At 63.0% G+C, this 95,259-nt stretch carries 90 protein-coding genes and 3 pseudogenes (1 of these 93 running past the window's edge); 34 read left to right on the forward strand and 59 right to left on the reverse strand.

All coding sequences use genetic code 11. The annotated features are described in order from the left end of the window. The 8 genes in view from dmpG to QTI17_RS28885 are tightly spaced (at most 11 nt apart) and all read right to left on the reverse strand, a layout consistent with a single transcriptional unit that may run on beyond the window. A protein-coding gene (gene dmpG, locus QTI17_RS28850) for a 4-hydroxy-2-oxovalerate aldolase (protein WP_286537100.1) crosses the window boundary here: on the reverse strand, positions 1-650 show its 5' portion. The gene continues 418 nt to the left of window position 1, outside the view; only the first 650 of its 1,068 coding nucleotides appear in the window; the start codon lies at positions 648-650; the stop codon falls past the left edge of the window. Between the two features lie 10 nt (positions 651-660). Further along, complete coding sequence (locus QTI17_RS28855) at positions 661-1,614, reverse strand: acetaldehyde dehydrogenase (acetylating) (protein ID WP_286537101.1); 954 nt, start codon at positions 1,612-1,614, stop codon at positions 661-663. Continuing rightward, positions 1,607-1,816, reverse strand: coding sequence for a 4-oxalocrotonate tautomerase (locus tag QTI17_RS28860; protein WP_286521327.1), 210 nt, complete (start codon positions 1,814-1,816; stop codon positions 1,607-1,609). The genes QTI17_RS28855 and QTI17_RS28860 overlap by 8 nt, the downstream gene beginning before the upstream one ends. Before the next feature lie 7 nt (positions 1,817-1,823). Next, positions 1,824-2,582: a 2-keto-4-pentenoate hydratase gene (locus QTI17_RS28865; protein ID WP_286521575.1), complete on the reverse strand. Its 759-nt coding sequence runs from the start codon at positions 2,580-2,582 to the stop codon at positions 1,824-1,826. An 11-nt stretch (positions 2,583-2,593) separates the two neighbouring features. Then, the gene (mhpD, locus tag QTI17_RS28870) at positions 2,594-3,388 is read right to left on the reverse strand and encodes a 2-keto-4-pentenoate hydratase (protein WP_286537102.1); all 795 of its coding nucleotides are present in this window, start codon (positions 3,386-3,388) and stop codon (positions 2,594-2,596) included. Next, the gene (locus QTI17_RS28875) at positions 3,385-4,860 is read right to left on the reverse strand and encodes a 2-hydroxymuconic semialdehyde dehydrogenase (RefSeq protein WP_503011132.1); all 1,476 of its coding nucleotides are present in this window, start codon (positions 4,858-4,860) and stop codon (positions 3,385-3,387) included. The genes mhpD and QTI17_RS28875 overlap by 4 nt, the downstream gene beginning before the upstream one ends. After that, entirely contained in the window at positions 4,851-5,549 is a 699-nt protein-coding gene (locus QTI17_RS28880; protein WP_286537105.1) for a class II aldolase/adducin family protein, read from the reverse strand. The genes QTI17_RS28875 and QTI17_RS28880 overlap by 10 nt, the downstream gene beginning before the upstream one ends. An 11-nt stretch (positions 5,550-5,560) precedes the next feature. After that, entirely contained in the window at positions 5,561-6,430 is an 870-nt protein-coding gene (locus QTI17_RS28885; RefSeq protein WP_286521331.1) for a VOC family protein, read from the reverse strand. A gap of 79 nt (positions 6,431-6,509) precedes the next feature. Here QTI17_RS28885 and QTI17_RS28890 point away from each other — a divergent pair, with 79 nt between their 5' ends. Together QTI17_RS28890 and QTI17_RS28895 are read left to right on the forward strand one after the other, a co-directional pair. Next, positions 6,510-7,478, forward strand: coding sequence for a LysR family transcriptional regulator (locus QTI17_RS28890; RefSeq protein ID WP_286521333.1), 969 nt, complete (start codon positions 6,510-6,512; stop codon positions 7,476-7,478). A 338-nt stretch (positions 7,479-7,816) separates the two neighbouring features. Next, complete coding sequence (locus tag QTI17_RS28895) at positions 7,817-8,884, forward strand: ABC transporter substrate-binding protein (RefSeq protein ID WP_286537106.1); 1,068 nt, start codon at positions 7,817-7,819, stop codon at positions 8,882-8,884. Positions 8,885-9,363: 479 nt separating this feature from the next. On the opposite strand, the gene QTI17_RS28900 is transcribed toward QTI17_RS28895, so the two are convergent. The 8 genes from QTI17_RS28900 to QTI17_RS28935 all read right to left on the reverse strand — a co-directional run bounded on the left by QTI17_RS28900 (position 9,364) and on the right by QTI17_RS28935 (position 15,581). Further along, a complete protein-coding gene (locus QTI17_RS28900; RefSeq protein WP_503011126.1) occupies positions 9,364-10,548 on the reverse strand; it encodes a porin in 1,185 nt (394 codons plus the stop codon). A gap of 123 nt (positions 10,549-10,671) precedes the next feature. After that, the gene (locus tag QTI17_RS28905; RefSeq protein WP_286537107.1) at positions 10,672-10,821 is read right to left on the reverse strand and encodes a hypothetical protein; all 150 of its coding nucleotides are present in this window, start codon (positions 10,819-10,821) and stop codon (positions 10,672-10,674) included. Between the two features lies 1 nt (position 10,822). Next, on the reverse strand, positions 10,823-10,948 hold the full coding sequence (locus QTI17_RS28910) for a hypothetical protein (protein WP_286537108.1): 126 nt from the start codon (positions 10,946-10,948) through the stop codon (positions 10,823-10,825). A gap of 25 nt (positions 10,949-10,973) precedes the next feature. Continuing rightward, positions 10,974-11,684 carry an ABC transporter ATP-binding protein gene (locus QTI17_RS28915; RefSeq protein WP_286537109.1) on the reverse strand — a complete coding sequence of 237 codons (711 nt, stop codon included), beginning with the start codon at positions 11,682-11,684 and terminating at the stop codon, positions 10,974-10,976. Continuing rightward, positions 11,681-12,433 (reverse strand): ABC transporter ATP-binding protein, encoded by a 753-nt coding sequence (locus QTI17_RS28920; protein WP_286537110.1) that lies wholly within the window; start codon positions 12,431-12,433, stop codon positions 11,681-11,683. Before QTI17_RS28920 ends, QTI17_RS28915 begins: the two co-directional genes overlap by 4 nt. A gap of 1 nt (position 12,434) precedes the next feature. Continuing rightward, positions 12,435-13,331: a branched-chain amino acid ABC transporter permease gene (locus QTI17_RS28925; RefSeq protein ID WP_286537191.1), complete on the reverse strand. Its 897-nt coding sequence runs from the start codon at positions 13,329-13,331 to the stop codon at positions 12,435-12,437. Between the two features lie 127 nt (positions 13,332-13,458). Next, positions 13,459-14,379, reverse strand: a complete 921-nt coding sequence (locus QTI17_RS28930; RefSeq protein WP_286537111.1) for a branched-chain amino acid ABC transporter permease — start codon at positions 14,377-14,379, stop codon at positions 13,459-13,461. Then, a complete protein-coding gene (locus QTI17_RS28935) occupies positions 14,376-15,581 on the reverse strand; it encodes an ABC transporter substrate-binding protein (RefSeq protein WP_286537112.1) in 1,206 nt (401 codons plus the stop codon). The genes QTI17_RS28930 and QTI17_RS28935 overlap by 4 nt, the downstream gene beginning before the upstream one ends. Positions 15,582-15,782: 201 nt before the next feature. On the opposite strand from QTI17_RS28935, the gene QTI17_RS28940 reads away from it, so the two are divergent. Next, the gene (locus QTI17_RS28940; protein ID WP_286537113.1) at positions 15,783-16,757 is read left to right on the forward strand and encodes a LysR family transcriptional regulator; all 975 of its coding nucleotides are present in this window, start codon (positions 15,783-15,785) and stop codon (positions 16,755-16,757) included. A gap of 31 nt (positions 16,758-16,788) precedes the next feature. On the opposite strand, the gene QTI17_RS28945 is transcribed toward QTI17_RS28940, so the two are convergent. Next, on the reverse strand, positions 16,789-17,253 hold the full coding sequence (locus tag QTI17_RS28945) for an SRPBCC family protein (RefSeq protein WP_286537115.1): 465 nt from the start codon (positions 17,251-17,253) through the stop codon (positions 16,789-16,791). 473 nt (positions 17,254-17,726) lie between these two features. Here QTI17_RS28945 and QTI17_RS28950 point away from each other — a divergent pair, with 473 nt between their 5' ends. The 4 genes from QTI17_RS28950 (at position 17,727) to QTI17_RS28965 (ending at position 20,821) form a co-directional block, all read left to right on the forward strand. Further along, positions 17,727-18,761 (forward strand): CDP-6-deoxy-delta-3,4-glucoseen reductase, encoded by a 1,035-nt coding sequence (locus tag QTI17_RS28950; RefSeq protein ID WP_286521345.1) that lies wholly within the window; start codon positions 17,727-17,729, stop codon positions 18,759-18,761. A 17-nt stretch (positions 18,762-18,778) separates the two neighbouring features. Further along, positions 18,779-19,312, forward strand: coding sequence for a VOC family protein (locus tag QTI17_RS28955; RefSeq protein ID WP_286521347.1), 534 nt, complete (start codon positions 18,779-18,781; stop codon positions 19,310-19,312). Beyond that, the gene (locus QTI17_RS28960) at positions 19,306-20,199 is read left to right on the forward strand and encodes a fumarylacetoacetate hydrolase family protein (RefSeq protein WP_286521348.1); all 894 of its coding nucleotides are present in this window, start codon (positions 19,306-19,308) and stop codon (positions 20,197-20,199) included. Before QTI17_RS28955 ends, QTI17_RS28960 begins: the two co-directional genes overlap by 7 nt. 214 nt (positions 20,200-20,413) lie before the next feature. Next, on the forward strand, positions 20,414-20,821 hold the full coding sequence (locus QTI17_RS28965; RefSeq protein ID WP_503011133.1) for a GlcG/HbpS family heme-binding protein: 408 nt from the start codon (positions 20,414-20,416) through the stop codon (positions 20,819-20,821). 158 nt (positions 20,822-20,979) lie between these two features. On the opposite strand, the gene QTI17_RS28970 is transcribed toward QTI17_RS28965, so the two are convergent. From QTI17_RS28970 to QTI17_RS29015, 10 genes are all read right to left on the reverse strand, one after another. Further along, positions 20,980-21,381, reverse strand: a complete 402-nt coding sequence (locus QTI17_RS28970) for a nuclear transport factor 2 family protein (protein ID WP_286537117.1) — start codon at positions 21,379-21,381, stop codon at positions 20,980-20,982. A gap of 3 nt (positions 21,382-21,384) precedes the next feature. Then, positions 21,385-21,852, reverse strand: coding sequence for an SRPBCC family protein (locus QTI17_RS28975; RefSeq protein ID WP_286537118.1), 468 nt, complete (start codon positions 21,850-21,852; stop codon positions 21,385-21,387). Between the two features lie 287 nt (positions 21,853-22,139). Continuing rightward, positions 22,140-23,273, reverse strand: a complete 1,134-nt coding sequence (locus QTI17_RS28980; RefSeq protein WP_286521354.1) for an FAD-dependent monooxygenase — start codon at positions 23,271-23,273, stop codon at positions 22,140-22,142. 85 nt (positions 23,274-23,358) lie between these two features. Next, a complete protein-coding gene (locus QTI17_RS28985; protein WP_286521355.1) occupies positions 23,359-24,891 on the reverse strand; it encodes an MFS transporter in 1,533 nt (510 codons plus the stop codon). Continuing rightward, on the reverse strand, positions 24,891-26,108 hold the full coding sequence (locus QTI17_RS28990; RefSeq protein ID WP_286537119.1) for an HlyD family secretion protein: 1,218 nt from the start codon (positions 26,106-26,108) through the stop codon (positions 24,891-24,893). The genes QTI17_RS28985 and QTI17_RS28990 overlap by 1 nt, the downstream gene beginning before the upstream one ends. Positions 26,109-26,121: 13 nt before the next feature. Continuing rightward, on the reverse strand, positions 26,122-27,612 hold the full coding sequence (locus QTI17_RS28995) for an efflux transporter outer membrane subunit (protein WP_286537121.1): 1,491 nt from the start codon (positions 27,610-27,612) through the stop codon (positions 26,122-26,124). A 440-nt stretch (positions 27,613-28,052) separates the two neighbouring features. Next, entirely contained in the window at positions 28,053-28,658 is a 606-nt protein-coding gene (locus QTI17_RS29000; RefSeq protein ID WP_286521359.1) for an isochorismatase family protein, read from the reverse strand. Between the two features lie 52 nt (positions 28,659-28,710). After that, complete coding sequence (locus tag QTI17_RS29005) at positions 28,711-29,535, reverse strand: pirin family protein (RefSeq protein ID WP_286537122.1); 825 nt, start codon at positions 29,533-29,535, stop codon at positions 28,711-28,713. 11 nt (positions 29,536-29,546) lie between these two features. After that, a complete protein-coding gene (locus QTI17_RS29010) occupies positions 29,547-30,617 on the reverse strand; it encodes an alkene reductase (RefSeq protein WP_286521362.1) in 1,071 nt (356 codons plus the stop codon). Positions 30,618-30,661: 44 nt separating this feature from the next. Continuing rightward, on the reverse strand, positions 30,662-31,372 hold the full coding sequence (locus tag QTI17_RS29015; RefSeq protein WP_286521363.1) for an SDR family NAD(P)-dependent oxidoreductase: 711 nt from the start codon (positions 31,370-31,372) through the stop codon (positions 30,662-30,664). A gap of 129 nt (positions 31,373-31,501) precedes the next feature. Between QTI17_RS29015 and QTI17_RS29020 the strand changes: the two genes are divergently transcribed. Next, positions 31,502-32,374: a LysR family transcriptional regulator gene (locus QTI17_RS29020; protein ID WP_286521364.1), complete on the forward strand. Its 873-nt coding sequence runs from the start codon at positions 31,502-31,504 to the stop codon at positions 32,372-32,374. Between the two features lie 88 nt (positions 32,375-32,462). Here QTI17_RS29020 and QTI17_RS29025 read toward each other — a convergent pair whose 3' ends face one another. Further along, a complete protein-coding gene (locus tag QTI17_RS29025) occupies positions 32,463-33,371 on the reverse strand; it encodes a LysR family transcriptional regulator (RefSeq protein WP_286521365.1) in 909 nt (302 codons plus the stop codon). 280 nt (positions 33,372-33,651) lie between these two features. On the opposite strand from QTI17_RS29025, the gene QTI17_RS29030 reads away from it, so the two are divergent. From QTI17_RS29030 to QTI17_RS29040, 3 genes are read left to right on the forward strand one after another with little or no spacing between them, the layout of a single operon-like run. Then, a complete protein-coding gene (locus QTI17_RS29030) occupies positions 33,652-35,046 on the forward strand; it encodes a cytochrome c (RefSeq protein WP_286537123.1) in 1,395 nt (464 codons plus the stop codon). 7 nt (positions 35,047-35,053) lie between these two features. Then, positions 35,054-35,806, forward strand: a complete 753-nt coding sequence (locus tag QTI17_RS29035; protein WP_503011127.1) for a gluconate 2-dehydrogenase subunit 3 family protein — start codon at positions 35,054-35,056, stop codon at positions 35,804-35,806. A 2-nt stretch (positions 35,807-35,808) separates the two neighbouring features. Next, positions 35,809-37,590 carry a GMC family oxidoreductase gene (locus QTI17_RS29040; protein WP_286537127.1) on the forward strand — a complete coding sequence of 594 codons (1,782 nt, stop codon included), beginning with the start codon at positions 35,809-35,811 and terminating at the stop codon, positions 37,588-37,590. Between the two features lie 101 nt (positions 37,591-37,691). Here QTI17_RS29040 and QTI17_RS29045 read toward each other — a convergent pair whose 3' ends face one another. The 4 genes from QTI17_RS29045 to QTI17_RS29060 are packed head-to-tail and all read right to left on the reverse strand — an operon-like array spanning position 37,692 to position 40,939. Beyond that, a complete protein-coding gene (locus QTI17_RS29045) occupies positions 37,692-38,315 on the reverse strand; it encodes a flavin reductase family protein (RefSeq protein WP_286537129.1) in 624 nt (207 codons plus the stop codon). Positions 38,316-38,335: 20 nt separating this feature from the next. Continuing rightward, positions 38,336-39,235, reverse strand: a complete 900-nt coding sequence (gene dapA, locus QTI17_RS29050; protein WP_286521372.1) for a 4-hydroxy-tetrahydrodipicolinate synthase — start codon at positions 39,233-39,235, stop codon at positions 38,336-38,338. Next, positions 39,232-40,356: a cupin domain-containing protein gene (locus QTI17_RS29055; RefSeq protein ID WP_286521373.1), complete on the reverse strand. Its 1,125-nt coding sequence runs from the start codon at positions 40,354-40,356 to the stop codon at positions 39,232-39,234. The genes dapA and QTI17_RS29055 overlap by 4 nt, the downstream gene beginning before the upstream one ends. 19 nt (positions 40,357-40,375) lie before the next feature. Next, positions 40,376-40,939 (reverse strand): carboxymuconolactone decarboxylase family protein, encoded by a 564-nt coding sequence (locus tag QTI17_RS29060; RefSeq protein WP_286537131.1) that lies wholly within the window; start codon positions 40,937-40,939, stop codon positions 40,376-40,378. Positions 40,940-41,036: 97 nt separating this feature from the next. Between QTI17_RS29060 and QTI17_RS29065 the strand changes: the two genes are divergently transcribed. The 3 genes from QTI17_RS29065 to QTI17_RS29075 all read left to right on the forward strand — a co-directional run bounded on the left by QTI17_RS29065 (position 41,037) and on the right by QTI17_RS29075 (position 45,222). Further along, positions 41,037-42,350: a citrate/2-methylcitrate synthase gene (locus tag QTI17_RS29065; RefSeq protein ID WP_286521375.1), complete on the forward strand. Its 1,314-nt coding sequence runs from the start codon at positions 41,037-41,039 to the stop codon at positions 42,348-42,350. 98 nt (positions 42,351-42,448) lie between these two features. Continuing rightward, positions 42,449-43,936: an NAD-dependent succinate-semialdehyde dehydrogenase gene (locus QTI17_RS29070; RefSeq protein WP_286537133.1), complete on the forward strand. Its 1,488-nt coding sequence runs from the start codon at positions 42,449-42,451 to the stop codon at positions 43,934-43,936. Next, positions 43,933-45,222, forward strand: a complete 1,290-nt coding sequence (locus QTI17_RS29075; RefSeq protein WP_286521377.1) for a citrate synthase — start codon at positions 43,933-43,935, stop codon at positions 45,220-45,222. Before QTI17_RS29070 ends, QTI17_RS29075 begins: the two co-directional genes overlap by 4 nt. Before the next feature lie 30 nt (positions 45,223-45,252). Here QTI17_RS29075 and QTI17_RS29080 read toward each other — a convergent pair whose 3' ends face one another. Together QTI17_RS29080 and QTI17_RS29085 are read right to left on the reverse strand one after the other, a co-directional pair. Then, complete coding sequence (locus QTI17_RS29080) at positions 45,253-45,771, reverse strand: cupin domain-containing protein (protein WP_286521379.1); 519 nt, start codon at positions 45,769-45,771, stop codon at positions 45,253-45,255. A 51-nt stretch (positions 45,772-45,822) separates the two neighbouring features. Further along, a complete protein-coding gene (locus QTI17_RS29085) occupies positions 45,823-46,695 on the reverse strand; it encodes a polysaccharide deacetylase family protein (RefSeq protein WP_286521381.1) in 873 nt (290 codons plus the stop codon). A gap of 134 nt (positions 46,696-46,829) precedes the next feature. Here QTI17_RS29085 and QTI17_RS35115 point away from each other — a divergent pair. Together QTI17_RS35115 and QTI17_RS35120 are read left to right on the forward strand one after the other, a co-directional pair. Further along, positions 46,830-47,057: pseudogene (locus QTI17_RS35115) on the forward strand (helix-turn-helix domain-containing protein); the annotation flags it as partial. A gap of 500 nt (positions 47,058-47,557) precedes the next feature. Beyond that, a complete protein-coding gene (locus QTI17_RS35120) occupies positions 47,558-48,088 on the forward strand; it encodes a citrate/2-methylcitrate synthase (protein ID WP_353506741.1) in 531 nt (176 codons plus the stop codon). Between the two features lie 115 nt (positions 48,089-48,203). Here the strand turns inward: QTI17_RS35120 and QTI17_RS29095 are convergent. Next, positions 48,204-49,336 (reverse strand): IS3 family transposase gene (locus QTI17_RS29095; RefSeq protein ID WP_503011128.1). Its coding sequence is split into 2 segments (ribosomal slippage): positions 48,204-49,084 and positions 49,084-49,336, totalling 1,134 coding nucleotides; the frame shifts between segments, so codons are not numbered across the junction. Positions 49,337-49,373: 37 nt separating this feature from the next. On the opposite strand from QTI17_RS29095, the gene QTI17_RS29100 reads away from it, so the two are divergent. The 3 genes from QTI17_RS29100 to QTI17_RS29110 all read left to right on the forward strand — a co-directional run bounded on the left by QTI17_RS29100 (position 49,374) and on the right by QTI17_RS29110 (position 51,689). Continuing rightward, positions 49,374-49,550 (forward strand): citrate/2-methylcitrate synthase, encoded by a 177-nt coding sequence (locus QTI17_RS29100; RefSeq protein WP_286537137.1) that lies wholly within the window; start codon positions 49,374-49,376, stop codon positions 49,548-49,550. 223 nt (positions 49,551-49,773) lie between these two features. Next, entirely contained in the window at positions 49,774-50,700 is a 927-nt protein-coding gene (locus QTI17_RS29105; protein WP_286537138.1) for an ABC transporter substrate-binding protein, read from the forward strand. Between the two features lie 32 nt (positions 50,701-50,732). Further along, positions 50,733-51,689, forward strand: coding sequence for a Bug family tripartite tricarboxylate transporter substrate binding protein (locus tag QTI17_RS29110; RefSeq protein ID WP_286537139.1), 957 nt, complete (start codon positions 50,733-50,735; stop codon positions 51,687-51,689). A gap of 73 nt (positions 51,690-51,762) precedes the next feature. On the opposite strand, the gene QTI17_RS29115 is transcribed toward QTI17_RS29110, so the two are convergent. The 5 genes from QTI17_RS29115 to QTI17_RS29135 form a co-directional block, all read right to left on the reverse strand. Beyond that, positions 51,763-52,524 carry a maleate cis-trans isomerase family protein gene (locus QTI17_RS29115; RefSeq protein WP_286537141.1) on the reverse strand — a complete coding sequence of 254 codons (762 nt, stop codon included), beginning with the start codon at positions 52,522-52,524 and terminating at the stop codon, positions 51,763-51,765. Between the two features lie 6 nt (positions 52,525-52,530). Then, on the reverse strand, positions 52,531-54,306 hold the full coding sequence (locus QTI17_RS29120; protein ID WP_286537142.1) for a thiamine pyrophosphate-binding protein: 1,776 nt from the start codon (positions 54,304-54,306) through the stop codon (positions 52,531-52,533). Positions 54,307-54,328: 22 nt separating this feature from the next. Then, positions 54,329-55,303, reverse strand: a complete 975-nt coding sequence (locus QTI17_RS29125; protein WP_286537143.1) for a tripartite tricarboxylate transporter substrate binding protein — start codon at positions 55,301-55,303, stop codon at positions 54,329-54,331. Between the two features lie 69 nt (positions 55,304-55,372). Further along, positions 55,373-56,845, reverse strand: coding sequence for an aldehyde dehydrogenase family protein (locus QTI17_RS29130; RefSeq protein WP_286537144.1), 1,473 nt, complete (start codon positions 56,843-56,845; stop codon positions 55,373-55,375). Positions 56,846-57,002: 157 nt separating this feature from the next. Continuing rightward, entirely contained in the window at positions 57,003-58,043 is a 1,041-nt protein-coding gene (locus QTI17_RS29135; protein ID WP_286537147.1) for a Bug family tripartite tricarboxylate transporter substrate binding protein, read from the reverse strand. A 165-nt stretch (positions 58,044-58,208) separates the two neighbouring features. Here QTI17_RS29135 and QTI17_RS29140 point away from each other — a divergent pair, with 165 nt between their 5' ends. Next, the gene (locus QTI17_RS29140; protein WP_286537148.1) at positions 58,209-59,315 is read left to right on the forward strand and encodes a Bug family tripartite tricarboxylate transporter substrate binding protein; all 1,107 of its coding nucleotides are present in this window, start codon (positions 58,209-58,211) and stop codon (positions 59,313-59,315) included. 145 nt (positions 59,316-59,460) lie between these two features. Here QTI17_RS29140 and QTI17_RS29145 read toward each other — a convergent pair whose 3' ends face one another. The 4 genes from QTI17_RS29145 to QTI17_RS29160 all read right to left on the reverse strand — a co-directional run bounded on the left by QTI17_RS29145 (position 59,461) and on the right by QTI17_RS29160 (position 63,514). Beyond that, positions 59,461-60,417 (reverse strand): fumarylacetoacetate hydrolase family protein, encoded by a 957-nt coding sequence (locus QTI17_RS29145; protein WP_286537149.1) that lies wholly within the window; start codon positions 60,415-60,417, stop codon positions 59,461-59,463. Between the two features lie 4 nt (positions 60,418-60,421). After that, positions 60,422-61,369, reverse strand: coding sequence for a tripartite tricarboxylate transporter substrate-binding protein (locus QTI17_RS29150; RefSeq protein WP_286521399.1), 948 nt, complete (start codon positions 61,367-61,369; stop codon positions 60,422-60,424). A gap of 313 nt (positions 61,370-61,682) precedes the next feature. Beyond that, a complete protein-coding gene (locus QTI17_RS29155; RefSeq protein WP_286521400.1) occupies positions 61,683-62,225 on the reverse strand; it encodes a flavin reductase family protein in 543 nt (180 codons plus the stop codon). A gap of 14 nt (positions 62,226-62,239) precedes the next feature. Continuing rightward, on the reverse strand, positions 62,240-63,514 hold the full coding sequence (locus QTI17_RS29160; RefSeq protein ID WP_286521402.1) for an acyl-CoA dehydrogenase family protein: 1,275 nt from the start codon (positions 63,512-63,514) through the stop codon (positions 62,240-62,242). 282 nt (positions 63,515-63,796) lie between these two features. On the opposite strand from QTI17_RS29160, the gene QTI17_RS29165 reads away from it, so the two are divergent. Next, complete coding sequence (locus tag QTI17_RS29165) at positions 63,797-64,180, forward strand: MarR family winged helix-turn-helix transcriptional regulator (protein WP_286521404.1); 384 nt, start codon at positions 63,797-63,799, stop codon at positions 64,178-64,180. 24 nt (positions 64,181-64,204) lie between these two features. Beyond that, complete coding sequence (locus QTI17_RS29170) at positions 64,205-65,200, forward strand: LysR family transcriptional regulator (RefSeq protein WP_286537150.1); 996 nt, start codon at positions 64,205-64,207, stop codon at positions 65,198-65,200. On the opposite strand, the gene QTI17_RS29175 is transcribed toward QTI17_RS29170, so the two are convergent. The 4 genes from QTI17_RS29175 to QTI17_RS29190 are packed head-to-tail and all read right to left on the reverse strand — an operon-like array spanning position 65,167 to position 68,428. Beyond that, positions 65,167-66,228 (reverse strand): maleylacetate reductase, encoded by a 1,062-nt coding sequence (locus QTI17_RS29175; RefSeq protein ID WP_286537151.1) that lies wholly within the window; start codon positions 66,226-66,228, stop codon positions 65,167-65,169. The two genes, QTI17_RS29170 and QTI17_RS29175, sit on opposite strands and share 34 nt — an antisense overlap. Further along, positions 66,228-66,536 carry a Dabb family protein gene (locus QTI17_RS29180; RefSeq protein ID WP_286521409.1) on the reverse strand — a complete coding sequence of 103 codons (309 nt, stop codon included), beginning with the start codon at positions 66,534-66,536 and terminating at the stop codon, positions 66,228-66,230. Before QTI17_RS29180 ends, QTI17_RS29175 begins: the two co-directional genes overlap by 1 nt. A gap of 9 nt (positions 66,537-66,545) precedes the next feature. Further along, positions 66,546-67,415 carry an intradiol ring-cleavage dioxygenase gene (locus tag QTI17_RS29185; RefSeq protein WP_286537152.1) on the reverse strand — a complete coding sequence of 290 codons (870 nt, stop codon included), beginning with the start codon at positions 67,413-67,415 and terminating at the stop codon, positions 66,546-66,548. Between the two features lie 35 nt (positions 67,416-67,450). Beyond that, the gene (locus QTI17_RS29190; protein WP_286537154.1) at positions 67,451-68,428 is read right to left on the reverse strand and encodes an amidohydrolase family protein; all 978 of its coding nucleotides are present in this window, start codon (positions 68,426-68,428) and stop codon (positions 67,451-67,453) included. Positions 68,429-68,772: 344 nt separating this feature from the next. On the opposite strand from QTI17_RS29190, the gene QTI17_RS29195 reads away from it, so the two are divergent. The 7 genes from QTI17_RS29195 (at position 68,773) to QTI17_RS29225 (ending at position 75,656) form a co-directional block, all read left to right on the forward strand. Then, on the forward strand, positions 68,773-70,146 hold the full coding sequence (locus tag QTI17_RS29195; protein WP_286537193.1) for an MFS transporter: 1,374 nt from the start codon (positions 68,773-68,775) through the stop codon (positions 70,144-70,146). Positions 70,147-70,276: 130 nt separating this feature from the next. Further along, entirely contained in the window at positions 70,277-71,203 is a 927-nt protein-coding gene (locus QTI17_RS29200; protein WP_286537155.1) for a helix-turn-helix domain-containing protein, read from the forward strand. Positions 71,204-71,352: 149 nt separating this feature from the next. Further along, positions 71,353-72,336, forward strand: coding sequence for a Bug family tripartite tricarboxylate transporter substrate binding protein (locus QTI17_RS29205; protein ID WP_286537156.1), 984 nt, complete (start codon positions 71,353-71,355; stop codon positions 72,334-72,336). A gap of 10 nt (positions 72,337-72,346) precedes the next feature. After that, positions 72,347-74,404, forward strand: coding sequence for an acetoacetate--CoA ligase (locus QTI17_RS29210; RefSeq protein ID WP_286537157.1), 2,058 nt, complete (start codon positions 72,347-72,349; stop codon positions 74,402-74,404). 259 nt (positions 74,405-74,663) lie between these two features. After that, a complete protein-coding gene (locus tag QTI17_RS29215; RefSeq protein WP_286537158.1) occupies positions 74,664-75,005 on the forward strand; it encodes a hypothetical protein in 342 nt (113 codons plus the stop codon). Beyond that, the gene (locus tag QTI17_RS29220; RefSeq protein WP_286537159.1) at positions 75,002-75,292 is read left to right on the forward strand and encodes a hypothetical protein; all 291 of its coding nucleotides are present in this window, start codon (positions 75,002-75,004) and stop codon (positions 75,290-75,292) included. Before QTI17_RS29215 ends, QTI17_RS29220 begins: the two co-directional genes overlap by 4 nt. 148 nt (positions 75,293-75,440) lie before the next feature. After that, the gene (locus tag QTI17_RS29225) at positions 75,441-75,656 is read left to right on the forward strand and encodes a BMC domain-containing protein (protein WP_503011130.1); all 216 of its coding nucleotides are present in this window, start codon (positions 75,441-75,443) and stop codon (positions 75,654-75,656) included. A 61-nt stretch (positions 75,657-75,717) separates the two neighbouring features. On the opposite strand, the pseudogene QTI17_RS29230 reads toward QTI17_RS29225, so the two are convergent. The 3 genes and pseudogenes from QTI17_RS29230 to ocd all read right to left on the reverse strand — a co-directional run. Continuing rightward, positions 75,718-76,579, reverse strand: a pseudogene (locus QTI17_RS29230) (hydantoinase/carbamoylase family amidase); the annotation flags it as partial. A 256-nt stretch (positions 76,580-76,835) separates the two neighbouring features. Continuing rightward, on the reverse strand, positions 76,836-77,771 hold the full coding sequence (gene ctlX / locus QTI17_RS29235; protein WP_286537161.1) for a citrulline utilization hydrolase CtlX: 936 nt from the start codon (positions 77,769-77,771) through the stop codon (positions 76,836-76,838). A 34-nt stretch (positions 77,772-77,805) separates the two neighbouring features. Next, complete coding sequence (gene ocd, locus QTI17_RS29240) at positions 77,806-78,855, reverse strand: ornithine cyclodeaminase (protein WP_286537163.1); 1,050 nt, start codon at positions 78,853-78,855, stop codon at positions 77,806-77,808. A gap of 141 nt (positions 78,856-78,996) precedes the next feature. On the opposite strand from ocd, the gene QTI17_RS29245 reads away from it, so the two are divergent. Both QTI17_RS29245 and QTI17_RS29250 read left to right on the forward strand, forming a co-directional pair. Beyond that, positions 78,997-79,419, forward strand: coding sequence for an Lrp/AsnC family transcriptional regulator (locus QTI17_RS29245; RefSeq protein WP_286521586.1), 423 nt, complete (start codon positions 78,997-78,999; stop codon positions 79,417-79,419). A gap of 694 nt (positions 79,420-80,113) precedes the next feature. Then, positions 80,114-80,875 (forward strand): H-NS histone family protein, encoded by a 762-nt coding sequence (locus QTI17_RS29250; protein WP_286537165.1) that lies wholly within the window; start codon positions 80,114-80,116, stop codon positions 80,873-80,875. A 73-nt stretch (positions 80,876-80,948) separates the two neighbouring features. Here the strand turns inward: QTI17_RS29250 and QTI17_RS29260 are convergent, their stop codons facing one another. The 8 genes from QTI17_RS29260 to QTI17_RS29295 all read right to left on the reverse strand — a co-directional run bounded on the left by QTI17_RS29260 (position 80,949) and on the right by QTI17_RS29295 (position 91,478). Further along, a complete protein-coding gene (locus tag QTI17_RS29260) occupies positions 80,949-81,983 on the reverse strand; it encodes a metallophosphoesterase (RefSeq protein ID WP_353506739.1) in 1,035 nt (344 codons plus the stop codon). Between the two features lie 6 nt (positions 81,984-81,989). Then, complete coding sequence (locus QTI17_RS29265; RefSeq protein WP_286537167.1) at positions 81,990-82,400, reverse strand: hypothetical protein; 411 nt, start codon at positions 82,398-82,400, stop codon at positions 81,990-81,992. Next, positions 82,397-83,536, reverse strand: coding sequence for a metallophosphoesterase (locus tag QTI17_RS29270; protein ID WP_286537169.1), 1,140 nt, complete (start codon positions 83,534-83,536; stop codon positions 82,397-82,399). The genes QTI17_RS29265 and QTI17_RS29270 overlap by 4 nt, the downstream gene beginning before the upstream one ends. A gap of 4 nt (positions 83,537-83,540) precedes the next feature. Continuing rightward, on the reverse strand, positions 83,541-84,905 hold the full coding sequence (locus QTI17_RS29275) for an AAA family ATPase (protein WP_286537171.1): 1,365 nt from the start codon (positions 84,903-84,905) through the stop codon (positions 83,541-83,543). A gap of 421 nt (positions 84,906-85,326) precedes the next feature. Next, positions 85,327-86,274, reverse strand: a complete 948-nt coding sequence (locus QTI17_RS29280) for a site-specific integrase (protein WP_286537172.1) — start codon at positions 86,272-86,274, stop codon at positions 85,327-85,329. A 1,631-nt stretch (positions 86,275-87,905) separates the two neighbouring features. Then, the gene (locus QTI17_RS29285; RefSeq protein WP_286537173.1) at positions 87,906-88,877 is read right to left on the reverse strand and encodes a TniB family NTP-binding protein; all 972 of its coding nucleotides are present in this window, start codon (positions 88,875-88,877) and stop codon (positions 87,906-87,908) included. A 1-nt stretch (position 88,878) separates the two neighbouring features. Further along, positions 88,879-90,816, reverse strand: a complete 1,938-nt coding sequence (locus QTI17_RS29290; protein WP_286537175.1) for a hypothetical protein — start codon at positions 90,814-90,816, stop codon at positions 88,879-88,881. Next, positions 90,813-91,478, reverse strand: coding sequence for a hypothetical protein (locus QTI17_RS29295; RefSeq protein WP_286537177.1), 666 nt, complete (start codon positions 91,476-91,478; stop codon positions 90,813-90,815). Before QTI17_RS29295 ends, QTI17_RS29290 begins: the two co-directional genes overlap by 4 nt. 581 nt (positions 91,479-92,059) lie before the next feature. Between QTI17_RS29295 and QTI17_RS29300 the strand changes: the two genes are divergently transcribed. The 3 genes and pseudogenes from QTI17_RS29300 to QTI17_RS29310 form a co-directional block, all read left to right on the forward strand. Next, on the forward strand, positions 92,060-92,857 hold the full coding sequence (locus QTI17_RS29300) for a coiled-coil domain-containing protein (RefSeq protein ID WP_286537179.1): 798 nt from the start codon (positions 92,060-92,062) through the stop codon (positions 92,855-92,857). Between the two features lie 278 nt (positions 92,858-93,135). Beyond that, positions 93,136-93,993 carry a Fic family protein gene (locus tag QTI17_RS29305; RefSeq protein WP_286537181.1) on the forward strand — a complete coding sequence of 286 codons (858 nt, stop codon included), beginning with the start codon at positions 93,136-93,138 and terminating at the stop codon, positions 93,991-93,993. A 16-nt stretch (positions 93,994-94,009) separates the two neighbouring features. Then, positions 94,010-94,813: pseudogene (locus QTI17_RS29310) on the forward strand (IS630 family transposase); the annotation flags it as partial. Positions 94,814-95,259: the final 446 nt, after the last annotated feature.

Below are 95,259 nucleotides of genomic sequence, written 5' to 3' on the forward strand. Positions count from 1 at the left end.
TCGACCGCGACGATGCTGTTTGCTACGCCGAGGCTCAGGTTGTGATGCGCGTGCATTCCCGTCTGCGTCTCGGGCTTCAGCACGTCCTTGAAAGCGCGAAACCGGTCGCGCACATCGCTCATGCTCAACGCGCCGCCCGAATCCACCACATAGCAACAGGTAGCGCCGTAGCCTTCCATCAGCTTGGCCTGCTGCGCCAACGCTTGCGGCGAGGTCATGTGGCTCATCATGAGAAAGCCCACGGGTTCCATCCCGAGGTGCCGCGCATATTCGATGTGCTGTCTAGAAATGTCGGCCTCGGTACAGTGCGTGGCGACACGAACGATGCGCGCGCCAGCGTCATAGGCAGCCTTGAGGTCGTGCACCGTCCCAATCCCCGGCAGTAGCAGCGTCGCGATCCTGGCGTGCTTGATCACGCTGGCCACCGCCTCGATCCACTCCACGTCGCTGTGGGCGCCGAATCCGTAGTTGAAGCTGCCTCCCTGCAGGCCATCGCCGTGCGCAACCTCGATGGAATCGACCTTGGCTTCGTCGAGCGCCTTGGCGATCTGCTTGGCCTGCTCGATGCTGTACTGGTGGCGAATGGCATGGCTGCCGTCGCGCAGCGTCACGTCGGAGATATAGATCTTCTTACTCACGTCCTGACTCATTGCATTTTCCTCAGGCAGAGACGGCGTCGAGCATCCGCTCGGCCATCGATTCGGCGGTACGCAGGGCCGCGCTGGTCATGATGTCCAGGTTGCCCGCGTAGGCGGGCAGGTAGTGCGCAGCGCCTTCCACCTCCAGGAAGATGGAAGTCTTGAGCCCGTGCATGCGCGCACCCACGCCTGGGATTCGGATCGGCCGGTCAGTCTCGATCCGGTCGAACTGGACCTTCTGTTTGAGGCGATAGCCCGGAACGTAGGCCTGCACATCGGCAGCCATACGCTCCACCGATTCGGCGATCTTTTCCTCGTCCGTGAATTCGCTGAGCGTGTAGACCGTGTCGCGCATCATCAATGGCGGCTCCGCCGGATTCAAAACGATGATGGCCTTGCCTTTGGCGGCGCCACCCACCACTTCGATCGCCTTCGATGTGGTCTCCGTGAACTCGTCGATGTTGGCGCGTGTCCCAGGACCGGCGCTCTTGCTCGAAATGCTGGCGACGATCTCGCCATAGTAAACCTCTGCCACGCGGGAAACGGCTGCGACCATCGGAATGGTGGCCTGACCACCGCAGGTGACCATGTTGACGTTGAGCGCGTCGAGATGCGCCAGGCCGTTGACCACGGGAATGCAGTAGGGCCCGAGCGCCGCAGGCGTGAGGTCGACCAGGCGAATCTCTGGCTTGAGTTCGCGCAGGAAGGCATCGTTCTTGACATGCGCGCCGGCGGACGTTGCGTCGAACACGATGTCGATGTCCGCGAACACGGGCAGACGTGCGAGGCCCTCCACACCTTCGTGGGTGGTGGAGACACCCATTCGCGACGCGCGCGCCAAGCCATCCGACGCGGCGTCGATGCCGACCATCGCGCCCATTTCGATGCGGTGGCCGTGGCGCAGGATCTTGATCATCAAGTCCGTTCCGATGTTGCCGCTGCCGATGATGGCCGCCTTCAATTTTCGATCAGCCACAGTGCGCCTCCTCGGCCGGGGTGCCGCCCTTGGGAACACCACCCACACCCCAATGCGCGGCTGGCACTTCCTGGATAATCACGCGCACTGAGTCGCGCGGTGCAGCGATGGCTTCGACTGCAGCATCGGTGAGACCTTGGATCAAGGCAGTCTTGGCTTCGGCGCCACGGCCTTCTATAAGGGTGACCTGGATCAACGGCATGTTCGCCTCATTCGGTAGTGTTGAATTCAACGCGGCCGAGTCCTTGCATCTCGAGCGCAACGTGCTGGTGGGGCCCCAAAGCTTCGGCAGCGGTGGCGCCGCCGGCCATTACCAGCCACCCTGCCTCCAAGGGCTCCCCCGCGCCAGCACTCAGCCGCGCGGCGGCGACCAGGGAACGCAAGGGATTGCCCAGGATTCCCGCCGTGCTTCCGACTTGGCGCGGCACACCGTCGATCGACAAAATGAGCCCCAGGTTGCTGAAGTCCTGCCGCGGATCGCACCACGGTCCAATCACGTAGCCCGACGACGACGCGTTGTCGGCAATGACGTCCTCCAGCGAGAAGCGGAAGTTCTCAAAGCGAGAATCTATGATTTCAAGCGCCGGAGCGATTGCGACCACGGCGTCGAGCGCCTGCGCGAGGCTGGCGCCCGCGGGCAGCGGTTTGCCGAGGAGGAAGGCCAGTTCGGGCTCGACACGCGGATGGACAAACCTGCTCAGTGCCACCTGCCCACCATCCTGTTCGGCCATCGCATCGGTGAGCCGGCCCCAGATCATGTCGTGCACACCCATCTGGACCATCTTTGCGCGGCTGGTGAAGCCCATCTTGACGCCTGTGCGCCGTTCGCCACGCTCGACGCGCTGGGCGATCGAGCCACGCTGGATCTCATAGGCATCGTCGACACCAACTGCTTCATTCTGGGCGAACTGCGCGATGGGCTTCGCGTGAAGCGCCGCTGCGTCGACGCGCTGCGCCAGGGTTGCCATGCGTTGCTGGTTCACTTGTTTTGCTCCTCGAACACTGCGCGTACCGAACCGAGGCCCTGGATCCGGGCTTCGAAAACATCTCCAGGGTTGACCGGCACCATCGGCCCCAGCGCACCGGTGAGTACGACGTCGCCGGCCTTCAGTCCGCGACCCAATCCGGCCATCTTGTTGGCTAGCCACAAGGCCGCATTGAGCGGATGGCCCAGACACGCAGCCCCTGCACCCAGGCTCACCTGCTCCCCTTTTCGCTCCATGACCATACCCGCGAGACGCAGGTCCAGGCCATCCAGTCGAACCGGTGTATTTCCGAGCACGAAGGACCCGCTCGAGGCGTTGTCCGCCACGGTGTCAACGAAACGGATGTTCCAGTCAGCGATGCGGCTGCCCACGATCTCGATGGCGGGCAGCGCGAAGGCAACGCTTCGCAGCAGTTGCGCCATCGAGATGCCGGGGTCGAGCAAGTCGTGCTCCATGACCAGCGCCACCTCTGCCTCGACCTTGGGCTGCATCAGCGCGGACCAGGGGACGGCTTCGCCGTCCGCGACCGCCATGTCGGCGAACAGCATCCCGTAGTCGGGCTGATCGACGCCGAGTTGCCTTTGTACCGCCTTCGCCGTGAGGCCAATCTTCCGGCCGATCAACCGGCTGCCCTCTCGCAACTTGCGCTGCGTATTGATCTCCTGGACGGCATAGGCTTCGTCGGGTCCGAACCCGGGGAATGTCTCCCTCAATGGAGCGATCGCCTTGCCGCTAGCTGCCGCGCTCCACAGCGACTCCGCTGCCGCTTCGATGTCTTTTACACTCATTGCGCCGCCCCGTTGAACTTGATGCAAACGTTGGATAGCTCGGTATAGAACTCGAGCGAGTGAACGCCTCCCTCGCGGCCGATGCCGGATGCACCGGAGCCACCGAAGGCGGTACGCAGGTCCCGAAGGAACCAGGTGTTGACCCACACGACGCCGACCTTCAAGGCGGCAGAGAACCGGTGCGCCCTGTCGACGTCCTGCGTGTAAACCGAAGCGGCAAGGCCGTAGCGGGTGTCATTCGCCATCTGCAGCACTTCCGGTTCATGGTCGAACGGGATTACGCAGCAACACGGGCCAAAGATCTCTTCGCTGGCCACACGCGACCCATGCGGCAGACCTGTCCACACCGTCGGTTCGATCCATGCGCCACCCTTGAGCGCGGCCGGAACCTTCGGCACGCCCCCGCCGTAGACCACCGTCGCGCCCTCATCCCTCGCCAAGGCGTAGTAGCCCAGCACCTTGGCCTGATGTTCGGCCGAAACAAGGGGGCCGAAGTTGGCTTCGGCGTCGTCAGGCCTGCCCGGCTTCAAGCGCGCGGCCGCAGCGGCCAATCGCTGCACGACGGCATCGAAAACCGGTCGCTGCACGTACACCCGCTCCGTGCCAAGACACACCTGGCCCGAGTTCTCGAAGACCGAGCGGGTCAGCCCCGCGATGGTGACGTCCAGGTCGGCATCCGCGAACACCATTGCAGCGTTCTTGCCACCGAGTTCCATCGACACGGGCTTGATGCCTTCAGAAGCGGCTCGCATGATCGCGGCACCCGTGCGCGTCTCACCGGTGAAGGTGATCGCATCGATGTCCGGATGCGTCGTGAGGTATTCGCCAGCAGAGTCCGGCCCAAACCCGTGGACCACGTTGTAGACACCCTTGGGAATGCCCACGGTGTTCATGACTTCACCCAGCAGCGCCGCCGTGGCGGGTGTTTCCTCCGACGGCTTGACCACGACGGTATTGCCGCAAGCAAGTGCGGGGCCGACCTTCCATGTCATCAGAAGCAGCGGCAGATTCCACGGGCACACCACTGCGACCACGCCTTTGGGCCGCCGCGAAGCATAGTTCAGCGCGGGCTTGCCGTCCGGCGCATGGCTGGCAAAGGCTTCCGTCGGCACATTGCGAACCACATCCGCGAACACACGGAAATTCGCTGCGCCGCGCGGAATGTCGAGATGCGATGCCAGCGAGCGGGGCTTGCCTGTGTCCGCCACCTCCGCTGCAATGAAGTCCTCCGCCCGCCGATCGATCTCTGCAGCGAGCGCGTACAGCAGGTCGGCGCGTTGGGCCAGCTTGAGGGAGCCCCAGGGGCCTTCGAGCGCCTCGCGCGCCGCGCGTACCGCGTCGTCCACGTCCTCGCGAGCGGCCTCGCTGACCTTGTCGATGAGTGTGCCGTCAACCGGGTTGATGTCGTCGAAAGCTCGCCCACCGCGGCCCTCGCGATATTCGCCATTGATGAAATTGAGAATCACGCTGATTCCTCCTGGATATTGATTTCTGGGTCCCCTGCGGCAAGGTACTGCCACATGCGCTCGAAGATGCCGCCGGCATCCGTGGCTCGCTGCCGGCGCTCATTCGCATCAAGCACGACGGATTCGTCCTGCAGGCCGGCAGCCAATACGGCAAGCTCGATGCGTGCTGCGTCCTCGAGATACCACGTCAGCACCACGGCCTTGGCCAGCTTGTCGCTCGTGACCAGGACGCCATTGCCCCGCATCACGATGGCGTTGGCGCTTCCCATTGCATCGATCACCGCGGCGGCGCGGTCGTCATCCCGCACGAGTTGGGGGTCGTCCCACAAGGCCGCGCCACTACCGAAGTAGGCGCCCATCCCGTGACGAGGCCGGGGTGTACGCCGCGCCGTACCAAGCGTCATCAGTGAAGGCGGCATCGTTCGGGTCACGGCGTTGACGTGGGCTTGCCGCTGGTATATCTGCTGGTGCAATCGGACCTCGCCCAAAACACCGGCCGGCAACGCGCCAAAGATCGGCACCACGGTGCCGGGATCGCCCGGGGCGATCAGACCCATCGGCCGCGACGCGCAGACCAGGAAGTGGCCATCGTCGAGCCGAAGGCTGCAGTGGCCGTACGCGTGCGCCAAGCCATGGCGCGCCAGCGCGCGGGCAGCGATGCGCAAAGCGCGCTGATCGGATGGAGCGGCGTTCAAGGTGACGCCCCTCATGCGGGGTCACGAAACTCTGCGATGTCGGGCACGGCCCCCCACATGCAGAACGATTCGTTTCCGCGAGGAAACTGCCGCGGCTGGTAAGTCAACTCGTCTTCCGCGGTGATCAAGCGCACGCCGGTGGAGTACTCGAAGATCATCCCGTCAGGCCCGTAGAAGTAGAGGAAGCGCGCACCGGAAGTCGGGTGGCGACCCGGACCGAAGGCGATCTTGATCCCCTTCTCCTGGAGCACGTACCACGCGCGCATGATGTCGTCCACGCTCTCGACTTGGTGGTTGACGTGCTGCACGCCCGAGCGGGTCGTCGGGAACATGGCCACCTTGTGATGTACCTCGTCGATCCGCAGCAGTGGCGCATCGCCGATGCGGTCGCTCACCCGTGCTCCGAGCATCTGAGTCCAGAACCGCTCGTCGCGCTGGGCGTCGGTCGTACACAGCCCGACATGGCTGAAGCCCGTGATGCCGGCATCCCGCGACGGAAAATAGCGGCGCCCGCTGTGGTGGGGGCCTAGCACGAGATCGATCTTATTGCCGGTGGGGTCCTTGAAGTGGATGAAGCTGCGTACGTGACGTTGCTCGCATTGGTCCACGGAACCGTGACGAACCTCGATACCCGCGTTGCTGAGTTCAGCAGCGGCCATATCCAGTTCGTCGGCAGTGCGCAACTCGAAGCCCACCGTGTGGTCCGCCGGGTCACCATCGAAGTACACCAGGGTGTGGTCGCGATTGTCGCTGCGGAAGTACGAGCCGCCCGCCTCCTGCCGTGCGCGCTCGAGCCCAAGCACTTCGCGCGCAAACCGGTCCGCCTGGTCGCGCTTCTGCGTACCGAGTCGCACATATCGAATGTCGAGCAAATTGATCACCGGAGGTCTCCTTGTTCTGGCAGCCCCAACTTTAAGAAGGCCCATGACATTCCGGAAATGAAAAATTAGAATTCGTGATATGTCATCCATACATGTCAAGCAAGGCCACCCCTCCCGGCTCCTTTCGCGGCAGGTCGATCTCAATCTGCTCGAACTCTTCGAGACGGTCTATCGCACGCGCAATCTGACGGCGGCCGGTGCACAACTCGGCCTGACCCAGCCCGCGGTCAGCCGAGGGCTCGGGCGGTTGCGGGAGATGTATGGCGACGCGTTGTTCGTACGGCAACAACGTGGCGTGGTACCGACCCCGTTTGCTGATGCGCTGGTATCTCCCGTAAGCTCGGCGCTCGAGATCCTGCGGGCAACCGTCAACCGACCCACCTTCAGTCAAGGCGACGAGGCCCGCACCTTCAGGGTCGCGATGAGCGATATCGGCGAGCGGCTATTTCTGCCTCGTTTGATGTTGCATCTCGCTGACGTGGCACCCCAGGTCGTCATCGAAGTGGTTTCGCCGAGCCACGGCGAGCTGTTCGACGGACTGGCGTCCGGCCAAATCGATCTCGCTGTGGGCTATCTCAGCGACCTGGGCAAACAGATGCACCAGCGCCGCTTGTTTCGCGAAAGATTCGTATACGTCGCCCGCAAGGATCACCCCAACGTCAAGGGCACCCTGCGCCGCGACCAGCTTCGCGAACTGGCGCATGTGGTGGCCGGCCCTGAAGGAATGCAGCACGCCGCCGCTGTGGAGAAGGTGCTCTCTGGGGTCCGTATCAAGGCAAGAGTGGCGTTGAGAGTGCACAGCTTTCTCTGCGTGGGCCCCATAGTCGCGAGCACAAACTTGATTGGCGCAGTGCCCAGCAATCTCGGGGCGATGGTCGCTTCCCATATGCAGTTGCAGCTCGTAGAGCCGCCAGTGCAGTTCCCGGCTTTCGATGTTTCGATGACGTGGCATCAAAGATTCCATCGCGACCCCGGCAGCGAGTGGCTGCGCAGCGTATTCGTCACTCTTTTCGACTCCCTGAGGGTGCCCTTCGAGACCGGTGAGTAGACGCCTTCGAGGTCGAGGGCGCAACAGACCGACGAGGCAGTCCCTCCGTGTTTGACGGATCAAGGATCAACCACCGTGTCGCGGGGGCTCGGATCGAGTGCCGCATGCCCCGATGATCCCATTCCGAGGCCCGCCAGAGCGACGTTAGTACCCACGGCCCCCGCGCTGGCTGACAGTGCAAGATTGCCGTCGTATGAGATGTTCGCGGGCGTTGCGCAGATCTACCGGGCGGCTGGTGGCCATCAATGGAACTGATAGGCAGGAATCATTCCAACGCCATAGCCCATCGGATGCATCGATCCAACAATGGCTGGGAAAACGAACGACCGGAGACAAGAATGAGCCATCCCGCCCCCACCGCCCTCTCGACAGCCTCACCCCAAGGATCCCTGCGCCGCCGCCTCCTGTTGACCAGCGCTGCGGCGTTTGTACCGAGCTTCTCCGCATTTGCTCAAACTCCTGCAGCCGCAGTGCAGTCCCGCGCCACTCTGCGAGTGCTTGTTTTTCCGGGTGGCTTCAACTGGCCGCTGTGGGTGGCTCAAGACCTTGGGTTCTTTGCCGCCACGGGTATCACCGTACACATCTCCGATACCCCCAGTTCGGTCGCGCAGATGTCTTCGCTCATTGACGGCGCGACCGACATTGCAATGACTGCTGCGGACAACGTGATTGCTTATCGCGAAGGCCAGGGCGAAGGAAGGCCCGGCCATGCTGCCGATGTCGTCGCGACGATGGGAAGCGACGGCGGGTTCCTCCGGCTGGTTTCCGCGCCGGGCATCACTTCGATCGCACAGCTTCGCGGCTGTCGTCTCGGGGTCGACGCACTGACCACCGGCTATGCCTTCGTGCTGCGGGAGATCATTGCGCGACATGGGCTGGGTGACGACGATATCGAATGGGTGAAGGCGGGCGGCGTTCTGCAGCGCTTCGAGGCAATTCAGCGGGGCCACATTGATGCGACCTTGCTGATTACTCCCTTCGACCGCCTTGCAGGCGCCAAGGGCTTCAATCTGCTGGCGAAGGCCTGGGATGTCGTGGGGCGCTACCAAGGCGTTGTTGCATCCGCGCGCCGACCTTGGGCGCAGCAGCATGGAGCCGAGTTGGTCGGCTTCATCAAGGCCTCCGTGCTGGCCATGCGATGGATGCGCAGTCCCAAAAACCGGGCGAAAGCGGAATCCATTCTTGCCCTTCGCATGCCACAGATGGATGAGCGTGACGTCGGCGCGTTGGCCGCTGCTCTGCTCGAAGCCCCGGATGGGTTCCAAACCGATGCAGGCATCGATCTGGAAGGCGTGAAGACGGTCATCGCTCTTCGCCAGCGCCATGGTTCGGCACCGGCAGCCCTCGGGGACACCAACCGGTATGTCGATGCGAGCTACTACCAGGCCGCCATCAGTCAGGTGTAAACATTGCTCTCGGCCAGAAGGTACCGACGGCTGAGTGAACCGCCAGCCGGTGTCGCGGCCTCACTCGACCATGCAATTGCAACTGAGCGACCAGTTCCCGGAGTCGTCTTGAATCCAGTTGTGCACATGCGAGACACAATACCGTTCGCGGCCGGCATGGAGGTGACCTGCTCGACACGCTGGCCCCGTTAGCGGCTATGCCAGAACAAGCCTTTCGCGATTTCTGGCAATTGGGCCGGCTGCCGGACGTGCGTGGACGACATTGGGAGCGCCACGCGTTTCTTGCATCCCGATTATTCGGCCTCAGAGTACTGGGTGCCGATCCGCGTGACCTGGCTTGGCATTCGCCAAGCCACGCGCGGACAGTCTCGAACGCGTCGCCAAAGAACTCGAGATCGGTCCCAACGATTGATCGCCACTCATCGAGAGCGCCGTGACTTCGAAAGGGGCTCGCGGCAACTCCGTCGCGACCCCTGAACTCAGAACGAATGTCGCATGCCCACCATAACCCCGTTCTGAGACCCGCCGGGGCCAGGACTGATACCCACGGCGGACCCCGCGCTGACTGACAGGGCAAGATTGCCGTCGTTGGAGATGTGCCCGGCCGTTGCGTAGACCGCGGTGCGCTTGGACAGGTAGTAGGTTCCACGCACTGCGGCGAGGTTTGCTGCGTTCTTGCTGTTCTCGTACGCGAGCCGGAAGACCTCCGCATCCAGTGTAAATGCGGGCAACACAGGATAGGTTGCACCGATGTACCACAAGTTGCTGCGGGGCGTGGTGAGGCTGCCCTCGTTGTCACGCCGAATGACCCCCGCGGACACTTGCCCCTCTCCAAGCTTCACATAGCCGTTCGCCACGACGCGACGATCCGTGAGTTGGCTGCTCACCAAGCCGGCAAAAGCACCGGGACCACCCCTGAGTTCGTCGACAGCCATTGCTACCCCCCACCTGGAGCCGTCGTATTTCATCAGGATCGACCACTCGCGACAAGCCTTGCTGTCTGTAGCGCTCTCGCCCGGGCAGTTCGTTCCGGCCGGGCTGGGACCTGCATTGATGACGTCCCGGCCAAGACTATAGGTTGCACCGACTGTCAAGCCACCGAAGGTGCCCCGATAGACGATGGAGTTGTCGGCTCGTGCGTTTGGAATGTAGTTGTCAAGCGATCCACTGCCGTAGATGTTCGGCCCCAGGACGTCGGTATCCAATAGCGACCAGAACAGCATGGTGTACTGTCTGCCCAGCGTGAAGGTCCCCCATCCCCCGGAAAAGCCGACAAAAGATTGTCGCCCGAAGAATCGCCCGCCTTGATTCAATGTTCCCGTATCGAGACCGAAACCGGACTCAAGCAGGAAGATGCCACGCAAACCAGCTCCGAGGTCTTCGACACCACGCACGCCCCACCGCGTCGGAAGGCTCCCAGTGAGTGACGGCATGCGCGTCACATGGCCAGTGGAACCCGTCACGTATTCCACACCTGAATCGACCAGCCCGTACATGGTGAGTGTCGACGCTGCCGCTTCCCGCGCACGTGATTGCTCTTCCGACTCCACTCGACGCAGGTCTTGCGCCGGCGCGGTTGAGGGTCCGCTGACGCTGGGCGACTGCCCCCAAGCGGCGGCCGCCACGACATACATCGCACTTGCCGCTATCGATCTTGTCCGCATTCTATTTTGTCTCCTCGTTCTCTGTTAAAAAAAAGCAAAACTCTTCTCGAACCGACGCCGGGTGACCTCGGTGCGAGGAAAGGAAGGTGGATGTCCGCCGCGCCTGGCCGCCGGCGCACCAGGTCACTTGGCGTGGGAACGAGCCACGTAAGCGTCTGCATCCACGAGCAGATCCGGACCACCGCCTTGGCGGATGAACTCCACGCAGTTCTCCGCGCGGGTGGGCAGCGCGCAGGCAGCCGCTCCGGCTTCGAGGAACAGGTTGCGGCGCATGTCAGGCAGCCGCCGCGGCGATGCGCCGCGTCACCCTCACCACCGCCAATCCACTGATGACGAGCATGTCGTCAGGCTTGCACAACGTATCGTTGCCGATGAAATTGAGGGTCTGGTTTCTTCTCATGGAACCTCGATCAAGAGAGGTGCGTTCAGACGCCCAGGTAGCGGTGCCACAACGCATGGTCGGCGTTGAGTTGCCCCGAGGTCCCGGTCCAAGCGACGGTGCCGCCTTCCACGATGTAGTGGCGGTCGGCGATCGGAATCAGCCGTTCGACGTACTTGTCGATCACGAGAATGGCTTGCCCTTCGTCTCGCAACGACTTCAGGCAGTGCCATATCTCGTCGCGTATCAGCGGGGCCAGACCCTCAGTGGCCTCGTCGATGATCAGGAGTTGCGCATTCGTCATCAGCGCGCGCGATATCGCGAGCATCTGTTGTTCGCCTCCCGAGAGCTGATTGCCCATGTTGGCGCGCCGCTCCTGCAGGCGAGGGAAAAGACGGTAGATGCGCGGCAGTGTCCATGGCGACTTCACACCGGAGCGATTGGCGGCGAAGGCGACCAGGTTCTCTTCCACAGTGAGGTTGGGAAAGATCTGTCGTCCTTCGGGAACCAGGCCGATTCCCATGCGGGCAATTCGGTCGGGCGCGGCGCGCTCGATGGCCTGGCCGCGAAATCGAACGCTTCCGCATCTGCAAGGGACCAGACCCATGATCGACTTGACTGTCGTGGTCTTTCCCATGCCGTTGCGGCCGAGCAAAGTCACCACTTCGCCTGCGTCGATCGCCAGTTCCATGCCGAACAGTATCTGGCTCGGCCCGTAGCATGTCTCGATGCCATCGACCTCGAGGAGCCTGGTCATGCGTCCACCTCATCACCCAGGTAGGCTCGTCTCACCTCGGGATCGGCCTTGATCTCGTCGGGCGTGCCGGTGGCGATGACCTTGCCATACACCAGCACCGAAATGCGGTCGGCGAGAGCAAACACCGCCTCCATGTCATGCTCCACGAGAACGATCGTCATCTGACCCTTCAGTCCCTGGATCAGACGGGTCATCGCGCGCGATTCGTCGCCGCTGACGCCAGCCATCGGCTCGTCCAAGAGCAATAGCCGGGCGCCGGTGGCCAGCGCGAGCCCGATTTCGACATGGCGCTGCTGTCCGTGCGCAAGCGCCGCTGCCGGGCGGTATTCCAGGCCGGCGAGCCCGATCGCGCGCACGATGCGGCGGGCTTCCTCCTCGATCGCAGCCTCACTCGCCACCGGTTTCCAGAAGCGGTAGCTCGAGCCACTGCGGCGCTGCACTGCCAGCGCAATGTTGTCCAATACGGTGAAGTTGCCCCTGAAGATGCTGGTGATCTGGTACGAACGCGCCAACCCCAGTCCTACGCGCTCATGCAAAGGAAGCGCCACGATGTCGGTGCCGTCGAACAGAATCCGGCCATCGTCGGACCGCAGCGCGCCCGCCAATTGCGCCATCAGCGTGGTCTTTCCTGCTCCGTTCGGGCCGATCAGCGCATGAATCTCGCCGCGGAACACCTTCAGGTTGGCGTGGTCGGTGGCGATGATCCCGCCGAAGCGCTTGACGAGCTGGTGCACCTCGAGCAGTGCCATCTCAGTCTCCCCTGCGCTTGAACGCGCCAACGATGCCGCGCGGAGCGAACAGCACGATTCCGATCAGCGCCGCGCCCATCACGAACTGCCAGCGCTGCGTGTACGCGGACAGGACCTCCTCGAGGACCAGGAAAACCAGCGCCCCGATTGGCCCGCCCCACAGACAGCCAACACCGCCGACGATGAGCATCATCAAAAGCGATCCGGACTGGAACCAAGACATCATGTTCGGGCTGACGAACAGGTTCTGGTTCGCAAGCAGCGCGCCACCCAAGCCCGCCAGCGCGCCCGCGATCGCGAAGCACACCAGCTTGTAGCGCGTGGTAGCGTAGCCAATGGCCTGCATGCGCGCCTCGTTCTCGCGGATGCCCTCGATCACACGGCCGAAGCGAGAGTGCACGAGTCGGTGCATACCGAACAGGGTCGCGGCGCACAGCGCCAGAACCACGTAGTAGAAGTGGCGGTCGTCGTCTAGATCGATGCCAAGTCCGAACTGTGAGCGGCTCGTCAGGTTCAGACCGTCGTCGCCACCGTACATCTTCAGTGACACGAAGATGTAGTAGAGCATCTGCGCGAAGGCCAGCGTGATCATGATGAAGTAGATGCCGCGGGTACGCAGCGAGAACGCTCCAATGACGAGCGCGAGCAGGCCGCCTGTGAACGCGGCGGCGGGCCAAGCGATCCAGGCACTCTCGGTGCCCGGCAGCAGGCCGATCTGCTTGGTCGCCTCGAGCGACAGAATACCGACCGTGTAGGCGCCGCTTCCGAGGAACGCCGCGTGGCCGAAACTGACCATCCCGCCGTAGCCCAGGATGAGGTTCAGGCTGGAGACAACGATGGCGAAGATGAAGATGCGCGTGGCCAGACCGGTGTAGAAGGGCTGGTCGATCGCCTGCATCAACAGCGGAAACAGCAGGGCCAGCAGTGCGCTGGCGGTCGTGATCACGGCGGGCCAGCGGGCCACAGCGGGTACGGTCCGGGCAGCGGAAACGGGCGTGGTGCTCATGATGTGGTTCCGTCCGCCCTCACCCGCGCCCTGGAAACAGTCCCGCAGGTCGCCACACCAGCACCAGCGCCATCAGTACGTAGATGCTGACCGAAGCCGCCGCCGCCGCCATGCTGTCGGCCAGTTCGGGACGCAACAGCGCGCGCAGCGCACCGGGCAGGATGGCGCGTCCCAGCGTGTCCACCATGCCGACGAGGATGGCTCCGACAAGCGCGCCGCGCACCGAACCGATGCCGCCGATCACCACTACGACGAACGTCAGAATGATGATGCTCTCCCCCATGCCGACCGAGATCGACAGCAGCGGGCCAAGCACGGCACCTGCCAGCGCACAAAGCGCGGCGCCGAGGCCGAAGACCAGTGTGAAGAGCAAGCGGATGTCGACGCCCAGGGCCGTCGCCATCTCCCGGTTGGACGCACCGGCGCGAATCAGCATTCCCACGCGGGTGCGGTTGACCAACCAGAACAGACCGGCCGCGACAGCCGCGCCAAGTACGATGATGGCTAAGCGGTACGCCGGATAGCTCAGCCCTGGAAGCACCGGCAATGACCCAGCCAGCGCCGCTGGCACTTCCATTGAAAGCTGGTGCGGCCCCCAGAGCATGCGCACGCCCTCATTCAGGCACAGGATGAGGCCGAATGTGGCCAACACCTGCGCCAGGTGGTCGCGCCGGTACAGCCGCCGCACGATCAGCACTTCGAGCAGCATCGCCACAGCTGCGGTGCCCAGCAGTGCCAGCGGCAGCGCTAGCCAGAAGCTGCCAGTCACCGCGAAGCAGGTGACCATCATGTAGGCGCCCAGCATGTACAGGGAGCCGTGCGCCAAGTTGATGAGGTCCATGATGCCGAAGACCAGCGTCAGACCTGCCGCCAGGAGGAACAGCATCAGGCCGAACTGCAGGCCGTTGAGCGCCTGCTCCAGGAGGAAGAGCGTGTTCATCGCGCTTTGGCTGCCTCAGCCATCCGACAGGCGCCAGCGTACGCATCCGCATGGTTTGGCAGCAGCGGCGCGACGGTCTTGTTGGTGATGTTGCCCTGCGGGTCCTTGACGACCTGGCGCAGGTAGTACGTCATCACTGGGTTCTGGTTCGAGCCGAACTTGAAGTCACCGCGCACCGACTTGAACGGTACCGTGGCAAAGGCCCTGCGCAGCGCGTCCTTGTCGCCGAGCTTGCCGCCGGCGGCGTGTACTGCAGCGTCGATCAGCATCGCCGCGTCATAGCCCTGCGCGGCATACAGCGACGGAGGCCGCTTGTACTCGGCCTGGTAGTCGGCCACGAACTTGCGGTTCTGCGGATTGTCCAGGTCGCGGTTCCACCACCAGGCGTTCAGGCTGCCGACCAGTGCATCGCCGACTCCGCGGATGGTGTCGTCGTCGAAGCCGAAGCCGGGGCCGATGAGCTGCGTCTCCTTGGTCAATCCGGCCTGGTGGAACTGCTTGAGGAAGTTCACCGCCATGCCGCCGAAGAGATAGACGTAAACCGCGTCGGGCTTGGCGCTACGGATCTGGCCGATCTCGACGCTGAAATCCAACTGACCCAGCTTGACAAAGGTTTCCCCGGCGATGCCCCCCTTGTAGAAGCGCCTGAAGCCTGCCACGTTGGCCTGGCCAGCAGGAAAGTTGGGGGCGACGAGATAGACGTTCTTCAGCGCCTTGTCACTCGCGTACTTGCCCATCGCCTCGGCCGGCGTCTCGCCCTGCCACGCGACGTTGAAGTAGAACGGGTTGCACTGCTCGCCGGCAAACGGCGCAGGGCCGTTGTTGGCGTTGACGAAGAACACCTTCTCGCGGAAGGCGATCGGCCCGATGGCGTTCATCACGTTGGTGAACAACGTACCGGTGACGATCTGCACGCGGTCCTTCTTCACGAGCTTGTCGAACACCTGCTTGCCTGTGTCGGGGTTCTGTTGGTCGTCGGCGACGATGAGTTCGGTCGCCAGGCCACCCAGCCGGCCGCCGGCCTGCTTGATGCCGAGGTTGAACCCGTCCTGCATGTCCACGGCAAGGCCGCTAATCGGGCCGGTCAGCGTGCTGAGGAAGCCAATGCGCAGCTTTTCCTGCGCCTGCGCGACAGGGAGCGCGACGACCGCCGGCAAGGCTATGGCAAGAGCGCGCAAAGCGCCGCGCAGCGTGTGTGTCACCGGTGTCTCCTAGTGTTGTGTGCCGTGGAATTCTTACGAGTCGCGTGCTCGGCGACCAATTGCGAATCGGAATTCGCGGGATTCGCAACCGTGATAGCGCGCCAATGGGATCCACCTGGACCCTGGGCCAATACCGATTCCCTCTCGTCGAGGAGAACCATAGAGTTGCGCAAGCACAGCAACATCCTCGTCCCCTCGCCCATGACTACCCCCCGAGTCGATCTCAACCTTCTTCTGGTATTCGAAGCCGTTCTCGAGACAAAGAGCACGACGCTTGCGGGTGCGCACCTCGGCCTCACGCAATCAGCCGTCAGCAACGCCCTGAACAGGCTTCGCTCGGCATTGGGCGACCCGCTGTTCGTGCGCACCTCCGAGGGCATGATGCCGACACCGCGGGCCGCCGAGATCAGCCTGCCGATAAAGGACTCGATCGAACGAATCCGCGCAGCGCTGGGATATGCCGCGGAATTCGATGCCGCGCATTCGGACCGGACATTCCGGATTTACATGACCGACGTCGGCCAGATGGTTCTGCTGCCGCCTGTGCTCGAACACATCGTGGCAGAAGCGCCGCAGGTGAAAATCGAGACGGTCCAGGCCACCACGCTTCGGCAACGCGAGGCGGATATGAGCAGCGGCGAAGTCGATCTTGCCGTCGGATACTTCGAGGACTTCGAAGGGCCGTTTCACGGTCAGTCGCTCTTTCGGGAGCACTACGTCTGCGTGGTCCGGGCCGATCACCCGCTGGCCGGCGACGAACTGACGCTGCAGCAGTTCGCGACACTGCGGCACGCGGTCTACAACCCCTCGGGCGGAGGACATTCGTACCAGGAGCAGGCCATTGATACGGCGATCAGGGCACAGGGAGTGCGGCGCCATGTGGCGCTGAGTGCCACGCACTTCCTTGGATTCACCCGCATGCTGCGCTCAACCGACCTCATCACCACGCTGCCCAGCCGCCTCGCCGCGGCGTGTGCTGCAATGACGCCGGTGCGCATATTCATGCCACCGCTGGAGATTCCGACCTTCGAGGTTGCGCAGTTCTGGCACAAGCGTTTCCATCAGGACCCGGGCAATCGCTGGTTGCGCCGTCTGTTCGCCCGTCATCACGCCGTGCTGGGGCCGAATGACCAGCCGCCAGCCGAGCTCGATCTGAGCCCGGAGGAGGTTCCCTGATACGCAGTATCCAGAGCAGGCCGCAGGGCGATCAGCGCTGGGCCGACGCAATCCTGCGCATGGCGGCGACCGCCGGAGCCACCGTCTTGAAGTAGTCCAGTTCCATGCTGGAACGGAATTCGTACGCCTCCAGGCTGTCCGACGCGACGTCTGCCAGTTGCAGAGCAAAGCTGGCGCGGACCACCAGGTCGTCGTCCGGCCCCGTGATCTCTTCCACGATGAGGCCCTCAACTCGTCCCGACAAGCGCAGGAACGTGATGCGCTCAGGTGCGCGGAAGGTCACCCGTTCTCGAGCCCGCTGGCCCCTGAACTCGATATCACGAACGAGGCCTGCGCCTGACTGCTCGAGCACCTCGCAATACGAGACTCCAGGCACATACTGCAACGTATTCCTGGCCTTCATCACAAGACCCTGCCACACCTCGCCTCGACCCAAGCGCGGGTCGTGCCGGGCTCGGCCCTCGTTGACCTTGATCTGTCGGGAAACGTAGATCATCGGTCGCGGAAATGGCTACAGGTCGGCTTCATCAGGCCGAATGCCGGTGCGCTTCGACCATTCCTAGTGCCTTGCCCACGGCATGGGGGACTTCGGTGAAGACATCTGCGGTGTCCGTATCGCTCCAACGACTGGCCGCCCATCCCCCGATGCGTCTCCACCACTCGGCGCTGCCGCCATGCTGCGTGAAGCTCGTCGCCGAGCTCACTGATCAAAGTGGATGCAAGTGCCATGCCGTCACACGCGAAGGTTGAACGTTCAGAGTGTGTGGCGGACGATGCCGGTTGTCGAAGGCATTCGGTAAATTGCCTCCATTTTCTCCGCGAATGGGGAGCCCAAGAGCTACCCACATTCACGCCTTGAATTGGCCAAATTTACGTAAGGCGTTGGCCCCAACTCGGAACCCTCGCTAACCTTGCTGCAAGCGGCGCGGAGACAAGGCATGCCGCATGGATCTGAGGAATCCTTCGTTCATGAAACACACTATCACATTGCAGCCCAGCGGTCGATCGTTCGCCTGCGACAGTCACGCTGAGGTCCTGCGCGCAGGACTTGCTGCGGGTCTTTTCATGCCCTACAGCTGTCGCTCCGGCGTCTGCAACACTTGCCGAGGACGTGTGCTGGACGGACGTGTCGACTGGGGCGGTGTACACCCCAAGTATCTGTCTGAAGAGGACAAGGCGAGAGGCTTCGCTCTGCTTTGCCAGGCACGGCCTCTGTCTGACCTGACCGTCGAGGTCGACGAGATCGATGCCGGCGACGCGATCCGCTCGAAGTTCATGCCGGCGCGCGTGCTGAAGATGGAGCGTGCCGCCCCAGACGTGATGATTGCGACCCTGGGCCTGCCGATGAATGAGCCGACGCTGTTCCGAGCCGGGCAGTACGTGGAAATCATCAGCGGCGGCGGCTTGCGCCGAAGCTACTCCATCGCGTCGGCGCCCAGCAACGATGGCGTGCGCCAGATCGAGCTACACATCCGCCATTTGCCCGGAGGCGCTTTCACCGATCGCCTTTTCGGTGCGATCCAACCGCGTGACGTGCTCAAGATCGAGTTCCCGCTCGGTTCGTTCTTCCTGCGCGAGAAATGCGACAAGCCGATCATCATGCTGGCCTCCGGCACCGGCTTTGCGCCGATCAAGTCGATCGTGCTTGACAGCCTTCGCCGCGGCTTGACACGCCCTATCACGCTGTACTGGGGCGGCCGCCGCCGCGAAGACCTGTACATGATGGATCTGTGCGAGCAGTGGGCGCGCGAGTACCGTCACATCCAGTTCGTGCCGGTGCTGAGCGAACCGACGCCGGGATGCGCATGGCGCGGAAGGATAGGCTTCGTTCACCGCGCGGTGATCGAGGATCACCCAGACCTTTCGGGCTACCAGGTGTATTCCTGCGGCGCCCCAGTCGTCATCGACTCAGCACGCCACGACTACACCGCGCACTGCGGACTGCCGGCCGCCGAGTTCTTCGCAGATTCCTTTCTCACGGCCAAGGAAAAGGCCGCCGCCTGACCCAGGAGACTTCAACCATGCTGCCAGCCAACACCCAGGTGCCCGTGCGCACCGAACGGTCCATCGTCAAACCCTTCTGCATGAGCCACGGCACGCTGGAGTGCTACGACCTCGTTGCCTCGCGCCGCTTCTACGAAGAGTTCCTCGGCCTCGAGTGCGTGCGCCATGGCAAACCAGCGATGGCGGTGCGCATGGGTATGCGTTTCCACATCATCTGCGTGGAGGTTGGCGACGAACTCAAGCCGGTGAATCTCCTGAACCATTGGGGGGTGGATGTGGCCACACGCGCCGAGGTCGACGAAGCCTACGCCAACGCGCTAAAGTATCAGCAAACCTATGGCATCCGCAAGGTGATGAAGCCGATGGACTCGCACGGCGTCTACTCGTTCTATGTGGTCGACCTCGACCACAACTGGTGGGAGATCCAGTGGTACGAGAACGGCTTCCAGCACGATGATCTGTTCGACTTCGGCGACCGCTTCGCGATGTCTGACGCCCGCTCCTTCGAGGCCGAATCTGAAGTTCAGTTGCGCGCGGAGGTGGCATGGTGATCCAGCTCGTCAGCTTCGACAGCGCCGAGGGCCGCAAGACCGGCATGCTGCACGATGGCAAGGTCTATGCGTCAGGCCGATTCACCAACATGCTGGACGTGCTGGACCATTGGGACAGCGCCAACGCGAAGCTCGCCGATCTCGGCGGCGAGCTGCCGCAACGGATCCCGGAGCCGGCCACCACGCTCGCAGCGCCGCTGGTACCACGCAACATCTACTTCGCCGGCGCCAACTACAAGGACCACGTGGCAGAGATGAAGAAGCGACTCGGGCTCCCACTGGAGGCCAATCCCAAGGACCTGGGCCAGAAGCCCTGGTTCTGCATGAAGGCGACAGGTGCCACCGTTGTCGGCCCGGGGGCCACGGTCGCACGACCACAGGGCTCGCCGATGCTCGACTGGGAGCTCGAGCTCGCCGTGGTCATCGGGCAGCGTTGCAGCGACGTGCCGCTGGGTCGGGCCTACGAGGTGATTGCCGGCTACACCGTCGCCAACGATCTCTCGGCACGCGAGAACGTCGGCCGCGATGGGGTGGCCAACGACTCGCCGTTCAAATGGGACTGGATCGGTCAGAAGACTTTCGACGGCAGCTGCCCTCTCGGGCCGGCGATCACCCCGCACCGATTTGTCGGCGACCCGATGAACCTGGACATGAAGTTGTGGGTCAACGGTGAACTGATGCAAGATTCAAACACGAGCCAGATGATCTTCGATATCGCCGACCAGGTGTCCCACCTCTCTTCGCGCGTCACGCTATTGCCCGGTGACGTGATCCTTACCGGGACGCCCGCCGGCGTGGGGATGGCGCGCGACCGCTTTCTCCGGCCCGGCGACACCGTGAGGCACTGGATCGAGAACATTGGCGAGTTCGAGATCTCAATCCGGTGATCGGGCTCGGCAGCGCTGCAGCGCCCATGCCGCAGCGCGTAGCGCAGAGGCGCGTCCAATGAGTGCACCCCCCGACTTTCATCAGCGCATAGTGTGGCTGGCTGCGCGCGCTGGTCCTCACTGGTCTAGGGAGGGCCGCTTCATGAGCGCACGTGGGAAGTATCTTTACCAACGAACCGACGATAAGCACCAAAGGAAGCACACGCCCATGACGATCAGCACCCGCCCCTACCTGACTGAGGCACAGGCACAGGACATTCTCGACGCGGCCGCCGTCGAGGCACGTAGGATGAAATGGCCCGTGACCGTGGCTGTCGTGGATGACGGCGGCCACCTGCTAGCGCTGAAACGGCTCGATGGTGCCAGCCCTGCGTCAGCGCACATAGCAGTTGGCAAGGCGCGTACCGCTGCACTTGGCAGGCACGACAGCAAGTTCTACGAGGACATGCTGGCCAACCGCCCCGCCTTCATCAGCGCACCTGGTCTCGAATGCCTGCTGGAGGGTGGAGTAGCCATCTTGCTGGTCGGTAGTTGCGTAGGTGGAGTGGGCGTCAGCGGGGTGAAGTCGCACGAAGACGCTCGAGTGGCGCTCTCCGGACTCGAGGCGTTGCATGTCGGTTGAGCTGCATCGGCAAGGTCCGGGAGATCGAGCATGCGCGTAGGCGCCAATCGAGACAACGGCAAGCGAATCTCGTGTAGTAGTTACGCCCGAGAACATGGGCAGACGGTTGAGTGAATCGATTTCCGATCTCATGCAACTCCGAGACTGAATTTGACCATTCAAGCGACAGCTTGAGGGAGCCTCTCTGGAGCGACGATGGTATCGATCGGCTCGTAGACCGGGCCGATGTCAATGTAGATCCTAAGGGAGCGAACGAGTTCACCTTCGCGCATGAGCATGGTCACACAGGGGATGGTGACCAGGTGGCCATCGGCGCGAACGTAGTCGACAGTCGCTTCCAATGCGCTGCAAGCACCGCTCTCGACGACATTGACGAAGTGGTGCGTCAGGCCGCGGATGGACTTCCAGAAAGCACCAACGCCGTCTTCAACGGCCGCCTTGCCCTTCATTGAAGGACAGTTGCCGAATGTGACTTCGACGTCGTCGGTCAGGCCGTCGAGGAGGCCGTCCATCGCCATCCCATCGATCGCGCGATACATGGCGCTGAACCAGTACTCCATGGGTCAGACCTCACCCTGGGCGACCATCTGACGGATTACTCGCACCGTGGCTTCGACAGCCTTGAGGTAATCGCGCTCCATCACATCGCCCATATCCCGTTCCGCAGGGCTGCCGGAAGCGTCATCCAGTAGTTGCATCGCAAAGCTGAACTTCAGCCTCAGATCATCATCGGTGCCGAGAATCTCGTTGACGATAAAGCCATCTGCATTGCCTGAGAGCCTGACGAAGGTGACCTTCTCTTCGGATCGAAAGGTGATCTTCTCGCGCGCGCGTTCGCCGCGAAAGTCGATGTCTCGCACCAGCCCGCCTTCGAAACGTTCGACAACCGTGCAGGCCAGCATTCCGGGCACGAACGGCAGAGCGTTCTCGGCCTTCATGACCAGGCCCTTCCAAACCTGACTTCGCGTGAGATGTGGCTCTCCCTGGGAAAGTCCCTTGTTAACTTCGATCTCTCTGGCTACGTAAATCATGATATTTTCTCCAATACGTTCTCGACAACGCTTGATCCTATGATGCCAAGCGCCGGTCGTCCAATCAGCCCCTGTGATACGGTCAATGCAAGCTCTGAATGGCGGCGAGACCATGACGGGCAAGTAGGACGTATCACACAAATTTGTTCGCCCGCCCTGCACTTCGCCCCTGAAGTGCTAGGCGCAGGCGTGCGTGCTTCCACACCCGGCGATCGGGAATGGCGGCTACGCCTCGCTCGTGCCTCCTCTCGTCGTCCAACTTTCATCGCCTCGCCCGCGCCAATTCGCTAAGACACAGCCGCCCCTTCTGCATAGCGAAGATAGTCCACGCTGATGCGATTCGAATGGTCAACCAACCCGCGAACGAAGGGCAGACGTGCCGCCTCATAGCGAGCCAGCGCGGTGGAAATCGGTTCGTCTTCGCTTCGGCGTGCGAGTGTCTTGGCCAGCACAGCGGCATCTTCCACCCCGGTAGCGAATCCGCGCCCTGTCATGGGTGAAACTCCGTGGGCAGCGTCGCCCACGATCGCCAGTGCGCCACGTGCCAAGCGCTTCGGCTTGTATTCGGCGATCGGGGCGCCGCTCAGCGCGTCTGTCGAGCGCACCCCCACAGCGACCGCCTCCGCCCATGCCGTAGGCCAAAGCCGTGGGATGAGCGCGAGCAATTCTGTTCTGACATCCTCATCGATTGTCCTGCGCCCGAGCGTTCCGACTATGTGGCCATCTGCCGTGAGGCAGTGGGTGCGCCGCAGCAGTTCCTCTCGATGCACATCGAACCATGCGAACGTAACTTGACGCCGTCCGACTTCCACAGATCCGTCGCGACCGGGAAGCACCGCGGCAACCAATCGATAGCCGCTTGCAAGGTCGATCCATAGTCCACCGTTCGACGGCCAGGCAATGGGGCGCTCCAGCGCTTCCTCGTCGACCAGACCGCGCCAGACGACATAACCAGCATAGCGGGCCAGCGGGGCGTCTGGCGCAATCGTTCTGCGAACAGTGCTGTGGTATCCGTCTGCACCGATGACTGCGTCCGCATCTCTCTGCGTTCCGTCCGAGAAATGAAGTTGCACTCGATCGTCGAGCTCGGTGATGGACGTGACAGACTTGCCTTCCTCGAGGACAATGCCGGGCGATGCAGCAGCCCGCTCGTGTAACCAGGCGTACAACGCCGGCCAGGTTGTCAAGTCACGATCGCGGTACGCGGGCACAGTGGACAGTATCGGACGCAAACGCGGATCGTGACCCACAGTCGCTGCAAGCGCCGCAAGATCGATGCTCAGGCTGTCGCCACCTTGCACCCGCCGTGCAGAGCGCTCCACAACACGAACCGGCACGCCCCTCGTTGCGCAAGCGAGCGCAAGCGTGAGGCCGGCGAGGGATCCGCCAACTACGACAATCTGGGGGGGAGTGGTACTCATGGAGTTCGGAGCCATAGATAAGATGCAAATGCCTTCTGCAGGAAGCGCCTTCGAGAAGAGACACCAGACGGAGGAAACCCCCTCTTCACCGGAAGATCCGTTGCAGCACGGAAACCACCACCGCGAGCGCAGCGACCCAAATCACAATCCAGAAGTACTCGATACCTGCCATCAGTGAAGCCTGCTGGCTGATCTGCTGCGCTTGCACAACCAGTGCCATTTGAGTGGCTTGACTGGGTTCATGCGACAACGAGAACAGTTGGCTTAGCTGTTGCGAATGTTGTGCAAAGATCGGGTCGTGATTGGTGAGTCGAATGTTCAGAGATCCGTACTGGACGGTGCTTCTCCACTGCATGAATACGGTTGCGATGCTGGTACCCATCGCCATGGCGACTTGACCCAACATGTTCTTGACCTGCTGGGCGTTGGCAAGAAGCGTGTCCTCACCGGCAACATCGCGGAAGGTCTGCATCGCTGTCGTCGCCAATACCAGCATGACAAAGCACCCGTTCAAGGCCAGCGCCGGAAGAATGTGCAGCCATATATCCGCAATCGGCGCGACCGAGGACAGCAGCCAGCCAAAGGCTGCCAGCGACAGAAATCCTGCGACGAAAAACTTCTTCGGTGCCGGATACTTGGGCAACAGTCGAAGCATCACCAGCCACGTAAGCAACGAAGCGACGAGCCCCATGGACTGGAACTTCCCGATGCTTTCCCAGGAATAGCCCAATCCCGCTTGGAGGAATAGCGGCACGATGTAGCTGTTGGCTCCCAAGATCACGTAGCTGAACGAGAACAAGGCCACGCCTGCCACGTATCGAGAGGTCATGAGCTCCCGGACTCTCAGCAAGGGTCGCTCGTGACTGTGCTCAATATGGAAATATGTGTAGAGGGAAAATGCGGCCAAGGCTGCGAATACCAGCATGATGCCGGTGTCGCTATAGAACTCGTAGTACGAGCGTTGCAGGATATAGAGAACGAAGAACGATGCAAACGCCAGGAGAAGCACGCGAGCGGGGCTGGTTCTTGTGCGCTCATGCTCAGGGTACGGGTCCTTGGGAAGAAACCTTAAGGAGAGCGCCGCAGCAGCAACTGAGCCGGCAATGAGCACCCAGAAGATCGCCTGCCAGGAGTCATGGGTGACTGCCATGGATGAGATCAGCGGTGCCGCTGCAGTGCCGCTGGCCAAACCCACGGCGAAGGCCTTGATCCCCACAAATCGCTCAGGTCCGGGCGGAATGAGATTGACCATGATGCGTGATGTCGTCATGAACGACGCGCCGCCCAATGCCATCACGACTCTTCCTGCTGCAAATGTCGTCAGGTCGTGGCTCACGCTGCACAGCAGCGCACCTGCAATGAAGACGCCGATCGAACCGATCATGTAGCTGCGCCACCCCAGTCGTTCTGTCAACCAGCGCTGTTTGGAGATCACAACCACCGCAACACAGGCATAGAGGGCGGCGACGAGACTGTACTCTTCGGGACTCGCCTCAATCTCGCCTCGGATCGGGACAGAGGCAAACGCGAGCATGCCGGTCTGGAGGAATTCGAGACCACAGAGCAAGCAGACAGTCGTCAGCAGTGCGCCATGCTTTCTGTATACGAGCGGGATCATTATTTCTCCGCCATCGGCGTTTGCCCTTCGTTGGCCCGTATGACCGCCTCCACGATGGCGTCCGCGTCTCTCAACTCTTGGTCATAGACTTGCGTCTTGTAGACGAAGTTCGGTGCAACGTCCTTACGAATCATCTCTCCGCTGCGGTCGGTGGTTCTCACGGAAACCCGCATCGATAGTCCGACACGCAGAGGTTGCTTGGCAATCTCCTTTGAATCCAGCGCGATCCTGATCGGAACGCGCTGCGTCACCTTGATCCAGTTCCCCGTTGCGTTCTGGGCCGGCAGGAGAGCGAAGGCGCTGCCGGTTCCGGCATCCATGCCAACGATCTTTCCGTGATAGACCACATTGCGGCCATACACATCCGTCGTCACCTCAGCGGGCTGCCCGATACGAAGATGCTCAAGCTGGGACTCCTTGAAGTTGGCATTGACCCACAGTTCGTCCATCGGAACCACAGACATCAAGGCCACACCTGGGTTGATGCGCTGGCCTAGTTGCACACTGCGCTTCGTGACGGTGCCATCTACGGGAGAGAGAATGGATGTGCGTGAACGTGCGATGTAGGCATCTCTCAAATTGGTGGCGGCGGTCAACACATCAGGATGCGTTCTCAGGTTGGTGCCGTCGACCATGGCGAGGCGTTGTTCAAGCGACTGGTTCACTGCAGACAGCATGGCCTCAGCATTTTTTAGCACATCTTCCGCGTGGCTGACCTCTTCTCGGGAAACCGCTCCGCTGGAGGCGAGCGTGGAACGACGCGCCAGATCAGCCCTGGTCTTCAGCACATCGTTCTTCCGCTGCACGACTTCGGCCCGCAGTTGTTGAACTTGCGAATACTGCGTTCTTGCCACTCGAGTGGCCTTGGCCAGTTCTGCCTTTGCGCGCTCGAATCGGACTTCCTGGTCAACGGGATTCAGCGTGACAAGCAACGTCCCCGCCTTTACGTGGTCGGTGTTGTCCGCCGCAAACGCCGTGACGGTGCCACCGATTTGAGAAGTCACTTGCACGACGTTGCCATCGACGTAGGCGTCCTCGGTGCGTTCGGTGTCACGCTGCAAGCTGTACCACGCGATCCCTCCGACCAAGACGACCAGGACGATTGCTGTGGCCAGTTGCCCGCGCGCCTGAAACGGCAAGGGCTTCTTCTCGCTTCCAACGTCTCCCCTGGTCTCGGATGGGGGCCGAATCTGATTGGGTGGGATGCTCTGACTCATATAAGTGGACTCCTTAGTCGTTGGCGCTAATGCGGGACAGGTCAGGGGCATAGCCGCCGCCCAGAGCGCGACTGAGATTGGCCTCCAAAGCAAGGCCGCGAGATTGCAGTTGGACAAGCTGGCGCTGTTGAATGCGTGCGTCCGTTAGCGAGATGAGGACCTGGATGTAGGTGGCCAGACCTGCGGCGTAGCGCTTGTTGATCAGCTCCGCAGCTTCGTTCGCAGTCTGAACTGCGTCTTGCTGTTGCTCGATTCGCTCACGCAACCAGCGAATCGAGGAAAGCTGATCAGAGATGTCGTGCAGGGCGGCTACCAACGTCTGGTTGTAGTCTTCCACCGCGATGTCATAGGCAGCGTCTTGCGAAGCAAGATTGGCGCGCAGGCGTCCACCTTCAAAGATTGGCAGACTGATGGCTGGTCCTGCACCCAGGATGCGACTACCTCCTTCCGTGAACAAGTCAAACCCGAGACTTTGGAGGCCCACGAAGGCAGACAGGTTGACGTTCGGATAGAAGCGCGCTTTTGCACCCTCGATCTCATGGCTTGCTGCCTCCACGCGCCAACGCTGCGCAACGACATCGGGGCGATGGCCGAGAAGTTCTGCTGGCAAATCACTGGGAATGGTCACCGTGTCGGGTCGCTTGAGGTGAGGGGCGGCGATCACGCGGCCTCGATCCGGCCCTTTGCCGAGCAATGCTGCGAGCTTGTTCCGGCTCAGCTCCATGGATTCGCCCAATGCAGCGATCCTGGCGCGGGTAGCGGGAATGGATGCCTGAGCCTGTTTGATATCGATCTTGGAGTCCAGCTCGGCTTCAAAGCGCCGCTGAGTGAGTGAAAGAATCTCCTGCTGTTGCTTGAGCAGTTTTTGTTCAATCTCAAGCTGCTCGTAGCCTTGCTGTAGTTCGATATAGGCTTGAACGATGGCCGAGGACAGCACAAGTTGTGTCGCGTAGCGATCGACTTCTGTCGCTTTCAGACGACCCAACGCCGCTTCAACGGTAGCGCGGTTCTTCCCCCAGAAGTCCAGCTCATAGCCAATGTTGAGCGTACCCTGATTGAACGTCTGCCAAGTACCGGCGACCGGGTGTGGCGTCGTACCGTTTTCGCTGAACCTCTCGCGCGTACTGGACAGATTGCCGTCAACGTGGGGCATCAGCTGTGACTGGGCCAGACCTTGGAGCGCTTCAGCCTGGCGAACACGTGCAGCCGCACCGCGCAGACTTGGGCTATCAGCCAGAGCTTCTTCAACCATTAGATTCAACTGGTCGTCACCGAATGATCTCCACCACTCTTGCTGTGGCCAGTGAGCGTCGGAGAGCTGGATACCGCTGAGCGCCGCTTTCGCCGCCAGACCGGCGGGATTGGTTAGGGTGGACGACGGTTTGATGTTTCCAAACGAGCATCCGGACAGCACCAAGGCGCCGACCATGGCAAGCACCGCCGAGTGCAGACCGTGCGATGGGCGGTGCATGTCGCGCTTGGGAGACGAGGATGCTGTTCTCATAGATACCATTCGTGTCTGTCTGAGTTATAGGAGTGAGATGCCGCTTGGACCTCTCGTTGGTGCACGGCCATTCGCTAGATCGAACGAAGCTCTCTCACCGACTAATGAAGTGGAGCTTCAGCGGCTTGCGTTTGCTTCACCGGAACGTGAAGGCCAGACTGTCGGAAATGATCTGCGGCGGCCCCCGTTTGCAAGGGAACGAGCTTTCGCGCATGTGATTTCAGCGTTTCAATACGACGAGTTGCCGAATCCGGCATGCGAGTACCAGCCGGACCGAGTGGCCTGGGCAGCGAAGATCAGACTCGCCACGAAGCCGCATCAGCTGGCCGCAGGGGAGCTCAGTTCCACCTGCGGCCAGTTCACCTTATGGGTGACCCCGGTCAGCCCTGCAGGGCATCGATCAGCACTTCGTGCACAATGCAGCCGCCTTCACGCTTGGCTCAAGCAATGCCGGCGCCAAGGGCCGGGAAGACGTCGCTGAACAAAAGACCGATCAGTTGCTGTCCGGCAGGGGTAGACCAGTCTTGCGCGATCTCCGCCATGAGGGTGTTGGTGGCGGTCAGCACAACGCCCGCATCGTGCATGCGTTGACGCGAGAACTCTTCGGAAAGGTCGCTGGGTGATCCCGAGGCGTCCATCACGGCCTGAACATTGAAGCCTTCGAGCGCAGCGTCGATCGACGGGAAGATGAGGCAAACGTCGGTGGTCACGCCAGCCATGATCAGGTTCTTGCGGCCGGTGGCGAGCACCGCATTGCGAAAGTCGGGGTAGGCCCATGCGTTAACGACGCCGGGGCGCTTGACCCGCGCCGCGTGCGCGTCAGGCAGGATCGTGGCGATCTCTGGAAGAATTGGGCCTTGGGCGCGGTCCTCCTGGCTGGACGTGATGACGACCGGCAGATTGAGAATCTTTGCCATCTTGGCAAGGGCAATAGACTGCTTGGCGGCCAAGTCCATGTCGATGTTCTTGATCAGTTGCATCGTACCGACCTGATGGTCGATAAGCAGCAGGGCCGAGTTCTCGGCGGTGAATCGTTCAACTTTCATGATCTAGCTCCTGGTAGTAAATGGGGCTCACGCCCCGGGGTGTGGCGCCCTGCTACAGCTGTCCCAAGTCGCCACGCTGGTAAGCGGCGGTTGCCGCAATCAGACTTTCCTGGCTTGCAAAAGCCATGGGGCCGTTCGAAAGCACGGGTTGGTGCAGAGGTTCGCCGATGAACACCGCGACCTTGGCTCCGCCAGGGTCGGCGACGAGCTTGTGCATCATTCCTTTGCTCGCGAGAGGAAGGATCGGGACACGGAGGTTGTCGAGGCTGAAGCTCTCGCCATTGAGTTCCGCGCTGCCGAAGATCGGCATGGCGAAGGCTCGCTGTCCCGCGGCCAAGGGCAACTCCAGTTCAGCGCCGGCTTCCAGCGAAATATCGAGCAATGTGACGTCGGTCGGGGGCGTCAGCGGCGAGCGCGCGCCGCCAAAGCTGCCGAAGGGGACGCGGACCCGTACGCCTGGGCGCTGAACCACCGGAACGTCCTGCGGTGCCAGGCTCAGAGCGAACGGTGCCGCGCTCTGCCGTTCCCGAGGGAGATTGACGAAGATCTGCAGTAGGTGCACGGTGCTTCCCGGCACCGCTGGGTTCTCTTCATGGACCACACCGCGTCCGGCGGCAGTCCAGTGCAGCCCCCCCGGCTGGATCAGCGTCCTGTTCCCTTGCGAGTCGCGATTGGCAATGCCAGTCTCGGAGTCGAGGAACAGATAAGTCACCGCAGAGAAGCCGGCGTGCGGGTGCGGGGGGAACGTGGGCGCACTCATCCAGGCATGGTCGATGCCCATGAAGGGATCGAACTGCGCTGGATCGGAGCCATGCAGGCCATAGGCCCGGAAATGGCTTCCTCGGTTCGCGCGATGCATGCGGGCGGTGGTGATCATGACAACCTGCCTCAGTCGACTTCGGCCACAGCCAGCGTCGGATAGTCGATGTATCCCTTGGCGGTGGGGGGCGCGAAGAAGGTGTTGCGGTCGACTTCGTTGAGCGAGGCGCCCACACGGAAGCGCTCTGGCAAGTCCGGATTCGCAAGGAAAGCACTGCCGAAAACGGTAGCGTCGGCCTTGCCCTCGGCAAGCACCCCTTCTGCGCTGTCCTGGGTCAGCCCGCCGCCGATCAGGTAGGCGCCGTTAAAGCGCGAGCGCAGCAGCGCGTGGTAGTCGAACTTCGCACCGAACAGGGCGACATGCAGATAGGCCAGGCCCCAGCCGCGCAGATGATCGACCAGATAGGCGTAGGTCTTCTGAGGCGTGGCATCCGTGATGCTGTTGTAGTTCATCTCCGGCGAAATCTTGATGCCAACGCGATCGGCACCCGCCTCTGCAACCATCGCATCCAACACGTCCAGCACAAACCGGGCGCGCCCCTCAATCGAACCGCCGTACAGGTCTTGACGCTGGTTGCTTCCCGATGAGAGGAACTGTTCTGGCAGGTAGCCTGAGGCCGCATGCAGTTCCACACCGTCGAAGCCCGCTTCGATCGCACGACGGGTGGCCTGACGGTAATCTTCAATGACGCTGGCAATCTCGGCGATGCTCAACTCTCGGGGCGTAACGAAGTCGACCTGGCCGGCCGGGGTCCATGCCTGGCCTTCAGGCTTGATGGCCGAGGGCGCCACCGGAGTTGCGCCATTCAGCAAGGAGGGATGCGAGACCCGCCCGCAATGCATGACCTGCATGAAGATGCGACCGCCACGGGCGTGCACGGCCTCGGTAACCTTCTTCCAGGCCGTGACCTGGGCCTCGGTTTCGATGCCGGGCGTATGGACATAGCCCTTGCCCATGGCGGACGGAAACACGCCTTCGGAAATGATGAGGCCGGCGCTGGCGCGCTGGGCGTAATACGTGACTGTCAGGTCGCTGGGAACACCGTGGCCGTCCGCGCGGGAGCGGGTCATCGGAGCCATCACGAGACGGTTCGGCGCGATGTAGCGACCGATACGAATGGGGGTGAGAATTTTGCTCATGTCTATTCCTTGGATGTGAGAAGAGTAGGGAACGGGTAGCGGCCTTAGGCCCGCACTTGCCCGCCATCGGCGGCGATGGTCTGGCCGGTGACGAAGGCCGAGTCGGGGGAGCACAGGAACGAGACCACGCCCGCCAAATCCTGGGGCTCGATCGTTCGAGGGATGGCCTGTTGTTTCGGCAGGTACTCGTAGATTGCTTCGTTAATGCCGCGCATCGTCTTGGTGTTGGTCAGCCCCGGAGCGATGACATTGGCGGTCACGCCGGAGGCGCCCACTTCGCTGGCCAGCGCACGAGTGAATCCGATCACCCCCCCCTTGCTGGCGATGTAAGCCGTCATGTCCGGCACGTTCAACCAGAACGTTGTGCTGGCCACGTTGACGATACGGCCGAGCTTGCGTTCGGTCATGCCCGGAACAAAGGCCTTGCACATCAAGAAGGCGCCGTCAAGATTGACGCTGACCACCTTGCGCCACAAGTCAAAGTCGGTGTCCGCGAACGACTTCCACGGGTAGATGCCGGCGTTGTTCACCAGCGCGACCACAGGCGGCATATTGGCGCTGACGTCGGCGGCGAACTGCAGCGTGGAGTCCGGCGAGGTCACATCAACGATGGCCGAGAAAAACTTGCGCCCGACGGCCTCGACGAGCACCCGCGTCGCCGCTGCATCGACAACGTCGGCAACGGCAATATCGAAGCCATCAGCGGCGAGCCTTTGGGCATAGGCCTGACCGATGCCATTGGCGGCTCCGGTCACGACAGCAGTTCCTTTTGACATGGACATATTTACGTTCCTACAAATGCGATGGACGTATCTTCAATTAATCTACCCAGGAGATAAAGACGGTAAAATGGCAAACATTGATCCAAAAATGGCGCAATCCCCATGGAACTGCTGAACGACATGGCCCTGTTTGTTGAGGTCGCTCATTTGAGGAGCTTCCGTCGTGCGGCCGATGTCACGGGGGTTCCGAACTCGACACTGTCCCGACGAATCAGCGCCCTGGAGAAGGCCATTGGCCTGCGTCTCTTGCATCGAACGACTCGCAAGGTCGAGTTGACTGAGGCCGGGCAGCTCTATTTCGAGCGCTGCAGACGCATCGTCGAAGAGGCGCGCATCGCACACGAGCAGCTCGGTGAGATGCTGGCGCAGCCAAGCGGCCTGTTGCGCGCTTCACTGCCAGTGGATTTCGCGACGATCTACATGGCACCTCTGATTGCGGAATTTGCTCGCCGCTACCCAGGCATCACCTTTGATTTCGACCTCACGCCGCGACGAGTGGATCTGGTCACCGAACCCTTCGATGTGGCAATTCGCATGGGCGAATCAGCGAGTTCGAACTTGGTTGCTCGCCTGCTTGCCCGCCTGTCGGTGCATGTTTATGCCTCGCCGCACTATCTCGAACTCTCGGGCGAGCCCACACATCCCGCCGACCTGGCGCAACACGAGTGCCTGGGCTTTCCCAAGGCAGGCAAGTGGACACTGCATCGCGAAGCAGAAACGGTCGAGGTCGAAGTTGGAGGGCGCTTTCATGTCAATAGCGTCGGCATGTTCCGCCGCCTGGCCACCCTGAACCTCGGCGTGATACTGCTTCCTGTGGAGATTGCCGCCGAGGACGTGGCGGCCGGTCGGCTGCACCGGATACTGCCTGACTGGGAGGGAAAGCCGACGCCAGTCTATGCCCTGACCGAAACTCGCCTGCTCCCGGCCAAAACGCAGCGATTTATTGAGTTCTTGCAGGAGCGTTTGGGCAAGTAGTAGGGCCGGCTTCGGCACGAACGGAGGAAGGTCGAGACCAGGCGCTCGACCAACGCGCATCCGCTAGGCGTTGCCTGACGCGGAACGCTCAGGGCGCCGCGCCGCTATCCACGGCGAACTGGTGGACAATGAAATCGCGCAGCCATTTGTTCGCAGGGTCGCGGTGGTAGCGGTCGTGCCAGTACAGCGCGACCTCAAATTCGGGCAAGGACAGCGGGTGCGGCTTGATCACGAGACGGTAGTGCGCCTGGAGCGTCTCGGCGAGCATCGCGGGCACGGACCACAGGAGGTCGGAGCCGATCACGAAGTGCGGCGCAGCCAGATACTGCGGCAGCCGGACAGTGATGCGGTGCCGCGCCCCGGCATCGACCAGCGCGCGCTCGAGCACCGCGTGCCCGCTGCCCGAATACTCGACGAGGAGATGCTCACTCTCGGCGAAGCGCTTGGACGTGAGCTTCACACCGGCGAGCGGATGGCCCTCGCGCATCACGCACACGTAGTGCTGCCTGAACAGCAATCGACTGTGGATGCCGGTTTCGAGCGTGGGCAGGAATCCGAGAGCAAAGTCGATCTGCCCCGCAGCCATGCCACTCATGGTCTCCGGGATCGGGCGAAACAACGTGCGCAGGCGCAGGCCGGGTGCCGATTGGCCTAGCGCGGCAAGGATGCGGGGAAGGCACACCACCTCGCCGATGTCGCGAGTTCTGACCGTGAACATCCGACGCGCGATAGCCGGGTCGAAGCGTCCGCGCTCGACCCGCGTCTTGCGCACCAGGGCCAGCGCATCGAGCAGTTGCGGCGCCAGCTCCACGGCCAAGGGCGTCGGCTCCATGCGTCGACCCACAAGCGTGAACATCTTGTCGTCATACTCCTCGCGAATGCGCTTCAGCGAGCCGCTGACGGCCGCCTGCGTAAGTCCGAGCCGCTCAGCAGACACCGTCACCGATCGGTCGCGCCACATGGCCTCGAACACGTAGAGCAGGTTCAGATCCTTCATTTCCAAAGTATAAGTTCCATCTATACCCATGAATTATCCAATCGGTATGGATGGATGAATCGACGCGTCTCAGAATCGCGAGAAACCGGTACTCCTTGCGGCTGTACCCTCGCCTGGGTCGCGCGCGCAGGATCGCAGAGGTGTCGCCGCGCTTGGACGCCCGGAATTTGCTTGCAGCGACCTTTCGCGGGACGTTCAGTGGCTACCCGTTGGCGAAGCAGATTGTTCTGCGCTGAAATCGCCGCAAGGGAAGGCATCACGAACCGGTCTGAACCTGCGCTTGCTGAACGACCGTTGGCAATATAAGGAAGATGCAACGATGACGAGGAAGCTTCTGTGGACCCTCCCAGCCATCGCCGTACTTGTCATCATCGTAGCGCTCGTTCTTGCGCTTTGGCCCACAACCACGCGGACCATCGCGGTCACGACCGACAGCAATTCGCCGCCCCTCGTCGACAAAGGCCGCTACCTAGCCCAGGCCGGCGATTGCGTCGCCTGCCACACGTCACCAGGCGGGATTCCGTTCACCGGTGGGCTGCCGCTGGCTTCGCCGATCGGCTTGATCTACAGCACCAATATCACGCCCGATCACAACAGCGGTATCGGCACGTACACGCTCGCCGACTTCGATCGCGCAGTGCGCCATGGCATCCGGAAAGACAGCGCTTCGCTGTACCCTGCAATGCCTTACCCGTCGTATGCGCACATGAGCGACGACGACGTCCGCGCGCTGTACGCGTTTTTCATGCACGGAGTAGCGCCGGCTCCCTCGCAACCGCATTCGCGCGGCATTCCCTGGCCGCTGTCAATGCGCTGGCCGATGACGCTTTGGCGCAAGGCGTTTGCGCCGCTACCGGAAGCCGTGGCCTTCGATCCGAGTAGCTATCCCGACATGACGATTGCGCGGGGCGCGTATCTGGTCCAGGGTCTGGGTCATTGCGGCAGCTGCCACACACCGCGGGCGACAACGATGCAGGAGAAGGCGCTGGATGCGTCCAGCCCCGACTACCTGGCCGGCGGCCCCCTCATTGACGGATGGGTAGCGGTGAACTTGCGTGGCAATTCGGCGGATGGACTGGGCGCATGGTCGGTGGCCGACATCGTCGCAACCTTGCGCAGCGCGCGCAACATGTCTCGCGCGGTGGTGGGCGGGGCGATGAACGAGGCCGTCGTACACAGTACACAGCACCTGAGCGAAGATGACCTAAATGCAATCGCCGCTTTCCTGAAGACGCTGTCGCCTTCCGCTCATTCGCCGTCGTCATTCAATGCCAATCCTGCGACCGCAAAGGCCCTGTGGCAGGGAGTGAACGCGACGCGCGGGGCTGAGTTGTACGTCGACAACTGTGCGGCCTGCCATCGCAGCGACGGGATGGGGTACGCGCAAGCTTTTCCGCGCCTCGCCGGCAATTCCAGCGTGCTGGCAAGCGACCCGAGCTCGGTGATCCGCCTGATCCTAGACGGCAGCCGACTGCCCGCCACGCGCGTCGCGCCATCGGAGCTTGCCATGCCCGGCTTCGGCTGGCGCCTGTCGGACGACGAAGTAGCGCAGCTAGCGACGTTCACCCGCCAGAGTTGGGGCAACCAGGCCTCGAGAGTACAAGCTGCGCAAGTCGGAACGATTCGCGGCGCCATCCAGAGGGAGCGGGCTGCTCAGGCTATGCCCGTGCGTTGACCTCCACATGGACCCAGAAAGGAGCACACCCGTGAAAGATCCAGAATCAGTCCAGACGCGATCGAGGCGCCAGTTGTTCAAGGGAATGGGCGCAGCGACCCTCGCAGTCGCAGTCTTTCCTGGGTGCGACACCCGGCAAGCAACGACCGCACATGGCGAGACCGCGGACAACCGGGCACAAAGAATCTATGAGCCGCGGTTCTTCACTGGCGACGAATGGGCCTTCGTCAACGCTGCCAGCGCATGCCTGATCCCGAACGACGCGTTGGGCCCCAGCGCCGTGGAGGCCGGCGTGCCTGAGTACATCGATCGGCAGATGGGCACCCCCTGGGCCACCGGCGCGCTCTGGTACATGCAGGGGCCATTCAACGCCGACGCTCCGGCAGAACTGGGCTATCAATCTCAGCTCACCCCGCAGCAGATCTATCGACTGGGCATCGCCGCCGCCGACGGCTTCGTGCAGAAGGCGCAAGGCAAAACCTTCGCGCAACTCGCGGCGGACAAGCAGGATGCGGCGCTGCACGCGATCGAATCGGGTCAGGCAGTGTTCGAAACCGTGCCGGCCAAGCTCTTCTTCTCGATGCTGCTGCAAAACGTGCGCGAGGGATTCTTTGCCGATCCGGTTCATGGCGGAAACCGCGGTCTCGCGGGCTGGAAGTTGATCGGATTCCCCGGGGCGCGGGCCGATTTCATGGATTGGGTTGAGCGCGACGTGAAATACCCGCTGCCGCCGGTAGCGTTGAACGGGCAACGGGGCTGAGCATGGCGGGCAACACGATGAAGAAGGCTGACGCGGTGATCGTCGGCTTCGGCTGGACCGGCGCGATCATGGCCAAGGAGTTGACCGAGGCCGGGTTGAAGGTGGTCGCGCTCGAGCGCGGCCCTATGCAGGACACCGCCACCGATGGCATCTACCCCAGGGTGCTGGACGAACTCACCTACAACATCCGCCGCAAGCTGTTCCAGGACGTGTCGCGCGAGACCGTGACAATCCGTCACGGCCTGAACGACACGGCGCTTCCCTATCGGCAGTTGGGTGCCTTCCTTCCTGGTACCGGTGTCGGCGGTGCAGGGCTGCACTGGTCGGGTGTTCACTTGCGCGTCGATCCAATCGAGCTGCGCCTGCGCAGCCACTACGAGGAACGCTACGGCAGGAAGTTCATCCCCGAGGGCATGACGATCCAGGACTTCGGCGTCAGCTACGAAGAGTTGGAACCGCACTTCGACTTTGCCGAGAAAGTGTTCGGCACGTCGGGCACAGCATGGACCGTGGCCGCGAAGCCGGTGGGTGAAGGCAGGGGCGGCAACCCGTTCGCAGCCGACCGCTCGCACGACTTCCCGTTGCCCGCGCAGAAGCGCACGGTCTCCGCGCAGCGCTTCGGCGACGCCGCAGCCAAGCTCGGCTATCACCCCTACGATCTGCCGTCGGCAAACGCATCTGGACCGTACACCAACCCCTACGGCTGCCAGATGGGGCCGTGCAACTTCTGCGGCTTTTGCAGCGGCTATGTCTGCTACAACTACTCGAAGGCCTCACCCAACGTCAACGTTCTGCCCGCGCTTCGCCAAGCACCGAACTTCGAGTTGCGCACGCATGCGCACGTGCTGAAGGTGAATCTTTCGCCCGACCGACGCACGGCAACCGGCGTGACCTACCGCGATGCGCAGGGGCGCGAGGTCGAGCAGCCAGCGGACATAGTCATCATCGCCGCGTTTCAATTCCACAACGTGCGGCTGATGCTGCTGTCGGGCATCGGTACGCCCTACGATCCGGTGACCGGCAAAGGCACCGTGGGGCGCAATTTCGCCTACCAGAACATGGCGACGATCAAAGCCTTCTTCGACAAGGACGTTCATGCCAATCCCTTCATCGGCGCAGGTGGCAACGGCGTCGCGATCGATGACTTCAATGCCGACAACTTCGACCACGGCCCGCTCGGCTTCGTCGGTGGCTCGCCGATGTGGGTGAACCAGGCGGGCGTGAAACCGATCAGCGGTATCTCGTTGCCCGACGGGTCGCCTGCGTGGGGCAGCGCTTGGAAACAGGCCGTCGCTGACTACTACACGCACACAATGTCAATGGACGCGCACGGCGCGCACATGAGCTACCGCGACAACTACCTGAGCCTGGATCCGACCTACAAGGATGCGTGGGGCATGCCTCTGCTGCGCATGACCTTCGACTGGAAGGACAACGACATCCGCATGACGCGCTTCATGGCCGAGAAGATGCGCGGCATCGCTGAAACGATGGGCCCGAAGTCGCTGCACGTCACCGTCAAGAACTTTGGTGAGCATTTCGACACGACGAGCTACCAGACCACCCACCTCAACGGCGGTGCGATCATGGGAACCGATCCGCGCACCAGCGCGGTCAACCGTTACCTGCAGAGCTGGGACGTACACAACGTGTTCGTGCCTGGTGCATCGGCCTTCCCGCAAGGTTTGGGCTACAACCCGACCGGTCTGGTTGCGGCCCTGACATACTGGTCGGCCAAGGCCATACGCGAGCGCTATATTGCACGGCCTGCGGCACTGATCTGACTCCGAAGCAACTTCCCGCGAGCTTGATCGAAGGGATCTCTCCATCCGCTGCGCGAACCGCTCATCAGGAACGGCCGCACACCGGGTGCTTCGAGAGGGATCTAGCCCGCCGCGACCTTGGGTCGTCCCATCTCGAACACATCGCCCACGGCAAGGTAGGTAAAGCCACCCAGCCGAGCCAGGGGACGCGCCTTGAGCATGTCGAAGCGCCCCGCCTCGTCGAGATACGCGTCGTCGATGTGCAGCGCGAGAACTCGGCCGAACACCACGCTGCTTCGGCGATCGCCGGCGGCCTCGGGCTCGAAATCGACCACGCGAAGCAGCCGGCACTCCATTGCCACAGGCGACGCAGCCACGCGAGGCGCTTTGACACAGCGCGAAGCGCCCTTCGCCAATCCCACCAGTTCGAACTCATCGACCCCATGCGGCACGGTCACTGAGCTGCCGTTCATTTCCTCGCGCAATGCGTAGGTGGCGAGGTTTGCGACAAACTCGCCGGTTCGTCGCACGTTGTTCAGCGTATCCTTCTCATCGCGGTCAGCCGGCTGGTTGCACGCGAACATCACCATCGGCGGCGTGGCTGACATGCCGTTGAAGTAGGAGAACGGCGCAAGATTGGGAGCGCCGGTCTCATCCAAGGTGCTGATCCAGCCAATCGGGCGCGGGGCCACGATCGCATTGAACAGACTGGTCTTGTACGTGGGGTCTGAGGTCTCAATGTACATCGGCGCCTTTCGCTGGTCTGTCAGATCAGCCCGGCCTTCTGCAGCACGCCGTCAAGTCGCTTCTCGAGTTCGGGCGAGGCGCTCAGCATTGGAAGCCGGTGCTCATTGGTCGAGAGCAGTCCCAACCGCTTCATCATGTACTTCATCGGGATCGGGTTGGTGTCGTAGAAAACCGCCTGGTTGAGTTCGAACAGCTCGTAGTGCAGCCGGCGGGCCAGTTCCAAGTTGCCGGCGGCTGTAGCGTTCGCCAGGTCGGCAACCTTGCGAGGCGCAATGTTCGCCACCGCGTTCATGAGACCACAGGCACCCACCGCCATCATCGGAAAAGAGAACTCCTCCAGTCCAACGAACACGCGGAACTGCGGCCCCATGGCTGCGAGCATCTGGGTCACGAAGCCGAGGTCATTGACCGCATGCTTCATGCCCACCAGCGTGGGCACGCGCTCGCAGATCTGCTGGAGCGTGGACAGTTCCACGTTGACCGCTGCTCGGCCAGGGATGTGGTAGATCATCATCGGCAAGTCGGTGCGCTTGCCCAAGTCGGCGTAGTACTCCACCAACCCGCGCTGCGGCGGGCGAATGTAATAGGGCGTGACGATCAACAACGCGTCGGCGCCAGCCTTGGTCGCAAACTCGGTCAGTGCGACCGTTTCGGCGTGCGACTGCGAGCCGGTTGCAGCCACGACCGGCACCCGACCCTTGACTGTCTCGACTGCCAGCTCCACCAGCTGGTTGCGCTCATCGACCGTCAGCGTGGACGGCTCGGAGGTCGTGCCGTTTACCAGGATTCCGTGGGTTCCGTTGGCGATCTGGAACTCCAGCAGGCTTGCATATTTGTCGTAGTCGACCTCGCCATTCTTGAACGGTGTGACGATGGGTGGAATGGAACCGACCAGGAAGTCGGGTTTGAGCGTCATCATGCGGCGGCCTTGTCGCGATTGGTGGTGAAACCGGCCTGCGAACCGAGCAGTGCGGCCGGGTGATGCATGTCCTCCTGCCACAGCAGCGACTCCATGTAAATGTTCAACGGCTGATCCTGCACGGTCAACTCGTAGACCTGGTCGACGTCGTGCGAAGCGTGGTTGTGCACCGCCCAGCCCGGTGCCGACAGCATCAGGTCGCCAGCCTTCCACTCATAGCGATTGCCGGCCACGTTGGAAAAGCCGGTCCCGTGGAAGTAGTAGTTGATGGCAGCTGAGACATGGCGGTGCGGCCGATCGACGATCTTGGGCGGCCTGATCGTCATCGTCGCGAAGAAGTTGGGCGTAATGCCATTGAAGCGCCCAGTCATCGGGTTGTACATCATGTAGAGACGCCGTCCGATGTAGTCCTTGCCCAAGGCGTAGAGCTTGTCCAGTTCGGCCTTGACATCGACCCAGGGAAAGTGCAAGGACTTGGACTCCACCGCGGTCGGGTTGATCAGCGTCTCGTAGGGCATGAGCATGCCACCCTCGTCGCCCAGCGGAATCATCCCGAATGGGCTTTTGCGGCGCGGATCCGCCTGGGCCTCCGCACTCTCGCCATACACCGAAGCCGGCCCTGGGTTGTCTTCGGGCAGGTAGATCTGCATGTTCTTCAGCAAGGGCGCGTTTGAGTACGTGAAGCGCACCTGCAGGTCGTCGCCGTCGTTGATGTGCACGTAGCTCGAGAAAGACGGGTGGTTCCACACGTCATACTGTCGGAACGCGACCGACCGGCCAGCCACTTCCGTGCGGCCACTGCCACGAATGCAGAAGTTGACCTCCGTGGCGTTGTGGCGGAATGCCACGGTTCGCTCGCCGGGTTTCAGCACCTGCAGCTTGACCTCGATGCCGGGCGCCAGCCCGGGGGCGTTGGCCGGTGCACTGGGATGCACGATCAGCGACTCGCGTCGGCCATTGGCCGGTCGTGGCAACGAGGCCAGGCGCTCGACTTCGGCCTCGATCTGCTCTTTTGTGATGACGATGGGCGCCCAGTAGTTGTTTCGGTCCTCGGCGTGCAAGCCGGTGCGATCGATAAACACGCCTTCCGCGTGACTGAAGTCTTTTCTCAGGTTGTTCATTCTCAGGAGCTCCTTGGCCTCATGCGGTGAAGCCGTCTTCGAAAATGGACGGCACCGGCGGCGCCAAGTCCAGGGTATTCACGCCCAGCGCATGGGTCCAATAGCGGCCCACGAGCATGAGAATGGCGATGGCCTCGCCCGGGCTGAAATGGGCCGACAACGCGTCGAAAGCCAGGCGCGTGCGCGGCAGGTCACCGGCCAGCGCAGCCAGCACGTAGCGCTGCGCCGCGCATTCGCCCGGCGTCATCAGCGTCGCCGAGTCAGGCGACAGGCGCTCCACGTCGGCCACCCAGTCACGGCCGAAGCCGCTTCGCACCGACAGCCGCTCATGCTGATTCTTCTCGTAGCCGTTGTTCAGCAACGTGGCCTCGGTCAGCACGATCGCCTCGGACACCTTGAGCGGCAGCGCGTCCTTCAGCGCGTCGGTGAATTTCAGGAAGGCCAGCAGCACCTCCGGTGCATGCCCTGCGCAGCGAAACCATTCACCCAGGTAGCCCAGCCGCTTGATGCGGGGTTCCAAATACTCCGTCAGCATGGGCGCCATCGCGTCGCGCTCGAGCCGGGGAATCCAATCCATGTCCATGTCACTCCTTGTGCCGCCGGCCGACGGTTCGCCGCGCGCTTGCCGAAGCATAGGGAGGCTCATAAGATTGATCAATCTGGATTAAGTAGTCAAGCTAATGACCACCTCGAAGAAGAACCAAGTCAAGCGGGTTCCCCTGCCACCAAAGCATGGAACGGCGCAGAACTACGTCACCGCCGAACAAGCCACACAAGCCCTCGGGATCAAGACCGCCTCGCTGTACTCGTACGTGAGCCGCGGACTCATCCGGTCCATCTTGCAGCCTGGCAGTCGCGCCCGCCTGTACTACCGCGAGGACGTAGAGCGCGCCGGGCAGCGCATGGGCGGGCGCGCCGGCATGCCGGACACGGTGGAGGCGGTGCTGAGTTGGGGCCAGCCCGTGTTCCACACCGCGATCACCGATCTGACGGAGGACGGGCCGGTATACCGCGGTCGGCCCGCCCACATGTTGGCAGACAGCGGCCGCAGTTTCGAGTCGGTGGCAGAGCTGCTCTGGAGCGGCATCGACATGCCGCAGCTCAGCCACTGGGATCCTCCGACCTTGCCGCAGAACTTCGTACGCCGCTTGAGCACGGCGCTGCGCGACGCGCCGGGGCTGAACTGCCTGCGCATCATGTCGGTCGCCACGGGACTGCTGGCGGTAGACGGCCAGCAACGGCCTGACTTCGAGCGCGGCTCCACCATCCCCGACACGCGATCGCTGATGCTGGCCTTCACCGGCGCCCTGGGGCTGATGGGGCCGCCGCACCGCTTCGCCACCACAGCGCCCGAAGGTAGCCCGATGGCCGAGGTCTTCCTGTCCGCATTGGGTGCGCCAGCCAAGCCCGAGCAACTGCGCGCAGTCAACACGGCCTTCATCCTGTGCGCCGACCACGAGCTGTCGTCGTCCACCCTGGCGGGCCGGGTAGCAGCCTCCTGTGGTTGCGAGCTGCGTGCCTGCGTGCAGGCTGCTCTCGCCACGCATTCGGGCACCTTTCTGGCGGGCGGCTGCGACCGCAGCGAAGCCCTGCTGCGCAGCGCTCGGGATCCCGACGAGATGTACGCGTTGATGTCGAACATCGAGCGCAACGGTGGACGTATCCCCGGCTACAACCTCAGGGCCTACCCCAAGGGAGACCCACGCGCTCGCCGGCTGCTGGCATTGGCGGCGGCCACCGGGCCCTCGGCTGAACCCATCGTGCGCCTTGTCGAGAGCGTCGAGGAGCGTTTCGATCTCCAGCCGAGCCTGGAGGTGGGCCTGGTCGCACTGGCGATGGCACTGCGCCTGCCGGAGCGCGCGGCTTCGGCCCTTTGGGCGCTGTCGCGCGTGGCCGGATGGGTGGCGCACGTCATCGAGCAGCGACAGGCCGGTTTCATGGTACGGCCTCGGGCTCGCTATGTGGGCCCTCGCACCAACGGAAGCAATGCTTGATATCGATTACTTTATCAATCTAGATCAATGTGACAGCCCCCGCTAGCATGTCGTGTCGGCCGGATCGCAGGCCGCTTGCCATCCAGAAGAAAGCTGACATGCAAACCGCCAACGCCCTGCCCGGCCCTCTCGACCACCTGAAGGACCGCTCCCTTCTTCGCACCGCCTGTTTGATCGGCGGAGAATGGGTGGCCGATGCGGCACGAATGATCGACGTCGACGACCCAGCCACAGGGCGTGTCATTGCCCGAGTGCCCGACCTGCCGCGCGCCGCCGCCACCCAGGCCATCGACGCCGCCGAAGCCGCTCTTCCCGCCTGGCGCGCAAGACCCGCCAAGGACCGGGCGAGGCTCTTGCGCGCGTGGTACGACCTGATGGAAGTGCATGCCGACGATCTGGCATGGATCCTCACCAGCGAGCAAGGCAAACCTCTGACCGAGGCACGCACCGAGATCCGCTATGCGGCCTCGTTCATCGAGTGGTTTGGCGAGGAAGCCAAGCGCTTGTACGGCGATGTCATCCCGGCTCCAGCCGCTGACCAGCGCATCACCGTGCTGCGCGAACCCATCGGCGTGTGCGCAGCCATCACGCCATGGAACTTCCCCGCCGCCATGATCACGCGCAAGGCAGGGGCCGCGCTGGCAGCCGGTTGCACCATGGTGCTCAAGCCGGCGTCGCAGACACCGCTCACCGCACTGGCGCTGGCCGAGCTGGGCCAGCGGGCGGGCCTGCCCGCCGGCGTCTTCAACGTGGTGACCGGCAGCTCGCGTGAGCTCGGACCCGAGCTCACCGGCAATCCCAAGGTGCGCAAGCTGACCTTCACGGGCTCCACCGAGGTCGGCCGTGAATTGCTGCGCCAGTGCGCCGACACGGTGAAGAAAACCTCGATGGAGTTGGGAGGCAACGCACCTTTCATCGTACTGGCCGATGCGAATCTGGACGATGCTGCCAAGGGCGCCATCGCCTCCAAGTTCCGCAATGCTGGACAGACCTGCGTGTGCACCAACCGGATCTTGGTCGACCGGGCGGTGCTCGAGCCTTTTGTCGCCAAACTCGGCGCGGCCATGCGCACGCTGCAAGTGGGCGACGGACACGAGGACGGCACTGTCATCGGCCCGCTGATTGATCGCGCTGCAGTCGACAAGGTTGGCGAGCTAGTGGGTAGCGCAATGCGAGGCGGAGCCCGCGTGATGCAAGGCGGCGCGCCACACGAGCTGGGAGGCAACTTCTACCAGCCCACGCTGGTCGTGGACGTGGATGAGCACATGAGCCTCTTCAAGGAAGAGATCTTTGGCCCCGTGGCGGCGGTCACTCCGTTCGTCGGCGACGATGAGGCCCTGCGATTGGCGAACGAAACCATCTTCGGTCTGGCCTCATACGTATACGGCTCGGACATCGGTCGTCTGACCCGCTTCGTCGAGCGGCTGGAGTACGGCATGGTGGGCGTCAACACGCCCGCCATCTCGACTGAAGTCGCGCCCTTCGGCGGCATCAAGCAGTCGGGCCTCGGCCGGGAAGGCTCGCACTACGGGTTGGACGACTACACGGAACTCAAGTACGTTTGCCTTGGCGGCGTCCCGACATGAACCCCGAGCAGCCTGCGCCTGTGCGATCCGACCTGTTGGACGCACGCCAGGCGCTGGCGGTGCTGGGTGTCAAGCCGCAGACCCTGTATGCCTATGTGAGCCGGGGGCTGATTCGCGCAGTCAATCCGCAGCGGCGCAGGCTCAGCCTCTACTATCGAGAGGACATCGAAGCGCTGCAACTGCGGGGCCGGGCGCACAACATGCCAGGCCAGGCTGCCCAGCGCGCACTGCGCGTGGGTGGCGACGCCGTGCTCGACTCGTCCATCACCGAGATCACCCGTGAAGGCCCGCGCTACCGGGGCCGGCTGGCCCTCACCATGGTGGAACATGGCCTGCCCTTCGAGGCCTGCGCCGAGCTGCTGTGGCAGCAGCGGCCAGACTCCGCGGGCACGCCCTGGCCTCTCGCTACCGCCGGTCCTGGTCATGCCGCTTTCGTCGCAACACTGCGTTCGGCAGCGCGCCACACCACCTCGCGCCGTCTGCTGGCGCTGGCCATCGAAGGTTGGGCCGCCTGCGCGAACGTGGAGCCCGCGGCCGAGGAGCGCGACGACCTGGCCACCGCCCGTTCCATTCTGCAAGCGGCCACGGCGGCCCTCGGCCTGCTGCGACCGCAACCGCGCTACTGCCCTCTGCACCCCGACGAGCCGATCGCGCACGGCCTGGCGCGGGCTCTCGGGGTGTCCACCCAAGTCGACGCCGTGCGCGCGTTAGACGCCGCGCTGGTACTTTGTGCCGATCACGAGCTGGCGCCGTCGACCTTCGCCGCACGCATCGCCGCTTCGGCTGGCGCGGATCTGTACTCCTGCATGACCTCCGCACTGGGTGCCTTCGAGGGTCTGTTCACGGGCTACGGCTGCGATCTGGCCGAGCGCCTACTGCGTGAGGCCGGCTCGGTGGGGGACTATGTGGACGACCTCGTCGGGCGCGCACGCCGCAAGGAGCCGCTGCCGGGCTACGACCATCCGCTGTATCCCAAGGGCGACCCGCGCGGACGCGCCCTGCTTGATCTGGCCGAGTCTCTGGCCGAACGGCGGCCCGCCGTACGTCGCGCCTGCGACGCAGTCAAGGCGGCACATGAATCGCTGGGCGCCCAGCCCAGCCTGAGCGTCGGCCTCGCAGCGCTTGGTATCGCGCTGGAGCAGCCGCCGCGCGCGCCGGCGACCATCATGGCGCTGGGCCGGTGCGCAGGATGGGTGGCGCATGTGCGTGAACAGCGCCAGGCGGGCTTCCTGGTGCGTCCGCGCGCACGCTACGTCCCTCAGTCGCCGGCTGCTCCAACGTGCTAGACCACGCCACCGCCGTGCACGACGAACCACTCACTCAAAGACGCGGCGCTCATCGAGCACCAGCGGCAGTTCCTTGTTCTTCTCGGAGTAGCCATCGAAGGGCCGCCCGTGGGCGTCGACGCGGGCCATCACGTCCTTGGCGGCATCAAGCGTCGCGCCGACACGCAGCAAGACCAATGGCTCGTCTCCGCTGGCGTGAAACCAGTAAAACGCTCCCGCCGGGATGAGGACGCAGTCATTGCGCGCTACCTCCCGCGTCTCGTCGCGCGGGCCGTAGAACACGGCGCGGCCCTGCATGATCACGAACAGATGATCTTCATTGGCGTGCGCGTGCAGCTCGTTCTCGCCGCCGCTTGCATAGGTCTTGAGCACGACATTCATGCAACTGGAAGCGCCCAACACTTGGTTCGTGCGTCCCTGCTTGGGAAGGCGCGCGCGCAGATGAAAGAAGCTGGGCACGCGCGACTGCGCAAGCCTCTGCATCTCCTTGCGCCACTCGGCTTCGCTGTTGGCAACGGGGGCAAATCCGGCGGAGGGTGTCGAATTCATGATTGTCGATGGTGAGAACGTGGAACGCGGGTCGCTGCAACCAGTCCAGCCTCATTCGCGAGGTGTGTCATCCTGCTCGGCGGCCCAACGGGCGATCTCGTCCTTGCGCATGAAGGCGACGCCGGGGTGCGACTGTGCATAGACGATGAAATCTTCAATCGCCTTGCTGATGCCTGGCTGCCCGGCAATGCGATCGTGGGTGCTGAACGACATCTGGCGGCGCCGATGCTCACCCTCGCGGTACAGCACGTCGAACTCGTCCTTCAGATCCGAGACGTAGTCACGCATCGACAACGAGTGATGGTGAAAGCGCTCAATGTCGTTGTTGCGCCGCGAGTAGGGCACCACCATGAAAGGCCGGCCGTTCAGCGTTACCGAGAATGGCTCGTCTCGGCTGATGTCGTCGATGTAGTACAGGAAGCCCATCTCCTGCAGGATGCCCAGGGTGTTGGCGCTGTTGCGCAAGGCGAAGGCGTTGAAGCCGATCGGCCGCGTACCGGTGGCCTGGACGATCGCGTCGATGTTGGCCTGGTACGAGGCGCGCTCTTCCTCGGGCGTCAGGCGCCAGTGCGGTGACCACTCGTACCCGTGCGCCGCCGCCTCGTGGCCACGCTGGACAATCTCCTTGGCCAGCGCCGGACTTCGCGCCACCGCCTTGCCGACCATGTGCGAGGTAACCTTGATCTTTCTACGGTCCCACATATCCAGCAGGCGAGGAATGCCCTCCTTCAGACCGTATTCGAACCACTTCTGAACGGCCGGATTGGAGGTCTGCGGATCCATCTCGGCAAAGGGACTGTAGGGCGCCAGCGCGGGCTGCGCGCCGGCTTCCATCTGCATCGACACCGAGATGACCAGGCGGGCACCGCCGGGCCAGAAAATCTTTTGCGTCATGGCTCTCATTGGGTGGGAGTAAGCGGCCAATTAAATCGGCGGCCAGCACAGCCAGCAATCTTGATTTGCACTCAATCCGTGAATTCCATCGAACCTACGAAAAGCCTTTGCACGATCGCGAGCTCTGGCCCAAGATGCTGGCATGGACCACAGGAGCGAGTGAGATGGATGCATTGCTACACGCCCGGGTGCCAACGGCAGCTGGCGCGACAGCTACTGCAGAGGGCACGATCGAACAGGAGGCTGGGCGCGGCGACTATGTCGATTCCAAGGAGGCAATGAAGCTGCTGGGCATCCGGCAGCAGACGCTATACGCCTACGTCAGCCGCGGCCTGATCGCCAGCATGCGCCAGGCCGATCGCAAGGACCACCTGTACCTGCGTGCCGACGTCGAGCGCATGGTGCTGCGCTCGCTGGCGCGCACCGGCCACGGCGCCCTGGCCGCCTCGGCAATGAACTGGGGCGAACCCATCGTTCCTACCACCATCACCGAAATCACGCCGCTCGGTCCGCGCTACCGCGGTCATCTCGCAGCCGACCTGGCGCGGCGTCGCTCAGGTTTCGAATCGGTGGCCGAGCTGCTGTGGAGCGGCCTGCTCGACGACCACCCGGTGACCTGGGCCGGGCCTGCGCCCGCAGCGCCGCTGATGCGCCTGACCCGCGCACTGGCCACTGCCGGCGCAGCCGATCAGTTGCACGAGATCTTTTCGCTGGTGACTCTGCAGATGGGCGTGAGCACCGGTTCCGAAAGCAGAACCTCGGCGTTCCACGAGGAGTGCCCCGAGGAACCGAACAGCTTCGACGCTGCTCGCGCGGTCATCCGGACTCTGGCCGGCTGCATGGGTTATGCCGGGCCGGCGCAAGGCTTCGTACCGCTGCAGGGCAGAGCGTGGTGGAGGGCCTGCTGCAAGCGCTGGGCCTGTCAGCCTCGAACGAGAACGCCGAAGCGCTGGAGGCCATGCTCATCTTGCTGGCCGACCATGAGCTCTCACCCGGCACCTTGTGTGCGCGGGTCTGCGCCTCCGGCGGCAGTGCACTTCATAGCTGCCTGGCCTCGGGGCTGTGTGCCATCGGCGGAGAGGACATTGGTCGCCACTTTCTCCGTGTGGACGAATTTCTCGATGGCGCGCCCGACCTTTCGGTGCTGCTGGCGCGCGCCGCCGACTGCCAACGTCGCGGCACTGTGGTACCGGGCTTCGTGCACCCCGTCTACCCGCGCGGCGATCCGCGCGGGCGATACCTGCTGGCCTTGCTGCAGCGTCGGCCGACGCTCTCCTCCGCCTCACGAGCGCTGCTGAAGTTCGTCGACGAGATGGCTTCCCGCTTCGACACGCACCCACGCCACGAACTGGGCATGGTGGCATTGTCGCGCGAGTTGGGCCTGGCACGGCAGGTGCCTGGAGAGCCGGCTCCGGTCGTCTGAACACGCATCGACCTGAGTTAAGTGGATTGGCTGCGGTTTGATTCTTTCAATCTTCAGGCCCCTGCCAGGCCGCCGGAGGCGCCCCGGTTGAGCCATGTACTCATGGTTCAACCCATCAGGCAGCCTCCTTCATTGCGGGTAGCGTGGCGAAGTAGACCATGTCTGGCGTGCACCCGTCGTGCGATTGATGGGGCCGCCGCGCGTTGTAGAAATCGAAGTAAGCGGCCAGGTTCAACCGTGCGGCACTGACACTGTCGTAGGCCTTCAGGTACACGTCTTCGTATTTCACGCTCTTCCACAGCCGCTCGACGAAGACGTTGTCCCGCCAACAGCCCTTGCCGTCCATGCTCTGGCGCGCGCCTATGCGCTTCACCTCGGCGACAAAATCGCAGCTGCTGAACTGGCTACCTTGATCGGTGTTGACGATCTCTGGCGCTCCCCAGCGAGCGGTGGCCTCTTGCAATGCCTCGACGCAGAAGTCCACCTCCATCGTGATCGACACGCGATGGGCCAGAACCCGGCGGCTCGCCCAGTCCAGCACCGCCACCAGGTACACCCAGCCGCGAGCCATCGGGACGTAGGTGATGTCCAGGGCCCAGACCTGGTTGGCCCGCTCAATGGCCAGTTCCCGCAGCAGGTACGGGAACACCGGATGCGATGGGTGCTTCTTGCTCGTGTTGGGCTTGCGGTACAGCGCCTGGATGCCCATGCGCCACATCAGCGTGCCCACGTGCCGCCGTCCCACATCGATGCCCCGCAGGCGCAGCAGATCGCGCAGCATGCGGCTGCCGGCGAACGGGTGCTCAAGATGCAACTCGTCGATGCGGCGCATCAACGCCAGCTCGCTCTCGGAAATCGGCTCGGGGTGGTAGTACACCGTGCCTCGGCTGATGCCCAGCAGCTCGGCCTGGCGCTTGATCGGCAGTTCGTGTTCGCGCTCGATCATCGCTTTGCGCTCAGCAAACCGGCCTTGCTGAGCGCGCCTTCCAAAAAATCATTCTCCAGTGTCAGTTGCCCGATCTTGGCGTGCAGCACCTTCAAGTCCACCGGCGGCGTCTCTGGCGCCGTCGCGCCCCCGAAGACGCCCGCGGCGCGCTCGATCAACTGGCGTCGCCACTCTGTCACCTGATTGGGGTGAACGTCGTGCTTGAGCGCCACCTCGGCGATCGTCTTGCCGTCGGCCAGCGCATCGATCGCCACCTTGGCCTTGAATGCCGCTGAGTGATTGCGGCGGGGTCTTTTGCTCATGTCGTCTGCTCCTGTCATCCGGGCTCTGTCCTCGCCCATGGGAGCAGCCTATCCACTTTGCGGCGTGTTCAGATTTGCGCGGCCGGCTCTTGGTGCGCTCTTCGCGCTCGCGCGCACCGCAGGCTGGGTGGCCCACGTCCAAGAACAGCGTCAGACCGGAATGCTGCTGCGCCCCCGTGCCAAGTTCGTCGGCGCGGTTCTGGACGCGACCTGACCGGGCCTCCGGCCGGAAGGGCCCCGTCGCGAAGCGCGACGGTGTGCGCGGCCTGGGACGTCGCGATTACTTAATCAATCTTGTCAATGTCGAGAGCGCTGTCTACGCTTGGCCGCGTCTATCCGTACACCCCAACTCATTCCGCCATGTCCCTCTTCCATCTCCCATCCACGGCGCCAAGTGCATCGTCAGCAACCGACCCCGGTGCCGAGCGGGAGGCACCATGACGAAGCTGCGCGTGGGCATCGTCGTTCCTGCCTTCTTCTACGTACCCTACTGGCTGGCGCTGGCGCGCGGCTGGTACGGGGAGTTCGGGTTGGACGTGGAGATTGTCGACATGGGCGGCATCGTCGAAGTGACGAAGGCGCTGAAATCCGGTGAGATCCAGATCGGCGTGGGCTCGCCCGAGCACGTCATCCATGACGCGGCTGCCGGTGCAGACCTGCGGATGTTCGGCGGCAACGTCAATCGGCTCACCCATTCGCTGATCGTGCAGCCCGAGATTGAGCGCATCGAGGACCTGCGCGGCAAGACCATCGGAGTCTCGGCCCTGAATGCCGGCACCTCCTCGCTGTTCATCGACCTGCTTGCCCGCCACGGCTTGCAGCCGGGTGACTACCGCGTGGTCGGTGGCGTCGTCGTCCCACCGCGACACGACATGCTCATGCGCCGGGAGATCGACGCCGCGATGCAGACCGATCCGCACAACTACATGGCCGAGGACGCTGGCCTGCGCAACCTCGGACTGGTGGCCGACTGGATTCCCTACTTCCAGTTCACCTCGCTCAACGCCCGCCAGTCCTGGGCCGATCGCCATCCCGAGGAGATGTTGGGCTTCCTGCGCGCGACCCTGCGCGGCTCCGCGCTGATGACCGAGGACGCGCCGTCCTCCATCGAGGTTGCCGCCGGCCACCAGCTGATGGACAGGCGCTACCTGCAGCGCGCGTGGGAAGACCACGTGAGCGGTGCCGTGCCGGTGGACCTGCACCTGGACCGGCGCTCCATCGCTACCGACGTGGAGATGATGCGACGGGATCGCGAGGCGGCGCTGGCCATCCCCGACGACGACGACGTCACCCGTTACGTCAGCCTCGAACTGCTGGCAAGGGCACAGGCCGCCGAAGGGCTGCCGATGTGCACCCTCGTATGAGCGTGTTTCCTTCTTCCGCCACGCGCCGGCGCATGATTCGCGCGAGCGCGGCAGCACTTCTTACCCTGGGCGCCGCCGTCGCCGGCGCGCAATCGGCTTTCCCGTCCAAGACGGTGCGGCTGATCGTGCCCTTCCCCCCTGGTGGCCCCGCCGACGTGCTGGGCCGCGCACTGGCAAAGGGGCTGGCCGATCGGTGGGGTCAGGCGGTGGTGGTGGACAACAAACCCGGTGGCGCCACGGTCATCGCTGCGATGGAAGCCGTGCGCGCGGCGCCCGACGGCCACACGCTGTTCCTGCCCATCGACTCCACGCTGACCATGAATCCGGCGCTGTTCTCGCGCCTGCCCTACGACCCGGTGCGCGACTTCGCGCCGATCTCACTGCTTGCGATCCAGCCGCTGGTGCTGGTGGCCAACGACACCACCTCTGCACGCACCGTTGCTCAGCTGATCGAGCAGGCCAAGGCCGCACCTGAGCGGATCAACTTCGGCTCGGGCACCATCGGTACTCAGCTCGCCGGCGAGATGTTCAACCGCGCCGCCGGCGTGCGTCTGAACCACGTGCCGTACAAGGGTGGGCCCGACGTGGCCAAGGCGCTGCTGGGCGGCGAGATCCAGGTCAGCTTCGACGGCATCGCGGCCAACCTGCAGCACATCCGCTCGGGAAGGTTGCATGCCTTGGCCACCACGGGCCTGGAGCGCGCCGCAGCCCTGCCGGAGGTGCCGACACTGAACGAACTGGGCCTCAAGGACTACGAGGCGCGCGTTTGGCTCGGGCTCATGGCGCCGGCACGCACGCCGCCTGCGATCGTCGAACGGATCCAGTCCGACGCCAAAGCGGTGCTAATGCGGCCTGACGTGCGCAAGTTGATCGAGCCGCTCGGCTTCGAGCCCATCGCCTCCACGCCGGAAGGTTTGGTGCAACGCATGCGCGCCGACAGCGCGCGCCTTGTGCCACTCATCAAGGAATTGGGCTTGAAGCTCGATTGACTGCGCGCTCGCGTGGTGACGAACTCGACCCGCGCCGGCCCGCGTGAGGGCCATGGCGGCCTCACGCCGAGCATCAGCCCGGCAACTGAAGCAATTGGCCGAAGCCGGCCACTTGATCCGGCACGCCGAGCCGGCGCATGGCATACCAGGCCGCGGCAGTGTTGCTGGTCACCACGGGGCGGCCCATGCGGCGCTCCAACGCGTCGACTACCTCAGCCGTGCGCACCGTGGTGCAGCTCAGAACGCCAACCTCGGCCTGCTGCGGCATGCGCCGCGAAACGAATTCGAACCATTGCGAGGGGCTCACCGCCATCATCTCGTCGGCGGTTTGACAGCCCAGACCCTCGCAGCATTCGACGGCAAAGCCGTGCGCCCGGAAAAAGTCCGCCTCGCGAGCACTGACCGACTCGCCGTAGGGAGACAGCAGTGCCAAACGACGTGTACCCAGCGCCTTCAGGCTCTCGAGCAGCGCCTGCGAGGTGGTGGCGGCCTGCAGTCCGGTGGCCTGGACAATGCGTCGCTGCAGCGCCCCCTCCAATTCGGCGCTGTAGGTCGAGACCGCGGTGCAATGGAAAAGCACCAGCGCGACGCGCGCATCGGCAACGAGCCGCGCATCCTCTTCGAGCCTGTCGGCCATGGCGAGCAGCGAGGCTTCAGTACTGTCCGTCAGCTTCAGCCGCGTGGTGCGCAGGCCCACATCCGCCGGCAGCATGGCGCGCAATTGCACCTCGGCCGCCTGATTGCCTGAAGGCAACAGCAACCCGATGGTCCCGCGCGAGCCGTAGTCGAGCGTGGGCCCCCCGGCGACGGCCGCTTCCTGATCGGCCATCGTCATGGGCGCTCAGTCGCCCCGGGTCAGGCCGGAGGCCATGGCCTTGGCGTACTCGCGCGTAATGCGCACGTCGATGACCGCCACCTTGCCGTCGCGCACCGCCTGCAACCCGTCGCGTAGCGCAGACTGCACTTCGGCCACCGTCTGCAGGCCACCCCATGCCGTCGCGCCTTGTGCCCGCGCCATGCCGGCGATGTCGACATCGGGGCCTTCGATGCGCTGGCCCACCCACTTGTTCTCCACCGGCCGTGCGCGCACTTGCGCCACTTTCTCCTGGTGCACCTCGTCATTGAAGAACGAACGGTTATTGGCCACCACGACGAGCAAGGGAATGCGGTAACGCACCGCCGTCCATAGCGCGGTGACACCCATCAGGAAGTCGCCGTCACCCAGCACACCCACGGCCAAGCGGCCGCTGTCGCGCAAGGCCAGGGCGGCGCCCACGCACATGCCCGGGCCCGAGCCGACACCGCCGCCGCCGTCATACCCCAGATAGTCCAGCGGGTGCTCGAAAGCCTTGGCATCGCCCGGCCAGCCGAGGTTGGTGCGTATCAGGCTCGCCGGCTGTGCCGCGTCCAGCGCCGCGCTCACCAGCTGGGCAAACGTGGCCAGCGGCATGTCGCCCTCGTAGCGATCGTTGATCGCCGTCGTGGCGGCGGCCGGTGGGCGTGTCGCTGGCGGCGCTGTGGCAGGCAGATGCGGCAGGAGCTGCGCCACGAGGGTGTCGGGGTCGGCGGCGAGGAAGGTGTCGGCGCAGGGCATGCCCTGGTGTTCACCACCGAAGCCGTTGTGCAGCACGTGATCGAGGGACACCTGCACCACATGCGGTGCCACTGGATGCGTACCGAAGGCCGCCTTCAGCGCACCGGCCAGGTCGAGCCAGTCCAGGCTGAGCACCACGTCTGCCTCGCGCAGCAACGCCAGCGCCGGCTCGGTGAGGAAGTAGCCAGGTGCCGGCCCGTGCAGCGGGTGTCGCGATGGAAAGGCCGCGCCCAGCTTGAAATCGGTAAGCACTGTGGCGCCCAAGCGCTCGGCCAGCGCCACCCGGCGCTGCCACGCCTCGGGGTCGCGGTTGACTCGGCCCATGAGGATCACCGGGCGGCGCGCCTCGGCGAGACGCTGGGCCAGCCGCTGCACGCTTGGGCCACTGACGGCTGGCGGCTCCGGAGGCTCGTAGCGCCGCAAGTCAGGCATGGCAGGCAGTTCGGCCGCGGAGGCCTCCTGCAATGCGCTGTCGAAGCACACATAGGTCGGTCCGCAGGGCACCGTAGTCGCGATGCGACGCGCTCGCACCACCGCCTCGGTGGCACCTTCCAGCGAAGAGGGCTCAGCATCCCACTTGACGAAGCTGCGAACCAGTGCTCCCTGGTCTTTCGACGTGTGCAACCAATCGATCCAGGGACGGCGCTTGGCCGTGTCCACCGGCCCGGTGGCCCCGAAGACCAGCACCGGTACGCGGTCGCAGAAGGCATCGAAGATGGCCATGGACCCGTGCATCAACCCCACATTGGCATGCAGGATGGCCCCCATCGGCTTGCCGGTGACCTTGGCGTACCCGTGGGCGATCGCCACCGCGTGTTCTTCGTGCAACACGGTCAGCATCTGGGGCTTCTGGTCTCCGAGGTGGTTGACCAGGCTGTCGTGCAGGCCCCGGTAGCTGGCCCCCGGGTTGAGCGCGACATATTCCAGGCCGATGTGACGCAGCAGGTTGGCCAAGTGGTCGCTGCCCCAGCTGCGCAAGTTGGTTTCTACGGCCGAAAGCGCCGATGTGTCGGAACGATTCATGATGGAACTACCTCCCCTTGCTTCAGTCGAGCTTGACCTTGAGTTCCTCGGACAGCCGCTTCCATGTCGCCAAGTCCTGAGCGATCTGCTTTTCGAACTGCGCACTGTTCAGAATGCGGGTGGAAACCAGCCGGTCGGCGAACGCCTTTTGCAGTTCCTTGTCTTGCATCACGGCCAGCACGTCGGCCTCGAGCCGTTTGGCAACTTCCGCCGGCATCGCGGCCGGCCCGATGAGGCCGAACCACACCTCGGCATCGAAGCCCGGGAAGCCTTTGGACTCGGCCACCGTCGGGAGGTCGGGCTTGAAGGGCAGGCGCTGTTGCGCGGCGACCGCGATGTAGCGAAGCTTGCCCGCCTGCACTTGCGGGTCCAGGTTGGGCACTGTGTTGAACAGCACTGGCACCTGCCCACCAATGCCGTCGATGATCGCCGGCGAGCAGCCCTTGTAAGGAACGTGGATCATGTCCACTTTGGCCACCTGCGAGAAACGCGCTCCGGTGAAGTGCTGTGCGGTACCGTTGCCGCAGGACGAAAACGTGAGCTTGCCACCTTGCTGGCGCGCGTAGGCGACGAGTTCATCCACCGTCTTCACGGGAAGCGAGGGATGCACCGCGATCGCGATCGGGGTAGACGCCATGGCGGCGATGAACTTCAGGTCTTTCTGGGTGTTGAAAGATTGGCGCATTCCCAGCGCTGTATTGATCGTCAGCGTATTGTTGTTCATCAGGAGCGTGTAGCCGTCAGGCTTCGCACGAGCGACGTACTCGGTTGCTATGTTGCCGGACGCCCCGGCCCTGTTGTCTACTATCACAGTCTGGCCGAGGCGCTGAGACAGCTTGGGTGCGATCAGACGGGCGATGACATCCGCGCCGCCCCCGGGCGGGAATGCTGCAACGATAGTGATCGGTTTGCTCGGGAAGGGAGCCTCCGCGACGGCGGTGCCGGCAGCAAGCGCGGCGAGAGTGAGGGCGCCTAGCAGGCGGGTGTGAAATTTCATGATGTTGTCTCGCGTTCGTGTATTGCGGGTAGGCAGCCGCAGAGTCGGTGGGCTAGCAGGGGGTCCCCTTCAGCCCAGCTTCAGGTTGACATTCTTTGTGTAGGTGAACTCCAGCAATTCCTCGAAGCACTCCTCGCGGCCGATGCCCGAGTTCTTGACGCCGCCGAAAGGTGCGCCTACGAAGTGCTGGCTGGTGTTGTTGATCCATACATATCCTGTGTGGATACGCTGCACCGCACGGTGCGCCGTCTCCAGGCTGCGCGTCCAGATCGAGCCGGTGAGGCCGAACTCCACGTCGTTGACGTCGTGCCACAACTGCTCTTCGTCGCGCCAGCGAAAAACGGACAGGATCGGTCCGAAAACTTCCTCGCGAGCCAGCCGCATGCCGGGTTTCATGTCCGCGAAGACGGTGGCCTCGAAGAAGAAGCCGTTGCGCAGTTCGGGATCGTCAGGCTGCTTGCCCCCGACCACCAGGCGTGCACCTTCATCCAGCGCCGAGCGCACAAAGCCCTTCACCTTGTCGAGTTGGGCCGCGCTCACGAGCGACCCCATCGTCGTGGCAGGGTCCAACGGCACGCCCGGCTTGTGGCGCTGCGGCACCAGTTCGGCAACGCGCCTCACCACCTCGTCGTGAATGTCCTCGTGCAGGAAGACGCGGCTGGTCGATCCACAGCTCTGTCCAGACCAGGAGAAGTTCATGCCCCCGACGATCCCGTTGACCAGCTTCTCAAGGTCCGCGTCCGGGTAGGCGACCAGAGCGTTTTTGCCGCCCAGTTCCAACAGCACGGGTTTAAGTCCGTCGGCCGCGGTTTTCATCACCGCGCGGCCGGTGGGCACGCCTCCGATCAGCGTCACCTTGCGCACCAGCGGGTGGCGGGCCAGCGCCTCACCGCATTCACGCATGCCGCACAGGAAATTCACCACGCCGGGCGGGAACAATCCGCCGATGAGTTCGCCCAGCCGGATGATGGACAAGGGCGCTTGGTCTGGTGCCTTGACCACCACCGTATTGCCCGCGGCCAATGGTGCGGCAATCCGCATGGCCGCGAACATCAAGGGGTGGTTGTAGGCCACGATGCGTGCTACTACACCCAGCGGTTCGCGCACCGTGTAGTTCAGGTGACCGGGCCCCATGGGAATGGTTTCTCCCTTGATCTCAGTGGCCAGTCCGGCGAAGTACTCGATGCCATCCGCCGCAAAGTTCGCGTCATGCGCCAACATCGCCACTGGATTGCCGTTGTTCAGCGCGTCCAATTGCGCCAGGGAGTAGGCATGCTCGCGCAGCACCGCTGCTGCCTGCCTCAAGAGCCTACCACGCTCAACGGGAGGCATGGACGACCAGGCGGGGAAGGCAGCCTGGGCAGCGCGCACCGCCGCATCCACATCGGCGGCTGTCGCGACAGGCGCCTGCGACAGCGGCTCGTTGCAAGCCGGATTGAGGGTGTCGGCATAGCCGCCTTCCAGCGGCTCGTGCCAGGCGCCGCCGTAGAACAGCGCATTGTGCGCCGGCAGCACGCCGGCAGGAATTTCGTTCGCTCGCATGGTGACCTTCAGCTACGCCGCGCGAGGGAATCCGCACGGCAGGGCTGCACTTTCAATCAGGGCGCAGAGTTGGTCAATCTTGATTAAGCGATCCACTAGAGCATTGCCCGTACGATGCGACGCGGGAAACTTCAGTTGAATGGCTTCTCCAAGCTGGCTACTCCGCCTTGATGTTCGCCTCCTTGATGACCTCGGCCCAGCGCTTCGTGTCGTCCTCGATGGTCTGCGCCATTTGCGCGATGGTGCCGCCCTTCAAGACGATGCCCTGATCGGCCATTCGTGCTTGAACCTCGGGCTGCGCCAAAACCCTGCGCACGTCGCGGTTGAGACGCTCGATGATCGCCGGCGGCGTGCGAGGCGGCGCGGCCAGACCCACCCATACCTCGCCCTGCCAACCTGGTACGCCGGCCTCGGCGAGCGTGGGCACATCCGGCACCAGCGGAACCCTCTCGTTGCCCACGATGGCCAGCGCTTTGAGCTTGCCATCGCGAATGTGCGGCAGCAGTTGGTTGATCGCGCCAAACTGCACGTCGACCTGCCCGCCAAGAAGATCGACGATCGCTGGCGCCCCGCCCTTGTAAGGCACATGCGTCATGCGGGCACCGGTCATCGACCGGAACATCTCCGCCGCCAGATGATGAGGACTCCCGATGCCGGAAGATGCATACGACAGGCCTGCCGGCCGCGACTTCGAGAGTTCGATCAGTTCCTTGACCGAGCCCACCTTGGCGCTGCTGCCCGCGACCAACACGAAGGGGACCGTGCCCAACAGCGTGACCGGCGCCAGATCCTTGGCAGCCTCCAGCCGCGGCGACAACGAGTGATTCACCACGAACACGTTGTTTGGCGCCACCAGCAGTGTGTGGCCGCCTGCGGGGGCTCTCGCGACGGCGTCAGCGCCGATGTTACCGCTGGCGCCTGGGCGGTTTTCCACGATCACACTCTGATGCCATAGCCCGCTCAGCTTCTCTGCCAGCGTACGGGCGAGCACATCGTTGCTTCCGCCAGGTGTCAGCGGAACGACCAGCTTGATCGGCTGACTTGGAAACTCCTGCGCGTGGGCTGGCGCCAAGACACCCAACCACGCCACGGTTACGCTCGCCAGCGCGAGAGCGATGACTCGCCGACGCCTGTGGTGCACGCACAAGACGCGATTGCCAACGGCAGCTTGCTGTTCAGGACTAAAACGATCGGGCACTCAATGTCTCCTTGTCTGTCTGCTTCGGGCGCCCGGAGATGCACGACGTCCGGACGACGGCCAGACTGTGTCAGCCGCCATCGACTGTCGTTTGCACGACGCGACTCGGTCAATCTTGATAAGCAAATCAACGTCCCCCCCGAAGCTGTCTGGAGCGTCAAACCCATGCTTTCCTGTATTGAGCGGCAATCAAGCTGGACCGGACCAAGGGTGCTGCATAAATTCACGCACCGCATCAGGGCTCACCGTGAGCCACTTGCCGACGATCCACTTCTGCTTCTCACTACCATGACCCCATCCACTCGTCGTTCCTGCCTGATCCGCCTGCTTAGCAGCGTGCTAGGAATGAGTGTCTTCACGCCCTGCGCTTTCGCCGAGAACTGGCCGCGCCAACCAGTGAAGATGATCCTGCCTGTAGGCGCGGGCTCGGTACCCGATGCGATGGCGCGACTGGTCGCCGACAAGCTCACGCAGCAGTTGGGCAAGCCGGTGGTCATCGAGAATCGCCCTGGCGCCGGAGGCATCGTCGGCGTTCAGGCAATGGAAATGGCGCCGCGCGACGACCACACGGTGATGTTCATGTTCACGGGCGTGTCCGTCATCACGCCGCTGATGGTCAAGTCGGTCCGCTATGACGTGCTGCGCGACTTCACGCCGATTGCCGGACTGGCCGAAACCAGCTTCATGCTGGCGGCTTCTCCCGGAGTGCCAGCAAAGACGCTTCCCGAGATCATCCGCTACTCCAAGGAGCGACCGGGCAGTGTTGTTCTGGGTCACGTCGGGCCAGGGTCGACTGGCCACATGATGGCCGAGAACTTTGCCCGGCGCAGCCAGGGGGGGTTTTCCGTGGTGGGCTTCTCGCCATCTTCCGGTCCGATAGCACTAATGAGTGGGGATGCTTCTTACTACATCGACGGCATCGCGGCGCTCTTGCCTCTCGTCAAGGCCGGCAAGGTAACACCAGTGGCGGTCTTTTCATCGAGTCCTCTACCCGGATTGGAAGGCTACAAGCTGGCAAACGAAACTGTGCCCGGTACAGAGGGAATGGGCAGCTTTGGCATGATGGGTCCCAAGAACATGTCCACGGAAGCGCTGGCAGCGATGATCGGGGCACTCGGCAAGGTCATGTCAGATCCAGACGTCATCGCTCGCTTGAGGGAACTGGCCATCTTCCCGGCCTTCACGCCCGGTCCGGCATATGCAGACGTTATTCGTAGAGAGAATGCAGCTTGGTCGCTGGTTGCGAGGACCACGGGAATGGAGCCGCAGTGACGCAGTCGGTCATCAGCGGACTTTCGTGCATGATCCTCAGCATCACCAACACTACCGTCTCCCTTCAGAAGTGGTAGCTCTGGATGTTCACAATTGCTGTGGGTGCCGACACCGGGGGGCAATCTAGCCGGAGGCGATCACGGAATCAGACGATCCGGGTCTCGAGTTCACCGAGACCCTGGATCCACACCTTCGTCACGTCGCCACGCTTCAAGAAGGTGCCAGTTTCCATGCCGACACCCGCGGGCGTTCCCGTGAGAATCACATCACCGGGATACAAGTCAGTTCGTTCGCTCAAGTGCGCGATCTGTTCCGCGACACTGTACAGATGGTTGCGGGTGTTCGAGTCTTGGCGCAGGACGCCATTGACCCACAGTCTGATGTCAAGGTCTTCGGGCGAACCCACGAATTCGGCAGGAGTGAAAACGGGCCCGAGTGGACAGGATCCGTTGAAGCACTTGTGCCCGATCCAGTCGTATCTGAAGGGGGAACTCGGATCCGCCTTGTCTCGCAGAAAGTTGTCTCGCGCCGACAAATCGTTCGCGCACATGTAGCCAGCCACGTGGGCGAGTGCAGAGTCGACCGCGACGCTGAAGGCCTGCCGCCCGATGACCACCGCCAACTCCGCTTCCCAGTCCAAGCGCTGCGTTCGAGCAGGGAATGGAACGTCGCCCCGATGACCCGAGAGATTGGCAACGCCTGCCTTCAGGAAATGCCACGGTGCGATGCCCTCGCTCTTGGGATCGAGCACCAGTGACATGTTGAGGGCCCGGCTCATCGCCTCGACGTGGTCGCGATAGTTCGCGCCGGCCGCATAGATGGCGCCGGGGCGTACCAGCGGCGCGAGCAACGCGAGTTGGGTTGGATCGAGCTTCGCCTCGGAGAAGGCCGATTCATCGGCAGCCACCGCGAGTGCCAGCTGCCGCAGTTCGTGCTGCGCCGCCTCCCATCGCTGAAGCAGGGCGTCAACGGAAGAGAGCGCCGCCAGTTCATCCCGCCCGATACAGCTTGCTGCAACCGAGAGGTCCAGCCAGTTGGTGTCGATCAGAATGCCACCACGCGACATGCTGCGTGTCCCATAGCTGAAGAGCTGGTACTTCAAGTGTCTACTCCTCGATCACGAAACCGGAGGCCTTCACGACGCCAGCCCACCGCTGCAGGTCTTCCTGGACCAACGCGGCCACACGTTGCCTGGGCATTGGTGCCACGACGATGCCGAACTTCGCGAACCCTTCGGCAACCGCTGAGCTCTTCAACGCCTCGTTGATGGACTTCTCCAACCTGGTGGCCGCCGCTTCCGACGTTCCTGCGGGAGCGAACACGGCGATCCAACTCTGCACCACCACGTCTCGGTAGCCGGATTCACGCAGAGTTGGTGCATCGGGAAGGAAGCGCGATCGCTCGGGGCCAGTGGTCGCAAGCACCCGAAGCTTTCCGCTTCCCATGTGCGGCAGCACCTCCGCGACCGGGTTGATGCTCGCGGGGACCTGGCCACCAAGGAGGTCCTGCATGGCCTGGGTTCCCCCCTTGTAGCCCACGTGTGTGAGATCGACCTTCGCGGCAGTTGCCAGCATCACGCCAGTGAAGTGAGGGGTCGATCCTGGAGCAGGCGATGCAAACAACGCCTTCTTCGGGTTGTCGCGGCACCATTGCAGGAACGCACCGACGGTTGTTACTTCCTTGGGCACGGCCGGACCCACGCAGAGTGCGAACTCGGACACGCCGCACATGGCTACTGGAACAAAATCCACAAGCGGGTTGTAGGTCAGCTTGCGATACAGATGGGGAAAGACCGTCAGTGGGAAGTCAGGCGTGACCACGATCGAGTCGCCGTCGTTCTTCGCCCGGATCGCGGCGTCCAGCGCCAAACGACCACCTGCTCCGGCACGGTTGTCGACGATCGCATCGAACCCACCCATCTGGCGTGTCACCAAACGGGCGATCACGTCAGTGGCACCGCCTGGCGGAAAACCGACGTACACGTGCAGGGGAGTGGCCGCGAAGGCTGGCAGCGCTCTGTACAACGACACGGCACCGGCGCCCTTCAGGAACATTCGGCGCCGAGGTTGGAATGGCTTCGACGTACGAGGTCCGCTAAATCGGGTCATGTTTGTCTCCTGATGAATCGCGATTCTTCAATAGGTGTCGCCATCAATCCATAGAGATAGCATGAATCCTCGGTATAGCTGACGTCTATACTTGTCGATTGACGGATCTCTGAGGCTGCGCCGCCATTTCGGCCGATCCCCGACACCATGAGCGCATGGCGACAGGGCAGATCGACTTCGCGCCCGGCGTTCTTTGTGTCAATGCGACCCCATTGGCCTGAAGCGCGCGCGTCGCTGTCGAGGCCGAAGAGGTGCCGGGCTAAGGTCGAGCCAGGGTCTCCGCCAACTCCCACAGCGACCCCATCTGTCCTGAATGGAACAGCAGGGGCGGCGTGTCGGTCCGAGAGAACCGTTCCACGCGCCCGAGGATGATCGTGTGGTCGCCCTCCTGATGGCGCGAATAGGTTGAGCATTCGAACGTTGCCACACTGTCGAAAAGCCTTGCGCAGCCATTCGAGCCCACCTCGAACGCGTCCGCGAACTTTTCGAACTTGTCGGCCGCGGGTTTGGCGAAATGCCATGCCAGGTCCTTCTGCCCGGCGCCCAGCACACTCAGGTTGAACGGTCGCGTCGCAAGGAAGGCGTCGGCGCTGCGCGTGTCGTCGCGAATGCTCCACAGGATGAGGGGCGGGTCCAGTGACACCGAGGAGAACGAGTTGATCGTCATGCCCTCGCGCTTGCCGTCTGGCGTCGTGGTGGTCACCAGGCACACGCCCGTCGGGAATGCACCGAGAGCCTGCCGCAGGAGGCGGGCGTCGACCGTGTCGGCTTCGTCGCCCGTGATGAGTGCCCAGGAGTACATGGCTCGTGTCTCGTTCAGTACTGACCCTTGGGCTCCAGGCCGAGCAGGTATTGCCCCACCATCGAAGAGACCGCGTCCCAGTTCAAGCTGATGTGACGCGAAATGGCATTCGCATCGCGCCACATGCGTTGAATCGGCTGGTTGAGTGACAAACCTGCTCCCCCCACGCTGGCGAACACGGCCTCCACGGCATCGCGCGACAGGCGCGCGGCGAACGCATGGTCGCGACGATTGCGGATTCGCTGTTCGACGCTGATGATGTGGCCATCTAGCGCCATCTGTTCGACCTGCGCCGTGTCCCGGTAGAGCAGCAGCCGCGCTGCATCGACGCTGGCAGATGCTTCGGCCAAACGGGACTGCACCGGGAAGAACTCACTGAGCCTGTTACCCCCTCCGGACACCGCACCGCGCGTCACCCTCGTACCGGCCATCTGGATCATTTCGTCCACCGCACCTTGCGCCGTGCCGAGGATCGGCGACACAAGGCAGACGGGAACGGCCGACAGAAAGGGGATCCGGTAGATCGGATTCGAGTTGACTCGCGCGCCCGGAGGGTTGTTGGAGGAGGCTTCGGCGAACGTCAGCTTGCGGTGTCCCGGAATGAACGTCGGCTTGTCGATCACCACGCCCTTCGAGCCGGTCCCCGACTGGCCGGCGACATGCCAGTTGTCTTCGATCGACCAGTCCGAGCGCGGTGCCAGCAGGAACCCCGCCGTCGGCGAGGCGCCCTTTTCTTCGGGCGGAAACTGGACCCCCAGGAGAGCCCACTGGGAGTTGTCGACGTTGGAGGCGAACAGCCATTTGCCCTGCACAACATATCCGCCATCGACCTTCTCCGCCATCGTGGCCGGCGCGTATGAGCCACAGACAATCGCTTGGGGATCGCTGCCCCATACGTCGTCCTGCGCTTGCTCAGGGAAGGTTCCGACCAGCCACTGGTGAATGGCGCCCAGCGAACATCCCCAAGAAGACGAAGTGCAGCCGCGTGCGATTTCGCTGACGACGTCGATGAACGCAGTAAATCCGTACTCATAGCCACCGTATCGGGCAGGCTGCATCAGCTTGAAGAAGCCAGCGTCGTGAAAGGCCCGCGTCGTTTCGTCGGAGACACGGCGGTCCTCCTCGGTCCGTTGAGCCCTGGCGCGCAGCATGGGGACCAATTCGCTTGCAGACGCAACTAATTGCTCGATCGGGGGCGCACCTTCCACCGGTGACTTTCTTCCCGGTGCGGGAAGGTCGACCCGGTTCAGCTGCGCGAATGGGGCGAAGGGTGCTGCGACGTCGTTCATGGGAAGTCTCCAAGAGGTTGGGGTGGCATTCGTTCGAGGCCTCCATTGAAATTCATAACACTTGCAAACGCAATCAATAATTGCCTAGGGTTTTCACTACCAGGATTGCCTGCTTCGTTTGTAAGATTCGGCATGGCCAAGAGAAAACCAGTATCAGTTGCGCCGAGGAACGAGGTGTTCGCAGCGCTAGCCCCCGCAGATTCAGTTGCATTTGCAGGCAAACTAGACAACCACGACCTCGATCGCGCTATCCCGTACTTGCTTGCGCGCGCAGGGGCCCGCATGGGACAGTCGTTCAGCCGCGAGTTGAAGCAGTTCAACCTCTCCCTGACCGAATGGCGCGTCTGCGTGGCGCTCCATCACCTGCCGCAGCAGCGCCTCTCCGACCTTGCCCTGCACACGTCGACCGAGCCCTCGACGCTTTCGCGCGTGGTCGATGGCCTGCTGCAACGCGGCGTGCTCGTGCGCGATCGATCCGATGAGGACGCCCGCGCCCTCGCTCTCGAACTGACCGATGCGGGGCGCGAACTGACGCTGCGCATCATTCCCCTGGCCCAGGTCTATGAGCGCGTGTCGCTGTCGGGGCTGACTGCGGTGCAGGCGGAATCGCTTCGACAGATGCTGCGAATGGTCTACGAGAACCTCGCGGTGCTGGACAACGAGTAGAAACTCGTAGAACGGAGGCCGCCAGTGAACATCAACTCAATCGACCTGAATTTGTTCCTGGTGTTCCAGGCGATCTATTCCACCCGCAGCGTCACGCTCGCAGGCGATCGCCTCGGCATGACGCAGTCGGCGGTCAGCAATGCGCTCAAGCGTATGCGCGAGCGCTTCAACGATGCGTTGTTCGTCCGCTCGGCCGACGGGATGGTTCCCACGCCGGCGGCTGAGCGCCTCATTGCTCCGATCGAGGAGGGACTCGCAAGCCTGGCGCAGGCTATCGACCAGGGGCGCACCTTCGAGCCTGAGACTTCCAGCCGCCTGTTTCGAATCGCAGTGAACGATGTCGGGCAGTTGGCCATGATGCCGGAGCTGCTTTCCGTTGCGCGGAACATAGCGCCGGGCATTCGCTTTGAAACCGTGGATGCGGCCATGGCCGAAGCCCGCCAGCGGATGCTCCACGGGCAAATCGACATCGCGCTCGGCAGTTGGGAGCCGATGGGTCCATCGTTCTATCAGCAACGGTTGTTCGACGAGTCATTCGTGGTTCTGATGTCCAAGACATCGGCGCTGGGCACGCCAGAACACATCACGCTGGATGACTACCTTGCAGCCGAACACGTCGCCTATCGACCGCAAGGCACCACTGATTCCCAGCTTCAACAAACGCTGGACCGCGCAGGCGCACTAGATCGGCGCCGGGTCGTCTTGACGGCTGCCCATTCCCTCGGCTTGTCGTCGATCGTTGCTGCGTCGGGGCTGTTGCTGACCGCACCCTCGCGGCTCGCCAAGGCGATGGTGGCATCACGCACGGATCTTCACATCGTCGACGCACCCTTCGATGTCGTGCCCTTCGAGATCCGGCAGCAATGGCACGAGCGCTTTCACCAGGACAGCGGCAACCGCTGGTTGCGCGAGCTGCTCTTCGGCCTGTTCCATGAGCGGTCTCGCCGCGCGCCCGAGGTGCGGCCGCAGGACGCGCTCGCTGAAGATCAAGGCGCCGGAGCAGCACCCTCGAACGCTTGATCGAGCAACTTCCTCAGAGGCGCGCGCTCGAGCGGTCGTGGATTCGGATACTGGTTCGACACCGCCAGTTCCACCGCCTGGTCCAACCCGCTCTCGTCCATGCCGATCGCATTCAGCGAAACCGGAGCGCCATGCGATTCTGCAAGTGCGAACAGCCCCATGGGCGCATTGGCGACGCCGAGCGCCCGCGCGATGCGGATCATGGCCTGTGGCGCCGCCTCCGCGTTGTACTGAAGGGCGTGCGGCAGGACGACCGTATGCACGTCGGCATGCGGCAGGTCGAAGGTGCCGCCCAGCGTGTGGCACAGCTTGTGGTGCAGGCCCATCGACACGGCACCGAGAACAGTTCCGCAGAGCCAGGCGCCGTAGAGAGCAAGACCGCGCGCAGCGAGGTTCTGAGGATCGTCTCGAAGTGATTGCAGGGAAGCCGCGCAGGCACGAATGCCTTCTTCGGCCATCAATGCGGTCACCGGGTTGCCATCGTGGGCGTACAGGCCTTCCGCCGCGTGGGCGATCGCATTGATGGCGCTCGTGACGGTCAGATCCATCGGCAGCGACAGCGTGAGCTTGGGATCGTAGACCACCACTTTCGGCAGCACGCGGAGGTCGCGCCCGGTCTTCTTGACCCCTCCCTCGGTGATGCCATAGATCGGCGTCACCTCGCTGCCCGCGTAGGTCGTGGGGACCGCGATGATCGGCAGGCCGGATTCCAGAGCGATGGCCTTGCCGAGCCCGACGGTGGACCCCCCGCCGATGGCCAGTGCGCAGTCCACCTCCAGTTCGGTGGCGAGCGCGCGAGCCTTGCGTGCGACCTCAATCGGAACGTGCATGGCGGCCCCGTCGAAAATCGATGCAACGCGAGCGCCGATCCGGTCCGCCACGGCCTGCGCCTTTTCGCGCTGGTGGGGCGTGCAGAGGACCAGCGCCCGCCGGGCGCCGAGGCGATCGAGTTCCTCTGGCAGCCCGTCAATGCTGTCCGGTCCGAAGATGATGCGCGAAGGATTTGAGTTGTAGACGAAGGAGTCCATCAGAGGGCTTTCGGCAAAGGGTAGTCGACCTGGTGGCGCGCGATGCGGAGCTCTCCGAGTTCACGCTTCACGCGCACATGCTCGGGATGCGTCGCGTAGTCCTCGAGGCTCTGGGCGTCCTGGAAGCGAGTGAGGAGCACGACATCGCAGGCGTAGTCGATGCGACTCGCATCGATGCCGATCTCGAGCTCGAGCAGACCAGGCACCCGCCCGCGCAGGGATTCGAATGCATCGCGGATTGCCAGGCAGTTGGCCATGCGCTCCGACGCCGACGCCCCAGCGACGCGCCACATCACGACATGCTTCATTTCCACGCGCTATTCCTTTGCAGCATCGTTCAGCACGAAGTCGTAGTCGAGGGTGTAGAACGGCACGTCGCACCGCGTCCCGTCGGGCGCGGGGCCCGGGTTGTGCCGCTTCCAGTCGGCGATCAGCGAGGACCGCACGCCGAACACGGCGTCCGAGTCCAGATAGGGACCTTCGGCGCGAAACACGTGGGTGATGAGCGTCTGGTACCCAGGCGCCTGGATCATGAAGTGCAGATGGGCAGGACGCCAAGGGTGGCGGCCGAGCTTTTCCAGCATCTGGCCAACTGGACCGTCGTGCGGAATCGGATACGGGACGGCAACGATGGACTTGAAGTGGTAGTGGCCGTCCGCGCCGCTGGCGAGTTGCCCCCGTCCCTCCGCATGATCGAGACCGGTCCGTTGGACATCGTAGGATCCTTCGTCGTCGGACTGCCACACATCCATGCGCGCATCCGGGATGGGCTCGCCGCGAATCCCTCGGACCGCTCCGCTCACGAAGCAGGGCTCTCCGCTGGCACCGTTGGAGATGTCGTCTCCATTGCGGTACGACGGTGCGTCGGGCACGAAGAACGGCCCGAAGACCGTGGCCTCCGTGCATCCTTTCGGGCGGCGGTTGCACTGTGCCGTGACCAAGGTCGAAAGGCCCAGCGCGTCCGACAGAAGGATGAACTCCTGCCGCTTGTCATCGGTGATCTTTCCGACGCGGGTCAGAAAGTCGATGCCCATGGCCCATTCGGCCTCGGTCAGTTCGATCTCGCGCGCAAAATCGTGCAGGTGTCGCACGAGGCTGTCCATCACGGTCTTCAGGCGTGCGTCGGAGGTTCCGCCTTGCGCCTTGAGGGTGGCGCCGGTGATGGTCCATTCGTCGATGTCGATCATGTGATCCTCTTGTCTTCTGGCTTCAGACGAAGTGCCTAACCCAGCTTGAAGAGCGACAGGGCGTTGGTGCGCCCGATCTTGGTGCGGTCGGCCTCGCTGATGCTCGTGTCGTCGAACCAGTTCGAGGCGTGATCGACGTTTTCGAAGGGCCAATCGGTCGAGAACAAGATGCGGTCCGACCCGATCTCCAGCATCGCATCGATCAACGTCTGAGTGCGGAAGTTGCCGGAGGTCGTGAGATAGAAGTTCTCGTTGAAGTACTCACAGAGCTTGCGCTTGGCCGGGTAGGTCTTGGGTGCCTTGACCCACGCGTTGCGGTGATCGATCCGCCACATGTTGTAGGGCAAGCCCTCACCGAGATGGCCGAGGATGATCTTCAAGCCCGGATGGCGATCGAAGAGTCCACTCGCCATGAGGCGCAAGGCGTGCACGGCGGTCTCCTGTGCGAACGCCCAGGTGGGGCCGAGAAGCCAGGGGTGACCGTCATAGATCTGGGCCCAGCTCTGCAATGGATTGCGCGGATGGAGATAGAACGGCGCATCCAGGCGCTCTATCTGGTCCCAGAAATCTGCGTACTGGGGCGCATCGTAGTAGACGACGTTCTCGGGGGTTCCGACCTGTGAGAAACCATTCACCAGCGCGCCACGGAAGCCCAGTTCGGTCATGCACCGCTGGAGTTCCTGGGTGGCCTTCTCGGGGTCCTGCATAGGCAGGGCGGCGAACGCCTGAAAGCGGTCGGGCCGCTTCGCGACCTGCTCGGCCAGAAAATCGTTGGCGCGTACCGACAATTCGTAGGCTTTCTTCGGGTCGGGCACCGCCTGAACGGCGGGCGCATTCAACGACAAAATCATCATCTCCATGCCGTAATCGTCCATCTGGCGCAGGCGCCCTTCATGGATGTCCAGCAGGCGACTGCTCAATTCCTTCCAATAGTCTCCAGGCACGAAGCCAGCCGAATCCTGAAGCGTTTCGGGAATCGCGAAGTGCTCTTCGAGACCAATCTTTCCTTGCATGGCTATCTCCTCTGTAGGGTTGGGCGCCGCGAACGCCCGATTGCATGGCGTTGCCACCTCGGCGCTCGCCAGACCGTCGAATCTACGAAAGCCTCGTGCAACGGTCGAACAGTTATCGGTGATAGCGCACATTCGCGGGGCGCATGGAGGAGCGGGTCGGCATCCCAGGGAACCCCGATGACCCGATGCCTGTGGGTAGACCCTACCCAACATTTCCAGGATGCATAAGGACCATCCTGAATTTGTGTTGGACCGGCCAAGGCAGACTGCCCATCATCGGTGGGACCGCCCGACCGCTCTTGCCGCGAGATGCGAGGAAGGCCATCCGTTCGAAGACAAAGACCATGCGCCAAATCAATCTTCATCAACTGGCCGACGATGCCCGCTTCAACCGCTTCCACGGCCTCGTGCTGTTCTGGTGCGCGCTGATCATCGTCTTCGACGGCTACGACCTGGCGGTGGTCGGCATCGCCCTGCCCTCGATCATGAAGAAGATGGGCGTGGATGCGACCAACGCCGGCTTCATGGTCAGTTCGGCGCTGTTCGGCATGATGTTCGGTGCCATCTTCCTGGGCACCGTCGCGGACAAGATCGGCAGGCGCTGGGCCATCGCGATCTGCATTGCTCTTTTCAGCGTCTTCACCGCCGCCGCCGGCCTGGCCAACGACCCGGTCATGTTCGGGGCCATGCGTTTCCTCGCCGGACTCGGCATCGGCGGCGTCATGCCCAACGTGGTGGCGCAGATGACCGAGTACTCACCCAAGAAGATCCGCGCCACGCTCGTCACCCTGATGTTCAGCGGCTATGCGGTCGGCGGCATCGTTGCTGCGATCCTCGGCAAGGGGCTGATCGAGACCTATGGCTGGCAATCGGTGTTCTTTGCGGCCGGCCTGCCGGTGGTCCTGATTCCGTTCATCCTGAAGTCGATGCCCGAATCGATGCCATTCCTGCTTGCCAAGGGCCGGATCGAAGAATTGAAGAAGATTGTCATGCGACTCGACCCTGCCTGTCAGCTCTCGGCCGCCGACCGTTTCACGGTCCCGGCCAAAGACAGGGCCGACAGTGCTCCGATCAAGCACCTCTTCTACGAGGGTCGCGGCTTCAGCACCGTGATGTTCTGGGTCGCCTTCTTCATGTGCCTGTTCATGGTCTTCGCGCTGAGCTCATGGCTCACGAAGCTGATGGCGAGCGCAGGCTACAGCCTGGGCTCCGCACTGACATTCGTGCTTGTGTTGAACGTGGGCGCCATGATCGGCGCGATCGCAGGTGGCTGGCTCGCAGACAGATTCCATATCAAGTACGTGCTCGCAGGGATGTATGCGTTGGCCGCGATTTCGCTCACCTTGCTCGGCTACAAGATGCCGACGCCGGTGCTCTACGTCCTCATCGCCCTGGCGGGCGCATCGACCATCGGCACGCAGATCGTGGCCAACGCGTACACCGGCCAGTTCTACCCGATGGCGGTACGCGCCACTGGCCTCGGCTGGGCATTGGGGATCGGGCGCAGCGGTGCCATCCTGGCGCCGATCCTGATCGGGGTGTTGGTCGGGATGAACCTGCCCCTGCAGCAGAACTTCATCGCCATCGCGATCCCGGCCGTGATCGGCATGATCGCGGTCCTGCTGATCAATCACGATCGATCAGCTTCTCAACGTGGCGGCGTGGAAGCCGAGTCGGCCCAGGCAGCATCGGGTGTTTCGGTGGCGGCCGGAAGCTGATCGCGATCCGCGGCCGCGTCTTCGCCTGACGAAGGCTGCCCAAGGGGCAAGTGCGACTCGCTCGACCGTGGAGCAGATCGGCTGGGCTACGATGGCGGGGCGCGAAAACTTGCACCAATGCCTCTTCCCCATGCAACTGACTTTCCCGCCCGCGACCCATTCCGGCCTGGACCGGGATTTCGATGCCGACCGCTGGCACGCACTGGCTTCGGAGGCAACAGACGAGCCTTGGCAGACGCTGCCGGGCCATGTCCACCAGTCGAGCTTCGGCCGGCCTTGGATCGGCCTCACCGTGTGGCACCAGGTCGGCCCGCTGGGAGACCTCTATGTCCCGCCGGTCAGTGCCCACACCATTCTCCTGCGCCGGTCAACGCCCACGGGGCTGGTCCAGCGGCAAGGGGATGCGGTCGCGCAGACGCGTTGGCAACCAGGCGAGGCGGTGGTGGTTCCGGCGGGGCTGCCCAGCTTCTGGCGCAGTACCGCGCGGCGCGACAACATCATCATCAACCTTGCGCCCGCGTGGCTGCAGCGGGCGGCAGGTGGTGACGTCCAGCTGCAGGGCTGCTTCGGTCGAAGCGACCCGGTGCTGGCAGGCTTCGCTCAGGTGCTACTCGGCTCCCTCGACAACAACATCTCGCTGCATCCGGCCTTCGGCGAGAACCTGGCGCAGGCCCTGGCGCTGCACCTGCTGGAAAACTACGCCAGCCTATCGTTGCCGCAGAGTTCGCATGGATCGCTGTCGAGGCGCCAGATGATGCGTCTCGCCGAGGCGGTGGCCGTCGCCCTGCATGAGCGCTGGCCGGTGGCCCGGCTGGCCGAGCTGGTGGGACTGAGCCCGTTCCACTTCTCGCGCACCTTCAAGGTCTCCTTCGGCACGACGCCGCACGCCTGGCTGAACCTGCAGCGTATGGAGGCAGCCGCCCGGCTGGTCCACGGATCGCGGATGCCGCTGGCGGACGTTGCCCAGGCGACCGGCTATCCGTCGGCTGCCCACTTCAGCCAGGCCTTCCATCGCCATTGGGGCGTCACGCCCTCCGCCTATCGGCGCTCGAACTAGGCCCCTCCCGGCGGATCGGGTCTTTCCCTAGGTTGCGCAGGATTACGCAAGCAGCCGCAAGGAGGCGACAGTGGCGCTGCGGCCATGCGGCAAAGTCGCGCCGACTCTCGGCACAGACCCCAAAAAAAACCCGCAACGGAGATCCGAACATGACCACACGTCGCCAATTCGCTGCCCGACTGGGCGCCTTTGCCGCGCTGGGCGCTGCCAGCCTGCACCATGTCGCCTACGCCCAGCAGCCCGAGCTCGCTCGCCTGCTGGTGGGCTTTCCACCCGGTGGCAGCACCGACAACGTGGCGCGGCGACTGGCCGAGAAGCTTCGCGGCACCTACGCGGCCAACGTGATCGTCGAGAACAAGCCGGGCGCGGGTGCGCAGATCGCCGTGACCGCGGCCAAGGAGGCCGCAGCGGACGGCGCCACCCTCTTGCTGTCGCCACCCGCGCCGTTCACCGTCTATCCTCACACCTACCGGAAGCTTCCGTATGCGCCCGAGGACGTCCAGCCGGTGTCCATGGTCTGCACCTTTCCGTTCGCCTTCGCCGTCGGACCGGCGGTGCCCGAGAGCGTGCGCAACATCCCTGACTTCATCGCCTGGGTGAAGGCCCATCCGGGCAAGGGCTCGTTCGGGTCGCCGGCCTCGGGCTCCACCCCGCACCTGATGGGCAGCCTGCTGGGCCAGCTGGCGGGCATCGAGCTGACCCATGTTGGCTATCGCGGCGACGGCCCCGGCCTGCAGGACCTGATGGGCGGCCAGCTGCCGGCCTACTCCACCGTGCTGGGCAGTTACCTGCCGCAAATCAAATCGGGACGCCTGCGCCTGCTGGCCGTCTCCGGACCGGCACGGAGCGCCTTCGCGCCCGACATCCCGACCTTCCGCGAGCAAGGCTTCGACCTGGCCATGACCGAGTGGTTCGGCATGTTCGTGCCGGCGCGCACGCCCGCTGCGGTCGCGCAGCGCGCGGGCGATGCGGTGCGCGCTGCCGTGGCGCAGCCGGACTTCGTGCGCGCATTGGCTGAGTTCGGCATGACGGCCCAGGGTTCCAACGCACCGGACCTCGCCCAGCGCGTGCGCGCCGAAAGCGCGCAATGGCGAGATATCGTGAAACGGATCGGTTTCACGGCCGAATCCTGAGAGCGGCCACATGACATCAATCACATCCATCGCCGACGTCACGCCCCTCTGGCGGCCCAGCCCGGAACGCAAGGCACAGGCCGTCATCACGGCCTTCGAAAGCTGGCTCCAATGCGAACAGGGCTTGGAGTTCGACGGCTACGAGCAGCTCTGGCGCTGGTCGGTCGACGAACCCGAAGCGTTCTGGCGCGCGATCCTCGGCTTCTTCGACTTGCCCATGGCCACGCCTCCCCTCCGCATGCTTGAGGGCGACATGCCCAAGGCGCGCTGGTTCGAGGGTGCGCGCCTCAATTTCGTCGACCAGGCGTTGCGCCATACCGGGCTCACCGTGCCGGCCATCGTGTACGAGAGCGAGGCCGGCGGCACAGGCGAAGTTTCGTGGGAGACCTTGCGTCGGCAGGTGGGTGCGCTGGCCTCCGCACTGCGCGGGCTCGGCGTACAGCCCGGCGACCGAGTGGCCGGCTACCTGCCCAACATTCCGCAGGCCGTAGTGGCCTTTCTCGCGGCAGCCAGCCTGGGTGCGGTTTGGTCGCTCTGTGCGCCCGACATGGGGCCGGTCAGCGTCGGCGACCGCTTCAGCCAAATCACGCCCAAGGTCCTGGTCGCGACGGACGGCTACCGCTTCGCCGGCAAGCCCTTCGACCGCCGCGCCCCGTTGGGCGAGATCCTGGACCGGCTGCCCTCGATCACCGGCGTGGTGTGGGTGCCACACCTCGACCCGCTCGCCGGGCCGCCGGCGCAGGCCGCACGGCGCACTGTCGTGTCCTGGACCGATGCGATAGCAGTCGACGCTCCACTGCGCTGCGAAGCCCTGCCGCCCGATCATCCGTTGTGGATCCTCTACTCATCGGGCACCACAGGACTGCCCAAGCCCATCGTCCACGGCCACGGCGGTGTGCTCGCGAACGGCATGGTCAACATGGTGCTGCACAACGACCTCAAGCCAGGCGTGCGCGTGCTGTGGGCAGTGAACACATCCTGGATGGTATGGAACGCACACGTGATGGGGCTGCTGGGGGGCGCCACGCTGGTGCTCTACGACGGCAGTGTCACGGGCGCGGGTCCGGAGCCTGACTGGGCGCACCTGTGGAAGCTCGCGGGTCGACACCGGGTGAATGTCTTCGGCGTCGGCGCGGCCATCCACCATGCGTTCCTCAAGGCCGGTATCGTGCCGCGCGAACTGGCCGACCTCTCGGCCCTGCAAACGGTGTGCTCCACGGGCTCCCCGCTGTCGCCGGAGGCGTACCGCTGGCTCTACGCGGCGGTCAAGGAGGACCTGTGGCTCAACATCGTGTCCGGTGGTACCGACATCACGGGCGGATTCCTGGTTGGCCTGCCGACCTTGCCGGTGCGCATGGGGGAGATGCAATGCCGCGTGCTTGGCACGCACGTCGAGGCCTGGAGCGATGACGGGCGACCGCTGATGGACGAGGTCGGCGAACTGGTGTGCGTGCGGCCGATCCCTTCGATGCCGCTGTACTTCTGGGGCGACGCGGATGGCAGCCGATATCGCGAGAGCTACTTCGACAGCTTCCGCGACACGGCCGGCCGGCCGGTCTGGCGCCAGGGCGACTGGCTGCAGTTGATATCGCGGCCGGAGGCCGTGGGGGGCATCATCTACGGCCGCTCCGACGCCACGATCAATCGACAAGGGGTGCGCATGGGGACCGCGGAGTTCTATCGCGTCGTGGAGGCGCTGGAGGAAGTGGTCGACGGCCTCGTCGTAGACCTCGAATACCTGGGACGGCCTTCCTACTTGGGCCTGTTCGTCCAATTGCGACCTGGCCTCGTCCTCGACGAAGCGCTGCGGCGGCGTATGCGGCAGGGGCTGCGCAGCAGCCTGTCTGCCCGGCACGTGCCCGACGAGATCCTTCAGGTCGACGCCATTCCAAAAACCATCACCGGCAAGAAGCTCGAGTTGCCTGTCAAGAAACTGATGCTGGGGCACGCGCTGGAAAAGGTCGTAAAGCGGGACGCGCTGGCGCAGCCGGAGAGCATCGACTGGTTCGTGTCGTTCGCCGAGGAACATCTGCGGCGTGTGCAGGTTGTGCCTGGCATCGGCTCCTGACGCCGCTGCCCCCTATGGGGCGCCGCATGAAGGACTCGGGCCTGCGTTGCGTCGTTCGGGTCAGGTGCTGCCTCACCAGCGGTACGAAGGCTGACCTTCTTCGCCACTGCAGCGACAGGCGCCACGGCCTTCGCGACCGAGGATGCTGCAACGACGCCAGATTGGTCAATGAGGAACGGCTGGTTCGTCATGCTGGTACTGGCCACCACTGCGATGCAGACCTTTCGCGATGTGGCCGGCGAAGATGCGCTGATCTCCCATGCCCCAGCAGGTCAAGAACACGCGGGGCCAGATCGCCATGGCGATCGACGCCAGCATGGCCACCGTATTCACGCAATGGAGAAGCACGGTCCAGTACGGCTCGCTGAACGTGCGCATGAGCAGCCACGACCCCGTCTTCACCCAGCAACTGCAGCAGCTAAGCCAGTTCTTCTCCTTGTCGCACGAGCCCGGTCAGGCAGCCCAGATCGCGCTGGCCGTGCAGGCGCGGCAGCTCGGCCAGCAGACTTCGCTGATGGCCGGCATCGAGTACTTCTGGATCGTGATCTGGGTTGCAACACCCGCGCTGGTGGTGTCCGTGTGGCAACGGATCTTTCGGTGAGCTGGCTGGCTGGCTGGCTGGCTGGCTGGCTGGCTGGCTGGCTGGCTGGCTGGCTGGCTGGCTGGCTGGCTCAACAAAGTAAATCTCATAAAATCAAATGGTCCCATCCTCGCGCTGGCCGGTGTTGCCTTTTTGGCATCGGCGTGACCGAATTCGCCCCCTTGGGCGTGCTGCCCCTGGTCGCCCATGACCTGCAGGTGTCCATTGCCAACGCGGGGATATTGATCGCCGAGCGGCGGCCGCCGGTGTTTGTCGGGCGCAGAGGCGAGGATCCGCCGCCGGAGTGATCGACCGGCGGCAACGGATTCCAATCTAACGTAGCGAGGGGCGCGCACAGCTTCTCGCTCACGTCCTCGCCCACGCGCTGCAGGTTTTCGGCAGCGCCTAGCGGCGCGGTGCGTCCTGGGCCGCCGCGGGGTGCACGCGGCCGGTGCGATGGTCAAGGCCGCCAAGGTGCGCTTGGTCACAGCACAGCAGCCGGGCGGCGGCATCATCACCGTGATCGTGTGCGGCGATGTCGGCGCCGTGAAGGCGGCAGTCGACGCCGGAGCCGCGGCGGCCCAATCGGTCGGCCAGCTGCGCTCGGCCCACGTCATTCCACGCCCGCACGACGATGTCGAGGATCTTCTCGAGCGCCCAGCCGTGCGTTAAGCGGTCCATGTTGCTGCTGCGAGGCAGCATTGAATTCCCTCGATTTCGGCGGAATCGCCCCTCAGCACACCGGCGCATTGGCCCGCGCCAGCATTGCGTCGAGCAGCACGTTGCAGCCGACCTCCAGGTGTGCGAGCTGCGCATCCTCGACCTCGTTGTGGCTGATGCCGTCGCGGCAGGGGACGAAGATCATGGCGCTGGGGTACACCATGGCATGTGCACGGCGTCGTGGCCGCCTCCGGTGACCATATCCATCACCGACAGACCGCGCCCTCGCGCACCTCGCCGACCAGGTCCGCATCGAAAGGCGTCGGCGGGTTGTATTGGGCCGGACGCAGCTCCACACCGACCCCGAGTCGCTGCGCGACGCCGTCGCAAGCTCGCCGCAGCGCCTCGTGCATGGCTGCGAGCGTCGCGGCATCCGCATGGCGGATGTCAACCGTGAACTCGACACGCCCCGGAATGACGTTGCGCGAGGACGGGTGCACGTCGAGCACGCCCACCGTGCCGCGCCCATGCGGCTGATGAGCATTGGCGATATCAATCATGGCCTGGACGATGTGCGTCGCGGCCAGCAGCGCGTCCTTGCGCATTGGCATCGGCGTCGGGCCGGCGTGCATTTCCATGCCGGTCACCGTGACGTCGTACCAGCGCACACCGAGCGAGCCGGTCACCGCACCAACCACCTTGTTCTCGAGTTCGAGCACTGGACCCTGCTCGATGTGGGCCTCGAAGTAGGCATCGACCGCGCGACCGCCGACGGGCGTGTCGCCTGCATAGCCGATCGCGGCGAGTTCGTCGCGCACCGAGGGCCCGGCCGCGTCGCGCGCATCCAGCGCGGTGGCCAGCGTGAAGCGGCCGGTGAAGACACCGGAGCCCATCATCAACGGCAGGAAACGCGATCCTTCCTCGTTGGTCCAGATCGTGCTTCCGGCGGCACGGTTTGGTGCAAAGCGCACCATTCCCGCACCAATCACGTCGGCCGGGGCAGAGGGCTCACCCGCTCCGGCTGAAGAAATGCGCAGCCTCGTCAGTCCTCGATATATGGCTATCTACCGACTGGGCGAAACGAGGCTGCTCGACGTCGAGGACTCATGCCTGCTACACGGCGTATAACGACGCGCGAGGCGCCGAGCGGGAGGAGCGGAACAGGTCCTTCGTCGGTTCCTTGCCGCGGATTCATCTCCGGGGCGACAAATGGATGCCAGCGATCATGCAGCGGACCGACCCGCCCGCCATCTCGATGGTGGGCACCGCCAGCGGCGACAGGCGCGCCGAGCGCTCGATGCGAGACTTCTGTGCCGGGGTCAGGCTGTCGCAAGCCCGCTGCGAGAGCGCGAGGAGTCGGCCATTGCGGCCGGTGAGCTCTATGGCATTGCCCGCGAACTCGCCGATCTGGGCATGGCTCAGTTCGATGACCTCGCGGCCCGATTCTTCCAGCCGAGCACGCACCTCGGCGGCGCGCAGCGGGTCTGTGATCGTGTCCAGTCCGATCAATGCGAACTCCGTGGCCACGCACATCAGCACGTTGGTATGGTAGATGGGCTGCCCGGCCGCGTCGGCCGTGTCGAAGACCATGGGCTCGAAGTTGAAATGCGTGCTGAAGCGTTCCAAGGCCACCGGGTTGGCGCGATTGGAACGGGCGGCATAAGCCACGCGGGCCAGGTGGTCGAACACCATGGCGCCGGTGCCTTCGAGGAACAGGTTGTCCTGCTCAAGACCCGAGTAGTCGATCACGTCCTGCACGCGATACTCGGCCTTGAGCATCTCGATCACGTCAGAGCGGCGCTCGCGCCGACGGCTCGGCGAGTACATCGAATAGATCGCTACATGCCCACCCGGGTGGGTGGAGAACCAGTTGTTCGGAAAAACCGAGTCGGGGGTATCACGCTCCCCCTCATCCTCGAAGAGGTGGACGCGCACTCCCTGCGCTTCGAGGCATTCGGCAGCGGCCGTCACCTCGCGATGACCCGCGCATGCCAAGGCCTCGGCCTGGCCCTGCTCGGCCGCGCTCTGGAAGGCATTGTCGACAGCAGTTTCAGGATTCGGCGTGAACCGATGAGGACGGATCATCACGACGGCTGCAGGGGCCTGGATGGAGCGAATAGCGGACATGAGTGGCGCGACTCCCTTGCTCTTTCCTGGACTCTCAAGCGGCCCGGCGCATGACCGCGCGGGATGCACCCGAACGGGTATGTCGAAACAGATCCTTCGGATCGTCGGCCCAGGGCACCAGTTCGACTTCGATGCCGAGATTGCGCTTGACGGCCTGTTCATTCACGTAGCGCAGCGTCGAATAGTCTTCCAGCGCGAAGCCCACGGAATCGAACACCGTGACCTGCTGGACACTCTCGCGCCCGGGCTGCGTCCCGGCCAGCACGCGCCACAGGTCGACCACAGGAAAGTCGCGCGGCAGTTGCTGGATGTCGCCCTCGATCCGGGTCTGCGGTTCGTATTCGACGAACACGCGCGCACCGCGCAAGACATCCGCATGCAGTTCGGTCTTCCCGGGGCAGTCGCCACCCACGCCGTTGATGTGCATGCCGGGCTCGACCATGTCCGGCGTGAGGATGGTGGCGTAGGCCTTGTCGGCGGTGACCGTGGTCACGATGTCGGCGCCGCGCATAGCCTCGGCTGCGGAATTGGCGCGGATGATCCTCAGCGAGGGATAGACCGAGAGATTGCGGACCAGTTTGTCCGTGGCGCGCGGGTCCACGTCATAGACCGCAATCTCGTCGATCCCCAGGTGGGCGTGGAAGGCCAGCGCCTGGAACTCACTTTGAGCGCCGTTGCCAATCAACGCCATGCGGCGCGCATCAGGTCGCGCCAAGGCGCGTGCTGCCATCAGCGAAGTGGCGCAGGTGCGCAGCGCGGTAGCCACGGTGAGTTCCGACAGGAGCACGGGATATCCGGTTTCGACTTCGGCCAGCACGCCGAACGCCATCACGGTGTACAGCCCGCGTTGCGTGTTGCTCGGATGCCCGTTGACGTACTTGAACGCATAGCTCTTGGCATCGGACACGGGCATGAGTTCGATCACGCCGATGTCGGAATGGTTGGCGACGCGAGCAGACTTGTCGAAATCGCGCCAGCGAACGAAGTCTTCCTGGATGGTGTCGGCCAGATCGCCGATGAACTTGGCCACGCCGATGGCCTGCACGAGGCGGGACATGGTGGGAACGTCTACGAAACGGGTCATATGAACTCTCTTCAAGGTTCGGCCGCAGGGTGCAACCGTGTCGAAGATTGTTCTTTGAAAGGGAGCCAATGTGAACAGCTCAAGTTGTCACTTTATTCCAGTTTCAATACAATTTGCTGCATTTATTTTCCAATCTGCCAAATGGACGACACGGACCGCCAGCTCATTTCCCTGCTTCGTGCCGAGGCGAGGACGCCCGTCGTTGCGCTTGCAAAAAAGCTGCGCGTGGCGCGCGCAACGGTACAGAACCGCATCGCGAAGCTGGAAAGCGACGGGACGATCGTCGGCTATACAGTGCGCCTCAAGCCCGAGGTGGAATCTCATCACATCCGCGCGATGATGAGCATCGAGATCGAGGGGCACCATGGGGAGGCGGTACGCCGCGCACTTCGCGGGAATCCCAATGTGTCCACCTTGCATACGACCAACGGTCGGTGGGACCTGATCGCTGAACTTCGGGCCGATACCCTGGAAGCATTCGACAGTGTTCTCACCGCAATCCGCTCGACTCAAGGCATCTCAAACACGGAGACGAGCATTTTGCTGTCCACCCACAAGCTGTGAACGCCAGCCGCCGGCTGAATGCGCAACGATTGATCGCTACGCGATGCGCAGACTAGAAATCAGGGCGCAGAGCCCGTGGCGTCAAGCGACATCAGGAACTGGCCCCCCCATGTTGCCTCATCTCATCGCCTCTCCCGCCACCTCCTGCTACTGGCGCTCGCCTTGAGCGGCAAGGGTCGCAACTTCGGGAGATTCCTGGAGGCCTGAATACCCGCCGAGCCGACGCGGAACAGATCCGCGGGAGGAAACCGCCATCCTCACCTGGGGCGCAGATCGGCCAAACAAATAGGCGCCTCATCATTGGGCAAGAACTCTACGCGGACTGAGGTCGACCCCTGCTTTGTACGCGCGTGCGCACTACACGGTGTCCTGCAGCAACAGCGCCAAATGGGATGGAACTTCTGCTTCCACAAGGCGCGTTGATCTCATGGCTTCCCGATAGATTTCCGTCCATTGAGAATGCGCTCGAGAAAAAGCGTGGCTCAAGCGGCTGGCACCGCTGACGCGGTGCTCCAGTGGCTCCTCGTTCATATGCAAGCTTGAAAGTGACCTTCTCCTCGCTCGTGCGTAAAATTCACTCCGGCGCATATTTGAATAGACGACGTTCATTCATCGACTTATCAAAAACGCCTTTGTCGCAAACGTTCACGACGCCAGGCGGCGAACTCCTTCAACTTCAAAGGTTCCAGACTCAATGACGAAGTCCTACGCGCAAATTAAATCTGCCATCGCCAAACTTGAAAGGGAAGCCGCTGCGCTTCGAGAAGCCGAAACGACAAAGGTGGTTGCGCAGATCAGGGAGTCGATTGCCAAGTTTGGCCTGACCGTCGAGCACCTCTTTGGCCGTGGCGCCAAAGCTTTGAAGACAGTCGCAGGCAAGGCCCTCGGTAGTGGCAAGGCAACGCGCAAGGGCGCAGGCATTCCCAAGTATCGCCACCCCAAGACGGGCAAAACGTGGACTGGGTTCGGCAAAGCTCCCGGATGGATTGCCTCCGCGCTCAATCGTGACAAATTCCTCATCAACCAATCTGGCGTCGTTGCGGCACCTTCGATCGAAAAGGCCGACGCGCCTGTCGCTGCAGTGGCAAAAAGGGCTACCCGCAAGGCCCGCAGCATTGCGGCACCGGTGAAGAAGTCGATTCGCGCCAAGCAGGTTGCTTCCGCTTCCGTCGCAGCTCCCGATGCGAAAGCTGAAACGACGGTTGCAAAGAAGGCTGCCCCGAAGAAGAGCGCTACCCCGAAGAAGGCCACGTCAGCAAAGAAGGCGGCTGCCGCCCCCAAGGCAGCCAAAGCTGCGAAGGCACCAAAGGCTGCTGCGAAGGCCCCCAAGCAGGCCGTCGCCAAGGCCGCGAAGTCGGAAGCCGCCACTAAGACCCGCCGCCCGCGTGCGTCCACAACCACTGCGTCGCCTGTGTCGACTCCCACCCCGTCAGAGACGGCGGCATCCCCGAGCTAAATTCACGTACGGCACGCACAAGATCGTTCCTTGTTCCCCAGGAATCCGTGCCAGCTGTCCCGCGGCGGCCGCGTCATACGACAATTCCGTGCTGGATCCTTCGAAGAAGGATCTGCACTCGCTCTTGATCGCCGGCAGCGGCGATCTCTGCCGGCGTTTGACCTCCCAGGAGGACATGCGGCTTGCGTAACCATGCGTCGGCCTCTTTCCCGAAGACCTGTCTGGCGAGACTGAGAAGTTCCTTTTCGTCATGAACCCGATCCACACTCGGTGAAGCGTCGACCTTGACCACAAGTCCTGGATTGAAGGCCTTGTTCTCGAATTCCCCGTGCCAGTTCAGATAGCCACGCGGATTTGAGATCACCCGGCAGTTCCCCACTTGGTAGTCGAAGCTGTCGTGCGTGTGCCCATGCACCCAGAGCACGGGGACCTCGAAAATCTCGGACCGCATCTCGTTGACGAAGCCGCCTGAGGACCAATCCTCGGCAAACCTCGGTGCAAGCGACTTGCGATGAGGTGCATGGTGAGTCACCACCACAGTTGGCCCTTCGAATGGTTCGGCGAGCTTCCTGCGCAGCCAGGAGCGATGCTGCCGATGGATACGCAAGGTGTCCATCGGCACCAGGCGCCGGGATCCACGCGAGTTGGATGTGTGCGGGTCATCGACTCGGATGGCTGAATAGTCGGCCAGGTAGCGTAAGCATTCCATCATCGAGCGATGCCGATCCGACAGTAGACGCACCTGTTGTCCCGCGAAGCCCGGGCTATCGATCCGCAAGCGAAAGTCAGTCCACAAGGTGCAGCCAAGAAAGCGCACGCCGGCGATCAGCATTTCGTCGCAGTCGAGAAAATGTACGCCCTGCTCTTTCGCTTGGCGGCGCATCTCGGCTCTTTCCATTTCGAGCACGGACTCGTAGTACTCGTGATTGCCGGCGATCTGCACCACGGGTTTGTCGGCAAATCGCGTCGGGTCTCGCAGCCAGCGCGCGACCACGCGACCGGGCGCAACGATATCGCCCGCCAGGATGGCCACGTCGTAGTCCAGGCCCTTCGGTACGTCGAAGGTCTCGAACTCAGCATGAAGATCAGAAAGGATCAGAAGCTTCATCTTTGATCAGTGCGCGTTGTCGATGGCCGCAGCGAGGACACGCTCGACCGCGGTACCTCTTTCGAGGGCCACTCGCGGTGTCAAGCCTTCCAGCGCAGGCGCCGGCGTCTCAAGGAAACCGAGGATCAGCCACGGCTCCTGCGTGCCCAGAGCTCTGCCGATGAGTTGAATTGCCGACCAGACAGACGGCTCGAACTGCCAACGGGGAAACCTCAGCGTTCCGTCGGGGCCGGCAAGCCCAATGCACCGGCCGCCAATGATCCACGTGGCCATCGTCGAACCATCCACGTTCAGGAGGGAGGCAGCCTCTGTGACGGTGATCATGTCGGCCGCTTGCAAGCGTTCGCGACGGTACCTTTTCCCCTCGCGAAGCAAAGCTGCTGTCTCTGCGGCCGTGGCGTAGAGATCCTTGGTCATGTCAGAAGTCCATCTTCGCAAACTGGCAATTGGAGCACCAGACCGGAATCAAAGTTCTGGTTCTCCGTTCTGCCGCTCCAGTTGACGTAACCGCGGGGGTTGCACACGACCCGGCATGATCGGACGCGGTAGTCGAAGCTCTGGTGCGTGTGCCCGTGCACCCAGAGCACTGGCACGTCGAAGAACGTCTCGGGCAGTTCATTGACGAAGGCGCCCGAGACCCAGTCTGCGGCGTAGCGCTCCGCGAGCGAGCCACGATGCGGTGGATGGTGCGTGACGACCACGGTGGGCCCAGCGAACGGTTCCGCGAGTTTCTTGCTCAACCAAGCCCGCTGGCCTTGATGGATCCTGAGCGTATCTTCCGCCCTCAGCTTCCTACCTTGACGGCTACGCCACGTGTCCAACTCCGCGAGGTCATCGGCCGTCCGGATCAGGGTGTAGTCGTTCATAAGGTTGGTCGCCCTCCTCATGGCCAGCCCCGCGTCGCGTCGTCGACCTTCGGCCGTCTCGATCGCCAACTCAAAGTCCGTCCAGAGCGTGCAGCCGAGGAAGCGCACACCGTCGATCACGACCTCGCCGCCATCCAGCAGATGCACCTGGCCGCCAGTCGCCACAGTTCGGGCCTCCGACTGGGCCAGATCCATCCGGCTGCCGTAGTACTCGTGGTTCCCGGGAACGTAGATCACCGACTTGCCGGCGAAGTGCGCCTCGGCCCACTTGACGCCGCGCCGACCGGGCGTGTGGATGTCCCCTGCGAGGACGAGGATGGCGCCGAAGTCAGCATTCTCAAGCTCGCGCGCCAGGACCTCTGCGGCCGCTTGCTCACCGCGACCCTTCGTTTTGGCCAGAGGGTTCACCCCGCGTAGCACCTCGAACTCCTCGAACACTTCGGTGCTCGCGATCCGCACGCGAAGTTCGTTTGCGCGGATCCAGTCAGCCACCTTTCGTGCTCCCGGCTTGTCTAGGTCACGAATGACCTCACACCGGACCATATCGGGAATGATCACCGGCAAGCCGGGAAAAAAAAGAGCGTCGAGAGCGGCACCGGCGGCCAGGGTAATCAACGGGCCGGAGCCCGTCACGATGAGCGCGAGAGGCTTCATTCGCCGCAGGACAGGTGGCGTGGTGTCGTCCATTCCATCAACTCCTGACCACGAAGACAGCGAACTCATCGCCGCCGTCGTCTTTGGGCCGACGGGACGTAGCCGCAACCTGCGGGCGCGGCTTCGGCGCATCGAAGTCGCGATCTTCGAACCGGCGACGCCCCTCGTAGGCGGCCGCACCCAAGGCGCGCTCGCTGGCCATGCGAATCTGGCGCGGCGTCATCCACGCCAAGCAGCAGATCTGGAGGTCCGTCGGACGTGCGAACGTCGCGCGCACCTCCTCCGTCGGCACCAACCGATGGAGCGTTGCCTGAAAAATGCTGTGCGCGAGCACTAGGCGCCCGTCGATGTCCGGCTCCTCGATGAAGAACTCAAGGAAGCGCGAGCGCACCGGTGCGGCAATCCGGCCAGCGTCGTTTGCCGTGGCCATGTACACCACGTGGCTCGCATTGAACTCGAAATCGACGCTCACGTCCTTCACCTTCGATGCCGTGACCGGCTCGAGCAAGGAAAGCAACGCATCCACCGGGCGGTGGTGACTGCCCTCATTGGCGCCCTTGTCGATCTCATCGAGCAGGACCACGGGGTTTGCCTTTTCCCCCAAGACGATGAGCTCCCACAGGGCACCCACGGACGAGTTGGACCAGTGCCGCTCCGAACCTCTCAGAAGAGTGTTGGACTGCGCGTTGTCGAACGACTGCCGATGGATCGGGGCGTGGAGGACCTCAGCCAGGCGCTGCGTGAAATGCGTCTTCCCGACGCCTGGCGCACCCAACAGCAGGATAGGCTGCAGGATTGCAGGCCGGCCTGACAGATCGGCCAGGGCCATAGCGCGCTGGATCGCATCGACGACAGCTGCAAAATTCGGCATCTCCGCGGCCAGCTGCCCGAGATCTTCCCGCCACGTTGCCGCTCGCGCCACCGTCCGCCACGGCCCATTGGCCATGGCCTTGGCAAAGTGCCGCAAATCGCGGGCAATGATCTCTTTGTCAGCCGTGGCCGGGTGCTTCTTCAGCGACTCAAACCGATCGCGAGCCGCATCCCAGTCGAAGACTGCAACGGTACCCGGCGGCGCCGGCGGCAGCTCGCCCGGGACCGTCAGTGCCTGTGCGGCCTGCAATGGTGTCTGGATTCGGGTGCTGCTACCGGACGGCGGTGGAAGATTGGAGCGCTCCTCATCCTCCGCCTTTTGCTTTGCTTTGTACGCTGCGTTGGCTTCGGCTCTCCGGTGCTCAACCTCTTCGAGTACCAGTCGTTCGCGCTCGAGCGCTTCAACCTCGAGCTGCTCCAGGAGCCAGATTGGAAGGAGAAATGGCTCGCAAAATTCCCCGCCAAGGTCCCCAGGATCGGCACGAATGCCGTATCCGACAGGGGCGATGATCTTCTGCTTCTTGCTGACCATTCTGGGCTCCTTGGCGGAGCCGATCGGTCAGCTCCTTAAGACTGGGGAATGAGGGATAGGGCGAAGGCCGCCGCTATTGCCTGATTCGAGATGCGGGTCGAGTAACCCGAGCAAATCGCCACGCGCATAGCCATACGCACGTCGAAAACGACGCGTTTGGTGGTTGCGGTTGAGAAGCTCAACATGACGATCTGCCTGAGGTGTTGGGGAACCATGTTGAGCAATCATAGCGATGACCCCCGCATTCCGTCAATTGCCATCCGACGTCAACATGCTGCTACAGAGGCGTCCGGACAGCGCGTCAGGACTGTTCTCAAGCGCAATCTCTGGCGTCTTCGGCCCCTAGCGCCAAGAAGATCAGCATGCAATCCTCCCACGAGCTCAATCCAATGCTCTGGGGCAATGCATTCCCTCTTTCTGGTCATTCCCGCATCTTCGGCGAACTCGATTCTTTGGCTTGTTCCCAGCCAGGGCGCAACCTCGCCCACAGTTCTTGCAGAGAGCTGTGCGCCTCCAGACCGCGGGGCGAGGACGCATTCACATCACCGCTCTGGCTGTCGCGATGAATGATCGCTGTCGACGCGATGCCCTCCCGGCAATAGCTCCACCGCTCCTGCCATTCGAAGGGGACATGAGAGCCGTAGGCTTTTCTCAGTGAACGCACTCCTCTACGACCTAGGGCTTTGTGAGACTCAAGATCCCCTTTGTCCAGTGCTCTCTGGGCGGCTCGCATGATGATCGCCTTTACGTGATACCCCAGGGTCTCTGCGGTGTTGAAGCCAAGCACGCGGCCGTGAAAAAGCGGGGGAGACAAGCACGCAACTTGTGATTGCAACTCCCGCAGCGTTGCTCCCGCCGGGTCTGCGATCAACAGGCGCCTCGATCTCCCACCGCGCGCGCGAACCAAGACTTGCCATGCCTGGAATTCCGCAGTCGGCGCGCAGAGGTCGCCCCAAGTCAATTCGCAGACTTCAGCAAGACGCAGTTCGCAAAAGTACATAAGTTCGAAGCATGCTCGCAACTCCAGCGTACAGTTCGTGTCGAGCACCCAGCACACATGATGCCACTCTGCCAGGCGCATTGAATCCGGAAGCTTTCTACCTACTCGTTTCGCGTAGACCTCGGCTTCGACGCACACGCTCGATGAGCGGCTAAACCTCAGATGAGCGTAGCCATGCCTGTGCATCCATTTCAGCAGCGACTTCAACGCGCCCGCGATCACTACGATGCCCGCGTCTCCCATGGGTTTGGTCATCGGGCTGCGCATGCTGTCGGCCCTGCGCCGCCCACCGCGTCGCAGCCATTCCGCGGGCGGATTTGTCAGGGTTTGAAAGAACAGGTCAAATTCCTCCTCGCGCAGTGATGACACGGCCTTACGCTCAATGAACCATGCCCAGTTGAATAGCAACTCGGCCGCTCTGCGATAGAGGGACCATGTGGATCTACTCTGCTCATGTTCGCTCAGCCATAGGCTTGTCGCGCCGAGATCGTCCGCGCACTCTCTATCACAGTGACCCGGCGTGTATCGATATTCGCCGTCAGATCCATCCAACCCGAACGGTGCATTCAACATTTCGAAGCGTACGAAAGCCCCAGTCATCTGCTCCTCCCCCGTGTCACTTCGGCTTCTTTGTACTCCACGAGCACGACCCGCCCCGCCGTGCGCGTGTCCCTGGATTCGCTGAGGCACGCCCAAGCCAGCCTGCCTGGCCAGTCACGAGTCGGATCCAGATCGCTGGCGAAGTCGCGTATCGTGGACGTCCATTCCTCCTTACGTTCTTGGTCAAAATCGACGCCGCAAGAATTGTCAGCGAGGCTTCGACGCCAACTGCGGGCGCTCGCGCGATCCGCCTGCAGGCAGGAATGCGCGAACTCGGCCCATAGGCGGAGGTCGTCCGCGATTGGGGCCGGCATAGGCAAGCTATCGGACAGGGACAATGACAAACCGCGTGCTCGCAGAACCGAGTTCATTCCGGCAGCCTCGAAGCGCAAGCGCCAAAGGTGGAACCCGTGCACGTCAGGCGAATTCAGCGCGCGCGTCGAAAGTACGTGCCCGAACCTATCAAGGTAAAGATGCTGCTCGAGCGGCCAATGGAAACGGTGAGATCTGACGTCGAACCGCCTTGCGAAGTGGCGACGCATCGACTTGTAGGTCTGTCGTCGCGCTCTTTCCAGTTCAGGCGAAGACCCGTCCAAGCGATCGAACGCCTGGATGAACACGATCCGCGTGTGTGGCGACTCGGTATGGACGTACCGCTTAGGGAGGTTCAAGGGTACGAGTTGACGTAGAAGCTCAAACGCCGCCCGGCGTCTTTCGACCGGCCCCGAACGACTTGGCCATTCCAGGATTCGAGGCGCATCGATCGACGTAGAGGCAATACATCGAAGCCACTTGTGGAGATCTGACAGCATGCGATTCCTTGGCGGCTTCTTCCAACTACATATGATGTCGTTCAGGGTCCAAGAAGGTGCCAGCATTGCGTTGCATGCCGCGCATCTCATGGGCACAGCAAACGCCGCCTCCGTGAGGGCATACCGAGGCGTAGGTGCTTTGCAAGTCTCGCAGGCGTCTCTGAGAGGCTCGTCGTGAATCGGGCACCGAACGAGTGCATCGATCTGAAAGACTGAAGCGGCAAACCCACTGCCAAGGCAACTCTTGCAGTAACGAAAGCGCTCATCCCCTGCAATCGCGCAAAACCATCTGGGGCAAAAGGTACCCAGCATCGACTGAGCCAAGCTCTTCGCGGCCGCGGCCAGTTGCATTGGAGGGTGGATCCCTCGATTCTCGGTTAGTAGGCTACGGCTGTGCAGGCCTTCGCCGTTCTCGTTGATCCCGATTTCCCCAACTTTGAACAGCATCCGAGACAAGCTCAGTTCATCCATTCCGTTGACCACAGCGAGCTTCGCGAGTTGAGTGAAGGGCCCTTCGTACGGAGAAATCCACTTCGCTGACCACAGCCACGCCGTCCGCTCGATGCTCATGTCCATGCTTGCTTCCCCTCAAGACACGGCGAACTGAGCCTGCTTGACCGCAGCAATCCAAATGTCAGCGCCGAATTGCGATGACTCTTGGCGATCCTCGGCTAGAAAGAAGAAGTTTCGGATGGCCTTCGCGACACTGTTCATGCTGGCCGTGTGCGTCCGGTGATCGACTCGCAAAGGGGCCGCCCGAACAAATGCTTTCCACGCATCATCAGCTTCTTGGCCGAGTCGCCAACCGAGCTTATAAGACTGGGGAAGAAAGAACTGCGAGAAGCAAATGCCGCTGTCCTCCGGGTACTGATGGCGACGGGGATTGTCATATGCGTCCAACGTCGCCTTCAGTTCCTCACTGTTGGCGATGCCGCCGAAATCGTGTCTGCACGCCAGAAATCTATCGATCAAATCAGTACGATTGTTCCTAAGCATCTTCGTGCGCTCAGTCTCGACCACGGGGTGCGCAAAGAAAATGGTGACGACAGTGATCTCACCCAGCCTAAGGATGTCGTTGACGATACCCTTGAGCATGCGAAGTTCGAACTGTCCCCAGTTCTGGGCTTCGTCTGCCATCAGAACGAAGTACTTGCAATTGGCGCTCCGACACCGGCCTATGATGGTCTTGATGACGTCTGTCCTCTTGTCCGACATCGTCCCCCGAACTGCCCCGTGGCCCATATCAAGCAAGATGTCGCAGTAGAAATTGCCTTCGGTTTTGCTGTCGTGGTCCTTGGCTCCCCAAGTTTGCACAAGGACGTCCCGGAACTTGCTTGCCAAGGTGCCGGCAATGAGGTCGATAGCAAAGGACTTCCCGATCCGCGGCTCGCCAGTCCAGTAGTGTCCGACCTCCCTCGTGAATACGATCTGTGAAACTAGGCTCTCGGCAGCTTGTACGACGGGCGTCGCGACATGTGCGCTGCACGTGACCACGGGATGAGACGCGTACGCATCCTCGCGCGCCGGACCAATAGAGAGAAGAGGGTGGTTGTTTGCCATTTCAATACCTGTTCCAGTCCGTAGAATCAATATGAGGGGGCATACGAGGGCGCGGCGGTGGCTCGTCAGGCTCTCTTGAAGTTACATTGCTTAAGTCGGTTCGGACGGGGCGCCGCGTTTCGTTCGAAGCTGCTGCTGCTGCCGTTGCCGCTTTGGAGACCTTGGGATTGTTGGGATCTTTGCTCGCGTAGCCCTTTCGCGCGCAGAAAGCCATGTATGCGTCGATGATGTCGACGTCGTCACCGTTCTCCACATAGCCGAGTCTCACGCTTTTGTTGATCTGCTTGCGCAGGCCACGGCTGTGCGGCGTTGTTCGCCAATACGCGCTTTGGGGCATCGTCGTTCCGAGGCTTTGTCCCTTCTCGGTATATAGCGGGACCTGCCGCATGTCCTGTGGATCTATGTGCGCGTATGCGTAGCTTTCGATCAGTTGGAAATTCTCCGCGAGTTCGGGACTCGTATACCTCTGCTCGTCCAACTCGAAGTATGGCCGTCGACCGTCCGAGTAGCTTCCCCGGATCCGCACCCGTTCCATCACGACGCCGATTGGGGGAGTAAATGCGCTCGGCGGAGGGGTCGGACGCTGCATGACCACATAGCCCGACTCGACATGGTTTCTTAAGGCCTTTAAGGGGGATATCCCGCCGAGCCCCCGGTGGTTCTGGGCGTTGCCTTCGGCAATCAGGACATCGATCATGTCGACCAACTCCTCGAACTCAATCGGCTGCCTGACAGCTTCCTTGACGAACTGTCCACGATGGGGGTCCTGGGTATTCGACCCCGTGGAGGACGGAAGGCACTGGAAGCCGCGTTGCTCGAGGGTGCGAAAGAAGCGTTCGGTGATAGCGTTTCGCCACCACTTTCCCACGGGGCCCCACGTTATCGAGCAGCCAAGCGATCGACGCAAATCGGACTGAATGATCTTGGCGTAGTGCGCTAGTGCATTGTCCAGTTTTATGCATGCGGGGCGACAAGGACCTATGCCTGCAATCGTCCCGTAGGGAAAGCCTGCCTCGATCGAGTAGGTATAGCCACCGATATTGATGTTCCTTCTTTCCCACTTCTCGGTGCATCGTCTAAGTGCCAACAAGAGGTGTTCGGCCGAGACCTCCGTCGCGATAGCAACCGAGTAGGCAAGCACCGCGCGCGAGTCCTCGTCGACGACGGCATAGATCCATATCCGTTCGATCGGGATTGCCCGGCGACCTCCAGGGCCGTCGATGACGACGGTTCCCACACAATGAAGCTGGTGGGCGTCGACGCCGACAACGGCGTAGGGCACAGTCGCCAATTTGAAGCCGTATTTTCCCGTTCCCAGGTTGGCGATATCCGCGGCTGCTTCACCGTGCCACGGTCCAATGAGCTCCGGGTGACTCAGCTTGTACGCCTCAACGTACCGTTCGACGGAGCGCCGGCCCTTGCTTGCAGAGTTGTTCGGGTACTCGTCGAGGCCAACTGCATGCCGGCAGAGTCGCTTGAAGAGACGAAAGACTCGGACGACTAGTGGGTTTTTGGAACGCTTTCGTGCAGCGGCTCCCCTGCGTATGTATTCGTCGAGCGTTTCACGAATGTCCGGATGCTTCAAGAGGAACGCGTCAAATGCACCGGCACTTCCTCTTCGGCCAGCATGCTCGCCTTTTGGCAGAGGCGCTGTGCGCTTGTAGCCGCCCAGTCTGGTGAATGGGACAAGTCCGATCCATCCATTTGGCAATCCATCGTCTGCGACCTGCACACAGCGCTCGACCAGTTGGACAATTCGAGCGCGAGAGCATCCTGCAATCTCGGCGGCCTTCTGTAGCTTGCCATCATCCAGGTAGTGCTTGACACCATTGGCGAGGCGATCGAACCGATCGCGCTCCTCCTCATCGGCGTGGTGGGGACTGAACGCTCGCCATCTCGCATACTCACGTACGTGCAGGGGAAGGCGACGGCGGTTCATGCCGAAATTTCCGCCGCATGGAAGATCAGCGTGTGGCCGCAGAAAGGCTCTGTATTCAGATCGCTTGAGAATGCCCCAGTTTGGATGCCACTGAGGACTGCGGCTCCGTAGAGCGCCGCTCGATCTGGAGCGCCAAGGTCGAGCAGATCCTTAAAGCGCATGGGTCCCTGGGCGTTGAGTTCTGCATCGATTTGTGCGACCTGCGATTCCAGAGGAAAATCTCGCACTTGCGCGATCCATGGAATCGCTTGGTGCCAGTTGCACAAACGCATTGGGGAAGCGAACAGCTGCAGTTCGGTGAGCACTTCGTGCCTCGCTCCGAATACGGCAGAGTTTCGACGTTGGGCCATGATCTGGAGCTCGGCTCTTGCGTCAGCGCCACGCGCCAGGGATGCCTCGCTCTTCACTTCCCGCCAGACTACTTGGCCAGAGTTCAACTCCAGCACCGCATCAACGATGCTGGCGATGTCCTCCCCCGCTACACGAGTAACGTAGGACTTAGGCGCGTAGTCGACACTTCTGATGGCCGGATCCGACTCGACCATCAGGAAGTGGAGATACTCTAGATCGCTTCGAAGTTGGAAGTCCTTTTTGCATCGCGGGCTGTAAACGCTCCAGAGCCCGCTATTGCCCTGGCCGCGATCCGCGTACAGCTCTTCCATGGGGCCGCGTACGGCCGGCTTCGTACTCTTCGTGTTCGCCATGATGCATAGGCCGCTGCACTTCTGCTTCAGGAAGAACTCTTCGTGTCAGAGTATTAAAACAACCGCATAAGTTGTTGACGAAACGATTCCTGGGGTCTAAGATGACTCCATCCTTTGATGCACACGAAGGTATTTCGGGCCCGGAGCTGTTGGAAGCAACTCCGGGCTTTTCCTTTTGCTAGACGCGCATTGGCACTCCTCCGAACAAAAGTGGGGAAGCAACCATTTCACTGCAGTGCAGGAATCGCCGCAAGTTCTCCCCGAAAAATCAGAGAGAGTTGTCGTCGACGCGAAAAGTCAGTGGTTTGTGTCGCAATTTGCGGACAACCCAGTATCAGGCGGCAACGCTAAGTGGTTGATTCCTCGTCTTTTGAGGGGATAGGCATTGTTGTCGCCCGACTCGCTGGTTCGCCACGCTCGGCAAACGCCTGGATGGCCATGGCGCCAACCTGACCGACGGCGAGGCGCATCAGCTGCCCCTGGGCATCGTCCAGGCCGCCAAGCTGTTCTGGGAGACTGCCCGCCGCGAGGCCGACCAAGTGCAGGTCCAGAAGACCGAGGCGGTCCGACGCGAGCTCGAGCTGGAGCGCGGCGCCCTGGCCCAGAAGGAAGGGGACCTGCAGCAGCGCGAGACCTCCTTCGAGCAGGCCCGCGTTGCGCTCGATGAGGCCCTGGCGTCCTCACGCCAGGCGGTGACGGCCATGGAGGCCCAGATGCACACGCAACAGCAGGAATCGGCTCGCCTTCTCAGCGACGCCGAAGCCGAGGTGCGGCGCCTGCGCAAGGCGTTCGACGAGGCCGTGGCCAGCAAGGAAGCTCTCCGGGAGAAGGCAGCGATGGAACTGGGCGCGGCGCAGCGTGACGCCAGAGAAGCCGAGCAGCGCCACGTTGCGCACGAGCGCCGGCTACTGGCTGACGTCGACCGTGAGCGGGTGGCCGCGCGCCAGGCGGGCGCGGATCTCGCCAAAGAGCAGAAAGCCCGGGCGGCAGATCACGAGGCAGCACGCACCGCACAGGCAGCGGCAGAGCAGGCCCTCCAGGCGGAGAAGGCCGCACACCGCGAGGCAGCGGCCAGCTGGTCCCGTCAGCATCAGGAGGGCCAGGTCGAACTGGCGACACTGCGCGAGCGCGCCGCCGGGGCAGAGCAGCGGGCCACCGACCTGGCTGCGCAGTTGGAGCGCCAACAGGGGCAGGCCGAGCGGGAGATTGCCCAACTGCGGTTGGGACACGCGGCGACGATGGCAGCCCTGCGCCAGCTCGAGGCGAGCCGAAGCAGCGAAGGAACCGCGAAGCCCGCGCCCGGCCGTGCCGCTAGGGGTAAGAAGACTTCGGAATGAGCGCGCAAGGCGGAAGCCTGACGTATGTTTTCTCGTACCGTATGGTTTTCCATACCACCCTCGGCCTGGGCTGTAGACAGTCCCACGCGCCATGGACGGGCTCAGGATCTAGCCAGCCCTCCAGTGCTCCCTTCGGAGGATGAGGACCTATTGGACCGATTCACGAAGATGCGCCATCTGAAGGGCATTGGGGCCCCCGCCCTAGCCTCTTCTTCAAGCCCCACCCTTTCCCCGAGCAACTCGCCCATCCCTGCCCTCCCTTCGATAGACTGACCCGTGTGACCATCAGCTTCGATCCCTCACGACTGGACCACTTCAAAGTCTTCCGCGACGAAGAGTTGGCCGAGCTCAACCGGCACGCGGGCGCAAACCCCCTTCCGACGTTGCTTGCAAACCCCAGGTGGAAGGAGGAGTCGGCCATCGACTTCGCCCATACGTCTGCGCAGATCGAGGGCAACACCTATTCGCGCGCGGACACCATAACCTTGCTGAAGATGGGCCGCACCGCGGGCGGAAAGAGCTTTGTTGAAGCCCAGATGATCGTCAACCTGCGCAGCGCCTACGAGTTGGTTCTAGGCGACGCCGCGGCATTGGCCCACGCGGGCGTCGAGGGCGTGAGGAGGATCCACTCCGTGTTGATGCGAGGGATCTTGCCGGACGATCAACTCGGCGCAACGCGTAAGACCCGGCGGGTACGCATCGCCGGCACAGAGTACATGCCGCCCGACGCCCCCCCGTACCTGGACAAGCAGGCTGCCCGCATCCAGGAGAACATTGCTCGGGCAGCCAACCCCTTCGATGCTTCGGTTTACGCAGCGTGCGCGCTCTCATACTTGCAGCTCTTCGAAGATGGGAACAAGCGAACGTCGCGGGTCTTCCAGATCGCGATCCTGATCGCCTCTGGATTGCCGCCGATCCAGTTCCCCGTTTCGATGATCGAGGCCTACATCAGCGCCCAGCTGACTTACTACGAGACCGGTGACCTGCTAATGCATCGCGCCTTCGTGCTGGACGCATACCGCAGCGCCTATCCGGTCCAAGAACCCGAGGGGCGTATCGCCGCGGCCAGCTCCGACTCCGTCGAAAGGCCCGCGCCTCCCGCCCCGGAGACTCCGGGCGGCAGCAGCAAGGGCTGAATGCGTCCGCGAGTGAATTCGATCCAGTGTGCTGGCACGTACGACCAAGCACACGCCCGCGGACGGCTCCACGCACTGGTCCACGCGCAAGCTTGCGGCCGAACTCGGTGGCGACATCTCGCACATGACGGTGGCGCGCATCTGGGCCAAGCACGGCATCAAGCCGCATCGCCTGGAAGGCTATCTCGCCTCCAACGATCCGGACTTTGAAACCAAGGCCGCCGACGTGATCGGGTTGTATCTGAACCCACCGCCGCATGCGGCCGTCTTCAGCGTCGACGAGAAGACGGCGATCCAGGCGCTCGACCGCAAAGACCCAGTGCTGCCTCTGACGCCGGGGCGCGCCGAGCGCCATGGCTTTGAGTACTTAAGACATGGAACGCTCTCGCTTTACGCGGCCTTCAATACCAAGACCGGCGAAGTGCTGGGCAAGACTGCCACGCGCCACACTTCGGCCGAGTTCGTGGCCTTCCTGACCGACATCGTGGCCAATCAGCCCCGCGGTAAGGAGATTCATGTCATCGCCGACAACCTCTCGGCGCACAAGACCAAGCAGGTCGACGCATTCCTCAGTGAGCACCCGAACCTCCATATGCACTTCACGCCGACCTACTCCTCGTGGCTCAACCAGGTCGAACTGTGGTTCGCCAAGATCGAGCGCGATGTGATCGCGCGCGGCGTCTTCACCTCGGTGCCCGATCTCAAGAGGAAGCTCATGCGCTACATCCGCAAGTACAACGAGCAACCCATGTCCGTGAAGTGGAAGTACTTCGACCCAACAAGGCGAATTACTCCCGATTCAATCGTTACGGCCCACTAGGACCCCTGAGCCCCCTGCAACCGGTCGGCCTTTCGCGCCAGCGCTACCGCGTCAGCGACTTCCTTGGTGGAGAGCGGGCCCGCGAGCTCCACCTCGCCTGAAAGTACGCTCGCGAGTGCAGCACTACCGGCTTCCCCGCCAGCCAAGCGAACGCTGACGTGATGGACCCGCCGCCGAACTTCGCGCGCAAGGCTTTGCCCGCAGCAAGGCGGACCGCCGCGAATGACTCGTGATCCATTGCGGCAGACGCCTGCCGCACGATGAGGGAGAACGCCTCCAGCTTGTCGGCCTCGGTCCGCAGCCGCCGGGCCTTTGCCGCGCTGTGGGCGGTGTGCCGTAAGCGGCCAGTCTCCCCACCTTGAGATCAGAGGCCAAGCCGGAGACCATGCTGTCCACCTAAGTTAGCTGGACATCTATGGACGTCAATCCGAAGCAACGCCGCCGGC

Origin of the sequence: Variovorax sp. J31P179 (genome assembly GCF_030316985.1) — a bacterium.
In the GTDB taxonomy this organism is placed as follows: domain Bacteria; phylum Pseudomonadota; class Gammaproteobacteria; order Burkholderiales; family Burkholderiaceae_C; genus Variovorax; species Variovorax ginsengisoli_B.

Bases quoted from the DNA above. Each gene is read 5' to 3' on its own strand.
- QTI17_RS28860 (WP_286521327.1), bottom strand. From the start codon at position 1,816: ATGCCGTTGATCCAGGTCACCCTTATAGAAGGCCGTGGCGCCGAAGCC.
- QTI17_RS28865 (WP_286521575.1), bottom strand. From the start codon at position 2,582: ATGGCAACCCTGGCGCAGCGCGTCGACGCAGCGGCGCTTCACGCGAAG.
- mhpD (WP_286537102.1), bottom strand. From the start codon at position 3,388: ATGAGTGTAAAAGACATCGAAGCGGCAGCGGAGTCGCTGTGGAGCGCG.
- QTI17_RS28890 (WP_286521333.1), top strand. From the start codon at position 6,510: ATGTCATCCATACATGTCAAGCAAGGCCACCCCTCCCGGCTCCTTTCG.
- QTI17_RS28895 (WP_286537106.1), top strand. From the start codon at position 7,817: ATGAGCCATCCCGCCCCCACCGCCCTCTCGACAGCCTCACCCCAAGGA.
- QTI17_RS28900 (WP_503011126.1), bottom strand. From the start codon at position 10,548: ATGCGGACAAGATCGATAGCGGCAAGTGCGATGTATGTCGTGGCGGCC.
- QTI17_RS28905 (WP_286537107.1), bottom strand. From the start codon at position 10,821: ATGCGCCGCAACCTGTTCCTCGAAGCCGGAGCGGCTGCCTGCGCGCTG.
- QTI17_RS28910 (WP_286537108.1), bottom strand. From the start codon at position 10,948: ATGAGAAGAAACCAGACCCTCAATTTCATCGGCAACGATACGTTGTGC.
- QTI17_RS28915 (WP_286537109.1), bottom strand. From the start codon at position 11,684: ATGACCAGGCTCCTCGAGGTCGATGGCATCGAGACATGCTACGGGCCG.
- QTI17_RS28920 (WP_286537110.1), bottom strand. From the start codon at position 12,433: ATGGCACTGCTCGAGGTGCACCAGCTCGTCAAGCGCTTCGGCGGGATC.
- QTI17_RS28925 (WP_286537191.1), bottom strand. From the start codon at position 13,331: ATGCAGGCGATCGACCAGCCCTTCTACACCGGTCTGGCCACGCGCATC.
- QTI17_RS28930 (WP_286537111.1), bottom strand. From the start codon at position 14,379: ATGAACACGCTCTTCCTCCTGGAGCAGGCGCTCAACGGCCTGCAGTTC.
- QTI17_RS28940 (WP_286537113.1), top strand. From the start codon at position 15,783: ATGACTACCCCCCGAGTCGATCTCAACCTTCTTCTGGTATTCGAAGCC.
- QTI17_RS28945 (WP_286537115.1), bottom strand. From the start codon at position 17,253: ATGATCTACGTTTCCCGACAGATCAAGGTCAACGAGGGCCGAGCCCGG.
- QTI17_RS28950 (WP_286521345.1), top strand. From the start codon at position 17,727: ATGAAACACACTATCACATTGCAGCCCAGCGGTCGATCGTTCGCCTGC.
- QTI17_RS28955 (WP_286521347.1), top strand. From the start codon at position 18,779: ATGCTGCCAGCCAACACCCAGGTGCCCGTGCGCACCGAACGGTCCATC.
- QTI17_RS28960 (WP_286521348.1), top strand. From the start codon at position 19,306: ATGGTGATCCAGCTCGTCAGCTTCGACAGCGCCGAGGGCCGCAAGACC.
- QTI17_RS28970 (WP_286537117.1), bottom strand. From the start codon at position 21,381: ATGGAGTACTGGTTCAGCGCCATGTATCGCGCGATCGATGGGATGGCG.
- QTI17_RS28975 (WP_286537118.1), bottom strand. From the start codon at position 21,852: ATGATTTACGTAGCCAGAGAGATCGAAGTTAACAAGGGACTTTCCCAG.
- QTI17_RS28980 (WP_286521354.1), bottom strand. From the start codon at position 23,273: ATGAGTACCACTCCCCCCCAGATTGTCGTAGTTGGCGGATCCCTCGCC.
- QTI17_RS28985 (WP_286521355.1), bottom strand. From the start codon at position 24,891: ATGATCCCGCTCGTATACAGAAAGCATGGCGCACTGCTGACGACTGTC.
- QTI17_RS28990 (WP_286537119.1), bottom strand. From the start codon at position 26,108: ATGAGTCAGAGCATCCCACCCAATCAGATTCGGCCCCCATCCGAGACC.
- QTI17_RS28995 (WP_286537121.1), bottom strand. From the start codon at position 27,612: ATGAGAACAGCATCCTCGTCTCCCAAGCGCGACATGCACCGCCCATCG.
- QTI17_RS29000 (WP_286521359.1), bottom strand. From the start codon at position 28,658: ATGAAAGTTGAACGATTCACCGCCGAGAACTCGGCCCTGCTGCTTATC.
- QTI17_RS29005 (WP_286537122.1), bottom strand. From the start codon at position 29,535: ATGATCACCACCGCCCGCATGCATCGCGCGAACCGAGGAAGCCATTTC.
- QTI17_RS29010 (WP_286521362.1), bottom strand. From the start codon at position 30,617: ATGAGCAAAATTCTCACCCCCATTCGTATCGGTCGCTACATCGCGCCG.
- QTI17_RS29020 (WP_286521364.1), top strand. From the start codon at position 31,502: ATGGAACTGCTGAACGACATGGCCCTGTTTGTTGAGGTCGCTCATTTG.
- QTI17_RS29025 (WP_286521365.1), bottom strand. From the start codon at position 33,371: ATGAAGGATCTGAACCTGCTCTACGTGTTCGAGGCCATGTGGCGCGAC.
- QTI17_RS29035 (WP_503011127.1), top strand. From the start codon at position 35,054: ATGGACCCAGAAAGGAGCACACCCGTGAAAGATCCAGAATCAGTCCAG.
- QTI17_RS29040 (WP_286537127.1), top strand. From the start codon at position 35,809: ATGGCGGGCAACACGATGAAGAAGGCTGACGCGGTGATCGTCGGCTTC.
- QTI17_RS29045 (WP_286537129.1), bottom strand. From the start codon at position 38,315: ATGTACATTGAGACCTCAGACCCCACGTACAAGACCAGTCTGTTCAAT.
- dapA (WP_286521372.1), bottom strand. From the start codon at position 39,235: ATGATGACGCTCAAACCCGACTTCCTGGTCGGTTCCATTCCACCCATC.
- QTI17_RS29055 (WP_286521373.1), bottom strand. From the start codon at position 40,356: ATGAACAACCTGAGAAAAGACTTCAGTCACGCGGAAGGCGTGTTTATC.
- QTI17_RS29060 (WP_286537131.1), bottom strand. From the start codon at position 40,939: ATGGACATGGATTGGATTCCCCGGCTCGAGCGCGACGCGATGGCGCCC.
- QTI17_RS29065 (WP_286521375.1), top strand. From the start codon at position 41,037: ATGACCACCTCGAAGAAGAACCAAGTCAAGCGGGTTCCCCTGCCACCA.
- QTI17_RS29070 (WP_286537133.1), top strand. From the start codon at position 42,449: ATGCAAACCGCCAACGCCCTGCCCGGCCCTCTCGACCACCTGAAGGAC.
- QTI17_RS29075 (WP_286521377.1), top strand. From the start codon at position 43,933: ATGAACCCCGAGCAGCCTGCGCCTGTGCGATCCGACCTGTTGGACGCA.
- QTI17_RS29080 (WP_286521379.1), bottom strand. From the start codon at position 45,771: ATGAATTCGACACCCTCCGCCGGATTTGCCCCCGTTGCCAACAGCGAA.
- QTI17_RS29100 (WP_286537137.1), top strand. From the start codon at position 49,374: ATGGGAGCAGCCTATCCACTTTGCGGCGTGTTCAGATTTGCGCGGCCG.
- QTI17_RS29105 (WP_286537138.1), top strand. From the start codon at position 49,774: ATGACGAAGCTGCGCGTGGGCATCGTCGTTCCTGCCTTCTTCTACGTA.
- QTI17_RS29110 (WP_286537139.1), top strand. From the start codon at position 50,733: ATGATTCGCGCGAGCGCGGCAGCACTTCTTACCCTGGGCGCCGCCGTC.
- QTI17_RS29115 (WP_286537141.1), bottom strand. From the start codon at position 52,524: ATGACGATGGCCGATCAGGAAGCGGCCGTCGCCGGGGGGCCCACGCTC.
- QTI17_RS29120 (WP_286537142.1), bottom strand. From the start codon at position 54,306: ATGAATCGTTCCGACACATCGGCGCTTTCGGCCGTAGAAACCAACTTG.
- QTI17_RS29125 (WP_286537143.1), bottom strand. From the start codon at position 55,303: ATGAAATTTCACACCCGCCTGCTAGGCGCCCTCACTCTCGCCGCGCTT.
- QTI17_RS29130 (WP_286537144.1), bottom strand. From the start codon at position 56,845: ATGCGAGCGAACGAAATTCCTGCCGGCGTGCTGCCGGCGCACAATGCG.
- QTI17_RS29140 (WP_286537148.1), top strand. From the start codon at position 58,209: ATGCTTTCCTGTATTGAGCGGCAATCAAGCTGGACCGGACCAAGGGTG.
- QTI17_RS29150 (WP_286521399.1), bottom strand. From the start codon at position 61,369: ATGTTCCTGAAGGGCGCCGGTGCCGTGTCGTTGTACAGAGCGCTGCCA.
- QTI17_RS29155 (WP_286521400.1), bottom strand. From the start codon at position 62,225: ATGTACTCCTGGGCACTCATCACGGGCGACGAAGCCGACACGGTCGAC.
- QTI17_RS29160 (WP_286521402.1), bottom strand. From the start codon at position 63,514: ATGAACGACGTCGCAGCACCCTTCGCCCCATTCGCGCAGCTGAACCGG.
- QTI17_RS29165 (WP_286521404.1), top strand. From the start codon at position 63,797: ATGGGACAGTCGTTCAGCCGCGAGTTGAAGCAGTTCAACCTCTCCCTG.
- QTI17_RS29175 (WP_286537151.1), bottom strand. From the start codon at position 66,228: ATGGACTCCTTCGTCTACAACTCAAATCCTTCGCGCATCATCTTCGGA.
- QTI17_RS29180 (WP_286521409.1), bottom strand. From the start codon at position 66,536: ATGAAGCATGTCGTGATGTGGCGCGTCGCTGGGGCGTCGGCGTCGGAG.
- QTI17_RS29185 (WP_286537152.1), bottom strand. From the start codon at position 67,415: ATGATCGACATCGACGAATGGACCATCACCGGCGCCACCCTCAAGGCG.
- QTI17_RS29190 (WP_286537154.1), bottom strand. From the start codon at position 68,428: ATGCAAGGAAAGATTGGTCTCGAAGAGCACTTCGCGATTCCCGAAACG.
- QTI17_RS29195 (WP_286537193.1), top strand. From the start codon at position 68,773: ATGCGCCAAATCAATCTTCATCAACTGGCCGACGATGCCCGCTTCAAC.
- QTI17_RS29200 (WP_286537155.1), top strand. From the start codon at position 70,277: ATGCAACTGACTTTCCCGCCCGCGACCCATTCCGGCCTGGACCGGGAT.
- QTI17_RS29205 (WP_286537156.1), top strand. From the start codon at position 71,353: ATGACCACACGTCGCCAATTCGCTGCCCGACTGGGCGCCTTTGCCGCG.
- QTI17_RS29210 (WP_286537157.1), top strand. From the start codon at position 72,347: ATGACATCAATCACATCCATCGCCGACGTCACGCCCCTCTGGCGGCCC.
- QTI17_RS29215 (WP_286537158.1), top strand. From the start codon at position 74,664: ATGCCCCAGCAGGTCAAGAACACGCGGGGCCAGATCGCCATGGCGATC.
- QTI17_RS29225 (WP_503011130.1), top strand. From the start codon at position 75,441: ATGGTCAAGGCCGCCAAGGTGCGCTTGGTCACAGCACAGCAGCCGGGC.
- ctlX (WP_286537161.1), bottom strand. From the start codon at position 77,771: ATGTCCGCTATTCGCTCCATCCAGGCCCCTGCAGCCGTCGTGATGATC.
- ocd (WP_286537163.1), bottom strand. From the start codon at position 78,855: ATGACCCGTTTCGTAGACGTTCCCACCATGTCCCGCCTCGTGCAGGCC.
- QTI17_RS29245 (WP_286521586.1), top strand. From the start codon at position 78,997: ATGGACGACACGGACCGCCAGCTCATTTCCCTGCTTCGTGCCGAGGCG.
- QTI17_RS29250 (WP_286537165.1), top strand. From the start codon at position 80,114: ATGACGAAGTCCTACGCGCAAATTAAATCTGCCATCGCCAAACTTGAA.
- QTI17_RS29260 (WP_353506739.1), bottom strand. From the start codon at position 81,983: ATGAAGCTTCTGATCCTTTCTGATCTTCATGCTGAGTTCGAGACCTTC.
- QTI17_RS29265 (WP_286537167.1), bottom strand. From the start codon at position 82,400: ATGACCAAGGATCTCTACGCCACGGCCGCAGAGACAGCAGCTTTGCTT.
- QTI17_RS29270 (WP_286537169.1), bottom strand. From the start codon at position 83,536: ATGGACGACACCACGCCACCTGTCCTGCGGCGAATGAAGCCTCTCGCG.
- QTI17_RS29275 (WP_286537171.1), bottom strand. From the start codon at position 84,905: ATGGTCAGCAAGAAGCAGAAGATCATCGCCCCTGTCGGATACGGCATT.
- QTI17_RS29285 (WP_286537173.1), bottom strand. From the start codon at position 88,877: ATGGCAAACAACCACCCTCTTCTCTCTATTGGTCCGGCGCGCGAGGAT.
- QTI17_RS29290 (WP_286537175.1), bottom strand. From the start codon at position 90,816: ATGAACCGCCGTCGCCTTCCCCTGCACGTACGTGAGTATGCGAGATGG.
- QTI17_RS29295 (WP_286537177.1), bottom strand. From the start codon at position 91,478: ATGGAAGAGCTGTACGCGGATCGCGGCCAGGGCAATAGCGGGCTCTGG.